The sequence below is a fragment of the Bradyrhizobium sp. USDA 3262 genome, assembly GCF_054060035.1.
In genome coordinates this window covers 8,881,496-8,995,387 of record NZ_JBSSCT010000001.1, presented here as the reverse complement: position 1 = coordinate 8,995,387, position 113,892 = coordinate 8,881,496, and the positions used below count along the sequence as shown (strand labels likewise).

At 59.9% G+C, this 113,892-nt stretch carries 89 protein-coding genes and 34 pseudogenes (1 of these 123 running past the window's edge); 66 read left to right on the top strand and 57 right to left on the bottom strand.

Translation table 11 applies throughout. From position 1 onward, the window contains the following. The 5 genes from ACVWYP_RS42725 to ACVWYP_RS42705 all read right to left on the bottom strand — a co-directional run. Positions 1–435 carry the 5' end (the start) of a DegT/DnrJ/EryC1/StrS family aminotransferase gene (locus tag ACVWYP_RS42725; RefSeq protein ID WP_051448135.1) on the bottom strand. 927 nt of this gene lie to the left of the window's left edge, so the window shows 435 of its 1,362 coding nt (coding positions 1–435); it begins with the start codon at positions 433–435; the stop codon falls past the left edge of the window. Positions 436–444: 9 nt separating this feature from the next. Continuing rightward, positions 445–2,313: an alkaline phosphatase family protein gene (locus ACVWYP_RS42720; protein WP_028344159.1), complete on the bottom strand. Its 1,869-nt coding sequence runs from the start codon at positions 2,311–2,313 to the stop codon at positions 445–447. A gap of 32 nt (positions 2,314–2,345) precedes the next feature. Next, a complete protein-coding gene (locus tag ACVWYP_RS42715) occupies positions 2,346–2,807 on the bottom strand; it encodes a nuclear transport factor 2 family protein (RefSeq protein ID WP_172646730.1) in 462 nt (153 codons plus the stop codon). A gap of 200 nt (positions 2,808–3,007) precedes the next feature. Then, a complete protein-coding gene (locus tag ACVWYP_RS42710) occupies positions 3,008–3,919 on the bottom strand; it encodes an AfsR/SARP family transcriptional regulator (protein ID WP_172646731.1) in 912 nt (303 codons plus the stop codon). Between the two features lie 99 nt (positions 3,920–4,018). After that, the gene (locus ACVWYP_RS42705; RefSeq protein ID WP_051448136.1) at positions 4,019–5,224 is read right to left on the bottom strand and encodes a S8 family peptidase; all 1,206 of its coding nucleotides are present in this window, start codon (positions 5,222–5,224) and stop codon (positions 4,019–4,021) included. 631 nt (positions 5,225–5,855) lie between these two features. Here ACVWYP_RS42705 and ACVWYP_RS42700 point away from each other — a divergent pair. Both ACVWYP_RS42700 and ACVWYP_RS42695 read left to right on the top strand, forming a co-directional pair. Then, positions 5,856–6,089 (top strand): annotated as a pseudogene (locus ACVWYP_RS42700) (helix-turn-helix domain-containing protein); the annotation flags it as partial. A gap of 1,768 nt (positions 6,090–7,857) precedes the next feature. Then, positions 7,858–8,488, top strand: a pseudogene (locus tag ACVWYP_RS42695) (IS6 family transposase). An 8-nt stretch (positions 8,489–8,496) separates the two neighbouring features. On the opposite strand, the gene ACVWYP_RS42690 reads toward ACVWYP_RS42695, so the two are convergent. Next, entirely contained in the window at positions 8,497–9,765 is a 1,269-nt protein-coding gene (locus ACVWYP_RS42690; protein WP_028344523.1) for an IS256 family transposase, read from the bottom strand. Positions 9,766–9,860: 95 nt separating this feature from the next. Between ACVWYP_RS42690 and ACVWYP_RS42685 the strand changes: the two are divergent. From ACVWYP_RS42685 to ACVWYP_RS42670, 4 genes and pseudogenes are all read left to right on the top strand, one after another. Further along, positions 9,861–9,999: pseudogene (locus tag ACVWYP_RS42685) on the top strand (IS6 family transposase); the annotation flags it as partial. 727 nt (positions 10,000–10,726) lie between these two features. Further along, positions 10,727–12,106, top strand: a complete 1,380-nt coding sequence (locus tag ACVWYP_RS42680; protein ID WP_035633702.1) for an aspartate aminotransferase family protein — start codon at positions 10,727–10,729, stop codon at positions 12,104–12,106. Positions 12,107–13,841: 1,735 nt separating this feature from the next. Further along, positions 13,842–14,990 carry an N-methyl-L-tryptophan oxidase gene (gene solA / locus ACVWYP_RS42675; RefSeq protein WP_028344453.1) on the top strand — a complete coding sequence of 383 codons (1,149 nt, stop codon included), beginning with the start codon at positions 13,842–13,844 and terminating at the stop codon, positions 14,988–14,990. A 287-nt stretch (positions 14,991–15,277) separates the two neighbouring features. Beyond that, positions 15,278–16,014 (top strand): annotated as a pseudogene (locus ACVWYP_RS42670) (IS6 family transposase). Positions 16,015–16,396: 382 nt separating this feature from the next. Here the strand turns inward: ACVWYP_RS42670 and ACVWYP_RS42665 are convergent. Beyond that, a pseudogene (locus ACVWYP_RS42665) lies at positions 16,397–16,915 on the bottom strand (IS91 family transposase); the annotation flags it as partial. A 534-nt stretch (positions 16,916–17,449) separates the two neighbouring features. On the opposite strand from ACVWYP_RS42665, the gene trbB reads away from it, so the two are divergent. The 4 genes and pseudogenes from trbB to ACVWYP_RS42645 all read left to right on the top strand — a co-directional run. After that, a complete protein-coding gene (trbB, locus tag ACVWYP_RS42660) occupies positions 17,450–18,400 on the top strand; it encodes a P-type conjugative transfer ATPase TrbB (protein ID WP_051448102.1) in 951 nt (316 codons plus the stop codon). Then, complete coding sequence (locus ACVWYP_RS42655) at positions 18,397–18,738, top strand: TrbC/VirB2 family protein (protein WP_028343855.1); 342 nt, start codon at positions 18,397–18,399, stop codon at positions 18,736–18,738. Before trbB ends, ACVWYP_RS42655 begins: the two co-directional genes overlap by 4 nt. After that, positions 18,738–19,013: a VirB3 family type IV secretion system protein gene (locus ACVWYP_RS42650; protein WP_028343856.1), complete on the top strand. Its 276-nt coding sequence runs from the start codon at positions 18,738–18,740 to the stop codon at positions 19,011–19,013. The genes ACVWYP_RS42655 and ACVWYP_RS42650 overlap by 1 nt, the downstream gene beginning before the upstream one ends. A gap of 7 nt (positions 19,014–19,020) precedes the next feature. After that, positions 19,021–20,583, top strand: a pseudogene (locus ACVWYP_RS42645) (conjugal transfer protein TrbE); the annotation flags it as partial. A gap of 790 nt (positions 20,584–21,373) precedes the next feature. On the opposite strand, the gene ACVWYP_RS42640 reads toward ACVWYP_RS42645, so the two are convergent. Both ACVWYP_RS42640 and ACVWYP_RS42635 read right to left on the bottom strand, forming a co-directional pair. After that, on the bottom strand, positions 21,374–21,640 hold the full coding sequence (locus tag ACVWYP_RS42640; protein ID WP_080686996.1) for a DUF3892 domain-containing protein: 267 nt from the start codon (positions 21,638–21,640) through the stop codon (positions 21,374–21,376). Positions 21,641–22,752: 1,112 nt separating this feature from the next. Then, on the bottom strand, positions 22,753–22,956 hold the full coding sequence (locus ACVWYP_RS42635) for a hypothetical protein (protein WP_028344410.1): 204 nt from the start codon (positions 22,954–22,956) through the stop codon (positions 22,753–22,755). A gap of 312 nt (positions 22,957–23,268) precedes the next feature. On the opposite strand from ACVWYP_RS42635, the pseudogene ACVWYP_RS42630 reads away from it, so the two are divergent. Both ACVWYP_RS42630 and ACVWYP_RS42625 read left to right on the top strand, forming a co-directional pair. Continuing rightward, positions 23,269–23,802, top strand: a pseudogene (locus ACVWYP_RS42630) (IS66 family transposase); the annotation flags it as partial. Between the two features lie 514 nt (positions 23,803–24,316). After that, on the top strand, positions 24,317–24,718 hold the full coding sequence (locus ACVWYP_RS42625; protein WP_028344413.1) for a hypothetical protein: 402 nt from the start codon (positions 24,317–24,319) through the stop codon (positions 24,716–24,718). A 124-nt stretch (positions 24,719–24,842) separates the two neighbouring features. Here the strand turns inward: ACVWYP_RS42625 and ACVWYP_RS42620 are convergent, their stop codons facing one another. After that, on the bottom strand, positions 24,843–25,487 hold the full coding sequence (locus ACVWYP_RS42620) for a hypothetical protein (RefSeq protein ID WP_194483292.1): 645 nt from the start codon (positions 25,485–25,487) through the stop codon (positions 24,843–24,845). A 205-nt stretch (positions 25,488–25,692) separates the two neighbouring features. Between ACVWYP_RS42620 and ACVWYP_RS42615 the strand changes: the two genes are divergently transcribed. From ACVWYP_RS42615 to ACVWYP_RS42600, 4 genes are read left to right on the top strand one after another with little or no spacing between them, the layout of a single operon-like run. Next, positions 25,693–26,007 carry a hypothetical protein gene (locus ACVWYP_RS42615; RefSeq protein WP_129964766.1) on the top strand — a complete coding sequence of 105 codons (315 nt, stop codon included), beginning with the start codon at positions 25,693–25,695 and terminating at the stop codon, positions 26,005–26,007. Between the two features lie 39 nt (positions 26,008–26,046). Continuing rightward, positions 26,047–27,816, top strand: a complete 1,770-nt coding sequence (locus ACVWYP_RS42610) for a carbamoyltransferase family protein (RefSeq protein ID WP_051448168.1) — start codon at positions 26,047–26,049, stop codon at positions 27,814–27,816. After that, positions 27,794–28,438 (top strand): DUF6445 family protein, encoded by a 645-nt coding sequence (locus ACVWYP_RS42605; RefSeq protein ID WP_035633741.1) that lies wholly within the window; start codon positions 27,794–27,796, stop codon positions 28,436–28,438. Before ACVWYP_RS42610 ends, ACVWYP_RS42605 begins: the two co-directional genes overlap by 23 nt. A gap of 36 nt (positions 28,439–28,474) precedes the next feature. Next, on the top strand, positions 28,475–29,191 hold the full coding sequence (locus tag ACVWYP_RS42600; RefSeq protein ID WP_129964764.1) for an iron-containing redox enzyme family protein: 717 nt from the start codon (positions 28,475–28,477) through the stop codon (positions 29,189–29,191). Positions 29,192–30,108: 917 nt separating this feature from the next. Here ACVWYP_RS42600 and ACVWYP_RS42595 read toward each other — a convergent pair. From ACVWYP_RS42595 to ACVWYP_RS42585, 3 genes are read right to left on the bottom strand one after another with little or no spacing between them, the layout of a single operon-like run. Then, a complete protein-coding gene (locus tag ACVWYP_RS42595; RefSeq protein WP_244980941.1) occupies positions 30,109–30,642 on the bottom strand; it encodes an IS4 family transposase in 534 nt (177 codons plus the stop codon). Between the two features lie 57 nt (positions 30,643–30,699). Then, positions 30,700–30,978, bottom strand: coding sequence for a hypothetical protein (locus ACVWYP_RS42590; protein WP_244980942.1), 279 nt, complete (start codon positions 30,976–30,978; stop codon positions 30,700–30,702). Then, positions 30,966–31,571, bottom strand: a complete 606-nt coding sequence (locus ACVWYP_RS42585; protein ID WP_244980943.1) for an IS4/Tn5 family transposase DNA-binding protein — start codon at positions 31,569–31,571, stop codon at positions 30,966–30,968. Before ACVWYP_RS42585 ends, ACVWYP_RS42590 begins: the two co-directional genes overlap by 13 nt. A 166-nt stretch (positions 31,572–31,737) precedes the next feature. Between ACVWYP_RS42585 and ACVWYP_RS42580 the strand changes: the two genes are divergently transcribed. Then, entirely contained in the window at positions 31,738–31,911 is a 174-nt protein-coding gene (locus ACVWYP_RS42580) for a transposase (protein WP_244980944.1), read from the top strand. Between the two features lie 359 nt (positions 31,912–32,270). Here the strand turns inward: ACVWYP_RS42580 and ACVWYP_RS42575 are convergent, their stop codons facing one another. From ACVWYP_RS42575 to ACVWYP_RS42545, 7 genes are all read right to left on the bottom strand, one after another. Next, positions 32,271–32,741 carry a tyrosine-type recombinase/integrase gene (locus ACVWYP_RS42575; RefSeq protein ID WP_197971369.1) on the bottom strand — a complete coding sequence of 157 codons (471 nt, stop codon included), beginning with the start codon at positions 32,739–32,741 and terminating at the stop codon, positions 32,271–32,273. A 337-nt stretch (positions 32,742–33,078) separates the two neighbouring features. Next, on the bottom strand, positions 33,079–33,198 hold the full coding sequence (locus tag ACVWYP_RS42570) for a hypothetical protein (protein WP_304494566.1): 120 nt from the start codon (positions 33,196–33,198) through the stop codon (positions 33,079–33,081). 25 nt (positions 33,199–33,223) lie between these two features. Then, positions 33,224–33,637, bottom strand: coding sequence for a Clp protease/crotonase-like domain-containing protein (locus ACVWYP_RS42565; protein WP_197971350.1), 414 nt, complete (start codon positions 33,635–33,637; stop codon positions 33,224–33,226). An 11-nt stretch (positions 33,638–33,648) separates the two neighbouring features. Next, on the bottom strand, positions 33,649–33,888 hold the full coding sequence (locus tag ACVWYP_RS42560) for a hypothetical protein (RefSeq protein ID WP_129964762.1): 240 nt from the start codon (positions 33,886–33,888) through the stop codon (positions 33,649–33,651). After that, positions 33,866–34,327, bottom strand: a complete 462-nt coding sequence (locus tag ACVWYP_RS42555; protein WP_129964761.1) for a hypothetical protein — start codon at positions 34,325–34,327, stop codon at positions 33,866–33,868. Before ACVWYP_RS42555 ends, ACVWYP_RS42560 begins: the two co-directional genes overlap by 23 nt. A gap of 537 nt (positions 34,328–34,864) precedes the next feature. Continuing rightward, on the bottom strand, positions 34,865–35,038 hold the full coding sequence (locus ACVWYP_RS42550) for a hypothetical protein (protein WP_155258820.1): 174 nt from the start codon (positions 35,036–35,038) through the stop codon (positions 34,865–34,867). Positions 35,039–35,671: 633 nt separating this feature from the next. Then, on the bottom strand, positions 35,672–35,908 hold the full coding sequence (locus tag ACVWYP_RS42545) for a hypothetical protein (protein WP_244980945.1): 237 nt from the start codon (positions 35,906–35,908) through the stop codon (positions 35,672–35,674). A 537-nt stretch (positions 35,909–36,445) separates the two neighbouring features. Here ACVWYP_RS42545 and ACVWYP_RS42540 point away from each other — a divergent pair. Both ACVWYP_RS42540 and ACVWYP_RS42535 read left to right on the top strand, forming a co-directional pair. Next, a complete protein-coding gene (locus ACVWYP_RS42540) occupies positions 36,446–37,207 on the top strand; it encodes a hypothetical protein (protein WP_129964759.1) in 762 nt (253 codons plus the stop codon). Between the two features lie 16 nt (positions 37,208–37,223). Next, positions 37,224–37,433: a hypothetical protein gene (locus ACVWYP_RS42535; protein WP_129964758.1), complete on the top strand. Its 210-nt coding sequence runs from the start codon at positions 37,224–37,226 to the stop codon at positions 37,431–37,433. A gap of 76 nt (positions 37,434–37,509) precedes the next feature. Here the strand turns inward: ACVWYP_RS42535 and ACVWYP_RS42530 are convergent. From ACVWYP_RS42530 to ACVWYP_RS42515, 4 genes and pseudogenes are all read right to left on the bottom strand, one after another. Beyond that, positions 37,510–38,198 (bottom strand): annotated as a pseudogene (locus tag ACVWYP_RS42530) (IS5 family transposase). Positions 38,199–38,785: 587 nt separating this feature from the next. Beyond that, positions 38,786–39,201, bottom strand: a pseudogene (locus ACVWYP_RS42525) (transposase); the annotation flags it as partial. 126 nt (positions 39,202–39,327) lie between these two features. Continuing rightward, positions 39,328–39,693 (bottom strand): alcohol dehydrogenase catalytic domain-containing protein, encoded by a 366-nt coding sequence (locus ACVWYP_RS42520; RefSeq protein ID WP_028344450.1) that lies wholly within the window; start codon positions 39,691–39,693, stop codon positions 39,328–39,330. A gap of 247 nt (positions 39,694–39,940) precedes the next feature. Beyond that, a pseudogene (locus tag ACVWYP_RS42515) lies at positions 39,941–40,941 on the bottom strand (IS481 family transposase). A 142-nt stretch (positions 40,942–41,083) separates the two neighbouring features. On the opposite strand from ACVWYP_RS42515, the gene ACVWYP_RS42510 reads away from it, so the two are divergent. Further along, on the top strand, positions 41,084–41,398 hold the full coding sequence (locus ACVWYP_RS42510) for an IS66 family transposase (protein ID WP_080687005.1): 315 nt from the start codon (positions 41,084–41,086) through the stop codon (positions 41,396–41,398). Between the two features lie 2 nt (positions 41,399–41,400). Next, positions 41,401–42,960 (top strand): IS66 family transposase, encoded by a 1,560-nt coding sequence (tnpC, locus tag ACVWYP_RS42505; protein ID WP_028344449.1) that lies wholly within the window; start codon positions 41,401–41,403, stop codon positions 42,958–42,960. A gap of 278 nt (positions 42,961–43,238) precedes the next feature. Here tnpC and ACVWYP_RS42500 read toward each other — a convergent pair whose 3' ends face one another. Next, positions 43,239–44,450: an IS701 family transposase gene (locus ACVWYP_RS42500; protein WP_080687004.1), complete on the bottom strand. Its 1,212-nt coding sequence runs from the start codon at positions 44,448–44,450 to the stop codon at positions 43,239–43,241. A 61-nt stretch (positions 44,451–44,511) separates the two neighbouring features. Beyond that, a pseudogene (locus ACVWYP_RS42495) lies at positions 44,512–45,200 on the bottom strand (IS5 family transposase). Between ACVWYP_RS42495 and ACVWYP_RS42490 the strand changes: the two are divergent. The 4 genes from ACVWYP_RS42490 to ACVWYP_RS42475 all read left to right on the top strand — a co-directional run bounded on the left by ACVWYP_RS42490 (position 45,147) and on the right by ACVWYP_RS42475 (position 50,976). Continuing rightward, the gene (locus ACVWYP_RS42490; protein WP_244980947.1) at positions 45,147–45,854 is read left to right on the top strand and encodes a YecA/YgfB family protein; all 708 of its coding nucleotides are present in this window, start codon (positions 45,147–45,149) and stop codon (positions 45,852–45,854) included. The pseudogene ACVWYP_RS42495 and the gene ACVWYP_RS42490 sit on opposite strands and share 54 nt — an antisense overlap. Positions 45,855–46,704: 850 nt before the next feature. Beyond that, a complete protein-coding gene (locus tag ACVWYP_RS42485; protein ID WP_051448141.1) occupies positions 46,705–47,910 on the top strand; it encodes an HlyD family secretion protein in 1,206 nt (401 codons plus the stop codon). Next, entirely contained in the window at positions 47,910–49,880 is a 1,971-nt protein-coding gene (locus ACVWYP_RS42480; protein WP_028344310.1) for a glycosyltransferase, read from the top strand. The genes ACVWYP_RS42485 and ACVWYP_RS42480 overlap by 1 nt, the downstream gene beginning before the upstream one ends. A 58-nt stretch (positions 49,881–49,938) precedes the next feature. Next, positions 49,939–50,976 carry a cache domain-containing protein gene (locus tag ACVWYP_RS42475; protein ID WP_038387930.1) on the top strand — a complete coding sequence of 346 codons (1,038 nt, stop codon included), beginning with the start codon at positions 49,939–49,941 and terminating at the stop codon, positions 50,974–50,976. Between the two features lie 616 nt (positions 50,977–51,592). On the opposite strand, the pseudogene ACVWYP_RS42470 reads toward ACVWYP_RS42475, so the two are convergent. The 3 pseudogenes from ACVWYP_RS42470 to ACVWYP_RS42460 all read right to left on the bottom strand — a co-directional run. After that, positions 51,593–51,736, bottom strand: a pseudogene (locus ACVWYP_RS42470) (transposase domain-containing protein); the annotation flags it as partial. Positions 51,737–51,848: 112 nt separating this feature from the next. Continuing rightward, positions 51,849–52,847, bottom strand: a pseudogene (locus ACVWYP_RS42465) (tyrosine-type recombinase/integrase). A gap of 126 nt (positions 52,848–52,973) precedes the next feature. Continuing rightward, positions 52,974–53,333: pseudogene (locus ACVWYP_RS42460) on the bottom strand (tyrosine-type recombinase/integrase); the annotation flags it as partial. 170 nt (positions 53,334–53,503) lie between these two features. On the opposite strand from ACVWYP_RS42460, the gene ACVWYP_RS42455 reads away from it, so the two are divergent. Beyond that, the gene (locus tag ACVWYP_RS42455) at positions 53,504–53,755 is read left to right on the top strand and encodes a hypothetical protein (protein WP_244980949.1); all 252 of its coding nucleotides are present in this window, start codon (positions 53,504–53,506) and stop codon (positions 53,753–53,755) included. A gap of 632 nt (positions 53,756–54,387) precedes the next feature. Beyond that, positions 54,388–54,663 carry a hypothetical protein gene (locus ACVWYP_RS42450; RefSeq protein ID WP_125459452.1) on the top strand — a complete coding sequence of 92 codons (276 nt, stop codon included), beginning with the start codon at positions 54,388–54,390 and terminating at the stop codon, positions 54,661–54,663. Between the two features lie 38 nt (positions 54,664–54,701). Here the strand turns inward: ACVWYP_RS42450 and ACVWYP_RS42445 are convergent, their stop codons facing one another. Then, the gene (locus tag ACVWYP_RS42445; RefSeq protein WP_155258786.1) at positions 54,702–54,875 is read right to left on the bottom strand and encodes a hypothetical protein; all 174 of its coding nucleotides are present in this window, start codon (positions 54,873–54,875) and stop codon (positions 54,702–54,704) included. A gap of 641 nt (positions 54,876–55,516) precedes the next feature. Between ACVWYP_RS42445 and ACVWYP_RS42440 the strand changes: the two are divergent. Then, positions 55,517–55,945: pseudogene (locus ACVWYP_RS42440) on the top strand (ISL3 family transposase); the annotation flags it as partial. 953 nt (positions 55,946–56,898) lie between these two features. On the opposite strand, the pseudogene istB reads toward ACVWYP_RS42440, so the two are convergent. After that, positions 56,899–57,372 (bottom strand): annotated as a pseudogene (gene istB, locus ACVWYP_RS42435) (IS21-like element ISBj11 family helper ATPase IstB); the annotation flags it as partial. 306 nt (positions 57,373–57,678) lie between these two features. On the opposite strand from istB, the gene ACVWYP_RS42430 reads away from it, so the two are divergent. Together ACVWYP_RS42430 and ACVWYP_RS42425 are read left to right on the top strand one after the other, a co-directional pair. Continuing rightward, on the top strand, positions 57,679–57,855 hold the full coding sequence (locus ACVWYP_RS42430) for a hypothetical protein (protein WP_155258785.1): 177 nt from the start codon (positions 57,679–57,681) through the stop codon (positions 57,853–57,855). Beyond that, positions 57,848–59,917, top strand: a complete 2,070-nt coding sequence (locus ACVWYP_RS42425) for a recombinase family protein (protein ID WP_028344307.1) — start codon at positions 57,848–57,850, stop codon at positions 59,915–59,917. The genes ACVWYP_RS42430 and ACVWYP_RS42425 overlap by 8 nt, the downstream gene beginning before the upstream one ends. A 34-nt stretch (positions 59,918–59,951) precedes the next feature. On the opposite strand, the pseudogene ACVWYP_RS42420 reads toward ACVWYP_RS42425, so the two are convergent. From ACVWYP_RS42420 to ACVWYP_RS42395, 6 genes and pseudogenes are all read right to left on the bottom strand, one after another. Further along, positions 59,952–60,296 (bottom strand): annotated as a pseudogene (locus ACVWYP_RS42420) (ATP-binding protein); the annotation flags it as partial. Beyond that, positions 60,293–61,555 (bottom strand): annotated as a pseudogene (gene istA / locus ACVWYP_RS42415) (IS21-like element ISBj11 family transposase); the annotation flags it as partial. The pseudogenes ACVWYP_RS42420 and istA (ACVWYP_RS42415), both read right to left, overlap by 4 nt. Positions 61,556–62,026: 471 nt before the next feature. Next, on the bottom strand, positions 62,027–62,554 hold the full coding sequence (locus ACVWYP_RS42410; protein WP_259245187.1) for a thioesterase II family protein: 528 nt from the start codon (positions 62,552–62,554) through the stop codon (positions 62,027–62,029). Positions 62,555–62,667: 113 nt separating this feature from the next. Further along, complete coding sequence (locus tag ACVWYP_RS42405; RefSeq protein WP_028342888.1) at positions 62,668–63,087, bottom strand: globin domain-containing protein; 420 nt, start codon at positions 63,085–63,087, stop codon at positions 62,668–62,670. 424 nt (positions 63,088–63,511) lie between these two features. Then, complete coding sequence (locus tag ACVWYP_RS42400) at positions 63,512–65,422, bottom strand: di-heme-cytochrome C peroxidase (RefSeq protein ID WP_244980950.1); 1,911 nt, start codon at positions 65,420–65,422, stop codon at positions 63,512–63,514. A 438-nt stretch (positions 65,423–65,860) separates the two neighbouring features. Next, complete coding sequence (locus ACVWYP_RS42395; protein ID WP_075969173.1) at positions 65,861–66,265, bottom strand: VOC family protein; 405 nt, start codon at positions 66,263–66,265, stop codon at positions 65,861–65,863. A gap of 145 nt (positions 66,266–66,410) precedes the next feature. Here ACVWYP_RS42395 and ACVWYP_RS42390 point away from each other — a divergent pair. After that, positions 66,411–67,151, top strand: a pseudogene (locus tag ACVWYP_RS42390) (IS6 family transposase). A 488-nt stretch (positions 67,152–67,639) separates the two neighbouring features. Here ACVWYP_RS42390 and ACVWYP_RS42385 read toward each other — a convergent pair. Further along, positions 67,640–67,852 carry a hypothetical protein gene (locus tag ACVWYP_RS42385; protein WP_129964749.1) on the bottom strand — a complete coding sequence of 71 codons (213 nt, stop codon included), beginning with the start codon at positions 67,850–67,852 and terminating at the stop codon, positions 67,640–67,642. 362 nt (positions 67,853–68,214) lie between these two features. Then, the gene (locus ACVWYP_RS42380) at positions 68,215–68,457 is read right to left on the bottom strand and encodes a hypothetical protein (RefSeq protein WP_129964748.1); all 243 of its coding nucleotides are present in this window, start codon (positions 68,455–68,457) and stop codon (positions 68,215–68,217) included. A 421-nt stretch (positions 68,458–68,878) separates the two neighbouring features. Here ACVWYP_RS42380 and ACVWYP_RS42375 point away from each other — a divergent pair, with 421 nt between their 5' ends. The 3 genes from ACVWYP_RS42375 (at position 68,879) to ACVWYP_RS42365 (ending at position 70,540) form a co-directional block, all read left to right on the top strand. Further along, complete coding sequence (locus tag ACVWYP_RS42375) at positions 68,879–69,145, top strand: DUF3892 domain-containing protein (RefSeq protein ID WP_075969178.1); 267 nt, start codon at positions 68,879–68,881, stop codon at positions 69,143–69,145. Positions 69,146–69,942: 797 nt separating this feature from the next. Beyond that, positions 69,943–70,305 (top strand): 6-carboxytetrahydropterin synthase QueD, encoded by a 363-nt coding sequence (gene queD / locus ACVWYP_RS42370; protein WP_028342886.1) that lies wholly within the window; start codon positions 69,943–69,945, stop codon positions 70,303–70,305. Positions 70,306–70,333: 28 nt separating this feature from the next. After that, complete coding sequence (locus ACVWYP_RS42365) at positions 70,334–70,540, top strand: 7-cyano-7-deazaguanine synthase (RefSeq protein ID WP_244980951.1); 207 nt, start codon at positions 70,334–70,336, stop codon at positions 70,538–70,540. 654 nt (positions 70,541–71,194) lie between these two features. On the opposite strand, the pseudogene ACVWYP_RS42360 reads toward ACVWYP_RS42365, so the two are convergent. After that, a pseudogene (locus tag ACVWYP_RS42360) lies at positions 71,195–72,254 on the bottom strand (IS110 family RNA-guided transposase). 100 nt (positions 72,255–72,354) lie between these two features. Here ACVWYP_RS42360 and ACVWYP_RS42355 point away from each other — a divergent pair. Continuing rightward, a pseudogene (locus ACVWYP_RS42355) lies at positions 72,355–72,501 on the top strand (IS5/IS1182 family transposase); the annotation flags it as partial. Positions 72,502–73,436: 935 nt separating this feature from the next. Continuing rightward, positions 73,437–73,778: pseudogene (locus tag ACVWYP_RS42350) on the top strand (hypothetical protein); the annotation flags it as partial. A 60-nt stretch (positions 73,779–73,838) separates the two neighbouring features. Here ACVWYP_RS42350 and ACVWYP_RS42345 read toward each other — a convergent pair. Further along, positions 73,839–74,024 (bottom strand): hypothetical protein, encoded by a 186-nt coding sequence (locus ACVWYP_RS42345; RefSeq protein ID WP_028342883.1) that lies wholly within the window; start codon positions 74,022–74,024, stop codon positions 73,839–73,841. A 770-nt stretch (positions 74,025–74,794) separates the two neighbouring features. Between ACVWYP_RS42345 and ACVWYP_RS42340 the strand changes: the two genes are divergently transcribed. Further along, the gene (locus tag ACVWYP_RS42340; RefSeq protein ID WP_244980952.1) at positions 74,795–75,151 is read left to right on the top strand and encodes a hypothetical protein; all 357 of its coding nucleotides are present in this window, start codon (positions 74,795–74,797) and stop codon (positions 75,149–75,151) included. Positions 75,152–75,324: 173 nt separating this feature from the next. On the opposite strand, the pseudogene ACVWYP_RS42335 reads toward ACVWYP_RS42340, so the two are convergent. Further along, positions 75,325–75,573 (bottom strand): annotated as a pseudogene (locus ACVWYP_RS42335) (ATP-binding protein); the annotation flags it as partial. A 310-nt stretch (positions 75,574–75,883) separates the two neighbouring features. On the opposite strand from ACVWYP_RS42335, the gene ACVWYP_RS42330 reads away from it, so the two are divergent. Genes ACVWYP_RS42330 through ACVWYP_RS42320 form a run of 3 tightly spaced genes read left to right on the top strand, consistent with a single transcriptional unit; the run spans position 75,884 to position 78,941 of the window. After that, positions 75,884–76,945 carry a tyrosine-type recombinase/integrase gene (locus ACVWYP_RS42330; protein ID WP_197971351.1) on the top strand — a complete coding sequence of 354 codons (1,062 nt, stop codon included), beginning with the start codon at positions 75,884–75,886 and terminating at the stop codon, positions 76,943–76,945. Then, positions 76,942–77,919 carry a tyrosine-type recombinase/integrase gene (locus tag ACVWYP_RS42325; protein ID WP_028342882.1) on the top strand — a complete coding sequence of 326 codons (978 nt, stop codon included), beginning with the start codon at positions 76,942–76,944 and terminating at the stop codon, positions 77,917–77,919. Before ACVWYP_RS42330 ends, ACVWYP_RS42325 begins: the two co-directional genes overlap by 4 nt. Then, complete coding sequence (locus tag ACVWYP_RS42320) at positions 77,916–78,941, top strand: tyrosine-type recombinase/integrase (RefSeq protein WP_028342881.1); 1,026 nt, start codon at positions 77,916–77,918, stop codon at positions 78,939–78,941. The genes ACVWYP_RS42325 and ACVWYP_RS42320 overlap by 4 nt, the downstream gene beginning before the upstream one ends. 95 nt (positions 78,942–79,036) lie before the next feature. On the opposite strand, the pseudogene ACVWYP_RS42315 reads toward ACVWYP_RS42320, so the two are convergent. Then, a pseudogene (locus ACVWYP_RS42315) lies at positions 79,037–79,536 on the bottom strand (ATP-binding protein); the annotation flags it as partial. A gap of 11 nt (positions 79,537–79,547) precedes the next feature. Beyond that, a pseudogene (locus ACVWYP_RS42310) lies at positions 79,548–80,329 on the bottom strand (Mu transposase domain-containing protein); the annotation flags it as partial. Positions 80,330–80,433: 104 nt separating this feature from the next. Here ACVWYP_RS42310 and ACVWYP_RS42305 point away from each other — a divergent pair. The 3 genes from ACVWYP_RS42305 (at position 80,434) to ACVWYP_RS42295 (ending at position 83,776) form a co-directional block, all read left to right on the top strand. Then, positions 80,434–80,643, top strand: coding sequence for a DUF5372 family protein (locus ACVWYP_RS42305; protein ID WP_240537328.1), 210 nt, complete (start codon positions 80,434–80,436; stop codon positions 80,641–80,643). Positions 80,644–80,754: 111 nt separating this feature from the next. Beyond that, a complete protein-coding gene (locus tag ACVWYP_RS42300; RefSeq protein WP_240537329.1) occupies positions 80,755–81,330 on the top strand; it encodes a helix-turn-helix domain-containing protein in 576 nt (191 codons plus the stop codon). 373 nt (positions 81,331–81,703) lie between these two features. Continuing rightward, complete coding sequence (locus ACVWYP_RS42295; RefSeq protein WP_197971352.1) at positions 81,704–83,776, top strand: recombinase family protein; 2,073 nt, start codon at positions 81,704–81,706, stop codon at positions 83,774–83,776. A gap of 24 nt (positions 83,777–83,800) precedes the next feature. Here the strand turns inward: ACVWYP_RS42295 and istA (ACVWYP_RS42290) are convergent. Beyond that, positions 83,801–84,553 (bottom strand): annotated as a pseudogene (gene istA, locus ACVWYP_RS42290) (IS21 family transposase); the annotation flags it as partial. Between the two features lie 105 nt (positions 84,554–84,658). Here istA (ACVWYP_RS42290) and ACVWYP_RS42285 point away from each other — a divergent pair. Next, the gene (locus ACVWYP_RS42285; RefSeq protein ID WP_244980953.1) at positions 84,659–85,039 is read left to right on the top strand and encodes a hypothetical protein; all 381 of its coding nucleotides are present in this window, start codon (positions 84,659–84,661) and stop codon (positions 85,037–85,039) included. A 278-nt stretch (positions 85,040–85,317) separates the two neighbouring features. Here ACVWYP_RS42285 and ACVWYP_RS42280 read toward each other — a convergent pair. Beyond that, a pseudogene (locus ACVWYP_RS42280) lies at positions 85,318–85,751 on the bottom strand (integrase core domain-containing protein); the annotation flags it as partial. A gap of 1,718 nt (positions 85,752–87,469) precedes the next feature. Between ACVWYP_RS42280 and ACVWYP_RS42275 the strand changes: the two are divergent. The 3 genes from ACVWYP_RS42275 to ACVWYP_RS42265 are packed head-to-tail and all read left to right on the top strand — an operon-like array spanning position 87,470 to position 91,365. Next, positions 87,470–88,969, top strand: coding sequence for a radical SAM/SPASM domain-containing protein (locus ACVWYP_RS42275; protein WP_244980954.1), 1,500 nt, complete (start codon positions 87,470–87,472; stop codon positions 88,967–88,969). An 11-nt stretch (positions 88,970–88,980) separates the two neighbouring features. Further along, positions 88,981–90,306 carry a radical SAM/SPASM domain-containing protein gene (locus tag ACVWYP_RS42270; RefSeq protein WP_028342873.1) on the top strand — a complete coding sequence of 442 codons (1,326 nt, stop codon included), beginning with the start codon at positions 88,981–88,983 and terminating at the stop codon, positions 90,304–90,306. A 6-nt stretch (positions 90,307–90,312) separates the two neighbouring features. Continuing rightward, entirely contained in the window at positions 90,313–91,365 is a 1,053-nt protein-coding gene (locus tag ACVWYP_RS42265; RefSeq protein WP_129964744.1) for a DUF5700 domain-containing putative Zn-dependent protease, read from the top strand. 21 nt (positions 91,366–91,386) lie between these two features. Here ACVWYP_RS42265 and ACVWYP_RS42260 read toward each other — a convergent pair whose 3' ends face one another. From ACVWYP_RS42260 to ACVWYP_RS42245, 4 genes and pseudogenes are all read right to left on the bottom strand, one after another. After that, positions 91,387–92,040, bottom strand: a complete 654-nt coding sequence (locus ACVWYP_RS42260; protein WP_244620937.1) for a PAS domain S-box protein — start codon at positions 92,038–92,040, stop codon at positions 91,387–91,389. Between the two features lie 1,641 nt (positions 92,041–93,681). Beyond that, a pseudogene (locus tag ACVWYP_RS42255) lies at positions 93,682–94,339 on the bottom strand (transposase); the annotation flags it as partial. 68 nt (positions 94,340–94,407) lie between these two features. Further along, entirely contained in the window at positions 94,408–94,539 is a 132-nt protein-coding gene (locus ACVWYP_RS42250) for a hypothetical protein (protein WP_440271594.1), read from the bottom strand. Positions 94,540–94,588: 49 nt separating this feature from the next. Further along, positions 94,589–94,710, bottom strand: a pseudogene (locus ACVWYP_RS42245) (transposase); the annotation flags it as partial. Positions 94,711–94,824: 114 nt separating this feature from the next. Between ACVWYP_RS42245 and ACVWYP_RS42240 the strand changes: the two are divergent. The 3 genes from ACVWYP_RS42240 to ACVWYP_RS42230 all read left to right on the top strand — a co-directional run bounded on the left by ACVWYP_RS42240 (position 94,825) and on the right by ACVWYP_RS42230 (position 97,963). Beyond that, a complete protein-coding gene (locus ACVWYP_RS42240) occupies positions 94,825–95,004 on the top strand; it encodes a hypothetical protein (RefSeq protein WP_016843092.1) in 180 nt (59 codons plus the stop codon). A gap of 322 nt (positions 95,005–95,326) precedes the next feature. Then, positions 95,327–96,673 (top strand): hypothetical protein, encoded by a 1,347-nt coding sequence (locus ACVWYP_RS42235; RefSeq protein WP_244980955.1) that lies wholly within the window; start codon positions 95,327–95,329, stop codon positions 96,671–96,673. A gap of 783 nt (positions 96,674–97,456) precedes the next feature. Then, positions 97,457–97,963, top strand: coding sequence for a GNAT family N-acetyltransferase (locus ACVWYP_RS42230; RefSeq protein WP_028342869.1), 507 nt, complete (start codon positions 97,457–97,459; stop codon positions 97,961–97,963). 64 nt (positions 97,964–98,027) lie between these two features. Here the strand turns inward: ACVWYP_RS42230 and ACVWYP_RS42225 are convergent. Continuing rightward, a pseudogene (locus tag ACVWYP_RS42225) lies at positions 98,028–98,177 on the bottom strand (IS110 family transposase); the annotation flags it as partial. Positions 98,178–98,413: 236 nt separating this feature from the next. On the opposite strand from ACVWYP_RS42225, the gene ACVWYP_RS42220 reads away from it, so the two are divergent. Beyond that, a complete protein-coding gene (locus ACVWYP_RS42220; protein WP_145972837.1) occupies positions 98,414–98,701 on the top strand; it encodes a hypothetical protein in 288 nt (95 codons plus the stop codon). 380 nt (positions 98,702–99,081) lie between these two features. Here the strand turns inward: ACVWYP_RS42220 and ACVWYP_RS42215 are convergent, their stop codons facing one another. Next, the gene (locus ACVWYP_RS42215; protein WP_244980956.1) at positions 99,082–99,498 is read right to left on the bottom strand and encodes a hypothetical protein; all 417 of its coding nucleotides are present in this window, start codon (positions 99,496–99,498) and stop codon (positions 99,082–99,084) included. Positions 99,499–99,553: 55 nt separating this feature from the next. On the opposite strand from ACVWYP_RS42215, the gene ACVWYP_RS42210 reads away from it, so the two are divergent. Then, a complete protein-coding gene (locus tag ACVWYP_RS42210) occupies positions 99,554–99,922 on the top strand; it encodes an ATP-binding cassette domain-containing protein (protein WP_028342868.1) in 369 nt (122 codons plus the stop codon). Between the two features lie 325 nt (positions 99,923–100,247). On the opposite strand, the gene ACVWYP_RS42205 is transcribed toward ACVWYP_RS42210, so the two are convergent. Next, positions 100,248–100,445 carry a glycoside hydrolase family protein gene (locus tag ACVWYP_RS42205; protein WP_376707417.1) on the bottom strand — a complete coding sequence of 66 codons (198 nt, stop codon included), beginning with the start codon at positions 100,443–100,445 and terminating at the stop codon, positions 100,248–100,250. Positions 100,446–100,699: 254 nt separating this feature from the next. On the opposite strand from ACVWYP_RS42205, the gene ACVWYP_RS42200 reads away from it, so the two are divergent. Then, complete coding sequence (locus tag ACVWYP_RS42200; RefSeq protein WP_172646734.1) at positions 100,700–100,873, top strand: hypothetical protein; 174 nt, start codon at positions 100,700–100,702, stop codon at positions 100,871–100,873. 5 nt (positions 100,874–100,878) lie between these two features. On the opposite strand, the gene ACVWYP_RS42195 is transcribed toward ACVWYP_RS42200, so the two are convergent. Then, positions 100,879–101,022, bottom strand: coding sequence for a hypothetical protein (locus ACVWYP_RS42195; RefSeq protein WP_155258664.1), 144 nt, complete (start codon positions 101,020–101,022; stop codon positions 100,879–100,881). A gap of 838 nt (positions 101,023–101,860) precedes the next feature. On the opposite strand from ACVWYP_RS42195, the gene ACVWYP_RS42190 reads away from it, so the two are divergent. Further along, positions 101,861–103,294, top strand: coding sequence for an IS4 family transposase (locus tag ACVWYP_RS42190; protein WP_304497169.1), 1,434 nt, complete (start codon positions 101,861–101,863; stop codon positions 103,292–103,294). Between the two features lie 584 nt (positions 103,295–103,878). On the opposite strand, the gene ACVWYP_RS42185 is transcribed toward ACVWYP_RS42190, so the two are convergent. Further along, the gene (locus ACVWYP_RS42185; RefSeq protein WP_028342865.1) at positions 103,879–104,199 is read right to left on the bottom strand and encodes a hypothetical protein; all 321 of its coding nucleotides are present in this window, start codon (positions 104,197–104,199) and stop codon (positions 103,879–103,881) included. A gap of 530 nt (positions 104,200–104,729) precedes the next feature. Here ACVWYP_RS42185 and ACVWYP_RS42180 point away from each other — a divergent pair. Continuing rightward, positions 104,730–105,095, top strand: a complete 366-nt coding sequence (locus ACVWYP_RS42180; RefSeq protein WP_028342864.1) for a hypothetical protein — start codon at positions 104,730–104,732, stop codon at positions 105,093–105,095. Between the two features lie 880 nt (positions 105,096–105,975). Here ACVWYP_RS42180 and ACVWYP_RS42175 read toward each other — a convergent pair. After that, positions 105,976–106,284: a hypothetical protein gene (locus tag ACVWYP_RS42175; RefSeq protein ID WP_129964743.1), complete on the bottom strand. Its 309-nt coding sequence runs from the start codon at positions 106,282–106,284 to the stop codon at positions 105,976–105,978. A gap of 452 nt (positions 106,285–106,736) precedes the next feature. Next, positions 106,737–107,003 (bottom strand): hypothetical protein, encoded by a 267-nt coding sequence (locus tag ACVWYP_RS42170; protein ID WP_244980957.1) that lies wholly within the window; start codon positions 107,001–107,003, stop codon positions 106,737–106,739. Between the two features lie 215 nt (positions 107,004–107,218). On the opposite strand from ACVWYP_RS42170, the gene ACVWYP_RS42165 reads away from it, so the two are divergent. From ACVWYP_RS42165 to ACVWYP_RS42115, 11 genes and pseudogenes are all read left to right on the top strand, one after another. Continuing rightward, positions 107,219–107,437, top strand: coding sequence for a hypothetical protein (locus ACVWYP_RS42165; protein WP_028342862.1), 219 nt, complete (start codon positions 107,219–107,221; stop codon positions 107,435–107,437). A gap of 366 nt (positions 107,438–107,803) precedes the next feature. Then, entirely contained in the window at positions 107,804–108,418 is a 615-nt protein-coding gene (locus tag ACVWYP_RS42160; RefSeq protein ID WP_338139840.1) for a class I tRNA ligase family protein, read from the top strand. Between the two features lie 210 nt (positions 108,419–108,628). Beyond that, the gene (locus ACVWYP_RS42155; RefSeq protein ID WP_028342860.1) at positions 108,629–108,946 is read left to right on the top strand and encodes a class I tRNA ligase family protein; all 318 of its coding nucleotides are present in this window, start codon (positions 108,629–108,631) and stop codon (positions 108,944–108,946) included. 425 nt (positions 108,947–109,371) lie between these two features. Further along, entirely contained in the window at positions 109,372–109,722 is a 351-nt protein-coding gene (locus tag ACVWYP_RS42150) for a transposase (protein WP_028342859.1), read from the top strand. A gap of 175 nt (positions 109,723–109,897) precedes the next feature. Further along, positions 109,898–111,256 (top strand): annotated as a pseudogene (locus ACVWYP_RS42145) (IS110 family RNA-guided transposase). A 33-nt stretch (positions 111,257–111,289) separates the two neighbouring features. After that, the gene (locus ACVWYP_RS42140) at positions 111,290–111,547 is read left to right on the top strand and encodes a hypothetical protein (protein ID WP_028342858.1); all 258 of its coding nucleotides are present in this window, start codon (positions 111,290–111,292) and stop codon (positions 111,545–111,547) included. Next, positions 111,451–112,129: pseudogene (locus ACVWYP_RS42135) on the top strand (IS30 family transposase); the annotation flags it as partial. The gene ACVWYP_RS42140 and the pseudogene ACVWYP_RS42135, both read left to right, overlap by 97 nt. A 40-nt stretch (positions 112,130–112,169) precedes the next feature. Next, positions 112,170–112,439, top strand: a pseudogene (locus tag ACVWYP_RS42130) (integrase core domain-containing protein); the annotation flags it as partial. A gap of 25 nt (positions 112,440–112,464) precedes the next feature. After that, positions 112,465–112,581, top strand: coding sequence for a hypothetical protein (locus ACVWYP_RS42125; protein ID WP_129964750.1), 117 nt, complete (start codon positions 112,465–112,467; stop codon positions 112,579–112,581). 138 nt (positions 112,582–112,719) lie between these two features. Beyond that, positions 112,720–113,009, top strand: a pseudogene (locus tag ACVWYP_RS42120) (CopG family transcriptional regulator); the annotation flags it as partial. 363 nt (positions 113,010–113,372) lie between these two features. Continuing rightward, entirely contained in the window at positions 113,373–113,675 is a 303-nt protein-coding gene (locus tag ACVWYP_RS42115) for a hypothetical protein (protein ID WP_028342855.1), read from the top strand. Positions 113,676–113,892 lie beyond the last annotated feature (217 nt).

The window sequence follows — 113,892 nt, the reverse complement described above, 5'->3', positions numbered from 1 at the left end:
CGTGATCGCCTTCTCGACGCTGTCGGCCGTGACGTTGTAGGTGACGGGATCGACATCGGCGAAGACCGGGATCGCCTGGTGATGCAGCACGGCGGCGGCGCACGCGATATAGGCCAGCGCCGGGACGATGACCTCGTCGCCGGATTGCAGTCCGAGTCCGGCAACGGCGCAGTGCAACGCGGCGGTGCCGCTGTTGACCGCCAGCGCGTAACGGGTGCCGGCCATCATCGCCATCTCAGCTTCAAATTCGTGCACCCGCGCGGTCGATGCCATCTCGGTGAAGAGGCCGCTTTCCAGCTGACGAATGACGGCGTCGAGATCGCTGCGATCGAGCCGCGGCCAGCGCGACATCATCATGTGTCCCTTGCGGACGATGGGATCGCCGCCGTCAATGGCGAGGCGGGGCCGGCTCGCGATCGTCGGTGCTTTGACCATGGACACGGTTCAGACCTCCAGCGGCTGCGACGGAGCGGCAGGAACGGGCGGCGGATCGGCAAGGACCGACTCGATCGTGACGCCGTCGATGTCGGGTGGTGGCGCGATGCCGAGAACCGCCAGGATGGTGGGCGCGACGTCGACGATCGGACGCGGGCGCGACGGCCGCCCGTCGGCTGCAAAGGCGGGGCCGGCCGCGAACATCAGCGACTGCAAGCGCGGATCGAGCGGCCAGAAATGATCATGTCCGCTGGTGAATTCGGCCCAGGGCGTGGTGATCTCGAACATCGGGCCCGGATCGTTGCGGGCCTGATAGCCGCTGCGCAGGCAAAACACGATGTCGCCCATGCCGCGGCCGTGCGCGCCGAGATAGGCAAAATGCTCGCGTGGCGCGGCGACGTGCACGACGCGTTCGCCGTTACGCGGATCGGAAATGCCGAGCAATCCCGCGCAGAGCTCGTCGATCAGCACAGCGGCGCGGCCCGGATCGACGATACCGGTGGGTTCTCGCCCCGCGAGATTGAGGTACACGCTGTTGCCGAGAGTGCAGGCGAGGGTCCGCGTCCAGTCGATCGCCGTCGGATCGTCATCGCGGAAGGCAAGGTATCCGGTTCCGGCGAGCCAGTGGTTGAACCTGACCGTGGTGTGATGCAGGTCCTGGCCATGATCGCCCATCACGATGATGTTGGCATCATCCCCGGCCGCATCGATCACACTTGCGACGAGCCGGTCGGTCATGGCGTAGAAATGCCGCAACAGCGCATCCGCTTGGTCGGCACGATCGGGCTCGAAGCGCGGATGGCGGGAATCAATCGCGCCGTGCAGGACGTGATGCGCCCAATCGACAATATGCGTGTGCACCATGAACAGATCCCACGGCTCGTCGCGGAGAACCGATTGGGAGATCCGGCACAGCCAATCGGTGTTCAACTGGCAGCGATCGACATGCGTGGCGACGTCGATCGCGCCCGAGAACAGCAGGGACGGGTCGGTCTGTTCTTCGATCGGTCCGGCGGCACGACGGTGCTTTTGCCAGAGCGAGTCGGGGAGCGAGTGGCCGCTAAGCTCGTGGACGGGGGTGTTGAACAGTTGCACGGAAACCGGATCCGTCTCCAACGCCAGCGCCTTGAAGCGCAGCGCGCAGCGGCGCACCTTGCCGCGGCGATCGGCGGCGGGAATTTCGACGGGATCGCTCCATTCACCGCGCAACAGCGTCGTGAGCAGACTGCCCCAATCGGGATCGTTCGCGATCGAGACGGCCGGTCCGTCCTCGCTTGTGGACAGTGCCAGCGCGAACCGGATCGGTGCATGACCCCAGGTGCTAGAAAGCGACAGACAGCCGAGCCAGACCGGGCTTAGTCCGGCGGGCGGCTGACCGGCCCATTGTTCGACCGCGGAGATCAATGCGTTCTCGCCATCGGGCCATCGGCTGACACCCGAGGCTGCCGCCTCATGAAGGCATGTCAGCCCGCCCCATCCTGCGGCGCCGTCAACGCGCAGCGTTGCGGCCGAAGGATAAGATAACGGGAATTTGACGACGTAGCTCGAGAGGCCGTTGAGACAGGCCGTCTGCCAGATTGGTTCGGCGGTCATCAGGTCGGCATAGACACCACTGATGCGGTCGTCGAGCCGACGTCCGGGTCGATGCAGCAGAAAACCCTCGATTCCGTTCTTGGCAGGATAGCATCCTGTGCTCATCGCAGCCCATGCGACCGGCGTGGTGGCTGGCAGGGTCGAGACGAGAGGTACGCGAACGCCACGCGCGGCCAGCGACGCGAGAGCCGGCATCACCCCGTCACCGAGAAAGTGCTGCAGCGTCGAAGGCGAGAACCCGTCGATGCCAACAATCGCAATCCTGGATCGAGCGTGGCGTTTCATCAGGCGCTCCTCGTGAACTCTGTTTCCTCGAACTATTTAGGCGTGCCGACGGCGGCGGCGGCGGTGGCCACCCGTTCTTCCAGGAGGGTGACGGCTTCTGGCGCGCGTCCTTGGACGGATACACCTACCGAAGCGAGCGGCGAGGTGTGCAGATGTGCGATCTTGAGCCCGGCAGGGTCGTTCACCACGACCAGCGTGGCGCGCAGGTTCGCGGTGCCTCCACCGACTGAAACGCGGTTGTGGTACGATACGAGGGCCGCGTCGCCAATCACCCGAATCTCGGGCGAGAGAACCTGCGAGCGGCGCTGCTGGCCGAGGAATTGCTCCTCAAACCCGCGGCGGAACTCCTCGACACCGTCGATGCGGGTCGGCGACGAAACCGAGAAGAACGAAGCACTCGGGTCGAAAGCGTCGAAGAAAGCCTTGTCGCCAGCCTCGTAGGACGCGACCCACTTCTTCAGGAAGTCGCTGACGTCCTGTTCTTTCAGAGCCATGGGAAATCTCCGTTGTTAATCAAGGTCAGGGGCGGACCGTGCAGGCTGACGCCGCGGGATTGCGGCGGAGCTTGTGGTCCTCGCACCACGATAGCGTGGGGGGGGCTCGGCATGGTCACGCGTCGATCTCACCAGTGTTTCGGCGCAAGCGCGCGCCTTGCGAGCTGGCGGCGAAGCAGCACCGGCTGGCAGAGTCAGGATCAAACAGCCGTTGAGGGGGGGCGATGATCGGAGGGAGCGTCCGGCGGTAGCTCCTCGAGCAATTCGGCGCAGGCGACCAGCAACCTGGAAACGGTCGTTCGGAGCTTCCTTACGCGGTCCGCTTCGATATCGGGGGCGGCGCAGACAGCAATCGGTTGCGTTCGCGGTCCGGTCCGGCGCCGTCCCGTACGGAGCGAAGCAAGCATGCATTCGGCATCGGCGCTCAAGGGAACCCCGAGGTCGTCCCTCAGCACGCGGCGGCAAAGATCGAGCTGTGTTGCAGCGAGCCCGGTCTTCCCGGTCGTCAGATACGCTTTCGCGAGCGCGAGGTGGACCGACTCGTCATAGGGGTCGATCTGTAGGAAGCGGTTTGCGTAGGTGGTGACCTTGTCCGGCTTCCCGGCCTTGTCGAGATACAGGATCAGCAATTGCAGCATATCAAGATTGCATTGCCGCACATGGGCGCGCGCCTGGCACAGCCATTCGCTATCCATGTCCTCGAGCAGATCGCCGCGATAGAGATTGACGGCCTTTTCGATCGCCGCGCCGTCGCTGTCGCGGAATTTTTCGACGTGGGCCGGGATTGCCTTGAAGATCGCCTCGAACTCCGCCAAATCGATGTAGGTGCTGGCGTCGGCGTCGATCCGAATATCGCCATTCTCCTCGATGTGAACGATCTCGCACCCCTGTGCGTTCCGCGGCGACGCGCTATTGACGCGCCAAAGAATCGTGCTGAGACGCCGCCGATGCATCTTGTCGTAGTCGGCCGACCAGAGCAGATCGACGATCTCTTCCCGCCTTACGCTTCGGCCGTAACGCAACGCGAGTAAAGCCAGCAACGTTTTGGAATGCGGTGCAAGTCGGCGACCGAAAGATCGGCCGTTGCAGAAAACCTGTAAGCTCCCGAACACTCGTATGTTGCAGAACACAGGAGCACCCACTCAAGAGAGATTGCACACCAATTTCTGGTCTGAAGACCAGAAAACCCGTCCCCGATTCAAGTGTGCCGGTTAGAAATCGGCTCGGCTTGCCGCAGATACTCGCTCGTCTTCAAGCAGCGTCTTGAGAAATTCACTCGAGGCAGAAATATGCATGACGCCCAATCGCGACGTCCCGCTCCGCAACTCGTACCCGCCAAACCTGCGCGTCGAGAGAATGCCTGCGCCCGGAGCGACCAGATCGGGCTTCGGATAGGGCGGCGGTCCTGGCAGAGCCTCACTGCATGAGGATTCGGCGACAACATGCTGCTCGTTGATGGAGCCGACGCCCAGCACGTCCGCATAGTTCGCCGGCGAGAAGCTGTTCCCCTCGAAATCGTTGCCGATCGAGATGATCGGCCAAACATTGGCAGCGCGAAGGCGTTCGACAACGGCTTGAAACACCGGGTTGAATGGTTCGACACCGGCCGACAGCGACAGCAGCCGGACGCCTTTTCCCATTAGCCATTCCAGTCCGCCGAGCATCCGCAGCAGCGACTGATCTCCAGTGATCTGCCCGCTGAACAATACCGCCTCCAGCGCGATACCGACCGACGTGCCGTCGATCGGGCGGGCACACCGAATGCCGGCGGTATGCGTGCCATGGCCGTGATCATCCGATGCGGCGACCTCCTCATTCGCGGTGCCTGTTCCGTCGATGGCAACGAACTGACGTAGCGCCGAGCGGAGCGCGGGGTGTTTCCCGTCGATCCCGCTATCGAGGTGTCCGATGGTAATCCCCTTATCGGTAAACCCCTTCGCCCAGAGCTCCGGAATGCGCAGGAACTCAAGACTCCAGGGGCGCCGCGCCGTCGCGTCCTCCAGCAACTGTACGTCGTACACCATTCTCGGCGCTGCGGCATGCACGACGTCGTCGACTTCGGGATCCTTGCGCAGTTTGCGGAGCCCGTTGTCGTCGACATCGCCCACGATCAGCCCGAGCCTGGGAAAGTGCTTCGGACCAACCGCGGCGAGCGCGGAAGACCGGGGAGTAGCGGTTTCGAAATCACCCCGATCGTGAGCCTTATTGAAGGTGTGGCGGGTGATCGCCAATGTCGAAAAGCCACCCAGGTCGAGCTTCGAATGGATAAAGAGCGATTCTACCTGGTCGATCGCGGACGAATGGTCGTCAGTCGAAAGCAACGAGTCTCCGCCGTCGGGTCGCGGCGGCGCCTGGCTCAGAACCGCAATGACTGTTGCATGTGCTTCTAATGTCATGCTTGCGATCAAGGTCGACATTATGTTCGGATGTCCGGCAAAAATAGCAGCAAACGGCTAAATAATCAACTTAAGATTGTTTGCGGCTGGCGGTAAATTTTAGCGCTGCCCTCCTGACTAATCCTATCTTGTCCCCAATCAGGCGGCTCCAACACGTGCATCACCTGCAGTTCTTGTAGTTGATCAGCGACCAATCAAACCTGTAAGGAAAAAAGACTGATTTGTCGTCGAGAGACGTGAAGTCAAAAATGCAAGAAGTGCGTTAGCTCGACCGGCTACAACGTTCTGGCGGATTTCTTGGGCGCGGCTCCGTGCGGATCTGTTGTGAGGAGTTGTGATGCGTCACGTGTATCGACTGCAAATCGTAGCCTTAAGCGTTACACCGCTAATAGTCGTCGCTCAATGGTCTGCTGGCGCACAAGCTCAACAGGTCCAGTCCGAGCCGATTGCGGTTCAGGACCGGCTACCCTTGGGCCCTCTGACCCGTTTGATTGGCGTATGGACCGGCACTGGCATCGACACGGTGCCGGACAGCAAGGGCGGATCGACCCGTACCCGGCGGGCGAGCGGGAGCGCTCACCCAGATGGCGCGCCCGCGCAGCCCTCGCCGACCTGAACAGGAGCTTATCTTGTAACGCAAGAACAGAAGGCGATTTTGGGCCAAGGTCGGAGTGCTGGAACTCGCCAGGCAATTCGGCAATGTCAGCCAATCCTGCAAGATGATGGGATATAGTCGCGACAGCGTCTACGGGTTCAAGGAGTTGTATGACAAAGGTGGCGAGTTGGCGCTGCAGGCGATCAGCCGCAAGAAGCCAGTTCTCAAGAAGCGCGTCGCGCCTGAGATCGAAGCGGGGTGGTCGCGCTGGCGATCGAGCAACCGGCCTGGCGCTAGGTGCAGAAACGAGGTCGAGGTAGTAATCTTGGCCGCAGACCTCACGGTGATACTGGCTCCCGACAAAGGCGGGTCACAAGCAGCGAAGCGCCGGACCAAGCGCTTCGCCGGGCTGTCGCGCTGGGGCGGCGAAGCTCTGGCCTACGCGGCAAGTCCGGCGATCAGGCGAGCTGCGCGAACTCAGTCACGCCAAAGGCGCTTTCGCACAGTATCGCGGTTGTTACGCGCTGTGGGCGAGTACGTCCCGGGCATCTAACGAACTCTGACAATGCTGGCATTGCCCAGCAAGTCGGGCGAGAATTCAGTCGCTGGCAGCCGCTCGGCTTTGATACGTGCGCAGCTCTTGCCGAATGCCCCTTAGACCGCCAGTCTATATCAACGGATGTCGCGACCTTCCAAACGCGCTGTCGCATCTCCGACAATATCGAAATTGCGTCGATGCGTGTGAATCGGCGTGGGGTCCGGACGCCGGTCGGCGTCCCAAGTGCTTGATTGACTTCGTGCATGCGGGGTCAATGTTCGGCGTCGATTCACAATCGCAAGTGCAGTAGGCCACGGCAAGCACGGCTTGCAGGTTCGTTGTCCGCGCTTTCGGCAGGAGCTTGAGCAATTCGGGTTTGATAAAGCCGAGCGGCCGAGCGCAGCCGTGGGCACGAAAACCCAAGGGAGCACGGGCCATTCCTTATTGAGCAACGCGTCTTCCGTCGGCGTCGAGCCACGACCGCTTTACGAGAGCGCGCGGTCGTCGCGCCCTGAGTAGAATATGATTGTTGCAAACGTATAGGTTGTATGCAACCGTAGGCTTGGCGATGAACTGGGCGGGCATCAGGGCGAAGGCGATGAGGAGAAGGCTCATATACGCCTGTGTGACCAGCCGGAGCGCATTGGGCGGCTCGCGTACCGCACGATTGGTACTCATATCCACATACCGTCTCCCATGATGACGTGCGGTCGTTTCGTGGACACTTCTCCGAAGGATACTCTGTCCCAGAGCACCGTCGGTCCCTGCTTTACTACCCAGATGAAGGAACCATGGTGCGTCGCGGCTGAAAGGCCAATTCAACAACTCGGCGCCCGCGATCACCGCTGCGCCGGAGCGGACGGAGGCATGAGCTTGAGCTTTCCGTCCATCTGCGGCACCCCGTCGAGCAGGCGGCGGCGCCGACAGGGTCGGCCTTGTCGTTCAGCAGATTATTCCGGCCCCTACCGCGAGTTGTCACGGTCTGCGAGGCGCTCGAAAATGCCCATCGAGACAAGGAAATCACGGGCCCGTTGAGGAAGGAGTCTGCGTATTACCGTACTCAACCGTCTGCCTGCCGCCCGCCGGTAGTGCCGCCGCCACAATCGGTCCGTTACTGGTTCGACTCCGAGCCAACACGCGTAATGAGCAAAACCGTAAGCGTCAGCCCGCTTTGATTGGCGAGTTTCTTGTAGGCCATCTGCGATCTCCTTCGTCTGGGATGTCCCCGCACTGCGTGACCGGGGCCGTTAGGATACCTAAGCTGGTTGAGTCAGCAGCCTGCCAAACCTTGTAGGGTCCCTAACGCAACCTGTGAGATTGGCTTGCGGCAAGGACGAATTACTCGATCCGTCCCGGATGACGCACGAAGAGATGTCCGACGGACAAAGTAATCGCCGGTCCAGCTCTATCGCTCTATCGGCGCGCGGCCAGCAGCTTCGCCCATGTCCGGAGCCTCCCGACGCGGCGTGACGGCACCGTCAAGTTAACAAATTGGAGCGGCCGAGGGGGTAGACGACGGGCATGCCGACCACCCGGGACCCTCTTTATCGCCGCCATCGCTTCCCACCGGAAGTGATCAGCTATGCCGTTTGGTTGTATTTCCAGTTTACCTTAAGCTTGCGCATGGTCGAGGAAATGCTGGCCGCGCGTGGCATTGGCGTGACCTACCGTGCGCCAGTGGGGGCAGAAATTCGGCAAGGCGTTCTCCGATCGGATCCGCCAGCGCGCACCCGCTCGCGGTGACCAATGGCATCTGAACGAGGTCGTTATCTCGATCTGGCGCGCGGTCGACCAGAATGGCTTCGTTCTCGACGTCTTGATCCAGCGCCGAAGAGACTCGCGCGCTGCGCAGCGGCTCATGAAGAAGCTCTTGAAATCCGCCGGCACGCCGCCGCGCGTGATGATCACGGACAAGCTCCGTTCGTACGGCGCTGCGAGGGCGAAGATGGGCTTTCACGTCGAACATCGCCAGCACCAAGCTCTCAACAATCGGGCCGAGAATTCTCATCAGCCGACGCGGCGACGCGAGCGGATCACGAAGCGTTTCAAATCGTCCCATCAGGCTCAACGGTTTCTGTCAGTTCACGATCAGGTCGCGAACCTTTTCCACATCCCCTATCCCGGAGCCGGAGCTATGCGGGATTTTGGGTGACGAGGTGATCAGGCGGCGTGGTTTGCCGGCACTTGGATGACCTCGATGCCGTCGTTGAATCTGACACCAGCGATGACCTTCGGCAACTGATTTGTGCCTTTGAGCCGCCGCCAGGTCTTTGATGCGGCGATGACCAGCTTGAACACCATCAACTTGGCGGTGGTCGGCGACAACGCACCCTTGGTGCGCACCGTCCGGTGCCGCACGGTGGCGAACACGCTCTCGATGGGATTGCTGGTGCGCAAGTGATCCCAATGCTCGGCAGGGAAGTCGTAAAAGGCCAGCAGCGCGTCGCGGTCTTTGGCGAGGCATTCGACCGCCCGGCCGTACTTGGCGTGGTATTTCTCGGCGAAGACGTCGATAGCCACTTCGGCGGTCGCCCGGTTCGGTGCCCAATACACCTCGCGCAGGTCCTTCTTCATGTTGGCCTGCACCGAGAGCGGGACCTTGTCCAGGACGTTGACGGTCTTGTGGACCCAGCAGCGCTGGTGCCGCGTGCCGGGAAAGACCTCGTCGAGTGCCTTCCAGAAACCGAGCGCGCCGTCACCGACGGCGATTTCCGGGGCGATTTGCAGCCCACGCTGCTTCACGTCGATCAGGAGCTCACGCCAGCTCTGCGCGCTCTCCCGCACGCCGACCTGGAAGCCGATCAGCTCCTTCTTGCCTTCCGGCGTCGCGCCGATCAGCACCAGCATGCATTCGCCGTGACCTTCCATGCGGGCCTGCAAGAAGACGCCATCAGCCCACACGTACACGTATCGCCGCGCCGATAGATCGCGCTTTTGCCAACGCTCATACTCGCCCTGCCACTCGGCTGTCAGCCGGGAGATCGCCGCCGGCGACAGGTTCGGCGCGTCCTTGCCCAGCAGGGCCGTCAGCGCCTCCTGAAAATCGCCGGTCGATATGCCGCGCAGATACAGCACCGGCAACAGCGCATCCAGGCTCCGGGTGCGCCGCGCCCACAGCGGCAGGATCGCCGAGTTGAACCGGATCCGCTCGCCATCGCCGGCCGCCCCGCGGTCCCGAATCTTCGCCCGCGTGACCTCGACCGGTCCGATGCCGGTCGCAATCGTTCGCGCCGGGCCGTAACCATGCCGCACGACACGGGCGCGCCCGTCGGCTAGCTTCAAATCCTTCACCGAGGCAAGAAACGTCTCGACTTCGGCCTCCACGGCCTGCGCCAGAAGCTGCCGCGCGCCGGCGCGCAAAATATTGGTCAGTGGATCGTCGATCTCGTCGGGCTGACGAAGCGGGACAATGTTGCTAATCTCGTTCATGGCGTATCGCTCTCCTTGAGAGGTTCTGGCAGGCTCGACACCCGCCTCGATACGCCGCCTATCTCAGTCCGTCATCACCCACTTTCCCGCATAGCTCCGGAGCCGTCACTGCCGACTTCCGTCGTGCTTCGCGCGAGCGAGCCTTTGCGACTTGGCGCGAGATCTCCTCGACAAGCGCAATGGCCGAATCTCGAACCTTTAAGAAGCGCCTCCTTCAGCTCGGCGGTCGATTAAGTTGACGATGCCGATGGCGGAGATAAAGAGGGTCCCGGGGCGGTCGGCATGCCGGTCGTCTACCCCATCGGTCGCTCCAATTCGTTAACTTGACGGTGCCGGTTGGGGGGGAGCCTACAAGCGTTGGCAGGCGACGAACTCAGCGAGTTAAGGTATTCTGGAGGAAACTCGGTCGCGCATCTCCGCGCAAAGCCGGGACACCGACTAGATCAAGGAGATCACGGATGGCCCACAAGAAACTGGTCAATCAGAGCGGGCTGACGCTTACGGTTTTGCTCATCACGCGTGTTGGCCCGGAGCCCAACCAGTCCGTGACGACGCGCGGCAGCAGCTGGGATAACGTGCTGAACACACATGACACGCTGACCTTCGGCGGAGGGGCGGCTGAACGTGGTGGGCTCGAATACGTAACCGCGGTCCACGGCGCTACGACCACCGACTCTCTACGGCCTGAACGCCGCCGGCAGCTTGATGGAGGCTCCCGTCGGCGACCAACGCGTCCCGGAAATCCGGTGCTTTGTCGTGCTTGGACATCGTCCCCTCTCTGTGATCACTTCCAGACAGTGCGTCGCCGCCAGCCTGTGGTCAGACATAGGCACAAGCGAATCCCTTTAAAGAGATCGTCAACCACGACTATCGCAAGGCCCAGAGAAGCCGGGAACGGACCGGCGCTTCCCCACATGATGCTGTCCCTATCCAATTCTGAACCGATGATGTGACGCCGACCATGCTGCCCAGTTCTCAACAGGCCCGAGATGTGGCCTATCAGCTTCACGCCTATACCAACGCGCGGTCGCACCAACGGGCCGGGCCGCTCATAATTGAGCGCGGCGAGGGCCCCTACGTCTTCGACACGGCAGGAAAACGCTACCTCGATGCGATGGCCGGTCTCTGGAGTGCGGGTCTTGGCTTCAGCGAAAAGCGGCTTATCGAAGCCGCGCATCGCCAGATGCAAATCCTGCCATTCTATCATACCTTCGCCTCACGATCGAATGGGCCTTCCATCGCGCTTGCCGAGAAGCTGGTGAAGATGTCTCCGGTGCCGATGAGTAAGGTGTTCTTCACAAACTCCGGCTCGGAAGCGAACGATACGGTGTTGAAGCTGATCGCCTATCGATCGAATGCATTGGGCCAGCCCCAGCGCAAGAAGGTCATCAGCCGGTTGCGCGGCTATCACGGCGTCACGATCGGTGCGGCAAGCCTGACCGGATTTCCCGACAACCACCGCTCTTTCGATCTGCCGCTGCCCAACATTATGCACACGGGCTCCCCCCATTTCTACAAAGACAGCCGTGCGGGCGAATCGGAGGAGACCTTTGCAACGCGTCGGGCCGAGGAGCTCGAGTCGCTGATTCAGCGCGAAGGTGCCGATACCATCGCAGCATTCTTCGGTGAGCCCGTAATGGGCGCGGGCGGCGTCATCGTTCCGCCGCCGACTTACTGGGACAAAATTCAAAGGGTACTAAAAAAGCATTGCATCCTTTTGGTCGCTGATGAGGTGATTTGCGGCTTTGGCCGGACCGGAAAAATGTTCGGTTGCGAAACCTACAACATCGCGCCCGATGTAATCGTGGTGTCGAAGCAGCTCACGTCCAGTTATTTTCCGTTATCGGCGATCATAATGAATGACTACATGTTCGAACCAATCGCGGACGAGAGCAATAAGGTTGGACTGCTGGCTCATGGCTTCACGGGCGGTGGTCACCCGGTCGGAGCCGCCGTTGCGCTCGAAAACCTCAAACTTATCGAGGAGCGGGGTCTGATTGCGAACATTGGCCGCATCGGGGCCTACATGCAGGAACGGCTGCGCACGCTCGTTGATCATCCACTCGTTGGGGAGGTCCGCGGCGTTGGCCTTATTGCGGCAATCGAGCTGGTGCTGGACAAGAAACGGAAAGTCGCCGCTACTACTCCGGGCGACATTGGCAGCATCGCGAGCCGGTTGCTGCACGAGCGAGGGATCATCGTGCGGAATGTAGACGATGCATTGTCGATATGCCCACCTCTGATCGTCAACAAGGATCAAATCGACGAACTCGTCGACGGGATCACGGCCATGCTCCAGGATCTTAAGGCGACTGTAGTTAATTGTCGCGAGCCTCACTAGCGTTCACTCAACTCCGCTTAGTGCGCCTCAAGTCCGATTGCCTGGACAGATCCGCCAATGATCGATACACGGCGCAATAACGCTCATGCATTTGCCCGATCGAACCGGTGCTTCCGCAAATCCGCGGCGCAATCGAAGTTACGTAACAATTATAGGGCGAGATCGACGGCGCGAGATGCGGACGCCCGGAAGGCGTGACCCTCATCGCGGCGAATCACGAAGGCCTGCTTTTCGCAGCAAGAGGCGTTGACGATCGCTGGGCCTCGCTCTCGATCAAGGCAAACGGGATGGATTTATCTCGGTTGGCACAATGGCGACGACAGCATCTACGCCGTAAGGTCGACCAGGGCTTGGACCACGCCTCAGCCGCCGACCTCGAAGCGGCTGATCCGGAAGACGCAGCCCCTGCTTTCAAGCGACCGCCCTAAAAGGAAGCTTGAGCCGAAGCTTCTCGCCGAGAACGAGTACCGGGCCAAGTCGGCCGGGGGAAAGGTACGAACCATTCTTCAAGGACTTGCGAGAGTTCCCCGAGGTCATGCCGCTTGCTCGCGGTCAAGGTAAAGATGGTGACTTTTCTAGATTGTCTTCGGTCCCGGCAGCCTGTGGTATTGCTCTTCCAACGAAGTCTCTTGGCCGGCTCGGGCAGCTCATGCCAGCCGCCGGACAGAGCGCCAGCGGCAACTTGTAGGCGGTGGTCTCGAAGTGCCCGAATGAATGTTCTTGATGAACTCGTCTCCCCCGTCGAATGAATCATAGCCATCACGTTTGCCACAATCAGGCGCAACGCCTTTCAAGCTCGAAGCCGTCTCGCTGCAGCTCCCCGATACTGCTATGCGTTTTCATTTGCTCTTCGTCTCTTCGAGGTGGGCGCCGTTCGCTTTGATACCCGGATCATTCTCCAACCGCTTACCGCATGAGTTCGCGCGCCTGCGGCTCAATTGCAGGCGGCTCTCAAGCGGAGAACGAATTGTATACAGAGTCGGCCGTGCCATTCCTTCCTCCACCTGGTTCGAGGTCTAAACCGCGATCAACTCAGAACTTTGCCTGAAGAGGGCCGCGGTAACCCTGGCGCCCCTTTCTGGCTGCGGGTGGTGCTCGAAATGAGGAAGTGGCGATGTTCGAGCTCTCACAAATCTTGTCAGCTTTGACCTAACATCAGCAAGCGACGCGATGCCCAACAGAGGACTGTAGTGTTTGCAGAAATCGCGCCTTTCTGTCCGGCACGTCGCTTGCATTGTTCACACCACCATCACACCGTGACGAGAGGACGATGCGGAGAATGCTGTCTGGAGTTCACGAGGTGTTAATTACGATGGTCGCGGCGCTGCGTCATCGCTGCGCTTTCTCGAATCGAGAGAGCGCTCGGCTACGATATCTATCTTACGATCGTGCGCGACTGCCGGCTGCTGCTTCCGGTCGTCGCACCGTTCTCCACCGCAGCGCTCTTCGCAGCCCACGCGCTCGCGAGCTTTCTGCTGCTCGTGCCGTTATTCGCCAGCGTGGTCTTCGCGGAAGCATTGTTGGCGCTCTATGGCACTGCGATGGCGGCGGTGCTCGTCATCCGTTCGCGGACAACGATCAACGGCCGGGAGCTGCAGACTGCGCGACTGCACCCTTCAGGGATTCTTGTGCTCCTGCTGCGGCTGCAGTGTGTCCACCAAGGGCGGGGCCCTCAAAAGTGCGGTGGCGCGGCAGATCAATCGCGCGTGCTAGACAGCGGAAGAGGGAGTGAGGGATGCGTGCTTGCGAAATCGCCGTCGTCGGCCTCGGCCTGATAGGGAGTTCTGCGTTCCATGCGCTGGTGCGTCGTGGGGCCGACGTGCTCGGATTCGACCCTCTTGTCTTGGGCGAGGCTCGCGGCTCGTCGCATGGCTCATGCCGAGTGTACCGACGCTTCAATTTCGAGAGCGCGGGTTACACGGAGCTTAGCGATGCTGCCCTCAAGGGATGGCGGATGTTGGAGGCCGCCAGCGGACGAACAATCCTCATGCCGACCCGCGTACTCGAAGCAGGACCTCCCGGATCGAAGATGGTGGCCGACTCCCGCGCCGCCGCGCGCAAGGACGCCGTCTCCGGTCCGGTCACGGGAGCGGAAGCAAACGCCGCATTTCCCGGGTTCCGGCTTCCGGAAAATTGGGATGTGGTCGTCCAGGAAAGCGGCGGGATCCTGTTGGCCGAAGCGGCGATCCGCGCGTTTCGCGAAGGCGCCGAGCACCGCATCATTCTGGCTCCGGCCCGAATACGGCCGGTGGCCGCCGGCATCCGTATTTCAATGCCCCAAGAGGTAATCTTGGCCGAGAGGGCCATCATTGCTGCAGGACCGTGGATTGCCGAGCTAATCCCGGGACTCGCACGACACTTAAAGATCACCCGACAAACGGTCGGTTGGTTCAAGCCGGCCAAACCCGAATTGGTGCGTTACGGCGAGTTTCCGGCGTTTATTGTCGAAGGGGAGAAAGGAGTGGTCTACGGCTTTCCCGATTTCGAGGGACGAGGCGTGAAGGCTGCACAGCACGACCAAGGGCCAGTCGTGGGGGCAGACGCCTGGCACCCGCCTCCAACGGACGCAGAACTGGAGACTGTCGGATTGACACTCGCCGAATTGGTTCCCGGTGCGGCGGGGCCAATCGTCGAGCGCGATATCTGCCTCTACACGAACACGCTGCGAGCAGACCTGCAACCGGACGAGGGCAACGAATTCATCATAGATCGACTTCCGGCCGACCCCCGCATCGTCGTCGCGTCGCCTTGCTCCGGTCACGGTGCGAAGTTCGCCAGCGCGATTGGTACGATGCTCGCGGATCTGGCACTCGATGCGAAGCTGATAGCGCCGAACGCGTTTCGGCTCGACCGGTTCAGCGGCGTCGCGCCGCCAAGCTCCTGAGACGTCAATTGGCGTCCAATTCTGGTATTGCAGACAATGGCGTAATTGCGGTCGTGGGCTCGGGCACCAATGGAGCTCCCGCAAACAACCGATTCGCATCAACTGCCATGAAGCACTATGTTGGGCCGGAGACCGCAGTGTGCGTGGTCGGCGAGACGGGGCAAGTGGGTCTTTGAAGGCCGCCCGTAATCGGTCTGTGCCGGGAATTGCCCCAGCTGATCAAGTAGCTCGCAGGAGGGCACCGTCAAGTTAACAAATTGGAGCGGCCGAGGGGGTAGACGACGGGCATGCCGACCACCCGGGACCCTCTTTATCGCCGCCATCGCTTCCCACCGGAAGTGATCAGCTATGCCGTTTGGTTGTATTTCCAGTTTACCTTAAGCTTGCGCATGGTCGAGGAAATGCTGGCCGCGCGTGGCATTGGCGTGACCTACCGTGCGCCAGTGGGGGCAGAAATTCGGCAAGGCGTTCTCCGATCGGATCCGCCAGCGCGCACCCGCTCGCGGTGACCAATGGCATCTGAACGAGGTCGTTATCTCGATCTGGCGCGCGGTCGACCAGAATGGCTTCGTTCTCGACGTCTTGATCCAGCGCCGAAGAGACTCGCGCGCTGCGCAGCAGCTCATGAAGAAGCTCTTGAAATCCGCCGGCACGCCGCCGCGCGTGATGATCACGGACAAGCTCCGTTCGTACGGCGCTGCGAGGGCGAAGATGGGCTTTCACGTCGAACATCGCCAGCACCAAGCTCTCAACAATCGGGCCGAGAATTCTCATCAGCCGACGCGGCGACGCGAGCGGATCATGAAGCGTTTCAAATCGTCCCATCAGGCTCAACGGTTTCTGTCAGTTCACGATCAGGTCGCGAACCTTTTCCACATCCCCTATCCCGGAGCCGTCACTGCCGACTTCCGTCGTGCTTCGCGCGAGCGAGCCTTTGCGACTTGGCGCGAGATCTCCACGACAAGCGCAATGGCCGAATCTCGAACCTTTAAGAAGCGCCTCCTTCAGCTCGGCGGTCGATTAAGTTGACGATGCCCGCGACCCTGTTGAAGTCGGATAGAACGAAGGCGCGGGAGATATGCACGGTGGTGCGGCTATGGGGATAGTTTGAAATCGCGGGTTGCTATCGGCAGACTGCGGAGCTGACGTCGGCGACGATTTGGTTGCGCAATGGCGGCAATTGAGAAAGAGAGTATTTTACAGGCAGTCGCGATCGATGGCCCGCTGCATCGAATGACTTCCATCACCTAACTTCCATCACCGGTACCAGTGGGTTGGATCGTCGGAACAGCTGAAGCTGTGTCGAAAGCGCATCGATGATACGCATGACAAACCTTGGCCCACGTCAGAGCGTCCGAATCCACAGGCTACGGCTCGCCATCGTTTGGCGCTGCCCGCTCACGATCGAGAAGTTTGCGGCAGAGGGCGAGTTTGGCAGCACGGTGGCCGTTTGGCCATGAAACCGAAGTGGCGGGATGCGATGGAAGCCATCGGGCAGCGTATGAAGAAGGAAGCTGCGAATGAACTCGTCGGGCTTGAGCTTCGTGATCTTTGAGGTAAGGGCGACGTGATCCTTGTCGAGGGCTACGAGCCGGCTGTTGGCTATTGCAACGCGATGGGTATATCGGACCGAGATAGGCCAGCACCTGTGCGAGGCTACCGAACGGCCGTTTGGCGTAGACGACCCAGCTGATGCGCCGCATAGCGACGAGGTGAACTGCGAAGGCGGCAGGCTTGGCCAGGGATGCGAGATCGCCGAAGAAGTTCAGGGGGCCGGCGTTGAAGGCGACGGTCAGCCGTTCGAGGAACAGGAGTCTGAACAACTGGGCGAGCGGTTTGGCGGCCAGGAAGAAGTTCGGTCGGCTGGCGATCCAGCGCGCGCTATTGAGCGAGAGACCGCCGCCCGGCACGACGCAGTGGACGTAGGAGGACTTGGCGTGAACGCTCGAGAAGGTTCGCGAGCCAGGGATCTTGATCCCATTGAAGACTAACGGGAGATCGTCGATTTGCACGGAAATCTCGGCAGTCGGGGACGACGCGTCACCGGCGGCGAATGAACGAGGAACTCCGCCGCTAAATAATGAAAAATAGACGATCTTCAGTGCCTTCGCGCGCGCAACGTATTGCGGAATCAATTGAATGCGCCGCGAGCGGTGTCATGACCGATTCGCACTCAAGAAGTCTGCCGATAGTCTTTCAAAGCCTGGGCAAATTCACGGTCGCACATGTCTCTATGACGCGTCTGTCATCAGGGGCGGTCAGCAGCCTGCTACGCAGCAAGTATTTTTTCTCTGCCCTACGCCGGCCCCCTACGACATCTGAATACTTGTTGAACTAACCTATTTCCTGCCTTTTCTATCCATCCCCGTCGCCGATCGGTTGTTGCGATTGGCGTTCGACGGGGGACGATCGTGGTGGGCATTCCACTCCATTCGGAAGCGCTTTCGCGGGGCGCGCGCATGCTGCGCACCGCGCTTGGCCCCGCGATCGCGACCTTCCTCGAAGACCCCTCGATCGTCGAGGTGATGCTCAACCCCGACGGCCGGCTCTGGATCGACCGGCTGTCCGGCGGGCTGGAGGATAGCGGACGAACGATGTCCGCCGCCGACGGCGAGCGGATCGTGCGCCTGGTCGCGCACCATGTCGGCGCTGAGGTGCATGCCGAGAAGCCGCGCGTCTCCGCCGAGCTTCCCGAGACAGGGGAGAGGTTCGAGGGGCTTCTCCCGCCCGTCGTTGCGGCGCCGGCCTTTGCGATCCGCAAGCCCGCTGTTGCTGTTTTCACGCTGGACGACTACGCGGCGGCTGGGATCATGACGGTGGGCCAGGCGGGCGTGCTCCGCGACGCCGTCGCCGCCCGCAAGAACATCCTGGTCGCCGGCGGTACCTCGACCGGCAAGACCACCCTGACAAACGCACTACTGGCCGAGATCGCCGGCACCACTGATCGCGTGGTCCTGATCGAGGATACGCGTGAGCTGCAATGCCGCGCTCCGAACCTGGTCGCACTGCGCACCAAGGACGGCGTGGCGTCCCTGTCCGATCTTGTTCGGTCCTCCCTCCGCCTACGCCCCGACCGGATTCCAGTCGGCGAGGTACGGGGCAGCGAAGCCTTGGAGCTCCTCAAAGCCTGGGGCACGGGCCACCCCGGTGGGATCGGAACGATTCACGCTGGCACGGCGCTGGGCGCGCTTCGCCGCCTCGAGCAGCTCATCCAGGAAGCCGTCCTCACCGTTCCCAAGGCACTGATCGCCGAGACCATCGATCTCATCGCGGTGCTGCGCGGCCGCGGCCGCGAACGCCGCCTCGCCGAACTTGCTCTCGTCGCCGGCCTCGATCCCGCCACCGGCGATTACCGCGTCCAGTCTGCCGAGGCGGGCGGCCAATCCTCGATTCTCGGAGACCCGTCATGATCCAGTGTCCTTCCGCGATCCGTCGCGTTCGTCGCTGCTTCGCCGACCTCGCGGAGATTGCCTTCATCTCCATCGCCTTTGCCCCGGCGGCCTACGCCTCGGGCTCCTCGATGCCGTGGGAGACGCCGCTCAATCAGATCCTGGAGTCCGTGCAAGGTCCGGTCGCCAAGATCATGTCAGTCATCATCATCACCGTCACCGGCCTGACGCTCGCGTTCGGCGATACCTCGGGTGGCTTCCGCCGGCTGATCCAGATCGTCTTCGGCCTGTCGATCGCCTTCGCCGCGTCGAGCTTTTTCCTGACCTTCTTCAGCTTCTCCGGCGGAGCCTTGGTGTAATGGCCAGCATCGTCGATCCAGAAGTGCCGGGCTTCTTCGCGCCGGTCCATCGCGCGCTCACCGACCCCATCCTGATGGGCGGCGCGCCCCGCACGGTTGCGATCGCCAACGGCACGTTGGCGGCGGCAATAGCGCTCGGCCTCCACCTCTGGATTCCCGGGGCGTTGATTTGGGCCGTGGGGCATGCCGCTGCGGTCTGGGCGGCCAAGCGCGACCCGCTATTCGTGGACGTCGTTCGACGTCACCTCCGCTATCCATCCTATCTCGGCCAGTGAGGCTTGCATGCTGCACCTCGCCGAATATCGCAACCGTCCCCACAGTCTCGCCGACTTCCTGCCCTGGGCCGCTTTGGTCGAGAAGGGCGTCATCCTCAACAAGGACGGTGCGTTCCAGCGCACGGCGCGCTTCCGCGGCCCGGACCTCGACAGCGCAACGGCTGCCGAGCTGGTCGGCGTGACGGCCCGCCTCAACAACGCGCTGCGCCGTCTCGGCTCAGGCTGGGCGATCTTCGTCGAAGCCCAGCGCATCGCCGCCCAGACCTATCCGCACAACACTTTTCCAGACGCCGCATCAGCGCTGGTTGACCTGGAGCGGCGGGACGCATTCGAGGAGTCCGGCGCGCATTTCGAGAGCCGCTATTTCCTGACCTTCGTCTGGCTGCCGCCGGCCGAGGACGCCTCGCGCATCGAGGGCTGGCTCTATGAGGGCCGCGCGCAGAGCGGCGTCGATCCGCACGAGCTGATGCGCGGATTCGTCGACCGGACCAATCGCGTCCTGCAACTGGTCGAAGGGTTCATGCCCGAGGTGGCGTGGCTCGCCGACAGCGAGACGCTGACCTACCTGCATTCGACGATCTCGACCCGGCAACAGCGCGTACGCGTCCCCGAGACGCCGATGCATCTCGACGCGTTGCTCGCTGACGAGCCGCTCGCCGGTGGCCTCGAGCCGCGCCTCGGCAGTCATCACCTTCGCACGCTCACCGTGGTCGGTTTTCCGACCGCGACCCATCCCGGAATCCTCGACGAGCTGAACCGGCTCGCCTTTCCCTACCGCTGGTCGACGCGCGCGATCCTTCTCGACAAGACCGAGGCGGTGAAGCTGCTGACCAAGATCCGCCGACAGTGGTTCGCCAAGCGAAAGTCGATCGCCGCGATCGTCAAGGAGGTGATGACCAACGAGGCCTCGACACTGGTCGATAGCGACGCGGCGAACAAGGCCGCCGATGCCGATCTCGCCTTGCAGGAACTCGGCACCGACGATGTCGGTCAAGCCTACGTCACCGCGACCGTCACCGTCTGGGACGAGGATCCCGGTCTCGCCGCCGAGAAGCTGCGCCTCGTCGAGAAGGTGATCCAGGGTCGTGACTTCACCTGTATGCCCGAAGGGGTGAACGCGCTCGAAGCCTGGCTCGGCTCTCTGCCGGGGCACGCCTACGCCAACGTCCGCCAGCCGCCGCTCTCGACACTGAACCTCGCCCACATGATTCCGCTGTCGGCGGTCTGGGCCGGGCCAGACCGCGATGAGCATTTCCGCAGCTCGCCACTCTTCTTCGGCAAGACCGAAGGCTCGACACCGTTCCGCTTCTCGCTGCATGTTGGCGACGTCGGCCACACCCTGATCGTCGGCCCGACCGGCGCCGGCAAGTCTGTGCTGTTGGCGCTGATGGCGATCCAGTTCCGGCGCTACCGGAAGAGCCAGATCTTCGCCTTCGATTTCGGCGGCTCAATCCGCACGGCGGCGCTTGCCATGGGCGGCGACTGGCACGACCTCGGCGGAAGCCTGTCGAACAGCGCTGAAGACTCCGTGTCTCTTCAACCGCTGGCGCGAATCGGCGATGCGGCGGAGTGTGGGGTTGGTCGGCCAATCCGCACGATTGGACACATCGTAAATCGACGAATGCCCGCGGCAATTGCCATTCCGAACTAGTCCTAGCCAACAGAGCGGCAAGGCCGAGCGCTTGATAAGCACACAATGCGAAGCGTTCCTTTGACAAACTAGACGAAAAACAGGAGCGGAAAGTGACTGCTTAAGGGGCCGCCAAGATGGCGGCCTTTTGTTGCACCTAATTCGCTAGCTGCCGCTGCCAGTACACCGTGAAGTCCGCTGACTTGCCGCGCTTCAAGGCCAGCGCCGTGATGCGGTTCACCTGATCCCACGAGACGCGACGGTTGTCCTCCCGCCATGAGGACTTCCCGCTCGGGGAAATTGGTGGGTGCCGGCCTGTTTTAACTCTCAGTGGCCTGGGCTTGATCCACCGCAAGGTTCTCACCCAAAACTAGTTAATGATGTTTTCTATCACCGGACCCTGGTTCGGCCGTTGCCGGTTACTGGGAGTGTTGTGCTCCCGCCGTTAGCTGCGGTGACGTATGCGCTTTATCCGAGCCCGCTTGGGCCAATTGCTTAAGGCATCTATCGAAATCTCCCGGAGACAACTGGTGTGCCTTTCAGTTTCCGAAGTGCGCCGGATGGCCCTAATGCCGCCGCGTTGCCTCATCATTCAGTGGGCGCGCTTGAACACCCGATGGAATCGGACGAGATCAAAGGGTGGCTTTGCGGGCTTAAGCCGTACAGGGGTTTCTGTTGCCATCAAAAAGTAAGGCCGCAGAGACTGCGACAGCGAAGATCGACATGCTGGTCACGAACACTCTGGAAGACTCAGAAGATTGTCGGGAAGAAAACGATCGTTCTCGGTCTTGAGGTACTCGCGACCATCGTGGGTTTTGACGATCACCTTGACCGTCTTGCCCTGCTCAGTGATCTCATAAGCGCTTTTGTCGCGTTTGACGTTTGCAATGGCTGTTTCTTCCGAGTCTCGCCATCCTGAACCACCGACGGCTTGAATACGCCGATGGCGGTCTTGATGGCTAGGCAGCTTGGTAATGCAGGTAATACGGCGAGTCATGGCTCACCCCTATTTCGTGAGCCAAGGCTTGACCGTTAGCAGAGTCGGACTCATTATCCGATTGCTTGGAAACGTTCAGAGCCCTGCCTCACACGGTTGCAAATTTGAATCAAGTGAAGCCGTCAGTGGTCGCACACTGACGGCTTTTCTTTCGAGGTTGCAAGGCCTTCCAATCACATCACCCGGAAATTCCGCTTCACCCGTACCAGCCGGTCGTCTCCAGCGGCAGAACGGCCCAGCAAATCCCCCAACCGACCAAGCGAGGACGCACCAACTGAGGCAGCCTTACGGCACGACATGCGTCAGTATTATCCCGACCAGCAGGGCAGCTCCTAAGACCGCAATGCCAATACAGATGCGGGCCGGGGTTGAATAAGAATGGAAGCGTGGTTGTTTGAACATGCCACTATCCTCTTGTCCCTGTAACGGCGGCTGACGGATACAGCATCAGCAGTGGATCGGCTCCCTACCTACTCTAGGGGGGCGGGCTCTGCAGGCATAGCAGCATCAGTATCTGACAATGGGAGGTAAGATTGTTCGAACATGCCACGATCCTCTTGTCCCTGTAACGACGGCTGACGGGCGCCCCGGGATGAAAATGCCCGCCCCCTAGAGTAGGTAGGGAGCCGATCCACTGCTGATGCAGTACCGTCAGCCCTCGTTAGCCTTTTCGAGCTGACTCCGTGGGGCTTATCAGCATCAGGATCTGACGGTGAGACGTAAAAAGACCACCAACTTGAGCGCCAAAGTTAAGAAGCGCATTGCCCAGATCGAAAGTATGACACTAGTCCAAATTCAACCGGTCATGATGGATGGTATGTCCGAGCGGCCCCCGTGAGTACAGGCTCGTTCTCGCTGCGACTGTCATTGCTGGCTCCACGCAATTGCCGGAGCCGCGCGAGCACTATAATACCTTCCCGGGCATTCTTCTCGATATCAGCCAGCTCGAAGAAGCCCCGCCGCGCAACGCTGGTTGCGATTGACGGACAACCTATCTGATCCCAACATCGCGCAGATCGCACTCGACCGTTTGGGAGCACGCCGACATTGCGATCCTTCATAGGTATGCCGTTGCCGGCGGCCTCCATGAGTGCACGCGGCATTCCTTCACTTTAGATGCCCTTCAGAACCAGGCTCTTTGCTGATCCGACGCAAATTCCAAAGTGTGCCGCAGCCTTCGCAAGGCTGATCATTTTTCCGTCGCATGATGCGGGATCGTATTCCGGCAAGCTCAAGCGTTCGCGCATTTCCCGCACGCGAACAGTCGTCCAGGTCTCGCCGTCGCCGGTCTTGCAGCGCATCCGATTGAGCGACACGGCGAGCTCTCGATCAGGCCAATGACCAGCGAGTTTGCGAAGTGCATCAACGGCAGTGGGTGCCATATCCCCCGGATATCGGCCCGTCTTAACGCGAGCAACACGAACCTCCGTGTGCCGGCCGCCGGTCCAGTGGATGAGCAGAACCGCCTCATTGGCGTTCTCATCGAGATCGCAAACAATCTCTCGGACCACGATGTGAACCAGCCGCTGCTTAGTGCGTGTGTCCGTGGACGGTGCATTGGCGCGCAGCTCCTTGGTCCGCCCCTCAAGCTCGGCAACCCGCTCCAATGCGCCATTCCAGCGCGCCTGGTCTCTCCGATCGCGCTGGAGGCGGTCAGACGCCTCGATGCGTTGTTCGAGATCGAGCGCGCCATTAACGGCTGCGGTGCCGACGAGCGGCGCGTCGTGCGCCAGGAAAAGAGCAGGCCGCTTCTCGACGACGTGCACGCCTGATTGCTGCGTGAGCGCGAAACCCTCTCTCGCTCCTCCGAGGTCCTGAAGCCCATGAATTACATGCTCAGGCGCTGGGACGACTTCGCCCGCGTCCTCGACGATGGCAGGATCTGCTTGACCAACAATTGTGCTGAGCGCGCATTGAGAGGCATCGCCTTGGGAAGGCGCAACTGGACCTTCGCCGGCAGCCAGCGCGGCGCCGACCGTGCCGCCATTATGCTGACGATGATCACGACCTGTCGCCTCAACGAGGTCGATCCGAAAGCCTGGCTCGCCGACGTCCTCGTCCGCATCGCCGATCTTCCCGCATCGCGTCTGCACGAATTGCTGCCCTGGGAATGGAAGCTCTTGCGCCAAGCCGACAAGCCCGCCGATCAGCAGGTCGCCTGACCTTCACACAACGCCCAGCCATCATTGAGGCAGCCGCTCTCACGCGCATGCGCCAATCAGGCGGTCTTCGTCGTGTGCGTACCGTGCAGTTGGTCACGCCTACGAACAATGCGTGTGGGCGATGTTTGCGTTGCGACGTAATCGACTGCGATGGCTTCCACAAATTATCCGACTCATATCGTCACGCAGGCGCTCGCCAATGTTCCGGCAACACCCGTCCGGCCATCTTGCATATCGATTTCGCTGCCGTGAAAACCTTGCTTGAGGGAGTTACCCGCGACTGAAATGGTGTCCTCGAGTTTTTGGTGGAAGAGTTTTCGTCCGCTGCGGTCGCGACGAGTAGTGATCAGTTGGCGTGCTTGTCGGCGTCCAGGTCATTTCACCGCTCCTTAGAGCCCCCTACCTATTTTGGCGGTGGCGGCCGGCTGTGTCGTGGTACACACTCAGGAAGTATTCAACTCGCAGTTCCGGATGGCATCGATGTCAACCCGATCGAAAGCTCTTGGGAAACGCCATGAGTGATCCTGATAAGACCGGTCCTGGCAGCTCCAGTTTGATTGATAGCCTTCGCCAAGCAATCGAGCAGGCCGAGGAGCGCGTGGCTACATTGGGCCCAGATCAGTGTACGGCCCGTCTGCTCGCCGCTCTTGCCAACCAGTCGGTGCAAGAGCATTTCATCAAGCATATTTTGAACGGCGAGGGGTTCTCGCGCGGCTATTGCCTCGGCAGCTTTATCCCCGAAGAGGATCGTATCGTTTTCGAGTTCATCTGCATGCCACCCAAGATTTGTCTGTTTCCAATGAAGTTCCTTGTCCGAATGAACATCATCACGCAAGCGGTGATCGAGGTGATCGATCCTGCGCCGACCTGGGTGCCGGTCCATGAACAATTACCCGGCGCAATGTTCAGGCTTTGACAGGGAAGAAGCTAGTGAATGCGTCGCAACCAGATCTAGTCGAGTTACTAACAGGGGCAACAGCGGGAAGCGTTGTTTGGAAATGCGTCAGTGACGCATCGGCACAGGAGAGAAGGACGATGACTCAGGGACTCACAGCGGGCACGACTGCAGGATTCGACGGAACGGCGCCCACCTTGGCGGCCACGGCAACGCCGGGTTTTGCCGCGACGGCAACTCCGGGCTTGACCGCAACGCCAGGCTTGGCGGCCACGGCAACGCCGGGTTTTGCCGCGACGGTCACTCCGGGCTTGACCGCGACGCCGGGTTTTGCCGCGACGGCAACTCCGGGCTTGACCGCAACGCCGGGCTTGGCGGCCACGGCAACGCCGGGTTTTGCCGCGACGGTCACTCCGGGCTTGACCGCGACGCCGGGCTTGGCGGCCACGGCAACGCCGGGTTTTGCCGCGACGGTCACTCCGGGCTTGACCGCGACGCCGGGCTTGGCGGCCACGGCAACGCCGGGTTTTGCCGCGACGGTCACTCCGGGCTTGACCGCAACGCCGGGCTTGGCGGCCACGGCAACGCCGGGTTTTGCCGCGACGGTCACTCCGGGCTTGACCGCGACGCCGGGCTTGGCGGCCACGGCAACGCCGGGTTTTGCCGCGACGGTCACTCCGGGCTTGACCGCAACGCCAGGCTTGGCGGCCACGGCAACGCCGGGTTTTGCCGCGACGGCAACTCCGGGCTTGACCGCAACGCCTGGACTTGCCGGTCTCACTGCTGCCATGGCCCCCACTCCTAGTTCTGCTGTAACGGCCACTCCTCAGGTTTTTCGTGTGATGGTCCCAAGCTTGGCGGGGCCAGTGGCTATGGACGTCGTCAAGTAGCCGCTAGACAGTGCCGCCCGCCTTGCGGCTGCGCGTCGGTTGAAGGTCCGACGCGCATCCGTGACGCGTGGAGGTGCAATGTTAATCGTTGGGGAGTGGGCCGCAATGGCGTATGGGCAGATGGAAAAGCTCCTGATCAAAGCAATACTGGAGCCCGACTTTGGCAAGGAGCTGATATCACAGGGGAGGTCGGCTGGAGCGCGATACGGCTCCGACCAAGGCGAAGCCGCGGCGCTGTCGGAGCTACTCGCGAATGATGGCGCTGGCTTGGCTGCCGTGCTGTCGGTGATCGATACGGCTATCGATGCCCGCCTGTCACTCGGCCTGTTTGGCAGACTCCCGCACGAACTTGGCGGAGGAGATCCCAAACAGCATCAGCCCGCCGGTCACGTCGCCCCCATGAGCGCCCATACGGGCTAAGCTCGGAGCAGTGCGGCAATTGTTGCGGGGCGCCTTCTCATGTATGCTCTTGGTCTGAACCTGTCGCATGATAGATCCGCGTGCCTGCTGAGCGACTCAGGCGATATCGTCGCAATCGCGGAAGAACGTCTCGACCGGCACAAGCATTCCTGTCCGTTGGACCGGCTGAACCGACTTTTCGCTCTCGTCCCGCAGAAGAGCCTGTATTACTGCCTCGAAGCCTGCGGCATTGGCGTCGAAGACCTGGACGTCGTCGTATTCTGCAACGCAGCGATCGTCGGCGGCAACGTCATCCGTAATCTAAGTGTTGCCGATTGCGCGGTTCAGATGCCGTGGTCGCCGCGTTCGCACCTTGCGACGATAAACCATCACGAGGCGCACGCGCTGAGTGCCTTCGTGCCATCGGGCTTCGAAGAGGCGGCCGTCCTAGTCGTCGACAAAGGAGGCAGCGTGTGGGACTGGTGGCGAAATCGGCAGGGCGCCGACATCCCGCTGATCGAGCGGGCTAGTCTCTACCGAGCCTCGCCCAACGCACTGGAGCTGGTCGCAAAAATCCATGATCGCAAGGGTGATCTGCTGTGGAACTGCAATTCTGTCGGCGCGCTCTACGAACTCGCCACGCTCCAGATCGGATGCACGCCGTTCGACGCCGGCAAGACGATGGGTTTAGCGCCGTACGGCATGACGATATACGCCGACGAGTTCAAGCGCCAGCTCGAGCTGGCCGAAGGTGGCTTCCAGATCAGCCCAACTGTTCAATCCGTTGGCCAACATCTCTTTCCGCAATTCTTCACCGCCAAATATGGGCCGGTGAACTTGCGACCGGACGAGCCCCCGCAATATTACGCCGACCTCGCGCGCGCCGCCCAGGAAGCCGTCGAAGAGATTATGGTCCACCTGGCGCGAGAGGCCTATGCGAAGACCGGCCTGCCTCGACTCTGTATTGCCGGCGGCCTCGGCCTCAATTGCGTGGCCAATGCCCGTATCGAGAAGTCGACCCCCTTTGAGCAAATTTTCGTGCAGCCCGCTGCCACCGATGATGGCACCGCTATTGGTGCTGCGTTCCGGGGATTATCGATAAGGGGAGGCGAGTTTCCGCGCAACGGCTTGTGGCACACCGCGCTTGGCCGCACGTATAGCTCCGTGGAGGTCGAGAGTGCTGTGCGGGCGCTGCCTACGCTTGAGCAAAACTACGCCGAGATTCTCGATGCTACGCTCTACGATGTCGTGCGGGTGCTGACCAACGCGGGGGTGGTCGGATGGTTCGAGGGTGGCTCGGAATTCGGCCCGCGCGCGCTTGGTCATCGCAGCCTCTTGGCCGACCCGCGTCCAGCCGAGATGCGAGCGTTTCTCAACGGGCAGGTCAAAAACCGCGAGCAATATCGCCCATATGGAGCGAGCGTCCTGGTTGATCGTGCCAACGATTATTTCGAACTGCGCAGCGAACAGCCTTACATGCTGTTCGTTTGCGGCGTCCGGCCGCGGTGCCAGGCGGAGGCGCCGAGCGTCGTTCACGTCGACAATACCTGTCGAGTGCAGACGGTCGCGCGTGATCGTGATCCCCTCTACTACGACCTGATTTCGGCGTTCGCGGAGCAGACCGGATTGCCGTTTGTGCTCAACACCTCATTCAACGGAAAAGGCGAGCCGATCGTCGAGTCGCCAGCCGACGCCATTACGACCGCGGTCAACATGAAGCTCGATGCACTGTATCTGAACGGGCGCCTCTTCGTGCGGCGGCAATCAAACACGCGATTTAAAAAATGGGAGCAGACGAGTGGCTGCAATGCGCCTAACAGTTCTCGATGATTTTTACCCGGACCCATGGGCAGTGCGTCGCTACGCGCTGACCTTGCGCTACGAAGACGCCGCCAACGAGAACGACAATACCCATTATAAGGGCATGCTGACTACGCCCTCGCACCCATACGCGGAGGGCGGCCTGGGTCTCATCGCCTGCGCCCTTAGCAAACCTCTCGTTTGGCGCACCCCTATCGGCGAGTTCCGCCTGCTGCTGAAGAGGAAGCCAGACGCAAATCCCAACGAACGGGCGACCTGGATCCACTACGATGCCATGGTCGCTAGCTATGCTGCTCTCGTTTTTCTTAATCTCGATTCGCAGTGTCAGGGCGGGACCAGCTTCTTTCGCCACCGCCAACTCCAATGGGATCGCATACCGGACTTGAATTCAGAGGATATGGCCCAGCTCTGTCGCAACTTGAATATCACCATCCCCGAGGTGCTCGAGACCTTGAAGCATGACGGCTTCAAGATTGATGAGAAGTGGGATCTGCTTACGACAGTGCCTATGAAGTTCAACCGGTGCATCATCTTCGACAGTCGCCAGTTCCATGCTCGAACCGGAACCTTCGGCGCTACGCCGCTCGATGGCCGACTGACCCAAAACTTCTTTTTTGATGTCCTGAATTGACTTTGTCCGCTCGTGCGGGCGGCGCGGGAGGCTTACGTGAGGGTAGAGCAGTGGAGGCAGGCGATCGACCAAATCATGGTGGCGGAATGCTTGCTATTCGCAAACAGCGTTCCCCGTGCTGACCATCTGAGCGGACCGACGACGCCACTCGATCGGACGTACTATCTGCGTCACCGTATCGAGACGGTGCGGCGCATCTGGGAGACCGCACGCACCGATGCGCTCGCCCTGAGCGTAATGGTCCGTGAGGACTATGAAGCGGCGCGCTATTGGGCCGAGTATCTCCGCGAAGAGATGAACCATGACAAGTTGTATTTGGGCGATCTCGGAAGGCACGGCATTAGCAGAGACCTGGTCTCGACCACCCCGCCGTTCGCTTCCACCTTGGATCTGATCGCGACCCTCGAACGGCGGATCATGGAGTTCGGTTCGCTTCCTGCCGTTGCGTATTCGGTGTTCGTGGAGTGGAACTCAAGACATGCCTCGCCGCTCGCCGCGGCGCGTGCGGCCGAGGCTTTCGGTCAGAACTGCGTCAACGGTGCGAGGGCGCACATCGCCATCGACGAGCGCGATCACCACGATGAGATGATGCTGGCCGTGGCCACGCGAGTCATGGGGGCGCGAAACTATTCGACTGGGCTCCTGGCAACTCTGCTGTCCGAAGTCGGCGCTTTGTTGCGCGCTTATTTCGTAGAACTCGACGGGTATTCATCCGCGATGTCCGTTCGGCTGATTCGCACCTCAAAATCATAGCGACGAAAGCGCTGAGACAAAGCTCTTAATCTATCGCGCCGTCGACGTGCCAGCGTAGTTGAAGCGATCGGTAATGCCGAACTAGTTGTTGAAGCCTCCGCTGAGCGTCAGCATTCGTTGCCCCCAGCAGGCGCGTCAATAATACCCCCTGGAGACACCGCCTGACACCGCATCCATGTCGAATCCCATTCCCCAAAGTTCATAGTGAGGCCCACAGTTAGAGCGCGGCTACTTTCGCTCGCGTTGATGAAGGCTCGAAGCGCCTCGCGCAGTTCTCCAATGCGCGAAATGTGCGGGCAGCGGCGTCGCAACAGGATCGCCACGTATACGCTTAGAATTAGACCCGCAAACCGCAACAAAGGCGACTACGACGCCGTTATGTACGACATGGTCTGTTCCTGACGGCAACTGCTTCCCGCCGAAAACGCTCCATGTGTGGGTGTCTCCGCTCTTATGCCCACTCGGCACCTCTACCATTCAAGGTTCTAACCTCCTGACTTCCGTCCGAGACTATGTAGCAATGAGGCCGCAACTGGAGAGAGGAGAACAGCAAGGATGCTCCATCGACATTGGGGCATCACCATTTACCCCACAAGATCAAAAGGGCATTGGAGCTGAGCCCTCCAAGAGGGACGGCCGTTGATGACGTTTTGGAGGCATCGCTACGCGCGCCGTCCCCGCTCCAACGGTTAGGAGCTGTCGGTTCTGGTCTTCACACGCCGCTCCAGATATTCGACGATCTCGTGAACCCACCAAACGCGGGGAGAATTGCGGTGGTCCTTCAGCTTGAAGCCGATCGGAAATTTCCGCGCATCTTCCAAGCGATCAAGATGAGTTCGCGACCAACCGATATCGAAATCTGACTGATACCGAAATCTGACTTGAGCCGTTTGAAAGGTCTCCCTCCGGTGAAGCTTTCAATTACCCACAATTTCTACCCCAACGACGGCACCCAACCCGATGTCAGTAAGGCGTGACAGTCCGCGCCACATAACCGTATTGCCGGGCGGGGGATCATCGGAGCGCGCGAGGTAGCCGCCGAGTCGTGCGATCTTGGTCAGGTAATGAGACAGTGATTTTTGTCGGAACGACCTTTGGCCTTTATCCTTTACAAGAAGATCGAGCAGGTCGATCTCGATGTCGGACAGCGCAAGGCTCGGTGGCGCATCCGGGGCCGAGCGGTTGAGCATCGTCATCCAGAAGACTCGCCAACTCAGGATGCAAAAGACCGAGATCAGATTGGCAAGCCGTTGGGCGGTCCTGAGCTTCGACTCCTCAGCTTTGCAGCCCGATCTGAGGATCTTGTGGAACACCTCGATTTTCCACCTCAGCGCATACCATTCGAGCTTCTCAATGGCGTCCTTGCGTGACTGAACGGGCAGGTCGGTGATCAGTTTCCACTCGATTTTCTTTCTGTTCTTCGGTGTCCCGCGTTCTTCGGCATGGATCACCGTTAATGTCAGCGCGGATACCGCTTTCTGCTTTCCGATCGGCGGCAGGACTCGAATCTAACGATATCGGATCTCGAGAACGGCTTCGTCTGGATCGCCGCGGCTATCTCGAACTTCGACGCGATGCAGTCCCTTGACGGCAACCTCTTCCATTTCCTCGGCGATCGTGTGATCCCCGTCCACAGCCAAGCGGTCAACACAGGTTCTGACTAGGAAGTGCGTTCCGATCTGCTGTGCCGCGCAGAACAGTTCATAAATGTCGCTTTCACGATCACCGATATGGATGCACCGTCCCGGCTCCTCCAGAAGCTCGGTCGATTGCCTCAGATTCTCCAACCATCGGATGCTTTCCTTCTTCTCGATAGGAATCCGGGTTGGATGATCTTCTTTTTAAGCGCTGCCGTCCCCTTGAATTTCTTCCGAGTCCAGAATTTAACGGCTGCCAACCCAAGCGGCACCCCGTCGAATGTAACTGCGAGGCTCGAGTGCATCAGGATGCCGCAAACCGTGTGCGATCTCAGGCGACCCGCCTTGTCCCGTCCACTGTTTATGCTCTTGGTGATGCCGATCGCTTCTGAGTTCTCGCGTTGATAGCTAAACTCGGTTGTATCGTGCAGCACAAGAACGAGACCTTCAGCGGCGGCGGCACGATCACGTGTCGATTGGAAATGGCCGGCCAGAATGTTCGCTTCGCTGACCCGCTCATTAGAGAGAAAGCGGTAGGCTGCCTTGGTATTCGCCCAATCCTGGCAGACGAGCGGAATGCTTTGTCCCATGGCGCTTCCAATCTGCGTGAGCAGTTTGCGGAATCTGCCGCCGAGCCGCGCGTCCCTAAACTCGCATCCACTAATCTCTCGATCAATCCAGCATTCACGTTCCAACGATCGCAAAACGCCTTTTGCCGATCGATCCTTCAATGTCAGCCCCATAGAGCACCCCTTGCGAATCAGGTGCTCAACAAGGAATCACAAGTGATTCTTTCGACTCAAGAGTTCGCCGATCAGCAGATCAGCCCAAGTGGTCCAAGTTATGGGTAATTGAAAGCCGGTGAAGGCCGCCTTGTCGGGATAATGCGAGTGCTGTGTAACAGCCCTTATGGACAGCAATAAGTGCGGTGCTCAGATTGAGCGGGTTGAGGTTGTTGAGACTGGCCGGCGGCGTCGGTGGACCGATGATGTGAAGCTCAGGATCGTTTTGGAGAGTTTGCAGAGCCCGCGGGCCGTCTCATCGACTGCGCGGCGATATGGGATTCGCGCTCGCTTCTGTTGACTTGGCGGCGATCGCTCGGGACGCGGCCGCGCAAAAATGAACAGCCTCAGCCTTCCTTTGTGCCGGCGATGGTGACGCCCGAGCCGGCTGCAGTGGGGTCGACCGTTCTGGCGACACCGGCGAGCGGGCGTATGGAGATTGTCGTCGGCACGGCCTGTCGTGTGATTGTGGACGCCGGCGTTGATATGACCGCGTTGTCTCGGGTGTTGGACCTTCTGGAGCAGCGATGATCCCGATCGCAGCAGGCGCGAGAATCTGGATCGCGACCGGTCACACTGACATGCGCAATTATGCGGAGCCTACAATTATGCGGAGTGCGCGGCAGGAAGTTGCTGCCCGCCGCGGTTTTCTCGTATGTCTCACTCCGCATAATTCGGCTTGCGTCCGGCCGCGTTCAGCATGGCCAGGAGCTTGTCGGGTGCCCGGAAGCGACCAGGGGTCAGCATCGGCGGCGACATGGCGGTGAGCGCTTCGAGCTTCTCCGTCGGATCGGCTCGAAGGTAGACCTCGGTGCTTTGCAGGCTGGCGTGTCCGAGCCACAGCGAGACTTTCCGGACGTCCCGGGTCGCCTGAAGCGTATGCATGGCGCAGGTATGGCGCAGTACGTGCGGACTGACGCCTTTGTCGGCGATCGAGGGCGCTTTGCGAGCGGCGGTGGCGACATGCTTGGTCAGGATGTATTCAAAGCCTGAGCGGGTCATCGCCTGGGCGCGAGCGTTGAGGAACAGCTCAGGAGCGCCGCTGACTGGACGCACTTTGAGCCAAGCCTTCACAGCTGCGGCCGTCTCCTTCCAGAGAGGCAGGACACGTTCACGACGGCCCTTGCCCATGATGTGCACGCTGGACATGGTCTGGCGGGCCAGAGCTGATTGACGGCGGTCGTCTTGTCCTTGAACTCGTTCGCCGCCTTGATCACCACATAGGCCGGGCTGGTGATGATCACGCAACCGAAAGAATTCGGCTCCATGTTCGACCTGGATGATCTCCAATGAGCCGTGCGACCTGGTGTGGTGCTCGTGGAGGGGGTGTTGATTTTCGGCTTCGACATGAGCTCGCGCAGGCATTCCGCGAGCGTACCGTACCAATTAGCGTCCTCGGCCACTCGGCTCGATAATTCGGCCCCGACCTCCAGGGCGCGCGGTCCCGTCACGGTTAACCCGCGCAGGATCATCTCGATCGCCTTGGCCTCCCAACGATCCTGGGCAAGCGCTGCGTGCCGCCGCCACCCGGAAAGATGCCAATACGGGTTTCCGGCAGACCCATTGCCGTAACGGCATTCCCTGCGATGCGCAGGTCGCATGCTAGTGATAGCTCAAAGCCTCCACCTCATGCATAAGCTATTTATCGCGGCTACGACCGGCTTCTCGACGGCTGCAATCAGGTCGGTGAGCGCATGGAAGCCTGGCGGTCGAGGACCGGGTGGCGACGGCGGGTGCGGCGCTCCGCGCTCAATCGCATCCGCGGAGTCAGGGAGTTCCCTGACGTCGTAATGGCGAATGAAGATGCCGGGTACGCTCCCCGTGATGACTACGGCCCGCACCGATGTGTTTTCTCCTGCAGCCGCGACTGCATGAAACATCTCGGCCGTCCCAGCAGCGGTCATGGTGCCGAACGGGGCGTTTACGTAGGTGATGATACGAACCACGGCGCGATCTTCGGTGGAAACAAGGGCGATGGGCGTCCTCTCTCCTGCCGCGCACCGGCTGCTCGGGACCGTGATCTCCATCGGAAGCATCCTCACATTCTGGATGAACTTTCCAACTGGATCGCGGATGCAAAGTGATCGCGGATCAGGCAGCCAAATCGGCATCCGGCGGTCGCTCGAACAATCTCGCTTGAAAAAGAATGGCCGATCTCCGCGTTGAGGTGGGTGCACTTGCGCGTTATCGACGCGATCAACGCCGCCGGCAGTCGCATTGACAGCTTGGCGAAACACGGCAGCACTAAGATCCTATCACTGATGAAAACCGGCTTCATTCGGTTCTTGTTCTTCAGTGGGCGCAGGGGTCAGCGAGCCGTCGGCCTGAACGATCATCTTGCGCGAGAGGGGCGCGCCAAGCGGCGGAACTGCCGATCGCCGGATCTGCGGCGGATATCGCCGGGAAAACGCTGCAATCAGGCGCTGGCGGCGGCGAGCTTTTTCCACCACCTTCTCGATGGTCTTCTCTTTGGAGCGTAGTGCGGCGCGGGCGCGTCGGCGTTGGCGGTTCCACTCCTGCACGTCCGTTAACAGCCACATTGCCTCACCCGCTGAAGTGCTCGCGCACGGAAAATGTGGCTCTCCAGCCCAACGAGCGATTGTCCGAGGCGTGGTCTTGAAGTACGCGGCCAGTTGGACCACTGTCATTAAGATGCCGATAAAGCCGATCGATGTCGGTCCAACATTCTCAGTGATGCTCCCAGTGCTGTCTTTCATTGCTCGCGAGCCGCCCCTGGCAAGCGACCGCGAGCGGGCAGCAACTTGCCATTCATGAGCGACGCTCTTCATGCGCCGCGATGGCGCTTTCCAAAACCTCTTCACGGGTCATGTGAACTATCTCCCCAGCGAGCCTGTTGCGGAAGGCCGGCAGAAAGAGGCGCGGGCGTCTGGAGGAGCCGCCCGCGCGAAGTTTGCTACGCCAAGCTTGGCTGCTGGGGTTGCGTGAAATAAACAGCTAAGCCAAAAGTCTCTCAGCAACTCGCGTGCCAGACGGTCACGAACTTCAAGTGTAGAGATAAGCGGTGCCAGCCTTTTCGCCCGTCGTAGCCTGACCTCGACAGAGCACGGCGGCTAGCGCCACGATGGAAAACGTGCGGGCGGCGGCTGAGGGACCGCCCGCCGAGTTGAGTTACGCATGATACTTGGCCCTCAGGAGATTCAGCAAGCGACTAAGCCATACATGGCTCAGCAATCCGCGTGCCAGACAGTCATCAAACGCAAGGGAAAAACGGCACGCTTTCACACGCAGATCCGCTAAGCAGTTCTAAAGAGCGCAAGCGGGTGTTTGCGTATGAGTTCTGTGCTCGCCTTCGCGAACTCGTCACGGCCTCCACGCTCATCGATGGCCTCCCGCAGTGCGGCGAGCTTGTCGGGATCGGCAGAGCGAATAGCTGCGTCGAAGGCAGGCATGAACTTGAGCCTGTCCATTGCAATAGTCCCCAGAGGCGATCTTGAGCCTGACCTACGAACTTTGCTTCCACTGCGGAGGCGGCCTAGGTGACCGTCTGGTTGCCTGATGCTTCACAATCGCCGCAAGCACTGCGCTCTTTGTGATCTTCCCCTTAGACCATTCCCGGAGTGCCGCTATGGCGTCCTCTTCACGCGTCATGGCATGATCTCCACACCGTGTCACCGATGGCATGGAAAAGATGCGCGGAGGAGAGTCACCCACGCAGACTTGGCCATCTCATGGGGGTTGCGCGAAATTATGAGGAGCCAAGCCCAATTGGCTCCCAGCAACTCGCGTGCCATTCAAGATGCAAGAGAGGCGAAATAGTGCGCACCACCATGAAAAGCGTGCGGGCGGCAGCTGACGACCGCCCGCACGAGTTACGATGCGAGGACTTGGCCCTCAAGAGAGTCAATCAATAAGCGACCAAGCCATACTTGGCTCAGCAATCAGTGTGCCAGACGGCCACATTGCGCAGAGAGGCAAACGGCGCGCTTTCATACCTTGTGCAGACTAACTATTCGCGCGAGCGGTGCCTTCCGGACCACAATGTCATGAACCGGACGCAACTGAACGAGATCAGACGTGCCGCGGTAATGACGACGAGGGCGCTAAATAATCGGACTGATCTCGTCATCGTGCACGACGAGAAGCTCGCCGGGCTTCATGCCGAGTCTTCGCAACTGCTCCTCTTCGATTGGGCAGTTGAGCATTGCGGCCTTTGCGCCGCATTTCGCGATGGTCATCCTCACCACTTCCGCCGGATCGGCGACGGCCACCACGTAAGTTATGTGCCTGAATTCTTCGTCATCGTCGCCGTCTTCCTTGAAGACAGCTGCTGTCACCATCCAACCATCCATCTTGTTGCGCTCCGTATGCCGTGGGCCCTGCACTGCCGAACCTCTGAAGATCCGGAGGCATCGGACACGGCGGCTGAACACGAGGTCGGCCACCTCATTGCATGAATATTACGACCGCTGCGATGGCGAGCGAGGCTAGTCCCATCAAAATGACGCATGCGATGTACGGAAGGTCGCCACGCACTACACCGCTCCAGCACTTGACGGAGCGTGCACTCCGAGACGCGGCACACCAGCACAAGCCGGCGCGCAGCGTTCCGCACCCTGACACGGCAACCCAAGCCCTACACCTACTTGTCTGCATAGGTGCCAACTTCACGGCGAAGCCATTAGACGTTAGCACGCGCTCAACCTGCGGAGTATCTCGTTGACGCATCGCGAGGAGAAGCTCCGTCCTCCCGCGACCAAATCCCAATAGGGATCGGGCTGGAAGCCAGCTGTTCAATTGAACCACCATTTGGTGCAGCATCCTTAGATTGCGTTACGGGTACGGACGCAATGGCACCTCTCAACAGACGAGCGAGCATGAAGTTCCGAGTGCCCGAGGTTGTCATAGGTTGCTTGCTCACGGTCGCCGCTTTCGCCGTGGGAATGGCCTTCATGCCGTCTGCGAGAGCAGGCGAACCCTTGCTCAGTTGGTTCACCAAGGATGCAAGTGGCTTTTTCACTTCGGTGCAATTCGTTGTGGCGACAGTCCAAGCGGCACTCTTCTTCTATCAGCTTCGTTTGATCAAGCTCAGTTTGGATGACGCCAAGGTCGCATCTGAGGCGGCTACTCGGCAAGCTCGTGTTGCCGAAGACACCCTCAACAAGATCGAGCGCCCTTATGTCTTCGTCTTCAATGTGAGCTCTCTCAAAATCGTACGCTGGGAGGATTGGGAAAACGGGACCGAGGGTGTGAGGTTGTCCGTCACCTACTCGGTCGCAAACTATGGGAAGCTCCCTGCCGTCATCGAAGCTATGCAAGTAAGCCTGAGCGTGCACGCAGAGCCGCCAGCTCCGGTCAACTACGACCACAACCATCCCCTTGCGACCTCTGCTGTCCTCGTGCCTGGCGAGCCCCGCAACGATCTGGATGAGGGGCTTGCGTGGAATGATGTGGAGCTTGACGACTACGAAGGTGACCGTCCCGATTTCGGCGACATGCATCTGTTCTTCTGGGTCATCATTCGGTATCGCGGCACGTTCACAAGCGGCCACACCACCCGAGCGTGTTGGCGATACGACGAGCGAACACGCCGGTTTGTCGAGTTTAACGGAGGCCCCGAGTACAACAGTCAAACCTGAAGAGCAAGGAAGCGGGATGACAAAACACGGTTCGATCATCGAGGAGTTGGAGCGAGAACGAGCGAACATTGATCAGCTTTGGGCAGGCCTTGGAGGCCGCCAAGTCCGCGTCCATGCGGCCGGCGCCTCCGAGGCCGTTGTCACGGCCGAATACGTGGACGGCCTCAAGCAAGCCTCGAACGCGCTCAACAAAGCAATTACGGCCCTAAAGAACGTGGATGCCTGAAGGCGTTAGTTATCCACGATGGCCGGCCCGCCGTCACGCAAGATGTGCCGGTAGCCTTGATTAGGGTCCAGACTCATTAGATCCACCATACAAGAGCTGCGGTGAGGCAGACGGAGGCGAGATAGTTTCGCGCCAGCCTGTCATAACGGGTCGCGATACGCCTGAAGTCCTTCAGCCGGTTGAATGCACTCTCGATGCGCCAGCGCAGTTTGTAGAGGCGCTTTGAGAAGCTGTAGGGTTGTTTGCGATTGCTGCGGTTTGGAATGACCGGCTTGGTTCCGCGCGCATCCAGCTCCTCGCGCAATTCGGCGCTGTCATAGGCCTTGTCGCCGAGCATCCGTTTCGGAGGCTTGACCCTGCGGATCAGGCGTTCTGCGACCGGACAGTCGTGCGCTTCACCTCCGGTCAACAAAATCGCGATCAGGCGTCCCTTAGCATCTGCAAGTGCGTGTATCTTCGTGTTGCGCCCTCCGCGCGAGCGGCCAACAGCCTGCTTCTGCTCCCCCCTTTTCCGCCCGCTGCTGAGCGATGCGCTTTGACGTGCGTGGAGTCGATCATCTGCGTGTCTATCGATCGACCGTTGCCGGCAAGCGTGCGGAACAGGCTTTCCCATATGCCGCGCCGCGCCCACCGGGCGAAGCGATTGTAGATCGTTGTCGGAGGCCCGTAGGCTTCGGGGCAATCGGACCAGCGGCAGCCGCTTTTCAGCACATGTATAATGCCGCTGATAATGCGGCGATCGTCCTGCCGCTCGACACCGCGCACATCGGTTGGCAAGTGAGGTTCGATCCGCTGCCACTGCTCGTCGCTCAGCCAAAACAAACTCCTACTCACGATCCCAATCCTTCCCCAAAAGAGAATCAGTATCGTATTGTCGGAGCAGAACAATTAATGAGTTCTCACTCTAGTCATCCACTTGGCTCGGGCAAGATACGTCTCATAGGCTCGGCGGGCGCGCTGCGGCTCGCGTTTAGGATTGATGCGCAATACGATCTCCGCTACCACTCGCCAGTCTGCGCACTCTGCGTCCACTTCCAGCATGCGCATGTAGGTGACGGCGTGCTCCCGGTCATAAGGCGTCAAGGTCTGATCGCTCGGGGCGATATCCCGTGGCGGTCTTTGCATCGGATGCAACTCCGGTTTATCACCAACTAGAGCGTGATGACTTTCGTTTGGCCATATCCGGCGTTGGCGAAAGTAATAGGCACATTCGGCCGGTGAGACGGTGCCGAGGATCGGAGCGATAGCATCGTAGACGGCCTCGGTAGTTCGCTCATGCGCATGTTGGCGAGTCAATTGGGGGGGGCGCACGCTCAGGTCTTTGGCCCTGGCACTACATCGCACCCGGCAAACCGATCCTGAACATTGCCCGGGTGCACGATGGCGCTCAGCAAATGTCCTTGTGTATCGGTGACGATGTGGCGCTTGCGACCTTTGATCTTTTTGCCCGCATCAAAGCCGCCGTGCCCTCCGCTCTCGGTTGTCTTGATCGATCGACTGTCGATGATCGCCGCCGTTGGTTGCGGCTCCCGACGATTCCAACCAGGGCTTCATTGATCAAGGCCAACGCCCCGCTGTCGCGCAGGCCACAAAAATAGTACTGCACCGTCGTGAAGGGAGGAAAATCCTTCGGCAGTAGCGTCCATTGGCATCCCGTCGTCGCAATGTACTGGATCGCATCCCATACCGATCGCATCCAGGTCGTGCGCGGTTGCCCGACCTTGCTCAGCCTTGGCATCAACAGCTCGAGCAAGTCCCATTCCGCATCAGCTGCCGCCTCAACGCCCTTTGCGAACGCGACGCACTCAGCATGTGTTTCAAAGGTGGCTTGAAAGTTCCCACCGAAAAGGACATGGTTCGGCTGTGAAAGCGCTTGTTAGGCAACCAATTTGCCTCACAGGTCCTGACGGCGAACAACGCGGGCCACGTCGTTCGCCCGAAGCGTACGATAATCGGCGTTTGACCCGACCACAGTCATATCGGCCACGCGGTCGCCAATCTGAAAATCGTGCACGTCTTCACCGAGCTGATCGATTATCCCGACGACGTCGTAATCCATTACGAACGGCGGGCGGAGGCGCATCGTTTGCGGGTATAGGTGGCGCCTGATCAACACCTCGGTGTAATTGAGGCTCGACGCGATTACACGGACCCGCAGCTCTCCCCGACCAGCTGTCGGCAGGGGAGCGTCGATCACCTCCAGCCTCTTCGGATCACCGAAGCTGCTGACTTGAACAACTCGATTGCGCAGCTCTATCATGAGTGATCTCCCTGCAATCTCGTAATTCGGTGCAAGAACGGCACCAGTCCGCCGCTATCTTGCGGTCGCATCGCTACGTGATAGAGAATATTGCTGACCTGAGGTTCTGCCTTGATCTGACTCAAATCAGCCGACCCGACGTTGTCGGACCAGGTGGACGTTCGCGATCACGTTCTTTCTGGATTCGCGTAATAGAGGCACTAGGTAGTGTGGACTCTAAGGATTCCCTTTTGGGAGCAAATCAGATTCAAGGCTGCTTTTGGGGAGGCTGCCTTGGGTGTGATGTGTTTAGTCCCGGCATTTGCGGGAGCGGATTGAGGGTGAATCGTTCGGGCTCTTTTGTCCAGGCTTTGCAGATGTATTCGTAGGGCGTGAGGCCCTTCAGGGTCTTCAGCCGCCGAGCGTAGTTGTAGGCGTTTACGAAGTCGGCAAAGTGTGCTTCGAGCTGATCGTGTCGATCGTAATGGTAGCGCTGGACGGTCGCTTCCGTGATCGTGCGGTTCATGCGCTCGACCTGCCCATTGGTCCAGGGATGCTTGATCTTGGTCAGCCGATGTTCGATACCATTCTCTTGGCAGCGCATATCGAACATGTGTGTCACGTATCTTGCCGTCGCGCCGTCGGCGTAGCGCGGTGGGAAAGTGAACTGGATCCCATTGTCGGTGAGAACCGTGTGGATCTTGTAGGGGACAGCCGCGATCAGAGCTTCGAGGAAGGCCGAGGCGGAGGTCCTTCCCGTCTTCCTGGCCAGTTGCACGAAGGCGAACTTGCTGGTGCGATCGATGGCGACGTAGAGGTAGAGCTTGCCCTTCGGCGGTCTGGAGCTCAGCAATGTCGATGTGGAAATGACCGATCGGATAAGCCTTGAACGTTTTCTTCGGAGGCTTGCTGCCTTCGACCTCCGGCAATCGGCTGATGCCATGGCGCTGGAGACAGCGATGCAGGGATGATCGCGTTAGATGCGGAATGGTCGGCTGGAGCGCATAGAGGCAATCGTCGAGCGGCAATAGCGTGTGCCGACGGAAAGCGACGATGATCGCCTCCTCCTCAATGGAAAGGACTGTCGAGTTGGCTTCCTTGGGGCCGGTCGAACGATCGGCGACGGTGTCGCGGCTGCTTCCACTTCGCGACAGTCTTCTGATTGATCCCGTAGCGCTTGGCGAGTGCTCTCAGGCTCTCTTGACTATTTTGTATTGCTCGACGGACTGCCTCCGTCGTGGTGGCGCAGCCGTGTAAAACTTGTCCCATAGCGCATCCTTCGAATCGTGCGACAAGATTGCACCATCAAAGCCTGGGACTAAACACCTAGTCGTGTCCTGAATCAGAAGTTCGACGGACTCCAAATTGACTCGATGATAGCGGATTCTCCAGATTTTGGGGAGAATTGGCCATGGGTCGACGCTTTGCTCCGCTGGAGCTGGATGAGGTGGAACGCGCTGAGTTGACGTCGTTGGCGTCGCGTCGAAGCACTGCTCAGGCGTTGGCGCTTTGTCTCGCCCATGCCCGCCGCAAATTTGTCGAGGTGTACAAGACGACCCAGTCACCGTTCGCTCGCGAGGTGATCGAACGCCTGCAGGCAGTTTATGCTATCGAAGTGGAGATCCGTGGCAGCAGTGCCGCGCGTCTCACCCAAGCCTGTGAAGCAGCCGGCCGTTGTTGGGTAAGAGGAGGATTGGAGCGTGGAGCGTGCACATGTATCGTCTGATCATGGCGATTCGTCCCGACGCTCTCCCGACCGATCCGGCGTCTCTGACCGAGATGGTGCTCGCGCTTGATGCCGAGAACGAGAAGCTGCGTGTGGCCATGCAGACACTCAGGGAGATGATCTTCGGGAAGCGTTCGGAGAGGCTTACGGCGCTCGTGGACGAGCAACTGGCGCTCGAGCTGGATGATCTTCAAACCGACGCCACACGGCCTGCACCGGCCAACGACGATGCGCCTGCGGCAAAGTCGCCCGACAGACCACGCAAGAGAGCGCGCCGCAACATCGGTGCGCTGCCAAAACACCTGCCGCGCTGTGAGCAGGTGCTGGAGCCGGAGGTGACCGCGTGCCCATGCTGCCAGGGCCAGTTTCACAAGATCGGCGAGGACGTCAGCGAGGTGCTGGACGTGATCCCGGCGATCCTGCGGGTGCTGCGGACGGTCCGTCCCAAATACGGCTGCCGCAGCTGCACCGATGGCGTGGTCCAGGCGAAGGTGTTGCCGCGCCTGATTGAGGGCGGCATGGCGTCGACGGCCCTCGTGACTCACGTGGTGGTCTCGAAGTTCGCCTGGTATTTGCCGCTATACCGGCAGGTGCAGATCCTGGCCGGCCAGGGCATCCATCTTGACCGCGCGACACTCGCTGGCTGGGTCAAGCGTGCCGCCTGGTGGCTCAAGAGCCTTTATGAGCTGCAGCTGCGGATGATTCAGGCCGCGCCGCGCGTGTTCTGCGACGAGACGCCGATGCCGGTGCTCGACCCCGGACGACATCGCCCCCGCATCTGCCAGTTCTGGGCGCATGCCATGGATGACCGTCCCTGGGGTGGGCCCTCACCGCCGGCGGTAGCCTACGTGTTCGCCGACAGCCGTGGCACCGAGAAGATCGCTGGACAATTGACCGGCTTTTCCGGCATTCTGCAGGTGGATGGGTATGCCGCCTACAAGGCGCTCGCCCGCGGTCACGGCGGCGCAATCCAGCTCGCCTTTTGTCTCGCCCATGCCCGCCGCAAATTCGTCGAGGTGTTCAAAACGACGCAGTCGCCGTTCGCGCGCGAGGTGATCGAGCGCCTGCAGGCGGTCTATGCCGTCGAAGCAGAGATCCGTGGCAGCAGTGCCGAGCAGCGGCTCGCCGCCCGCCGCACCAGGACCGCTCCGTTGATGGCGGCGCTCAAGGCGCGACTGACCGAGATGGTCGGCCAGCTGTTCTCCCAGTCGAAGCTGGCAGAAGCGATCAACTATGCGCTCAATCACTGGCACGGACTGACACTGTTTCTCCGCGACGGCCGCATCGAGGTCGACTCCAACACAGTCGAGCGTTCCATGCGCCCGATTGCCATGGGAAGGCGCAACTCGTTGTTCAGTGGCAGCGAAGGCGGCGCCGAGAGCTGGGCGATCCTGGCGTCGATCGTGAACACGGCAAAGCTCCATGAACTCGATCCGCAAGCCTACCTGACAGACGTGCTGGAGCGCATCGTGTCCGGGCGAACCAAAAGCCATCAGCTGCACGAGCTGCTCGCCTGGAACTGGAAGGCTGCGCGCCAGCGCACCGCACAGGCCGCCGCGTGAGGGGACGTCGCCATAAACAAGCATCGTCATCGATGGCCGCCGCCGCGATGCCACTTGCGGAGCTCGAGCGCTGGCTGCAGGCTCGCGTCGATCAGTATCCTGCCGCCACTAGCATTACAGTTGCAATTTTTTGCTGAGATGGGCTTTGCGCGCGTTGGCCTGATGAGCCCTACGCCAGGACGACCATGCGAGGATGTGGGCGTGGGGGATGCGCCGCTGGGTTAGCTTCATGGCGATGCGCCGGATTTCCTGGATTGACCAGCGGATCAAGAACGATGCTACGGTCGAGGCCGCTGTCGCGTTTTTTTGAGCAATGGCCCGGTGTTGGCCCGATGACGGATGACGGCCATCATGGCGAAGGCAAGCATGACGAGCGAGACATGGCGATGCCAGCCTTGCCAGGAGCGGGTTTCGTTGTGATCAAGGCCGAGCTCGTTCTTAGCGGTTTCGAAGCTGTCCTCGATAGCCCAGCGATGGCCTTCCACCGACACCAGCTTCTGCATGGACGTGCCCTTGGGGCACCATGTGGAGAAGAAGGCCAAGCTGCCGTCGGCAATGTTGCGGCGGATCAGAAGACCCCGCGTCCATTCCCCGGCAAGGTCGTCGTTGTATTCTCCAGCGTCGAGATCGGCCAGCTCAAGATAGGTCCAGTCGTGCCAGCGCGGACCTTTGGTCCCTTCGCCGGACGACAGGCGATGCCAGTCCTTCTTGGGAAGGCTCTGCGCGATCGCGGAGGCAGTGCCGGCGACAGGCTGCTGCTTGCCCCAAGAACGGAACACATGATTGGAAGCAACACCCAGAACATAGCCCTTGCCCGCCTTGCGCAGCAGGGTTTCGATCTCTCCGGTGCCATACACGCTGTCCGCCGCCACGAACGAGAACGGCACCTTTGCGGCGATCGCGCGAGCGATCATTCGACGCGCGATCTTGGGCTTCGTCGCAAAGCTCACATCGGTTGGTACATGCGCTGCCTTCAGGCGAGCGGATTCGTCCGTCCATTCCTTTGGCAGGTAGAGCGCCCGGTCGATGAAGGCATGGCCATGCCGCGACACATAGGAGGCGAACACTCCGATCTGGCAATTGGTGATCTTGCCCGCCGAGCCAGTGTACTGGCGTGCGACCCCGCACGAGGCCTTGCCCTGCTTCAAAAAGCCGGTCTCATCGATGACCAGGACCGCGTCCTCATCGCCAAGCGCTTCCAGCGCGTACTCACGCACAATGTCGCGTAGTGCGTCGGCATCCCACCGCCCCCGACCCAGGATCGCCTGCTGGCGCCACGGGCCTGGATCGCCGGCCGCTTCCGCCCGCATCCAACCCGTCTTGCGCGGCTCGTTGCCCAACAGTCCGTCGAGAAACTGCCACGCCGAGGCCGCGACCCGTTCCTGCGTAAACAGCGGACGGATGCGTTGCTTGGCATCTCGCAACGATGAAGCCCACAGCGCCAGCGTATTCTCAACCGACGCACCACCAATCATCAGATCCCGAATCATGGTCACCCATGGATTCAGAACCCTCAAGAAAATGCAACTGTAATGCTAGGGTCCAGACTCATTAGATCCACCATACAAGAGCTGCGGTGAGGCAGACGGAGGCGAGATAGTTTCGCGCCAGCCTGTCATAACGGGTCGCGATACGCCTGAAGTCCTTCAGCCGGTTGAATGCACTCTCGATGCGCCAGCGCAGTTTGTAGAGGCGCTTTGAGAAGCTGTAGGGTTGTTTGCGATTGCTGCGGTTTGGAATGACCGGCTTGGTTCCGCGCGCATCCAGCTCCTCGCGCAATTCGGCGCTGTCATAGGCCTTGTCGCCGAGCATCCGTTTCGGAGGCTTGACCCTGCGGATCAGGCGTTCTGCGACCGGACAGTCGTGCGCTTCACCTCCGGTCAACAAAATCGCGATCAGGCGTCCCTTAGCATCTGCAAGTGCGTGTATCTTCGTGTTGCGCCCTCCGCGCGAGCGGCCAACAGCCTGCTTCTGCTCCCCCCTTTTCCGCCCGCTGCTGAGCGATGCGCTTTGACGTGCGTGGAGTCGATCATCTGCGTGTCTATCGATCGACCGTTGCCGGCAAGCGTGCGGAACAGGCTTTCCCATATGCCGCGCCGCGCCCACCGGGCGAAGCGATTGTAGATCGTTGTCGGAGGCCCGTAGGCTTCGGGGCAATCGGACCAGCGGCAGCCGCTTTTCAGCACATGTATAATGCCGCTGATAATGCGGCGATCGTCCTGCCGCTCGACACCGCGCACATCGGTTGGCAAGTGAGGTTCGATCCGCTGCCACTGCTCGTCGCTCAGCCAAAACAAACTCCTACTCACGATCCCAATCCTTCCCCAAAAGAGAATCAGTATCGTATTGTCGGAGCAGAACAATTAATGAGTTCTCACTCTAGTCTCCCCATGCTCGACGGCTACGTCGCCGCAATCGTGGCCGGACCGGTGTCGATGAGCCCACTCGACTGGATCTGCCCGCTGCTCGCCATCGATGCCGATGCATTCAACCACGGCGGCACCCCGGAGTTCGCAGCCATACCGGCCGTCGCTCTGCGCCACAACGACATCAGCAACACCCTCTCGACCGCACCCGACCGGTTCGCGCCGATGCACCGGCGCAAACCGAGTCGAGACGTTGATCCGCGACCCTGGTGCCAAGGCTTCTATGCCGCGATGCGGCTCAAGCTATCGGCCTGGGCGCCGTTGCTCGACGCCGGAAACGTCAACCACGGTCTACTTCTGCCCATCCTGCTACATTGTCGCGACGATCAGGGCCGTCCGCTGCTTGGACCACCACGAAGCGGCCGCGAGACCAAGAACTTTCTGCGTAACGCCCACGCCGATATTCCGGCGGCGGTCGAGGCATTGCGGCAATACTGGATGCCGATCCGCTACGCCCGCGCTCGCTGATCACCGCGGACGTGGGAGCTCATACCGGTTACGACCGTTCTGGTCTCCTAACGACTCCTGATTGCGCCAGGGAGTGCCGAGCGCACACGATCCAAAGCGCACTTCCACGAGCATCCGGTTGTCCGGTCTGGTGGAGACGTTCTGATCAGGCCGTTTATGATCAGCGACACCTCCCAGCCCGCATTACTCAACGCCGAACGATTCACCCAAGGCTTCCAAAACGAGACTTAGCCTGATTTGCGACCTTGCGTTAGAACGTAACATAGATTGTCCGATTTCTGACATGCAGTCGGTCTGGTACACTTCGTTGAAAAATATCCTTTACTGATCAAGCTGTCGCAGTTGGCACAGGGTTTGAACAGAGAAGTCCGTCCACCGCAGCCGCCCACGAAGCGGCGGCCACAATAATGCTTCTTCGGCAATGCCGTTTGGCACAACGACACGGGCTGCCACATGGAGTCGGTCTCAATAGCACGTCACAAAAACTGTCCTCAATGTGGCTCTGCGTTGGTCCACCGCGAGTGGCATGAACGCATTGGTGCGCGGGAGGTCCAAGATCTCTGGCGCTGCTGGAATTGCAGGCACGAATTTATGACCATTGTCACTTCTGACGATACGGATCCTCCTATCGCTGAGATCACAAAGCTATTCTTTACCAGCCTGTTAGTCTGATCAATGAACGCCTGAGCCGCTAACACTCGCATCCGAGCGGCATCAGACTTGGCAATCCAAAGCAGGGCGGAGGGTCGCTTAGGGGAGAACAATTCGACCGTAGGCTCAGTATCTGCTTATCCCGGATGGGGAATACGCTTCGCGACCTTCCCATCATAAATGAAGTTGGAATGTTCTTATGAGGCTCGTACGTGCAATCGTCGGCTTGGCCCTGTTGGCAGTTGGATTGTACGTTATTATCGGCGAGCACTTCGCCGGAACATCGGCGGATGCTACACTCAATGCTCGACTCTACATCGTTCGGGCCCCGATCGAAGGAAAAGTGACGCTTGCCGTAAAGAGCATCGGCGCGCGCATTAGTCCCGGCGAGCTTATAGCAGAATTGAACGACCAACGCTTCGATACCGCGAGGCTTCTTGAGCTTGATCGCGATCGCACGAACCAGCAGATCGAGCTAAACCGTCTCGTTGGCCAGCGAGAGGCCTTGTCCGCATCCCGGTCTCGCTTCGATGTTCAATCAACTGATTACCAGCGCGGCAGGGTTCGGCAGATTGAGGCTCGAATTGCCGAAACGAAAGCAGCTCAAGACGCTGCGGCCGCGCGCCTTCGTCAAGCGGACGCAGAATTCAAGCGGGCAAATGAGCTAAGCACGCGTGGTGTACAGACGGTGGCGAATTTGGATCGCGCTCGCGCAACTTACGACGTCGCGCAGCAAGAACTGGAGAGTGCGCAGCAGCGAGTGAATTATTTAGAGACGGAACTTACGTCCGCTCGCGACGGCGTCTTCATCGGGGAGTCCTATAACGACGCTCCCTCCTCGGCCCAACGTATCCGCGAGCTCGAGCAGCGGCTGGCCGAGCTGAATGTCGACAAGGAGCAGGTGAAGGCACGTATTGTGCTGCTCGACGGGCAAATCGATGCCGAGCGTCTTCGTGTCAATAGCTTGAGCTTCGCTACTCTTAATGCCAGCGTCGTTGGCCTAGTCTGGGACATACTAATAGACGATGGCCAATACGCGCGGCGCGGCCAGGATCTCATCAAGATCGTCGACTGCAGTACACTGATCGTCACTGCGGGCGTCAGCGAATCTCTCTACGACGGTCTCTCGGTGGGAACGGCCGTGCAATTTCGGTTGTTTCGCGATGACCGTGTTTTCAATGGAACCATAACTCGCCTTGGCGGATCCGGTGCGGCCTCGCTTTACACCAATCTTGCTGTGGGTCCAAGTGCACAACATCTCCAGCGCTTTGATGTCACCGTGACTGTTCCAGACCTTGCAGGAGAGGCAGATCTCAGCTGCGCGATTGGACGTACCGGACGCGTTATCTTCACAGCCGGCCCAATCGCACAATTCCGTCGCTTTATCACGCGGTACGGACTCTGATGCTTCTGCTGTCGCCACTCGTTGCTGCCTTCGCAGGCGCCGCCTTCATAGTTGGGCTTCGCCTTACCGTCTTTCCGTTGCTTAATCCGATGAAGTGGTATTGGCGCGCTCTTCTCCTGGGGACGGCTACCGTACTGTCTTGGCGTTATATGGCTTGGCGCTTCACCGAAACACTGGCACCGCTCGACTGGACTGCGGACGCGCTGTTCAGTTGGGGATTCGCCATACTCGAAGCTCTGACGATGCTTTCCTCTACCATCGCGTTTTTCATACTGTCGCGGGTGAAAGAGCGGTCGGCAGAAGCAAACCAGTACTCCGAATGGTGGCTGCCTGGAGAAGCGCCGCGCGTCGATGTTTTCATCACGACTTACAACGAGCCGTCGGAAGTGCTCGAGCGCACGATCATTGGCGCGACCGAAATCCGCTATCCACGGCTTCGGATTTTTATTCTCGACGACGGCGCCAGGAATTGGGTGAGGCAACTTTGCGAGCTGTACGAAATCGGATATCTCGCACGCTCGGATAAGGAGCACGCTAAAGCGGGGAACATCAACCACGCACTTCGCGTGCGCGCCCGCGATCCAGCCCCCCCGGTCTTTGTCGCTGTACTTGACGCAGATTTCGTTCCCCATGCGGACTTCATCGAGCGGACACTAGCGTTGTTTCACGAGCCAGACGTCGCGCTCGTGCAAACCCCGCAGCACTTCTTCAATCCTGATCCGATCCAACATAACCTGGGAATAAGCACCGCATATCCGGATGAACAACGTCATTTCTTTGACAACGTCGAGCCAGCGCGGGACGCTTGGGGGATTGCCATCTGCTGTGGGACATCATCCGTAATGCGGGTCCGGGCCGTCGAGCAGATTGGCTGGATTCCAACACAAAGCGTAACCGAGGATTTCCTGCTCACCCTTAAGCTTGCGGAGAACGGCTGGCAAACTGCGTACCTTAACGAGCCATTGACTGAAGGTTTGGCTCCCGAAGGATTGAAAGAGTATATTACTCAGCGTGGACGGTGGTGCCTTGGCCTGATGCAGATTGTCCGCGGCTCATACAGCCCCTTTGGCATGCGAGGCCTTGGGCTGATGCATCGAATCGGTATCCTCGATTCATTGCTCTACTGGCTCAGCACCTTTCCCTTCAGGCTTGCCAGCTTGATTTGCCCCCTGTTGTACTGGTGGTTCGGTATCACCATCGTGAACGCGTCGCTGGTGGAAATTATCAGTTATTATGTACCCTATTACCTAATGGTTCTGGTGTCCCTGAACTGGCTTTCAAAAGGGTTGTTTGTCCCGCTTCTCAACGATACGGCTCAACTGATCGCGGCCTGGCCCATCAGCCGGGCAGCTGCTCTCGGGCTTCTGACCAGCGGATCGCATAAATTCTCGGTGACGGCCAAAGGCGGCGACCGTGCCAAGGTCGTTGTCCAATGGGCGTTGATGCGACCGTTTCTACTCCTGCTCGCACTGACGATCGGCGGCCTGATCGTGCCGTTGAACTCCGATTTCGTCTTCAATACGGCCCCAACAGCGGGCGACGGCACGGCTATCGTGATGTTCTGGACACTTTACAACATACTGGTGCTGTTCGTGGCAGTCGTGGTGTGCATCGAACGACCGCGATACGATCGACCTCAGCGGCAGATCCCAGAACCCATCACGTTGGTGATCCAAGGTGAGAAACACCGCGGATGGCTTCTCAATCTGGGCCGAGGGGGCGCTCGAATCAGCGGTCCATCCGGGCTTTCCGCCGGAGCAGAAGGGAAGCTCGACCTGCCCGGGATTGGCGGAGTGGACGCGCATGTTGCTGCGACTACTCGTGATGGCTATCGAATCAAGTTCTCTCCAACTCCTGAGCAAAGGGCGAAAATTATCAAGAAGCTTCATACCGAATCGGCCATGCCAGGGGCCGATCGAGGGAACATCTTGCAAATGATCCGCGAGTTGGCGCGAGCTCTAACGAGTTGAGGAGCGTGAGATGCCGAAAAGACCGAGCTTACTCTCCTTGGTGTTCTGTGGAGGCGCCTTGCTCATATTGGTGCCTGCCGTGGTGACCGCAACGATCTACACGGCCTTGCTACAGCAACGGGGAGAGCAGCTGCAATTCGACGCGCTAAGGATTCGCGGCGAAATGAGTTCCGCGCTGTTGGCCCGCCGGCTCTATGGAGTTTGGATGGATGTAGCTCGGTCCGCTGAGCTCATTGACCCGGCAGATCTTAAGAGTGCGCGAGAACACATCGACTTCTTGAGCCGCCTTGATCGACGCTACACTTGGCTCGGCGTCGCGGATCTCGAAGGGACCATTCTCGCGGCTAAAGACGGCATGCTCGAAGGAGTAAGCGTTGCACAGCGACCCTGGTTTAAGCGGGGCCTTGTCTCGCCGGCGGCTATCGATGTGCATGCCGCTCAACTGCTGGCCACCCAGTTGCCTGCATCTCGTGAGCCCTATCGCTTTATCGACCTGGCAGCACCGTTGCGCCACGCCGGCTCCGTTGCCGGGGTCATCGGCGCGCACCTTGACTGGAAATGGGTCGCAGAAGGCATGGACTCGTTACAAGTGCCCGGCATTGACGTGCTGCTGCTTTCGGGTGATCGAACCGTCCTGTTTGGCCCGCCCGATCTCATCAACAAGCCGCTCAACATCGGCTCCGCGCTTGCGGCTAGTCGCGTGACGACCGCGTCTCTACGCGAGCGCTGGCCTGACGGCAGGGACTACTTCGCAGTAATCGTTCCGACGGTCGGCTTCGCAAACCTTCCAAGCTTCGGTTGGTCTCTTCTGGTTCGGCAGAGTACCGACGAGGCGCTTGCGACCACCCGTAATTTAATCCGATCATTTTGGAGTAGTTTCGGTGTTTGTGCCATTGCCACACTAGCACTACTCTTTTGTGCGGCGCAGTGGCTGAGGACGCCGCTCCGCCGGCTCTCGAATACAGCGGAGGCCCTCTTGCACGATCCATCCGCCCGCCCGCCATATTCGGAGACACGCTTTAACGAAGCGGCGAGGCTCAGTGACGCGCTAGCTCGTATCCAGTCGAAGCTGATGGGCCACTCTGGTCGCAATTGAATCCAAGCACCGACTGGAGATGACTAGCTGAACGATGATCACATCGGGCATGAAGTTGCGCGGAAGTGTCGTGTCTGGTCAGCGCCGAAACATCTGAGGCAAATTGAGGTTGACGAGGGAGGATATCTGGTTCGTCGCAGCCACCGGGAGCGAAGATGCAAGAGAAGTCTCCAGGGCCGCAGAACAAATGCTGAGGGATATTCCGCATCAGATCCGCTGGCAATTCGGCGGGAAGAACGGGTCTGCCGGTTCCGGCGGAGGGCCGGTACGTCCCGGTAGCGCTTCACGCTCGATAAGCAACACCGCCCCCTCTACGTCCTGGATGGTGAGGCACGGCGCGTCTGGTAGAACAGCATGGCCGCGGTATTCGATCACATTCCGAACGATGACGTATTCCTATCTGATTCTCTTGTCGAGCAATGGCAAGGACGACAGGTTCTTCCGGGGCCGTTTACTCAAAACCAAATCTGCTTAACCCGAGAAAGGGACGAAGACCACGCAGGTTCGCGCTCGAGATCACTGTAGTGCGCATCGCGGATCAACCGTTAGCAAACAGCGAGGCCGTCGTATGCATCCGGCCAGCACCCTGGGTAGGCGCACCGGTCTGCCGCGGCGCTCAGGCAGCAGCAGCTTTGGACTGTTGGGTCTCCTTCCAATTCCACGGGAGCAGGTCTGCGACTCTGCTGACGGGGTGATCTGGAAGCTTGGCCAGCACGTCAGCGAGCCAGGCTTGCGGATCAACGTCGTTCATCTTGGCTGTTTATCCCGCCCGCCGAACTATGCCAAACGGATTTAGTATGGCACGCCGTTGTCGCGCTGGCACCGTCGATCGCGTGCAGGCAGCCCCATTCCATTCGGCATAGTCTGATCGTTCAGAGCGTCTCGAGGAAGGCGAGTAGGCGGTCGTTCGGCTGGAAGCGAGTTCGCTTGCCGCGCTCGTACGGCTTGAGCTTCGCCAGGGCAGCTTCCTTGAGGGCGAGGTTGGCGTGCAGGTATGTCTGCGTCGTCTCGACCGATTCATGACCGAGCCACAGCGCGATCACGGAGCAGTCGACGCCGGCTTGCAGCATCGCTGCGCTGTGCCTCAGCACGTGCGGTGACACGCTCTTGGCTTCAAAGACGGGCAACTCTTGTGAGCGACACGAACATGCTTTCCCAGCAGGGACTGGACGCTGTCGGCACTGAGCCGGCCCCCCATGCGCACTCCGCTGACCACACTCGCTCGGCGTGCGCTCCAGGCATGGCTCAAGGAACCGTGGAAAGGAGCAACAGCGTTGTTCCCCAACGTGGGACAGCATCCCGGTCAAGGCTAGTCAGCTCGGAGAGGCGTAAGCCCGTCCGGGCCGCGACCAGCAGCAAGGTGTGATCACGGCGGCCAAGCCACGTCGTTCGATCGGGCGCTGCGAGAACCGCCTCGATCTCGGGGCGCGTTAGGAAGTGCAGCTGTCGCTTATCCGGTCCACTCCTTCCGCCCTTTACCGACGCATCGTACGTGTGCGCCAGACCCGAGGTTCCGATCCTTCTTCAGGTTCGTGTCCTTTGACGAGCCGGCACACAGTGCGCTGATCCAGCGCGTGCTCGCCATACCGAGCAAGCGCCACGATGGCGGTCAGACGCAGGTTACGCGTCTTCGCGCTGGCGCCGCGCTTTACCTCGAGATCGGTTAGGAACGCGCCGATGAACGTTGCGTCCAAATCGGTGAGCGCCAAGGCCGATGGGGGCTTCCGCAGCTGCACCTGTGCGAACAAGAACAGCAGCCGGAACGTGTCCCTGTAGGAGGCGATCGTGTTGGCGCTAACATTGCGCTGGCGCATGAGGCGCTCGGTGAAGAAGCGCTCGATCAACGTGGCGACATTGCAGGCAGGCTTCATGGCGTCACCTCCCACCGCCGATCGAGACGCCGCGCCGCTTCTTCCATCAACTCGGTGGCAGGCCGAGAGATACCAGTAGGTATCACGCACGCAGGCGTGGCCGAGGTAAGTGGAGAGCACTGGGAGTTGCTGCTCGACGTCCTTGCCTTCGCGATACCAGTCGAACAGCGTCTGGATGGCGAAGCGATGACGGAAGTCGTGCACGCGTGGCCCGGTACGATCACCTGGGCGCCGCAGTCCGATCTCTCGGGACAATCGCCAGAAGACGCGATGAACGTACTGGTGCAGCAAGCGGCCTCCCTGTTCGGCAACGAAGAAGGTCGAGCCGCAGCGTGATCCGAGCATCGCGTCGCGCCGGTGAGCGTAGTCGCGCAACGCGGTTCGCGTCGTCGGATGCAATGGCACGAGCCGCGACTTGCCGAACTTGGTCAGCCGGACCGTCAGCACGCCGGCGTCGAGGTCGACGTCATCACGCTCCAGGCCCATCGCCTCGGATAGCCCAGCGAGCGGCGCGGAGAAAGAGTTCCCGGAATGCTACGGGCGCCGCCGACCTTCGCGTTCAGCCCCGTCTCACGGGTGTTTGGCGGCTCCGGATTTGCAGGGCTCGGCAGCTCATAGTTGACGCCAGGGAGCGCAACAAAATGGATGGTTGGATAGTGACAGTCGCTGTCTTCAAGGAAGAAGTCGACGACGACGAAGCTTTCAGGCATATAACTTACGTGGTTGCCGTCGCCGATCCGGCGGAAGCGGTGAGGATGACCTTAGCAGACTGCGGCGCAAAGGCCGCAATGCTCAACTGCCCGATCGAAGAGGAGCAGTTACTAAGACTTGGCGTGAAGCCCAGCGAGCTTGTCATTGTACACGAGGACGCGATCGGCCCGATCATCTCGCGCCCTCGTCGTCACTAATGCGGCACGTCTGATCTCATTCAGCCGTGTCCGGTTCATGACGTTGGGGTCCGGAAGCCGCCGCTCGCGCGAGCAGTCAGTCTGCACAAGGTATGAAAGTGCCCCGTCTGCTTCTCTGCGCAATGTGACCGTCTGGCACGTGGGTTGCTGAGCCAGGTATGGCTTGGTTCGCTTATGAATGATCCTCGTGAGGGCCAAGCCTGTTCGCGGCGCGACGGCGTGCGGGCGGTGGCCGTCAGCAGCCGCCCGCACGCTTTTTCGTCGTTTCGGCCCCTAGCCCCGCTGTGCTGTGTCGATTACTCACCGCTTATCTTTGCATTGCATAGTGACCATCTGGCACGCGAGTTGCTGAGAGGCTTACGGTTTGGCTGTTCTATCCTCACGCAACCCCAGACAGTCAAGCTTGGCGTAGCAAACTTCGTGCGGGTGGTTCCCGCCCGCACGTCTTTTTCGTAGCCGTGGAGATCATGGCATGACACGTGAAGAGGCTTTGAAGAACGCTATAGCAGCGCTCAGGGGATGGTCGGAGGGAAAGATCGAAACCGGCGCTGTACTGGCCGCGATTGCGGAGCTTATGGCGACTGGGCCGCCGCCTCGAAAACAGAAGCTCTTTTCATAGGCCAGAAACTGAGATGGCAGCAGGATGGATGATTTCGGTCGGCGTAGTCAAAGACGGCAAGGTTCGATATGTGACCTATGCCGTCGCAATGGCTAATCAGGCGGAAGCTGTGAAAGCTTCATTGGCGGCCAGCGGCGGTGAAGCAACGATCGTGAATTCCGAACTCCGCGAAGCGCATTTGAAGGGCCTTGGCCTAAAGACTGGCGAGCTTGTGGCCATACACGATGATCGAAATGATCCGCTGATGTCGCGCACTTGGCGCCCTGTCCGACCGCGCGACACAAATTAGCGGGCAACCGCCAGGATCAGCCTCTTTGCTGGCGGCATTTAGTCAATGCTCTTGAGCAGGTCCAGCAGCTTAGGCCACGCCGTAGTCATAACGAATGCGATCTTATCCTTGGGAAGAACAAGACGGGATGAAATCTCGTCAAGCGTGATTTTCCCGGCTGCATTCAGGGCAAAGAATTCATCTCGGGCTTCCTCTGGGAATAGCACTGCCATCGCTTGATACTCAGCCCACTGGTCCTTATGGCAGGGAAGATCAGCGTGCGCGCAAAGCGCGAGATCACATCAGCGCTGGCCGAGCGTTATCGGTCGAGCGGGCGGATCGAGAAGGGACGGAGCCTGGACGAGCTGTGCGCCGTTACGGGGTGGCATCCCAAGCATACGGTACGTGCGCTTCGGCCACGCGAGACAGTTGGGCCGGGCAAGGTCGAGACACCGCAAGAGCGCAAGCGTAGATATGGCGCGAACGGTCAAGGACACGATGACGGCGCTGTGGGAGGCGTCGGAACGGGTGTGCGGCAGGGCACAAGGCGCTAGGTGAGTTTCTGTGACCCACTACGCCACCACGCTTTTCACTGCCATGTCCCAGCACTGTCGCTGAAACCTGCCAACCTACAGCTCCCACGCTGCAACGGGAGTACGCATCTCTTCCAGATAACGTGTGGCGCTGGTAGATTCTCGCGACGCCGGGGCGAACCTGCCCAAGAGGTGATTGAGCAGTTTCTCGATGAACCTCTTCCACACGAGCCGAGAATTGCGCTCGGCTCACAACCTCAAGAGGAGGCGATCGAGAGTGATGAACAAGAAGCGGATCAGCGTAGAGGCGCGGCCGGCGATCCTTTCGCGCGTTCGTCGCCTATGGCGAAGCCGCAGCAAAGGCCTTGCCGTACGCGGTACGGGTCGCGGATCGTTGGCATCTTATGGAGAACGCCGGCCGAGCCTTCCTTGATGCCGTCCGAAAATCGATGCGTCAGATGCGCGCCGTCATCGGCGCGACCACGATCGATCCCAAGCTGCTCACAGCCGCCGAGCGCCTCCAGTATGAGGGCTATCTGCGCCGCGAGGAGACTAATGCAGCCATCCTGACTCTGTCGAAGAATGGCATACCTATCGAGTAGCTGGTACGCCAGACCGGCCATAGCAGGAAGCTCGTACGGCAGGTAGTCCGCGGCGACCGCAACGATGTCTTTCGGACCCGGCAAAGTTCGTTGGACTTGAATTTGCCATGGCTCGATGATCAGTGTGCGACCGGCTGTCGAAACGGGACTGAACTTTGGCGCCGCCTAGTCGACGCTGCACCAAACCTGCGTAAGAGCCAATATTGCAAGCCGGATGACACTTTATGGAGCCCTGCCTCTAAAGAGGGCTACACGAGGACCCGTTGTCGTCGTAAGAACGGCAAGGGTGGTCTGGCAAACCTTAAATCTGACCAAGAGAACCGTCTTTCTGTGGAAAGTGTTCCTCTTCCATGAGCCAAATGAAAATCGATGCCATACTCGCCCGGAACGAGAGGCCTGCTACAGTTTGTGGTCAGCGCATGGCTGCGAAACCCAAATGTCGTTGGCGTAGTTTCAGGCCGACGGAAACCGTCTCCTTCTTGGCCGCTGCGTGGACAAAGGATGCGTACCTTTGCGAACGGCTGACCACGCCGAGCCCACCTGCACGTTGCCTGCCGGCAGGTTATCGCATCGAACGTCAGAGGCTTCGATGCTGCTGCTCAAGTCCTTGTCGTCGCCTTGCCGGACCAATCGCCTTGGTGGTCCCAGCGACTGTTATGCGCTTTCTTCCAATGCCTGGTTGAAAACCGCATGGAGTGCCGCGCAGGCAATGGCGCCTGCGCGGCCCATGCACCCACAAAGGTGGAATCGGGTTCCAACTCTTCGAGGGTCCATTCCGGCATCGCCTGGCCGTTCGAGGGACTTGGGTGTGCGGCCACTCGATCTCGCAACGGCGAGGGCTGATGGACAGGCCGATGCCGGAGGCCTTCAGCACGTTCGCAACAGCGATGAGCGTTGCGCGCAAGGCGACAGCGCCCGCCAACGCGCGTGTTCCGATTCACTGAGCACCGCGATCGCCATGGAACTGATGTCGCCTCGGCGATCGATCGGCTCGATGTCGATATAGCGCGACGATCTGGGTCGGAAGAGCGCGGCGATCAGGATGGCGAGTCAGTGTCGCGGCGCGATGATGATCGCCGCGCGCAAGAGTTTTGTTTGCTTTGATTGTCGCGGAGCGTCAATCAAGCGAGCGTTTTTTGTGTCGCGTGCTCCGGTGGCCGCCCTGGACCACGCTTTCGCTCGAGGGCAGTCCGCCTGCGATAGCTCTCGACGTTCATCTCGACGATGGTGGCGTGGTGAACAAGGCGATCGATCGCCGCGAGGGTCATAGCTGGGTCCGGAAAGACGTTGTTCCATTCTCCAAAGGGCTGATTGGCGGTGATCAGCAAGGAGCGTCGCTCGTAGCGTGCGCTGATGAGCTCGAACAGCACACTGGTCTCGCCCTGATCCTTGGTGACATAGGCAAGATCGTCAAGGATAACGAGATCGAAGCGGTCGAGGCGGTTGATGGCACCCTCGAGGTTGAGCTCGCGGCGAGCCACCTGGAGCTTCTGCACGAGATCGGTGGTGCGGGTGAAGAGGACGCGCGATCCGTTCTCGATGAGGGCCAAGCCGATGGCTGCCGCCAAGTGACTCTTGCCGCCACCGGGCGGACCAGCGTCATAATGCCGGGCGTCTGGGATCTGAGATTGAAATCCTCTACCCGTTCCACCCACGCTGCGGAGCCTTGGTGGCCGTTGTCGCCCGCAAGCAGCTTGGGGGCGAAGCGCATTTTGTCATCAGACAGCCTGACGGCACGTTAACGTTGCTGCCGGCATGGATGACGGCTCCCGCCGCCGCTTCCTTCCGACTCAAAGCTGATCCAAGGCTTCCGGTGAATCGCCTACTGGAGGCGCGCATTCTTGTCGACGCGCTCTTAGCCTCCTCCATTCGGGAATCGTCCCATTCACAAGGAGGCGGTCATGGTGGCGGCATCACATCGCCAGGGGGATCTGTTCGAGAGTCCTCCAACATACGGCAGCATTCCAATCGAGGCTCACCAACAGATGCTGGAGCTCCTAAAGGAGCTTCTGACCGAAGCGCTCACCGACAGCGCGACCGAGGTACACGACGTCGGCGGGGAGAACGGCGGTGAGTAAGATCACGTCCGTGCACCTTGCTCGCCAGGCCGTGGTCTACATTCGTCAGTCGACGGCCGATCAGGTTATCCACAACAAAGAGAGCCAGCGGCGTCAGTACGGCTTGGCCGACCGGGCGCGGCAGCTGGGCTGGAGCGAAGTCGTTGTGATCGACGATGATCTCGGCCGCTCTGGTGGCGGCACCGCCCGTCCCGGATTCGAGAAGTTGCTCGCCGCCATTTGCGAGGGGCGAGTTGGTGCCGTAGTCTCAATCGAGGCATCTCGGCTCGCCCGCAACGGCAGGGATTGGCACACGCTCTTGGAGTTCTGCGGGCTGGTCGCCACCCTCATCGTTGATGAAGATGGTGTGTATGATCCGCGCCACCCCAATGACCGCCTTCTGCTCGGCATGAAGGGCACGATGAGCGAGATGGAGCTGTCGATCTTCCGTCAGCGCTCACTCGAGGCCCTGAAGCAGAAGGCACGCAGGGGCGAGCTCTTTTTGAATGTCGCCATCGGCTACCTCAAGGTCTCTCACGATCGCATTGAGAAGGATCCTGATCGGCGCATCCAGGAAGCGCTGGCGCTTGTGTTCGCCAAGTTTACCGAGATGCAAACGCTACGCCAGGTGCACTTTTGGTTGCGGCAGGAGTCCATCGCTTTGCCCGCAGTCAGCAATGGCGCCGAGGGCCGGCACGTCGAGTGGAAGCTGCCCGTCTACAATACGATCCACCACATCCTGACGAATCCCATCTATGCTGGCGCCTACGCCTTCGGTCGCTCGGGTAGTCGGGTGACGATCGAGGGCGGCCGCAAGAGGATCGTGCGTGGCCTCCGCCGTGAGCAGCGCGACTGGGAGGTTTTGATCAAAGACCACCACGAGGGCTACATTACCTGGGCGGAGTTTGAGAGGAATCAGCGCCTGATCACCGACAACGCCAACGGAAAAAGCTTCATGAGTCGTGGTTCGGTCCGCCGCGGCGAAGGCCTTCTTGCAGGGCTCCTTCGTTGCGGTCACTGCGGCCGCAAACTTCACGTTGGCTACAGCGGCACGCACAGCACTGTCGGGCGCTATTATTGCCGCGGTAGCCAGATCAACCATGGCGGAGATCCGTGCATCTCATTCGGCGGTTTGCGCGTGGATCGCGCGATCAGCGCGGAGGTCATCGCGCGGGTGCAGCCGCTGGGTGTCCAGGCAGGGCTGGCGGCCATAGAGGCGCGCGGGCGTGAACACGCCGACAAGCTACGTCAGCTCGATTTGGCTCTGGAGCAGGCACGCTACGAGACAACTCGCGCTCGTCGGCGATACGAGACTGTCGATCCGGACAATCGCCTTGTTGCCGGCGAGCTGGAGCGGCGCTGGAACGAACGCCTGCTCGCTGTCCACGAGCTTGAGGGCGAGCGCGAGGCGTTGTTGGCGACGCCGGAGACGACGCTGAGTGATACCGATCGCGATCGGCTGCTTGCGCTTGGTGCCGATCTCGAGCGAGCTTGGGAAAGTCCGGGTGCAACAGCTGCGACGCGCAAGAGGATCATCCGAAGCTTGATCCATGAGATCGTCGTGCGCATCCGCGACGAGATGCTGGACTTGGTTGTCCACTGGCATGGCGGCGATCACACGGCATTGCAAGTGAGGAAGAACCGCACCGGCGAGCACCGCTGGAGCACCGCAGCAGATGTGGTCGATCTCGTTCGTGTCCTCGCGCGTCAGATGCCCGACAGCACGATCGCCGCGGTTCTCAACCGCGCCCGCAAGTCGACGGGGCGGGGCAACAGTTGGACCCGTGTCCGCGTTCGCAGCCTGCGCAACCAACACGCCATCGCGGCCTACCAAGAGGGCGAGCGCGCCGAGCGTGGAGAGGCCACTTTGGACGAAGCTGCAACTGCGTTGAAAGTCAGCCCTTCGACGGTTCGCCGTCTGATCGAAGAACAGAGCTTGCCTGCGCAGCAGCTGTGCAAAGGCGCGCCGTGGATGATCAAAGTGGTTGATCTGGAACGTCCCGATGTCAAGCGCACCGCGCATGCGCGGCGGCTCCGGCGGCCATCGTCTGGCGATCCTGGTCAAAAAGAACTTGAACTCTAAGGGGGTAGCGAGATGGGCAGTATGAATCTGACTCGGGCGGGCCAAACAGCAGCAGATTGGCGCCCTTGCCGAGCCAGCCGTCGCCGGCGGCGAGCGCGCTCATTTGCGCCCTGGAGATCATCGGCACGGCTTCGAAGTCGAAGCTGTCAAAGGTCTTTCCGGTGGGCAGCCGCGCCTCGACGAGATGGCGCTCGATGCGGCGACGGCTGCGTTCAGCGATCTCGTGCTCGGCAATGGTGGCGAGGAAGCGCGCCGCCGGCCAGCCTTCCTTATCGGACAGCTCGGCAAATTGCGGCCACAGCACCTTGATGGCGGGCAGCCGCAGCTCGTTGAGCAACAGATTGAGGCGCGCGGTGTCGACTACGTTGGTTGTGCTCATGCGGCACCTCCGATCTCGGCAGTACCGATGAGGCATTCATAGGTGGCGAGCGGTGCGAGGCGCACCACGACGTTCGGCATCTGGGCGGGATCCGGGGCGAAGTGAGTACGTAGCCGGTTGAGGTCGGGCAGCCGGCCGTCGTTCAGGTCGGCCGTGAGCTGATCGGCGAGTTCGGCCTCGCAACCGCGCTCATGGGCGAGTGCGAGGAGATCGACCATGATCCGGCAGGCCTTCTTGTCCGGTAAGCGTTTGCGCAAGACGTCGAAGGCTCGGCGGTAAGCTTCCCGGGGGAACAGCTGGTCGCGGTAGACCAGGTTGAGGAGCGCCATCGGCTTGCGCCGCAAGGAATGGATCACGTGCCGATAATCGACGACCTGATCGTGCTTGCCATTGGGATGCGGCCGCCCGCGCGGCAAGGTGAGGAGATGCGTGCCGCCGACAAACACGTCGAGGTGATCGTCATACAGGCGCACCCGCAGCCGATGGCCGATCAAGCGCGACGGCACCGTGTAGAACACCTTGCGCAAGGTGAAGCCGCCGGACGATGTCACGTGGACGATCACCTCTTCATAGTCCGACGTGCGGCGGTCCGGCAGATCCTGAAGTGCGGTACGTTCGCTGTCGATCCGCTTGGCGTTGCGGGCATTGCGGCGGCTGACGATCTCATCGATGAAGCCACGATAGGCAGCGAGATCGTCGAAGTCGGCGGTGCCACGCAGCAACAGCGCGTCGCCGACCGCCCGCTTGAGATGGCCATGCGAACTCTCGATCGCCCCGTTCTCGTGGGCGATGCCACGATTGTTGCGGGAGGGGCGCATGCCGTAATGGGCACAGAGGTCTTCGTATCGCCGCGTCAGATCGTCTTTGGCGTCGCGGTCGAGATTGCAAAAGGCGGCCGACAGGCTGTCGGTGCGATGCTCCCGTGGCGCTCCACCGAGTGACCACAAGGCATTCTGCAGGCCTTCGGCCAGAGCGATGAAGCTCTCACCGCCGAGCACGACATGGGCGTGCTCAAACCCGGAATAGGCCAGCCGGAAGTGATAGAGACGATGGTCGAGCGGCACGCCCGCGATCGTGACACCCAATTCGCCCATGTCGGTGAAGTCGGACAGGCCGCGCTGACCGGGTTCGTGGGTCTGCCGGAAGATGACCTCCTGCTCCTCGCCGTGGATCGCCCGCCAGGCCCGGATCCGGCGCTCCAGCGTGCGACGGATGCCGGCGCCGAGCTCAGGATGGCGTCGGAGCAACTCCTCGAAGATAGCGCCCGCCAACGCGCGTGTTCCGATTCACTGAGCACCGCGATCGCCATGGAACTGATGTCGCCTCGGCGATCGATCGGCTCGATGTCGACTCCTACGTCCCCACCGCGCGCGATGCCTATCAGGCATCGGCGTCTGCCATGCGACAGGCTGAAGTGGATCGGCGGCAAGCGCGGTAGGACGGCGCGCGGCTTGCCGAAGCGGCTGGTGGCGAAGACCAGATCGGCGGCGCTGATGTGGACGTAGGCCTGCAGCACCTGCCGCAAGGCGGCATGCGCGACGATGTAGCGCCGGCGGCGTTCATCCGCCCGGTGGCCGGCCGCGACCATGCGCTCCGCATCGGGAAAGCACCGGCAGCCGGCCGGTGTCGCAGGCACCATCCAGCTCGACCAGCCACAGGTGCACGTCGCCGCGCCCGAGCGCAGGCGCGACATCGGCAGGTCGGGCGGTGGGCCACATCGCGTGCTATCGTTAGCGAGGCATCGCGCGCAGCACCGGCCTGAGTATCGACACCACGAGGTCGATTAACACCGGCAAAGACTTGCGAAAGTAGAAGTGGCCGCCGGGAAGCAGCACGGGCACGAATGCGTGCACGTGGCTTGCCCATCGCTCGAGAAGGTCCGGGCGCACGACGGGATCGTCCTCGCCGCCCAGCAGCGTCGTCGGGCAGGCAAGGCGCACGGGAGCTTCGGGACGATAGGTCTCCAAGATCTCGACGTCCGCCCGCATCGGCTTGATCAACGCGCTCATCATCTCCGGGTCATTGATCACCGCCTCGGGTAGTCCGTCGTAGTGTCGTAGTGACCAATCCGGGCGATGAAGTCGGGGTCGGTCAGCCGCGTCGCACTCCCTCGGCGCGCCCGGCCGATTCCGTTCACTCGCGTTCCCACAGATTGCAGACCCCGCGGATTTGCCACTGGATCCAACGTCACATTCCAAAGTCGATCGCGACGATGCGACGGCGGCTCGCCCGAACGCTGTTGAGTTCGTCCAATCCACAGACCACCCTTGTGACGCAGTAAGACTAAATGTGGCGTTGAGTATGGTACCGTCGCGCACGTCTTATTTGTGTCCGACGTAATCTTTCACAAACTGGCCCCTGTCCGCCGCTGTCAGAATGAACTCGGTCGGCCAGCCGCGCGCAGCATCTCGTTCTGGGCGGTGGCGTAAAGTGTTCGCCAGGAATCCCTCAACTCGGGGGTGAAAAAAGCGCCGAATTTGCGCTCAAAGCTCCACATCAGCGCCTCGCCCATTGCGACAAAGTGCGATGGCTGAACGCCAAGTCTGGCGTGCTTGTGACCGGAAAGCGTGATCAGCGATTGGAACATCGGTCTTTCGTCGAGCGAAGCGACCAGAGCGGTGATCATATCCAGCATCTTCATTCGCTGCTTCTCAGCATCGCCGCCGAACAAGCTCCTTGCATCAGGAGCTAGTTCGACGAACCTGTTGTAGCACAGGTCAGCGAGGTCGCGACGAATCGGCCACATCGCGTCAAATGATGTCCTTATAAGGTCGACCTGCTCGGGCGTCATTGATCAGACGAGCAGGCTCGTAAAGAATGGTTTTGTGATCTCATCGACTAAAGGCACCCTCTCGTCAGAAGTGATGATGGAGACAAACTGGTGTTTGCAGTTCCAGCAATGCCAATGATTCTGAACTTCATTCGCATTCACGCGTTCATGCCACTCGAGGGTGACTAATCCAGAACCACAGCGAACGCATTCTATGCGATGTCGCATCGAAATTGGGAGCATGCGTAATCTCTATTCTTATGCAGAAGCGACGCATACGTAAGATGGGCGAGAATTTGTAAGCCGTCACTTGTGCTTCCTGGAGCGGTTGTGCTGGATCAGATGTCTGTGCGAGAGCTCGGTAAACCGATGCCGTTTGCTCAAACAAGCATGCTGTGACCGACAGCATGTAGGAAGCCGCTCAAAGAGGGAGCGCCGGAGCGGGTCACAGTGTCTTGAGGTATTCAAGCAACGCCCTTTTTTCTGGGTCGCTTAAACTGGTCCCATACTCGTGGCCGCATCGGCTATTCCCGGAGTTGATATTACTGCAATCCGTGAGGGATAGAGTTTCGCTCAGGGGCTCCTGGGTGGCAGCAAGACCAACGTTTTCAATGTCGTATTTCCGTCCAACGCTAAATTGCGATAAGCGCTGCCCTGATGGCTTGAGCAATTCCGCCAGCGTAGGAACCGAGCCGTTATGAAGATATGGTGCGGCGGCCCAAATGCCCTGCAGAACTCGAGCCTCGTAGGAGCCCCATGGAGGGAGCCGGCTGCGAAACGCTCGTTCTGCTCCCTGCCGCTTAGTTTTAATTGCTTCCGAGGTGCTGGCAGTATCAAAAGCCGTTAGCAAATCCTGCAGCGTTGGTGGTAGTCGCACCAGACCCAGAGACTCCGGTGTGTCCGACGATCCCGGCTCTGGCGCCGCTGCCACCCGGGCATTGGTTGAAGGGGCGCCGCCGGCCAACAGGTGTTCCGCTATCGAACCGATGACCGAGGTCGCAAGAATGTTAAAAATCTCATCGTTCTCCTTGAGCGGGGCGGTCGCGAACGGAATGAACGCTCCTTTCAGCACGCCCGTTTTCGCCTTCCAGGTGAGGACATCGTATTCTCGTGTATCGGTACCAACGTTCTGGACCGGAGTTCTCCACGTTTTGATGAATGGAACGCGTTGCTCTCCGTCTTCAATCCCGTGACACCCGCTACATCCCCCTTCAGCGGAATCCCTTTCGAAAATTACTTTGCCCCGGGTGGCCAAAGCAGCGTCAATCTTCCAGGGCCATTTCGGAGGGCCGATCCGCTTCACCAAGTTTTCAAGCTCGCTCAAGCCGTCGAAATTGGTTGAATTATTGTCGAGGAAATTGATAATCGCGCCCTGACGCTTCGGCTCGAACGTAGCGAATACCCCCAGAACCTCGCCAACGTTCCGAGCCAGCCCCAAGATGTCATTTCCATTTTTTGCGAATCCAGGCCATTGCGTCTTGTCTTGCCGCGGCGAATTCCAAAGGAATGGGTATCTCACGGGAGCGTCCGCGTTTTTCATATTTTCCGGGATCATGAAGTCGGGTGGCGGACCGATGTCCAGGCCGGATATGCGGTTGAAGATCATTCCTACAGCATCGAGACGGCCAACTCCCCAGCCGCTCTTGGGCAGCGCGCGTACCATGAGCGTGTGAAACCGCAAGTACCACCCATCTACCTGTCGACGAAGGTCCGCAACATCGGCCGCATCCGGCGTTGTGGACCGCAGGACAGCTGCAGCAAAGGGAGCGAACGAGCTGTCGCTGGCAATCACATCGCCGACTGCCTTGTCCAGATCGCCAAGCAGTGCGTAGAAGTCTACAAGCCCCGGACCGCCATCCACCCGATACACCTTGCCGTCAACTTCGATCTGGCGCGTGTGACATGCCGAGCAGGTCATTCCAACGACCTGGAAGTCTTGAGGGCCAGAAGCGTGAAAACCGACGGGAAGGTTGGCCGTGTTTGCAGGATTCGGTAGATAACCGTACCGTGACAAACCATCCGCGAGGAATGGCTGTCCATTCTTTTGCTTCAGGGCCTGCATCCAAGACAACGCAATCAAACGCGAGCCCTGATCGCGCGAGTAGAAGTCCGCTCTTGCTGCCGCGGTCCAATCCATACCTTGGTCAACATATATGGGATTGGCGTCGGTCCCTTGAGCACTTGATCTTGTCGTGACGACAAACGTCAAGGCAATTATAAAGAGAGTCCGGAGCATCGTGTGGCCTACCGCTTCCATCGTCAAAATTGCAAGAAGAGGCGTGCGCCGAAATTCCGCGCCATTTCCGGCAAACTTCGGCTCGCCTTTCGGCTTGCAGGTCGCTTGATCATCGATCATTAGAGGCCGCTGTCCAACTAAGTGCAACCTACCAAATCTTAGAAGAAGGCACCGGCTAGCGGTGTAGCGGTAAGCCCACTAGTCGAAGAACCGCATGCCGTGGCGAATCAGACGGATGCCAATTTGTCTGTAGAGACTGGCGATCCCTTTGGAGGTCTGGGTAGGTATTGGCGATCACTTTGCCGGGCGACGTGCGTCTCCCGCCGAATGGTGGAGTCACATTCGTCGCTTGTGGAGGCGGACACTGTGTCGTGCCGGCAGTGGCTGGCAGCGCAACCATTCAACAGCAAGTTAACTCGGCGGCCCTCTGTGAAGTGCCGACGCGCAAGGGTAAGTGAGCCGGCGGCGGGCCGGGTTCACCCAACTTTCCGAAGGGGCAACCCGCCAGCGGGTCAGCAGCCACCGGCTCGCATGAGGCGCAAGCCGGTGGCTGGTGGACTACGCGCCGCCTACGGCAGCTGCCTTGGGATGCTGCGGAGAGTTTTGACGAAGACCGAGGGAGTTGCCGTCGGGATCCTTGAAGAAGGCAAGCCGAACGCCGTCTCCCACATCATCTATTTTACTGACCTCCACGCCCTGCTTCTGCAATCGGTTACTTGCCTGCTCGATGTCATCGACGACAAGCGTTGCCACGGCACCGCCTGTTCCGACTCCGGTAGGGTGCACATTCAGTCCGATGGCAACACGTGGAAGCACACGGAATTGCCGCCATGTCGACGTGTGGTACTTTTCGTCTGGAATTAAGCCGAGCTTCTTTCCATAGAACGCCACGCTGGCATCCAAGTCTGATACATCTACTTTGGATACAAAAGCGTATTCGCCAATAACATCTTTCAGTGCCATTATTTGCTCCCTGTGCTGTGGCAGCTCGCAGATTGCAAGAATTTGTGCTACACGCAAAGCATGCTGTCGCCTCCTCGTCCTGGTAGGGGCCGAGGGTGCCGTCAAGTTCAACGAATTGGAGCGGCGCAGGGGGTATACGAGCGACGTGCGGACTGCCAAGGATCCTCCTTATCACCGCCATCGCTTCCCGTCGGAAGTGATCAGCTATGCCGTTTGGTAGTATTTCCTGTTTCCCTTAAGCTTGCGCATGGTCGAGGAAATGCTGGCGGCGCACGGCGTTGGCGTGACCTTATGAAGCCGTGCGCCAGTGGGGACGGAATTCGGCAAGCCGTTCTCCGATCGGATCGGCCAGCGCGCTCCCGCTCGCGGTGACAATGGTATCTGGACGAAGTCGTTATCTCGATCGCGGGCGAATAACATTGGCTCTGGCGCGCTGTCGACCAGAATGGCTTCGTTCTCGACGTCTTGATCCAGCGCCGAAGAGATTCGCGCACTGCACAGCGGTTCATGAAGAAGCTCTTGAAATCCGCCGGCATGCCGCCGCGCGTGATGATCACGGACAAATGCCGTTCGTACGGTGCTGCGAGGGCGAAGATGGGCGTTGAACATCGCCAGTACAAAGCTCTCAACATTTTCATCAGCCGACGAGGCGGCGCGAGCGGATCATGACGCGTTTCAAATCGTCCCATCAGGCTGAACGGTTTCTGTCAGTTCATGATCAGGTTGCGAACCTTCTCCACATCCCCTATCCCGGAGCCTCGCCGCCGACTTCCGTCGTGCCTCGCGTGAGCGAGCCTTTGCGACTTGTCGCGAGACCTCCATGACAAGCGCTACCGCCGACTCTCGACCTTTGGGAATCGCCTCCTTCGGCTCGGTGGTCGATTAAGTTGACGATGCCGCTATGAGTATTCAGTTCGCTTGACTCTCTTGAGTCGGATGACAGCGCGCCAATCTCGAATTTGGCGGCGCTTCAGTTTCGGAGCCGTTAGGCGCCAATCCGAATCCAGCGGCCATCTATCAGTCCATCGATCCGTTTAAGGATTTCGAGATCAGGCCCTTCATCAAAGTAGATGTTGTATCCATACAGCCAGCCATCGTCGCTGTGCAGTACCTTGATCGGTGCGAATGCCTGTTAACCTTCCCGCAGGGGGGCAAGTCCCGAACCAACCTCACTAGGTTCGCGCCGTCGCTCCACCAGCAATACCGCAGCATCGGAAAATGCGGCATCGTCGGTCACGACATACCATTCCATTAGGAGCGAAAGCCGATTGGACAAGGAAGAATCGTAGAACCGGGAGCGATTGGGTTCAGTCGGATCGCGCTTCATGACGGGAAGTTGCAGGAATCGCTGCGCGATCGGCCAAAATGCGATTCCTAAAGTCTTCTTCTGCTCGATTGATTTCGCTGCGATCCGTTGTCCTGATTCCAGACCGCCTTTGCCCAGTCGGCCTTCTGGGCAGCTTCCGCGAACAAGGCTCGCAGAGCCGTATCATCGAGATAGTTTGTCAGATAGTCGCGGATCGACGGATTAATGAAGCTTACGCGCCCACTGCTAATTGACACAAAGCCGCCTTCGAGGATCTTCAATGCTTCCTCGAAATCCTTGCGGCGAGCCTGTTCGATCGTGACCGCGGATCGGAAGATGATCCGCTACTGCCGGCACCGTTACCTGATGCGCCGATTCATCTCTTGGAGGTCGGCAGCCTTGAATGGCGTGAGCCGTCGCGTCGTCCTGCTCGGCGCGATAGAGCCCTTGCCTGTCCCGTTGACTTGATCCGGCCGCCCCCCAGAGTAGGTAGGAGCCGATCCAATGTTGATGCTGTACCGTCAAACGTCGTTAGCCTTTCGGGCTGGACTCGGTGGAGCATCAGGATCTGACGATGTCTAAAAAGACTGCCAACTTGCGCGCCAAAGTTAAGAAACGCATTGCCCAGATCGAAAGTATGACACTAGTCCAGATTCAACGGGTCATGATGGATTGTGTGGCCGAGCGGTCTGCTGGCAGGATGACGACGTGTGAGGGCAATGCGTTGCGCCGAGCGCTGAACAAACGGGTCAGCATTCTCAGACGAGACCTTGTCGCGTAAGAGTTCGCGAGCTTGCAGGCAAAGCGCCGCGCCGAACTGCGGGAAGCCGGCGAGCTGCGAGAGAAATCGCGAGAAAGCCAAAGCGCGGTGGAACCGGTTCGCCAAGCTCGCATGCCTAAAGAAAGAACTCGCGCCACGGAGTTAGGGCACATCAGCGGTACGCGCTCGCGTCAAGGGACAAGAGAAGAAGTCGCATGTTCAAACAACCACGCTTCCGTTCTTATTCAACCGCGGCTCGCATCGGTATTGGCATTGCGGTCTTAAGCGCCGTCCTGCTGGTCTGGATAATAATGACGCACGTCGTGCGGTAAGGCTGGCCAGTTGGTGTATCCGCGCTGGCATAACCAACGATGCAGATACAGACAGCGAGCAGAGGAAACCCGGGTGAATGCAACCCGCCCGTACTGACCACGTTATTCAAATTTTCAACCCGTGAGGCGGGGCTCTGAAGGTTTCCAAGCAATCGGATAATGAGTCCGTTCTGCTAACGGTCAAAGCCTTGGCTCCACGAAATAAGGAGTGAGCCATGACTCGCCGTATCACCTGCATTACCAAGCTGCCTAACCATCAAGACCGCCATCGGCGTATTCAAGCAGTCGGTGGTTCAGCATGGCGAGATTCGGAAGAAACAGCCATTGCAAACGTCAAACGCGACAAAAGCGCTTATGATGTCACTGAGCAGGGTAAGACAGTCAAGGTGATCGTCAAAAAACACGATGGTCGCGAGTACCTAAAGACCGAGAATGATCATTTTCTTCCCGACAATCTTCTGAGCCTTCCGGATTGCTCGTGACCGGCTTGTCCGTCGTCAGATGATTTGAGACTGATCAGGCTTTTCGAGAAGGGAGGCTCTGGCTCATCAGGGTTAGAGTTTAAGCAGGCTGCAGTTGATGCTGCAAGCGGCCGTTTGCGATGGTGTCGCGCTTGATGCGTTCTCGCTCGGCGAGGATCGCCTCCGCTTGAGGCGCGCGCCAGCCACCCGTTCGTCCAGCCGGTCGCGGCGGAGCGCCGGGACTGGGTCCGGGTCCGGGGGTCGGCCGGTCGCCGGAGGAGTTGGGGCTGTGAGGCGGCCGAGACAGACGCTGAAGCCGCGGCAGGCCGCGGTCCTGGCCGCCGACCGCGAGGTGACGGCGCTCGAGATCGGCCGCGACTCCGGCCTTTACCCCAACGGCAATTCGCGGACATGGGCCGAGCTCGGCTCGTCACTGATTCGGTGCCCTGATCGCCGGCTCCGTGGCGTAGTGCGGCCGCAAGCCCCTTCGCTTCGAAATCACGGAACGCGGTCGGATCGCGATTGCGCTCTTCAAGGCCATTGCCAACAGAGAGGTTCGACATGCAGGGGCCTTCGGGCAGAAGGTTGCAAAAGAACGGCGGAAGGACCTGCTGATACGGCTTAAACGAGGTGAGCAGGTTTCCGAACGGGCCCGAGGCGCTACCCGAGCGTCTCGAAGACCTTGACTTCGCGAACTTCCTGCTCCAGCCGATGGATGGTCCCGACGTCGTCGCCAGTACACGCGATGCCATCGAATATTGTCGGCCTCATCCCAAATGGCGTCTCAGCGTCCAAACTCACAAACACCTCGGAATCAAATGAGAATATCTCAAGCATTCAAGTTTGAAGCCGCGCACCGGCTGCCGAACGTGCCCGAGACGCATCGCTGCCACAGGATGCACGGTCACTCCTACCGGATCGAACTCGTCTTGAGCGGTCGGGTCGATCCGCGGACGGGCTTCGTGATAGATTTCTTCGAGCTCGAGGAGGTTTTAGGGCCTTTGTTGCGACAACTCGATCACCATTGCCTCAACGATATCCGCGGGCTCGAGAATCCGACCGCGGAGAACATCGCGATCTGGATCTGGGACAAGATAAGACCCCGATTGCAGCAACTCTCCGCGGTCAAGGTCTTCGAGACCGCCGAATGCTGGGCCGAATATGATGGAGACGAACCGTGAGGCTCGGAGTCATTTTGGGACACTGGGGATGACAAGATCTGCACTCGTGCGTTTCTCTGGAGGCCATGATTCTACGACCTGCCTTGCCTGGGCGTTGACGCGCTACGACAGCCGCGCGGTTCGTCACGGCGTGCTCGATGATGGGCTGGGGACTCGAGAAGGCGGGCGTCTCAGGCGACCGCAGCGCGCGCTTCCGCCGAACGACACCATCCTGCAGCTGCCGGCCAGCATCTGATTACTATGTGGCGGAGAATCTCTGGGTGGCCGGCCCTGGCTGGTGTTAGGGCGCCTCTGCCACATAATCTCGTCCGACACACAAGAACGGATCCGAACCGGCATCGCGCACAAGCGCAACAAGACCATCGATACCCTTGCGGAAAGCCTTGGTTCGAGAAACAGCTGTCGATGGTCTCCTGCGGTTCGACGCTCGCCGAAGGGTTACGGTTTCTGCACCCCGCGCGCACTGACAGTTCAGGGGCCGGTGATCTGGAATCAGAAACAGCGGAAGCCCGTTCCCGAAGATCATACGTCCGTCAGCAAGGACGAGGAATCGGGTGCACGCGGATTGCAGCGCGATCTGCAAGACCGGTTGCAGCCGGCGCACGACGAGCCGGTGAGCGCGCCCGTCAGCGATAGCGCTCCCCATCCCGAAGCACCTGCAGGCTAGGGCCGGTGGGTTCGCCGCCTGCTCAAGGTCGGCATTGGCCTTTGCGATCGTGGCCGTCTTCGGATGGTTGCCGCTGAAGGCCGTGCTGCAGACCTCGGGCGTCGAGGCCGTGGTCAATGCCAGGATCGTGACCTTGCGCTCGCCGATCCACGGCCCCGTGAGCGCGAAGCCGCCGCAGGGCTCGACGCAACTCAGCGTGGTCCATGAGGGCGATGCGATCCTTCATGTCGTCAACGCGCGCGGCGATCGCGTGCGGCTCGACGATCTTCGGCGGCAGATGTCCCGAGCGGTCAGGCGGGTCTGCGCTTTCCATGCGATCTCTCGCACCGCTGGCGATGGCTGCTCGAGCCGGTATAGCTTTGTTTTTCCGATCTTCGGCGGGTGCCGATACGTCCAGGCGCTCTCGACCAACATGTGGCGAACGCGGCCATTGCCGGCCTTGGTGATGCCGCCACGCCTGACCGTCTCCCCGGTCGATCGCTCGCCCGACACCAGGCCGAGATAGCCCATGAGCTGACGTGAGGTCTCAAAACGGCTCACGTCACCAACCTCAGTGGCAAATGTCACCGCGACGATTAGATCGATACCTCGCAGTGTTTGAAGCGCCCGCACGAGCGGCTCCAAGGACCAGGCAGAGACGAACTCTTCGATCGTGCGCTCCAGACGTTCGACCCGCTCCCTGGCGAGGCAAACCGCTTCGACCATTTCTTGGAGCGCGATCTGATGCGCGGGATGATCGAACTGCTGTTCCTGAAGCCAACGCAGATAGCGCATCGTCCATCCCTTCTTGCGGGGATAGGTGCGGCCGTGCTTGAGCATGAAGGCGCTCACCTGTTGGCGGTGGACCCGCAGCGCCTCAACCGCCGCCGCCCGGGCGCGGACGAGATCGCGCATCGCTTCGTGGCTTTCATCGGGAACCCACACCGCCGTCAGCTCGCCGGCGTGCAGCAGCCGGGCAAGAGAAACAGCGTCCCGGCGGTTCGTCTTCACGCGATCACCTGGCTTCCTCGGGATCAGCGACGGCGCAACCACGGTGCATTCATGGCCGAGCGACCGGATCAGGCGATAAAGGCCATAGCCAGTCGGACCGGCCTCGTAACAGAAATGCACACCACCAAACCGGCTGGCGATCCGTTCAACGACCCGGCGCATGGCCGTCGCCGACGCGTCGACCTCACCGATGAAGCGAACCTCTCCTTCCCGGCCTGTTTCCGCGATCGCGATGGGCGTTTTTCAGCTTCGCGACGTCGATTCCGACAAATGCTTCCCCATAATCTGCCACGGCTCGTCCTGCCGTGATGAAGGTCGGCTCGGTACGCCCGAGTAACCCTCGGACGCGCAGTGTGGGGCGAGCCACCTCACTGGAAGAGGCGGACATACGGCCTTACGGTCTGTTCGTGCTGTACGCCAGGTCGTTGCCCGACAATCCGTACGACGGTCACACCTTGCGGGACGTTATTGACCGCACCGAGACACTGACCGGCTGTGCGATCGAGCGGCCTTATGTCGACAAGGGTTACTGCGGCCACGGCCGCGAGTTGTATGCGACGTAGGAAGCGTTTTGCTCGCCGCGCGAGCAGACGCCTTGATTGGTGCTTACTTCGGCAGTGACGCGCCAAAGCAGGCGAGGCCAAGAATCAGCAGCGCGCCAGCGCATGCCTCCATGATCTTTGATTGATGCCGACGTGCGTACAAGGCTAGGGCGGATCCCGAAAGCATACTCAGGAGGCCAAATTCCCTGATCATTCTCGATCCAAATTGCTGAACTTGAAACTTGTCCTTGGACGAAAAGAAGCGCTTGGAAGAACCCATCCGGTTGTCGTTGGAAATGGAAATACCTTCGGACACCCATAGTCGGCACGCGAGCGGGGAGTTTTCACGTCTGGTTTGAGCCTTATCGCGCATTGGCCAACTTGGTGTCCCGGCTCAGCTTGCGACGTTATGCTGACGACTCTCAGCCGTTGAATCCGTTTGTCGTTTTGAGGCCCTGTCGGTAGACAAGAATCTTGATCAGGCGATCTAATTGATTTGCATGCGGGATGTCCGGATCCTGCGGACCGGCGGGTAGTAATGGGGCTCCAGAAGGAACGATCGCTCGCGCGCAGTGAGTGACTGCCCTTTCGGCCCCACTTCCAGAAATCATCAGGTGATTGGCGAATGCCACGCTCGGCAATCTTCTGCTGTTCCTTCAACAGCGCGAGCAATTCTACGTAGTTCTTTGCCATGGCGGGATCGGGATAGTCCTTCACTCACACTGTCCTCCGTTTGAACCTACAAACGCAAGAAGCAACTCTAACCCGCGGCATCCAGGAACGAACCTACCTGATCTGGCTTTTGAATCTGGTTAGCGTGCCGGTCGCGCTGTACGCTGTCTTGCGAGGTCCCTTGCCATTTTAGACAGTAGATTCCCGGTCTGATGTTGGCGTGTTCGCCGTCAGGGCCTGTGAGACAAACAGTGGGGGATTTGCGGAAGGAGGATTTCTGGTTCGTCGTAGCCACCAGGAGCAAAGATGAAACAGAATCCGGGCCGGGCAAAGCACCGGCAGAACAAGGTCTAAGAGACGTCAGGCGACAGGCCCGCCGGCATTATTCAGCGGAAGAGAAGATCCGTACGCTGCTGGAAGGATTGCGCGGCGAGGAGAACATCTCCGAGCTCTACTGCCGAGAAGGCATTGTCGCCTCGATGCATTACGACCGATCCAAGGAGTTCCTCGAGGCCGGCAAGCGCCGCCTGGCCGGCGACACGGCGCGAGCTGCGACCTCCGGCGAGGTGAAGGACCAGCTCAAGAAGCTCAAGAAGCTTCGTCCCGAGTTTCCGTTCACCAAATCTCTTCAGCCGGCCCACATGGGATATCGACTGTGTTGCTCAGTTTGACGCGGGCCAGCCGTACTTCAGCAGCGGTTCATATCCGTGATTGCTCAGCCATTTCGCCCTTGAAAGGTGCGTCTCGTACACTTTCCTGGCGCGATCAAGGTCGCGCCCCGGCTCGATGCGCAGCACGATATCGGCCACTTCGCGCGAGTCAGAGCCTTCGGCGTCCGTGTCCAGCATGCGCAAATACGTGATCGCATGTTCGTGTCGTGGTCATACGGCGTGAGCGGATCATCCGCCGGTGCCGTGTCGGCGACTGGGGATTAGGCGGGATCTCGCGCATGGCTTCTCCTCCGCGGACTGCGCCCTGCTTGTCGTACGCCATTTGGACCGATTGATGTTCTCGTGATTAGTACGATGCGTTTGCCGGGCTTGACGGCTCAACCGGGGGACCGCAGTACGACGAGCGGTAAGAGGAGTATGACGGAAGATCCCTTCAACTAACTAGGATCATGGAGTGAGCTTCTGTTTCGGACGCCGCCTTGGTGGTGGCCTCATCACTTCGGGCTTCGCGATCGCGGCGAGCACGACGCTCGTTGCGACCTTCTCTTGAGACCATTGTGTGAGCGCCTCTATTGCGTTCTTCAAAGCCTCTTCGCGGTAATGGCACGATCTCCACGATGTGCGACGGTCGGATACCAAAAAAGCGCACGGGAGGCCGACTGCAGACAACCACCCGCGCGAAGTTTTTACGGCAAGCTCGGCTGTCTGAGGGGACGTGAAGAATAGACGGCCAAGCCAAACATCCCTCAGAAACCCGTGTGCCAGACAGGCATAGACTTCAAAAGCACCAAAGCGATGAGTGTTTTTTCGCACCGCGCGAGCCATTCGCACTTCACTCCCGCCGCACGCTGCCGTGTTTGATGCTTTCGTGTTTCGAGTCCGACGTTTTGGAGAGCGAGCTTCGGTCGTAAAGCACATGTTTTCCTTCCTTTTCCACTGTAAACCACATGTTCTTCCACCAAGGTCTCTCACGCGCGCTTCTTGCTCAGTCGAGGCATCAGACCGCTGCGGCCATCAGCGGACTCCGCGCAATGCGCCCGCCAATGAGAACGAACGCCATCGTCACGGTGATCGAGAGGATGTCGATGTCAGACCCGAATTGGTTCTCGTGGTATTCGTTTCCATTCTTTGTGCCACTAAGCGGGGGTGTGAATCAGGAAATTGAAACGAACGTCGTCAAAGTTTCGGAGATCGAAAAGAAGAGTTTAGAGAAATATATGCGGATTCCGACGAAGTCGCCCGGGCGTACCGATATGAAGTCGCCCGCCGATTCCGAGACGATGTCGCCCACCTCTCCGATTTGATCTCGCCCGGTGGCGAGGCGTTCTGGCCGGTTGGTTCTCTGGCATCGGTCAAGCCGGATGGTCAATCTGGAATCGCAACCTGAACCTGTTTTCTTTGTCTGCGTTTGCTGTGGGCATGTGGGCAACGCGTTTGCGTTGTCCAAGCGTAGCGGCATGTCCACAGCGCCACGGGCTCAGGTCTTTCGGGCGGATGACGGTGTTCGGCGCAGGCTCTCGCCGGTGAGGTCGAGCCGGTGGGCGTTGTGGACGAGGCGATCGAGCACGGCGTCAGCGTAGGTGGGGTCTCCAATTAGCACGTGCCATGCATCCACGGGGAGCTGGCTGGTGACGAGGGTGGAACGTCGGCCGTAGCGATCCTCCAGGATCTCCAGGAGATCGTGGCGGGCGCCTGCATCGAGCGGGGCGAGGCCCCAGTCGTCGAGTCACGTTGAGCTCAACGTGACTCGACTTATGTGGAGCGCACAGTGATGTGGAGCCGTATCGATCTCCCCGCTATTAACAGCCGCTTCGACCGTTCCTACTCAACATAACTGACGACGGTAGCGTGGTTCTCCCAACCATCCAACGGGGGCAACCATGCTCGAACACTTATTTCGGAAGGTTCACGCGTGCTACACGGGATCGCCCAATGGCGCTTTGTTGGAAGATTTCGCCGCTTGGCTCATCTCGGCTGGATACGCCCGACCCACAGCCTGCCGCCACGTACGAGGGCTAAAGGAAGCCCTCGATCGGATGGGCGCGGCGCGGCTTGATTGCGATACCGGCGTTTCAGAGAGGTTTTTCTCGCAAGCATTTTCTTCTACGTCATTGCAAGGCACTCGATGCGCCGTTGTACGCTTTCTCACCGTGAGAAGACTGCTCGTCAGGGAACCGGCGCCAGACCCGTTCTCATCGCTTCTTGATCGCTACAAACGGCATCTATCGGAGGTGCGTGGCCTTTCCAGCGCGACGCTGGAACAGCACATCGCAACGGCGAAGAGCTTGCTCGCGCACGCTTTGCCAGCTGACGCCCCGCTGCAGGCGTTATCAGCCGCCGCAGTGGAGCGGTTCGTAATCACCGCAGCCCGGCGGATCAAACGACAGACACTACAGCACGTTGTCGCTCGCCTTCGTGCTTTTCTTCGGTTTTGCTTCGACCAGGGCGAGGTCCAAGAGCGGCTCGACGTAATTGACGCGCCGCGCGCCTACCGAGGTGAACTGCCGCCTCGAGCCCTGGCATGGCCGCTCGTCCAGCGGCTGCTGCGTTCCATCGATCGATCAAGCCGGCTTGGCTGGCGAGACTATGCGATCCTCCATTTGATGGCGCACTACGGCCTGCGTCCCTCAGAGATCATCACGTTGACGCTTGGCTCCATCGATTGGGAGAACAAGACGCTCCACGTCAAGCAGTGCAAAACCAGATCGGATCTGATCCTTCCCGTAGCCGACCAAACGCTGCGGATTCTCAGACACTATCTGCGCCGCGGCCGGCCTGGCGGGAAGCACCCTGAACTGTTCCTCCGCGCCAGCACCCCGGTCGGTCCCCTCACGCACTACGCCATCGGCGATCTCTACCAGAAGCGCGCGGGTCAGAGCGGGCTGCCGCTCCAAGGTACGTCCTCCTACTGCCTGCGCCATTCATTTGCGATGCGTCTGCTCGATCGCGGGGTCGGCGTAAAGGTGATCGGTGATCTGCTGGGTCACCATACCCTGGAGAGCACCTGCGTCTATCTCCGGCTGGAGACCGGAGCCTTGCGAGAGGTCGCGCTTGCTCTGCCGACGGCGACCATTGGCCTCGAGGAGGACGCCAGATGAGCGCGACATTACAATGCAGCGCGTTCGACCAGTTGGCCGACCGATATTTGCGGAGGCAACGTTCACTCGGCCGCGCCTACGTCAATGAGGAGCGCATAATCGACGGTCTGCGTCGGTTTCTTGAGAAGACCAGCCGTCCCGACCTCGATCAAGCACTCTTCGATGCATGGTGCGCGGCGCAAGGTCATCTCTCTGCAAACACGCGACGTAATCGCCAGCGCATCGTGCGCAACTTTTGCCTCTATCGACGGCGTACCGAGCCAACCTGCTTCGTTCCGGATATCAACCGTCTCCCACATCGCAGGCCGTATGCACCGCCGGTCATCTTTGGGGCGGCCGAGGTCGCCAGGATGTTGGCCGCGGCCGATCGTTTGGCCCCGACGTCGACCTCGCCGCTTCGGCCAGCCGTGATGCGACTTGCCGTGGTCCTGCTCTACACGGCAGGGCTCCGTCGGGGCGAACTCCTGCACCTCACATTGGCCGACGTCGATTCCCGCCACGGCATTTTGCAGATTCGGGCATCGAAGTTCCACAAGTCGCGGATCGTCCCGTTGTCGCCAGACGCCGCTCGGGAGCTGAGGTCGTACCTCAGGAAGCGGCTTCGGCCACCGCTGAGCCGTTCAGCGGGTTCACCCTTGCTGTGCAACAGCAAGGGGCGGGTGCGCGGCTACACGGGTACCGGCCTGCGCCAAGGAATCCAAGCGCTATTCCGAGCAGCCAACGTTTGCGGCACCGACGGACGAGCCCCGCGGGTGCACGATTTTCGTCACAGCTTCGCGGTCGGGTCGCTGTTGCGATGGTACCAGCAAGGTGCGGATGTCCAATCCAATCTGCCAAAGCTTGCGATGTACATGGGGCACGTCTCAATTGTTTCGACTGCCTATTACCTGCGCTGGATTCCGCAACTCGCTGCTGCAGCCAGCGATCGGCTCGAGACGCACTTCGGCCATCTCATCACCGGAGGTGCCGCATGAGATCCCAAAGACCTAACGAACTCGGCAAGGGCATCGAGCGGTTCTTCCGCGAGTATCTGCCGACGCTCCGGGGTACCAGCCGACACACCATACGCAACTACCGGGATGCCATCGTGCTGTTCTTGCGTTTTACTTCGTCGCAAACAGCCAAGGCTATCGAGGATCTCGACCTCGTCGATTTCACCGCCAGGCAGGTCCAGGACTTCCTGGCCTTTCTGGAAGCCGAGCGTCACAATGGCGTCGCCACCCGCAATGCGCGGCTGGCGGCACTGCATACATTTGCTCGCTTTCTTGCAACCGAACAGCCCGCCCATCTAGCCGAGCTGCAGCGCGTGCTAGGCGTACCGTTCAAACGCGGCGCGCGTAGCAAGCCGATCGAATACCTTGAGCCGCAGGAAGTCGAAGCGTTGCTCAAATCGATCGATCGCTCCACGGAACGGGGTAAGCGCGACTATGCCCTGTTCGCACTGATGCTCAATACGGGTGCCCGTGTTCAGGAGATACTCGATCTGCGCCTGTGCGACATCCGCACTGATCCTCCTCATCAAGTCCGGCTGCGCGGCAAAGGCGGCAAAATGCGATTGTGTCCAATTTGGCCGCAAACCGCACGGCTTCTGCAGGACCTCTCGAACAGTGCTGCTCAGTCAGAAGGCGGCGACTCTCCGCTGTTCGTGAACCGCCAGGGCAACAAGTTGACCCGCTTTGGCGTTCGTTACCTGCTCAAGAAGCACATCACGGCCGGAGCCAGTGCAACCCGCACGCTGCAGGAGAAGCGGATCCATCCCCATTCCTTGCGGCATACGACCGCCATCTTTCTCCTGAAGGCGGGAGTCGACTTCGCGACCATCAGCCAATGGCTCGGGCATTCGTCGCTGAACACTACCATGACCTATGCAAGGGCGGACATCGATCTAAAACGCCAGGCGCTAATGCAGGTGTTCCCTGAGATCCTCGCACCGCCTCGTGCCGGGCACGTCTCCTCTGCGGCGATCAACATCGTTGATTGGCTGAAGAGGCTATGACCTACAGGTAAATTATGTGGAGTTGGCGGCTGTCAAAAACCGGACCGGCGCCGATTGTCGACCCTCAACTCCACATCACTGTGCGCTCCACATAAGTCAAGGATCAACAGATCGACGCGGCCAAGAGCGCGCAACAGGCGCGGATGGCGGCCGTCGCCGCGTGCGAGCGCCAGCTCGTCGAACAGACGCGGGACGCGTTGGTAGAGCACGGAGCGATTGTCGCGACAGGCCTTGTGGCCGAGCGCCGAGGCGAGCCAGCTCTTGCCGACGCCGGCCGGGCCGCAGATCAGGAGATTGACGCGGTCGTCGATCCAGCGACCCTCAACGAGGCTGGCGAACAGCGGACGGTCGAGCCCGCGCGGGGTGCGGTAGTCGACGTCCTCGACGCACGCCTGTGGCGCAGCTTGGCGTAACGCAGACGAGTGGCGAGCCGCTTGTCGTGACGCAGCGAGGCTTCACGTTCGAGCAGCAGCGCAAGCCATTCGGCGTGACCGAGGCTTGCGGCCTCGCCGGTGGCTTCGATGTCGGCGAAGGCCTTGGCCATGCCGTGCAGGCCGAGGGCGTTGAGGCGGTCGAAGGTCGGATGAGTGAGCAAGGGAGGGTCTCCTAATTGTAGTAGCGCGGTCCACGGATGTTGGCATGCAGGATCGGCGCATCGTCCGCGGAGCGCTGGTGAGCAGGACGCCGATCGAGATTGTTGGCGAGGATCGACTTGACCGAGCCATAGGTGCGCGCGCCGATGTCGATCGCCCGCGCAGCCGCAGCGTCGAGGCGCTCGCGCCCGTAGGAGGCGGCAAGCCTGAGAATGCCGAGACAGGCGCGGAAGCCTTGCTCGGGGTGCGAGCGCTCGTCGAGAATGAGGTCGCACAACGCGCGGGTCGCCGGCCCGATCGCGGTGGCATCCTGGCGGATGCGTGCGATGGTCCAGCCGGCGTGCGCCGATGGCTGGAAGCCATGTGCTCCGGCACGGTGGTGTGCTTGTGATTGCCGCTCATGCGCTGATGCGCGGCGATCCGCTCGCCCTTGTGGAAGATCTCCACGGTGCGGGCAGTGAACCGCACCTCGACCTCGGCGCGGGCGAAGCGATGGGGAACGCTATAGTAATGCTTCTCCACCTCGACGTGGTAATCGAGACTGACACGGCGGATACGCCACTCGGCGAGCACGTAGGGGGATGCCGGCAACGGCTTGAGTGCCGGCCGGTCGACCTCTTCGAGCAGCCGGCGGCGCGTTATGCCGAGCCGCCGGATCGTCCGCTCTTCGTTGAGCCTCGTGAGCAGTTCGCCGATCGCCGTGTTGACCTCGGCGAGGTTGTAGAAGGTGCGATGACGCAGGCGCCCAAGCAACCAGCGCTCGACAACGAGGACGGCCTGTTCGACCTTGGCCTTGGAGTCTAGCGCGCATTGCATATGGTGATGAGCATGGCGCGCAAGTTTTTACGGTCACGCATCCATTCCATCCGCTACGAGGACAGACGTTCGATCTGCTTGCCGTGCGCAACAACTGGGGCGGAGACCGCGTGTTGTACGCAGGCCCCGAAGGGAGGCTGCGCACACTTCCGGTCGAATGGACTGACGTTATCGAGCCCGACCTCGTAGTCACGGTTGGTGCTGGTCGCGCCTTCTTCCGAACCGATCAACTGCGTGAGCTGCGCAAGCTCATCGATGAGTGGCGGCAGCAAGGGGAGGCGCCGTCATGTTAGGCAAATTATATGCATGCTGTCTTGGAAAATATGTTCGCGCGTCGGTGGCGACGTGTGGGTCGATAAACGGATTTCAGCGATTTATCGCCGATGTAAGAGGATATTATCTGATTGCGCGATCTTCTCCTCTTGATCGTCGCCCATATGCTGTATCTAATTATCAAGACACATGGGCGATTCGCGCTTCAAGGAGGCCGGATGGCAGCAGATTCACGTCAACGGGTGCGGCGCCGGCAGGCCTTGCAGGCACACGGCGCCACCCACCCCCGCCCTCAGGCCGTGAGCGATCCGCTCTTCCGCGGCAGTGCGTTCTTCGATCCGAACGATCTGGTCCAGGTCAAGTACGAGATGCTCCGCAGCGTCGCGAAGGAGGGGCGCGCCGTGGTGGATGCGGCAGAGGCCTTTGGACTGTCCCGGCCGGTCTATTACGTGACCTGGGAGCTGTTCAATCGCGAAGGTCTGCCGGGCCTGTTACCGCGCAAGCGCGGGCCGAAGCGCCCGCACAAGCTTACCGAGGAGGCCCTTGCCGTGCTGGCGCAGGCGGTGCGCGAGGCGGAACACATGCCAGGCGGTGCAGAGTTGGCCGAGCTCTTGGCCGAACGTTGCGGCATTCATGCCCACCCGCGCAGCATCCTGCGACGTCTGCTCCCCTATCTGAAGCGGCAGGAAAAAAAACGCCCACGATAGCCGAAGTGGCTGCGCTCGATCCTGCGCAGTACGTAGCCCATTACGAGCTGCTTCGTTCACAGGTCGTCGCTGCGGAGGCCAGTCCCGGCGGGACGAGCGCAGCAGGCCAGCCCCGCGGCGTGGGTCTTGCCTTGCTGCTGTACGAAGGGATGCCCGGCTGGCTCAAGGCGCTGGAGGGCGTTATCCGGGCGTCGGGCGTGCGACACACCACACCCCCCGCGGAGGTGCCTGCGGCCGAACCTCCCGGCGCGTACGACTCTGCGCCGGCGTGGCTCGGCAGTGTGCCTCACCGCGATCTGACCGCGCTTTTGACCAATCTGGTTCTCTCGACGCGTTGTGTCGAACACCCCATACCGAGGGAGGGATATCGATCATGCCGATGAACAGTGAGGCCTCACAGAAGATCACTGCCACGCATTTGTCGCGCATGGCATACTTGTATGTGCGACAGTCGACGTTGCGCCAGGTCTTCGAGAACACCGAGAGTACGCAGCGCCAGTATGCGCTGCGCGATCGTGCCGTCGCGCTCGGTTGGCCGCTTGATCGGATCGTGGTCATCGATTGCGATCTCGGGCAATCCGGTGCCAGCGCGACCGACCGCGAGGGCTTCCAGCGTCTGGTCAGTGAGGTTGGCCTGGGCCGTGTCGGGATCGTACTTGGACTTGAGGTATCGCGCCTTGCGCGCAACAACACCGACTGGCATCGATTGCTCGAGCTGTGTGCACTCGCTGACACACTGATTCTGGACGAAGACGGGTTGTATGATCCGGCGCACTTCAATGACCGCCTCCTCCTGGGTTTAAAGGGAACCATGAGTGAAGCCGAACTTCATGTGCTCAAGGCGCGACTTCGCGGCGGGATTCTCAGTCGCGCCCGCCGCGGCGAGCTCAAGCAGATGGTCCCGGTCGGCTTTGTGCATGATGCACACGAGCGTGTTATCCTTGATCCGGACATCCAGGTGCAGGCCGCCGTGCGGCTGTTCTTCGACACGTTCAGGCGCACGGGCTCGTGTTTGGCAGTGGTCAAGGACTTCCATGCGAAGAAACTGCTGTTCCCGCGTCGTTTGAGAAGTGGCGCGCACAAGGGCGAACTCGTGTGGGCTGAGCTCCTGCACTGTCGCGCACGGCAGATCATCCATAATCCGCGCTATGCCGGCGCCTTCGTGTTCGGTCGGACCAAACATCGTCGTCTGCCGAGCGGCAAGTACACCTCGCGGCAGGTTCCAAGCGAAGAGTGGATCCTGCTCCGCGACGTCCATCCTGGCTATATCAGCTGGGAGGACTACCGATCGAACCTGGACCGTGTGAAGGGTAATGGGTTGGCCTGGAGTACCGAGCGGCATCGGGGCCCGCCGCGCGAGGGAACGGCCTTGCTGCAGGGTCTTGTGATCTGCGGGAGCTGCGGCGAGCGCATGTCGGTGCGTTATCACCATCACCACAACCAACAAGTGCCGACCTACTGGTGTGGCCGCCGCCCAATGTTCCGAGGCGAGATCGGCCTGTGTCAGACCGTGCATGGCAGCGCGCTCGATGCTGCGATCGGCGACATCCTGATCGAGGCGATGACGCCACTGGCGATCGAAGTCGCTCTCGGCGTGCAGCAGGAGCTTGCCAACCGTCAGGACGAAGCAGATCGATTGCGCCGTCAGCACGTGGAGCGAGCGAAGTATGATGCAGAACTTGCGCAGCGTCGCTTCCTCAAGGTCGATCCCGACAACCGTCTGGTGGCTGACGCCCTGGAAGCCGACTGGAACACGAAGCTGCGCGCGCTCGCCGCGGCACAGGACGCTTACGACAAAGCCTCGACGGTCGATGTAGGCGTCGTGACCGATGCCGAGCGTACGGAGCTGATGGCCCTCGCCACCGACTTCCCCCGCCTCTGGCGCAATCCGCGCACTCAGATGAAAGACAAAAAGCGCATGCTGCGCCTGCTGATCGAGGACATAACGCTCAGCAAGGGCGATACGCTCCATGTCGATATCCGCTTCGTCGGCGGCGCGACGCGCTCCTTGGATCTACCGCTGCCGAAGTCGTGTGTCGAGTTGCGCACGACAGATGCCGCCGTGATCGAGGAGATCGACCGCCTCATCGATACCTACACGGACAAGGAGATCGCCGGCCTGCTCAACGAGCGTGGCGTGCGGACCGTCGTGAGCACCCCTTGGACAGCTACGCGCATTGGGCGGCTTCGCCACACCTACCACCTTACCGATCGACGTGAGCGTCTGCTCGCGCAGGGACTGCTGACCCCGCAGGACGTCGCGGCTCGCTACAACGTTGTGGTCTCGACCGTCCACATGTGGCGCCGACGCGGCCTGCTACGCGCACATCCAATCAACGATCGCGGCGACTTCCTCTACGAGATTCCGCCCGAGGGCCTGCCGGGAAAGTTCATCCACAAACGCGATTACCAGGTCGATCCCGCAACTTCATCCTCACGTAACTGACGAGGTGCAGTATGAGTCTGAGCCCTTGTCGCGCGGCTTGCGCGGCCGCGCCGGCAAGATGGCGGTGCCGTAATGCGCTGCCATCTCCGCATAGGTGCGGTTGATCTGCGGGTCGTAGAGACACGCCTTGATGACCGCGACCTTGGTGTTGTCCGGCACCAGCAGCGCCGGGATGCCGCCGATCGCCGCGAAGGCGCCAACATGGGCGCTGATCCAGTCGGCGAGCCCCTGCGTCCACGTCGCCTGAGCGTAGGTGAAGCTCGATGCGCCGAGCACGGCGACGAAGATCTGCGCCTTCCTGCGCTCCCCGGTCAGACGGTCGACCACCACTGGCACGCCATCGCCGGCGTAATCGACGAACAGCTTGTCGCCGGCCGCGTGCGCCTGGCGCATCGTCACCGACAGACGCCCCTCCCAGGCGCGGTAGAGCTCACAGAAGCGCGAGTACCGGTATCCGCCGGGCTCGGCGGCGATATACTCCTCCCACAGGATCGACAGCGTCACGTGCTTGCGTTTGAGCTCGCGGTGCACGGCCGCCCAGTCGGGCTCCGTGACGCGGCGGTGACCCTGACGGTTGCCATTGCCGGTCTTCGCGAACAGGCGGAGTTCCAGAACCGTGTCGGTGACGTCGTCCGGCAACGGCCAGCTCAGACCCGCGGCCTCGAACCGCCGGATCGCCAGCCGCACCGTCGAGGGCGCCGCGCCCACCCGTCGCGCAATCTCGCGGCTCGGCAGCCCGGCCGCCTTCATCCTGATCACATCGCGCACACGGCGCATCGCAAGCCTCTCCGTCGGCATCCAGGGTCCCCCTTCGCAAAGCCGAAAGGGTTGACCCTATGGGAGCCAGAAGAGGCCTCGTCACCCGGGCGACATCATCCCGGAATGGTGGGCGACATCATCTCGGAACGGGTGGGCGACTTCAAATCGGAATGGTGGGCGAGATCATCTCGGAATCCTGGGCGACATCGACCGGAATCAGCAAAATATAGCCCAGGCCAACAGCTCAAGGCCCTTTTCGCTGCCTTTAAACAATTGAAGGGAAAGACTGACGCGAGCGCCGGACACGCAATGAATTGTCTCGAAGAGATGATAAAAGGCGCGGAAGAGGTCAAGCAACGTCACAGCATTGACTTACGTCACGACGCCGAGCGTGCGTTGCAACGCCTGAAGGCCGCCGACCTCGCGCAATATCAAGCGTTCATTAACGACCACGAGATGGCGCCACGAGATGGCACACGGAGATCTAGTCACACCGGCGGTTGAATAGCTCGGGGTCGTCTCCGTGGCCTCGAACTGCAATCCATATCACCCGCCACCCCCTTCCGGCCTAGAGGTGGTCCCAAAGACAGCGCCAGCTTGAATATACCTCTTCGAGCACATTCCAAATGAAAAGGAGATCGTGATGACAGGCGAAACCGGGCTCCACGATCAGATGCGCGTTGCCGCAGACGCGCTTCAGGACTTCACCTGTCCGTCGTCAGATGATTTAGGACTGATCAGGCGTTCTGAGAAGAGAGGCTCTAGCTCATCCGGGTTAGAGTTTAAGCAGCCTGCAGTTGATGCTGCAAGCGGCGGTTTTCGATGGTGTCGCGCTTGATGCATTTTCGTTCTGCGAGGATCGCCTCGGCCCTGCCGAAGCAGACATCGGCTGGTGTGAGGTTGTCGATGCTCTCATGATAACGGACGTGATTGTAGTATTCGACGAAGGCCCGTACCCGGCGTTCGAGATCATCGGGCAGACAGTAATTGTCGAGCGGTATGCGGTTCTTCAGCGTCTGATGCCAGCGCTCGATCTTTCCCTGGGTCTGGGGATGGGTACGGAGCGCCGCGCACATGCAGCATGCCATTCTGATCGAGCCACGTGGCCAGATCGTCCGCCACCGTAACTCGAACCATTGTCGCTGAGAAGCCTTGGCCGGTGCGCGACGGCCATGTGGTCAAGACCGGATACAGCGAGTGCTTGGTCGAGGGTGGCACGCGCTGGCATGCCTCGCGATGGATCGCGTGCCATGCTGGGCGCTCGGATCGCCGAGCAGGCCAGCTGTGCCATCCATCTAGTGCATCACACGCGCAAGGCCCCAGCAGGCACCGAGGTGACGAGCGGGGAGCCAAGGCGCTCACCGACGCGGCGCGCGTGGTGCGCGCTGAACCAGATGACCGAGGAGGACGGCGCGAAGGCTGGCGTCGAGAACCATCGGCTGTTCTTTTTCAGCAGCCCGGGGCCAGGCTGCCCCGTCGCCGAGGTTGGACGCGGTTCCCGAAGACCTCCCGGCGGCTGTTGGATGTTCAAGCCGATGCGTCGCCGGGCTTGGCTGATGATCCCAACGAGACGGGTCAGTGCCGAATATATCCGTATATCTTCCTCTGGACTGGCAGCACGGTGCGCAGTGGGCGCCGGATGACAAGGAGGGAATGTGCTTGCACCGCGTGCTGCCAAGCGCGTCTCAACCGGAGACAAACCTCACTCTTAAGGGCGTGACTTACACGGGCATCATTGAGCCGCCAGGTTATGAGGATCAGGTTTTTCTGCGCCCTACCGGAAAAAGGGAATAGCTATCTTCGGAGGTGGTGCGCGTTCAATGACCGCTATCAGTCGCGAACGGCGTGCGGCATTGGTTGTGGTCGTTTCGCTCAACGAAACCACCCGGCAACGCGTCGACCGACTTCTCGCCGAGTGGCAAACGAAGCGCAGGCGGGCGTGGGCGGCTCGCTAGATGGCGAGTTCGCCTATGACGCCTCCGTAATCCTGCGAGTCTAACCCCTCCTATTCGTGAGAGTGCGGCTCTTTGACCCGATTGATGCGGCCGCACATCTCCTCTGACGCGGCGCAGGATTGCCTTCGGCTTTCGAACTGCCGAACTGCCGGGGGCGAGCTGCTGGCCGGCAAACATCCGCAGCTCGCGAGCGTCCACGTGGTCGTCGGAAATCTCGGCCGCCGCCTGCTTGGATGCGTATCGTAAGAGAAGCTGTTCGCAGACCGATATAGAGAGCGACCTAGGATCGCCCTGAGAAATAAGGGTGATCGGTTCGCGGCGAATAACTTCGTTCTGAATGTCTGGGTGCCAGAGCGATAGCCAAGCTGCTTCGCCGCGCAATGACGGAACCACGGTCTCCACGCCATAACGTTTCTGCGAAAAGAAGCTGAAATATCTCCGTGCGCGGGCAATTGTTGCGGATCAAAAACACAGCATTGAATGGCGTTGCTTTTGCTTCACATGTGGCACTCCATCCCCTCTGTTACATTCATCACTCCCGAATGACGCTTGTTCAGTTTACCCGTTTAGGGCCCCGATGATAGCGTCGCCAAGTGGAAACTTTGGCAATGGAGATCTCACAATGGCAACGAGAATTGACAGGGGCAGAGCGTCCGAGGCGGAACGCGAAAAACTGATTGAAGAAATGCAAGAGCTGATCAGGGCGAAAAATCTCGACGTGGAACTAGTGGTCGGTCGGCCGGTCGCTCCGACCTTGAAGGGCTGCTCGCAGTGCACGGTCTGCCCGTGCATTATCTGCTGGTAGTGCGAGTGGCTGGGGCTGTCGGCTTGCGCACCGTCAACTTCGACATCGCGAAGGAAGGGACAGACTGTAGCAAGCCGACGGTCTCCACGCTTCGGGCATGAATCGAATCGTTGGCTGTAGGTCAAAGCGTCCGCTTTCCAGCTAACCACTGATTCCAAGCCGCCGGTGATCGACATGCATATGCTCAATACATCAGGTTCACAATATCCCGCCGTCAGATGCGAATTCATTCTCAAGGTCGACGGTGCCCGGCCGATCGTTTATTCGCTCGATTACATCAACACTCAAATCTATTACTTGGCGCCAATCGAAGGCTTTGCGCTGTCCTTGCTCGACGGACAACGATCGATCTCCGAGCTTAGCGTCCTATTTAAGAGCCTGCTCCCGAGAACCGATAAGCCGTTGCTTGACGTGTTGCGCTCCGCCGACACGCTTGTCCGTATGTCGCCCTCGCAGACCGGGCTCGGCAAGGATGGATTGTTCGACATTTCTGATGAGCCGATTGCCGATGCGCAGTCTTTCGATCCGCGCGAGTTCATCATCGATCCAGCTCATTTTGCAGCTCGTAAGAACGATCCGAAGACGTCGCTGCGGCTCGATACGCCGATCAATGTCTATACCGTCTTCACACATCGCTGTCTGACCGACTGCGTTTACTGCTACGCGGATCGCTGCAAGATGACGGAAATGCCGATTTCGCGCTGGCGCCAGATCATTCGCGAGATGCGCAGCCTGGGCATCTGGCTGGCGTCACCGGACAATGGCGACACTTTCGCCCGCCGCGACGGCATCGATCTTCTCGAATGCCTGCTCGAGAACGAGATGCACTTTCTGCTGTCGACCAAGGCCTATGTCAGTAAAGACTACATCAAGCGCCTGATCGACGCCGGCTTCACGAAGAAGGTGCGCGGCGTAATCCAGCGTCAGGTGCAGTTAAGCATCGATGCCGTCGACGACGACGTGTCGCGACGCGTGCTGTGCATCAAGAGATCGAACGTCGCCCGCAATCAAGAGACGATCGAGAACTTCCTTTCCTTCGGCATCATGCCTAAGATTAAGGCGGTGATCACCGGCCTCAACCACGACCAGCCGGAGAAGATTGTCCACCGGTTCTACGAGCGCGGGGCGCGGGTCTTCCACTTCGTCCGCTATGGGCGGTCGTTTCACCGGCACACGGACCATCTCTTTGTCGATGAGGTTGCGATTGCTTCACTGCGCGATCAGTTTGATCGCATCCGTAGCCGTTACGATGACGCCGATATCGTCGAGAATCTCACGCAGGCGCCGCCGGACCAGAGCGAACTCGACGCGAATGCGGCGCGCGCCATTTGGGACGGTCGCATCGGTTGCGGCGGCGGGTGGTCGGCGCTGGGTATCTCGCCGAGTGGGAAGGCCTTCTTGTGCGAACAGATGAAAATGGCGGACCCGTTCTTCGTCGGCGATGCCAGCTATCAGTCGATCGAAGAGATCTGGCACGGCGCGCACCTGAAGCGCTTCATCTATCCTGAGCAAATGCAGTTCGCTGGCACGGCATGTGAATCATGTCCAGAATTCGAAACCTGCATGTGGGAAAAGGGCCGCTGTTACCGCGACGCCTATTTCTCGTACGGAACTGTGTTCCATCCACCGCCGCTCTGCCCGAGTAACTATCGCTCCGGACTGCGTTTGAGCTGAAGGAGGCCGGAATGACCGCCGCCGTCCAGCTTAAGCCGTCCGCCTTCAACGTAAAGTTGCGGCACGAGGGCAGGCACCTTGCTTTCAACAGTATCGTTGCCCACTCGCTGGAGATGAGCGAGGCGCAGGCGCGTGTTTTCAACGATGCGCTCGATGAAGTGGCTCAATCCGGGTCGTGCAAGGACGAGGCGCTACTGCGTTGCCTTTATGCGCTCGGCTTCGTGGTACCGGCCGACCATGACGAACTGGCGGTGCAACGGGCGGTTTTCCAGGCAACGAAGGCAAGCACCGAGACCTTGCGGTTCACAATTGCGCCGACCATGGCCTGCAATTTGCACTGCAGCTACTGCTTCCAACAGGACTTTGCACCCTGCAAGACCATGCGGCTGGACATCGAGCGCGGCATTATCGAGTTCGCGCGGCGCAAGTTGGAGGGCTGCAAGACGCTGGTGGTGCAGTGGTTCGGGGGCGAGCCGTTGCTGCGTTACAAACGTATTGTCGCGATGACTGAGGCGTTCCAGCGCGTCTGTGCTGAGCGCGGCGTCAACTATTACGCGGAAATATTGACGAACGGCGTTCTGCTCACGCCTGAGATCATCGCAAACTTGCCCAAGCTGGCGGTCAAGGCGATCCAGATTCCGCTGGACGGTGACGTCGATACCTACGCACGGCGGAAGGGTGTCAGCCGTGAACGAGCCCAGGCGTACCACGACGTCTTGGTCAACCACATGCACGCGCTGGTGGATGCGACGGGCAGCGTGACGATCAGGATTAACGTCGATCGTGAGAACCCCGCCGCCGGCTACGACGTGGTCAGGATGTTCAAACGGAAGGGGTGTGTCGACCCGCGTATCGATTTCCGGCTCGGCTTTCTCAACAACCGCGATGGTATTGTCGACTGTATTCCGCACGATTGCTTATCGGATGTCGAATTCTCCGATACGGAGGCGGAGTTCCGTCGCTTCCTGGTCGAGCAGGGCTACCGCGTCTATGGCGAGCCCGGGCCGCGCAAATTTCCATGCTCGGCACCGTTACGAAACAACTTCACCATAGATCCCACTGGACGCATCGGCAAATGCGTGCCGGTAATTGGTACCGACGAATCCGTGTTCAGCTGCATTTATCCCGACGACATCGCGCGCACCATGCGGGAGACGAGCATATCGAATGCGCCCTATTCGGATTTCGACCCCTATGGGAGTGTCTGCCGCAATTGTGAATTGTTGCCGGTGTGCCTTGGCTCATGCCCGCGCTCGCATGCCCCGGAACATTCTGTGATTTGTCCACTCAAACAAGGATTGGCAAAGACTCTTGCCTTCTATCGCCTGCATGGCTGACGCGCTATGTGCAACGAGGCTCAGCGGACACATGTTCACGACGCCGAACGAGACTGCAATATTCCCCGCGACGACCGGGTGTCTTTGCAATTTGATAACGCGCAGGTCGCAGCGGTGCTGAACATCTTGGATAAGATTGCGCAAGCAACGCCCGTCGATAACGATGATTGGCAAGACTTGTATGCGGCCGAACCCTATATCCGGTTGAAAGAACGTGAGGTCTCGATCAATCGGCCGTTCACCGACACCGATTTCAAGAGCTTTCTCTTGTCTTCGGATACACAGCGGCAACGGGTGGCATTGAAGCATACGCTGGCGGCCTGGTGTCGGCTGCCGCTGTCCGCGATCGGCGTAAGCACATTAGACTATTTGCCGGCTCACGCGCGCATTCGCGCAAGACTATTCCCCGTCATCAAGCCAGCGCCGAACAGTTTCGTGCATGGGGCGAGCGACGACGCGATGGTTTTCCTGTATCTCGATCCCACCCTGCGCATGCCGCAGGTTGAAGCCTTGATCGTGCACGAGCTGCATCACATCGGACTCTACCCGTTCGAATGCGAAAGCAACCAGCGGCAGGATCTGCGGCCGCCGGTCCGTCGCGCCGTCGGGTTCATGCGCGACTTCCGCGAGGGTTACGCTATGTTGGCGGCGGCCGGCGGATCTGACGTGCATCCGCGTCATCTCGACGGCGCGGCCGAACGCGCATTGTGGGACCGCGCCATGAACGATTTCGGTCATGAGCTGAAGGCAATCGAGAGCTTCCTGCTCGATGTGGTCAACGAACGGCTCGCTCCGGCGCAATCCGAACGCATAGCCATGGAATTCCTCGGCCGGCAAGGCCCATGGTACACGGTCGGCTGGCGCATGGCGGCGATGGTCGAACGAAGATTTGGCCGCGACCTGCTGATCGACTGCATGTCCGATCCGCGGCTCTTGCTGCTCTGCTACAATTCAGCTGCGGTAATCGCCGGACGTGACGAAAGCGCCGAAGAATGGCCGATCTGGTCGATGGAGTTGATGCGCGCGCTGGTGCCGTCACGTCGCGAAACGAGGCCTTGACCGTAGGTTCGCCCAACGCGATCAAATAACGCCGCGCCGCTTGGCCTCGATCACCGCTTCCAGACGATTGCAGGTGCCGAGCTTCTGGTTGACACGGTGAAGATGGTTGCGCAGCGTGCCTAGCGTAATCTGTCGCTCGCGCGCGACCGTCCGCGGGTGCTTGCCGTCGCTAATGTCGCGCAGGATCCGGTGTTCCTGGTCGGTGAGCGGAACGATCGGCGGCCGCCGTTGCTCGGCCTGAGGTAGTTGCACAATCTGCCGTACCAGATCGATGAGCTGCTGGTTTAAGTTCTCCGCGTCCTTCTGCCGCGTGATGTCGCGCGCGAAATGCACCACGAGCAGCTCGTTGTTGACCTCGTCCTGATACGCGAGAATTGAGACATTGATCCAAATGGGTGTTCCGGCCGCTGTCTTCGCCCTGACGTCATAGTTGGGTACGGTCGTGCCCGCTAGGCATTGGCCAATCACACCACATTGCTTGCAGCAGGTGTCCGCGTGGGTGCCGGTGTGAAATGAAATCAGGTCGACGCATGGCATGTTCATCGCTTGGGCGGCGCTGTAGCCGAACAACTGTTCAGCGCTGCGATTCCAGGCGCGGATCATACCCTCGCGGTTGACGGCGAACCCTGCATCGGCAGTGCGGCTCAGAAGCAATGCAACACGATTAGAACTCATCGCTCTTTACCCGAGGCCAGCATTCCATTTTCGAAAAGACACCAGGACAACAATAGTGCGAAGTAACTCGCTCTGCAATCAAGGAACGTAGATGCAAAGATGACAAGAAGTTGGGAAATGCCGGTCGGCGCGCACCTATTGTGGCTTCTGAACCGCCACATGGGCTTGACTTCGGCCCGATGGCATCGGGGCGGCATTGCCTTTTGGCCTCCCGATGAGTTTGGGCGTTGACTATCGTGATGTCTCTTCATGGCCCATCTTCGGCCTGGGCTACGCGCCAGGGTACGGCGCATAGGTTGCTGCGCTCTATGCCATTCCGCTTGATCCCGTCAGCAAGACGCAATGTATCGGCATTATCGCACTAAGTGGCGCGTATCTAGCCTCAGATGTTGCGCAGGCCGCCGTGCAGGGCGGGCCGCCCCTGGGCTAGCCGCGGGCGGCGCACCCACAGCGTACGGAGATCGAATGAAGGCGAATGTGGTCTAATGTCAGCTCGGGAGGATCATCTCCTCTCGATCGCAGAGACCCCTTCAGACGTCCCGTTCCATTTGGTTCAGCGAGCGGGCGGCAAGCGTCCGAAGCGCGATCCACATGCCGGCGACCCAGAAAATGCATTGGACACGCGACGATCGGTCACCCGCGGCACGCGGCGGGCCTATGCTAACCGAAGCTCGCCCTCATCGATGAAGACGAGGCGCTCAGAATCAAAGGTACATAGCTTTCGCGATCTAATATCGCTCCAGCCGCCTCGAAGTTATGTTCGTCGAACTGCTCTTTCCAAGTCTCAACGCGCGTTGCTGAAAAACGCCCTACCAGAATCACGAGTTGATCAGTCTCCTACATGCAACTATCATTATCGCCCTGTTTCAGGTTACGGCGGCGATAGCCGAGTCAAGCGGAGGTTCTCCTCATCGCGCAGCCTGCAAAACAGATCGCGTCTCGCGTCGAGATGCGCGTGCGTTCCGATCTCAGGGGCTCTCTTCGCATCGCAAAAGGCCAGGTCGAGCCTTGGGGCCGTTTTGCGCCGGCGCCCGGGGGCCTCGCCGTGTTCTGGATACGAGTATAAGTGTCAATCGGCACTGGAATGGGACCCCCCGTATTGCCTCATCTGCGGATGTTACCCTGATGGCGTCATTGCCTATGATGATCCAATGTCGATTGACGGGCAGCGCCACGTGGCTCTCCGAGCTTGCTCGACGAGAGGGGCTGTGGGCGGATCGGGCCCTACATAGCCCGAGCCGTCCACAACCCCGGGCAATGGGGCAGCGGTCGTGGCTGCGCCAAACGCCTCCTGAGCGACCAGTGTTCGGCAGCCCTGAGTCTAAGCGCCCTCAGCAGACGCTGGACGATCGAATGTCTCGTCCCGAACTCCTCAGGGTATTTCTCGCTCAGTCGGCCGACAATGGCGAGTGACGTCAGCTGCGACTGCGCAGCGAGCCACCCCCGATCGTAGCAATATGCGGGTTCAGCTTGGACGGCATGCGAACTCTAGTTTTATAGGGCCGACGGGATCGCCGGTGTGTGGCACGAGGCTTGCCGCCCTTCGCCGTCTTGCCGAGCGTCTTGGCAAGATTGGCTGCGGTCGCTGGCGCGTTGCAGGCCGCGCGCCTGAGCCAGCCACTGACGTGCCGCCATGGGCCACCTTGCTGCCGCTTTGCCATATCCGCCGCCACGATCGCGGGCGATGACCGATATCATTGGATGAGCAGCCAGCCAGGCTTGTGCGCTCGGGCTCACGGTCCGGCAGCAAGGTGACTACCCGGCGCATTTCCAGGTTGCAGATAATGCTGGCGTATCGGTGATTGCGCCGCCAAGCCCAGTCATCGATCCCGATGACCTTGAGAGAATCGGCCGACAAACGGCTGCGGCGTCGGACAACGCGCAGAAGCGGATCCTTGCTCACTGGTAGCATCAGCCGTTTTGCGAAACCCGCTGCCGGTCGACCGCCAAGCCCCAGACCAAGGTGATGGACGATAGAGTCCAGCCTTGCCGCGCGTCGCGCCGATGGAGCTATCCCGTCGGCGAAACGCTCAGTGAAGATCTGACGTCCGCACAGGACAGCGTCGCAGCGGAAGTGGCGGACGATCACCAGGAGCTCTACGACGCGCCCAGACAGCGGCAGATCGGTCACGCGGCGTCGATAGCGGCTATGGACACGTCGCGAAACCGTTCCACGACGGGCACAGGACGACGCCCCCGGAAGCCCGAACCACAACAATCGCCTTATCAGCCTGTAGTAAGCACTCTCTACAATAAACCCACGCGTGACCAAACTGGAGCGGTGGAGTGCCTGCTGCATGGCGCTGATTCTCCTCCAATCAAAGCGCCAGACATCCCCCGAACTGCATCAAAAGTGGGACAGAGCCCTTATTTTATGCCGAAGCACACCTTGGCTTTGAGCATGTCTTCCGACGCGCGCCGCTCGGCCGTTCCCGTGGCGTGCGTGACCCGACCGGCCACGGCCAGGCCATTCCGGTTCTCCATGGTGACATGCCCCATGTAGCAGAGCTTCGCCTCCCGCCCGGCAGCCTTCCGATAAAGCCGGCTGTCGGGAGCGGTTCTTCGTAGACGTCGTCGGGTCCCACACCGGATCGTTCGGCGCCAGCCCTACAAACCACCGATACAGCAGTTGTAATCCAGCTGCTCCATCAGTTGTCGTTCCGAGCGAATACAATCGTATGATCGCCATCGCCTCACGCGATCGACGTAGGCGCGGAAGGAATTGAGCACGAGGCTCTTGCGTCAGGCTATACGATTCGTTGTCGCTTTCGCGGCCACCGAGATATGAATGCAACGCTCCGGCTGCCCGAGCCGCTCGATCGATTGCCTGAGATTGTCGGTTTGTCGAGCCAGCGAACGCTTTCCTTCTTCTCGGTCGGAATGCGGGGCGGGTTTGATCTTCCTCTGGACTGCGCCGTGCCTTTGAATTTTTTCCGTGCTCAGAGCTTCACCGCGGCCGACTAACAGTGGTAGACTCCGACACCGCCCAGGTCGAGGCTGGAATGCATCAGCATTCCGCAAGTCGTGTGATGTATTGGCCGCAGGCTGTAGCCATAGATCCATAGATGCCGAAGCGAGCGAGTCCGACGGTTGGCACGGCCGGCGAACCGACAGTTCACCTTGGCGCAGTCAACGAAGCGGACCGGGGTGCTCACCTCTCGGATGTCTTCGCTACTTTGACGCCCGACATGAGTGACCGGCCTTGGCGCGCGCCAGCGTAGCGGCGATAGGGTGAATCGACTAGTATTTCGATCCTGTCGTCACGCAGCCGTACCAGGCGATTTCCATGATGAAAAGTCCGCGTAAAAAGATTCGGTCGTTATTGGTTGTTGTACTTTCGGTTGCGGGCGCGGCAAGTGGAATATGGGGCTGCAGGCGATGGCATGGGACACACGAACCGCCGGAGGCGCGGCTTGCGTTGGATGCGTACTACCCAGAGATGCCGCCCGATGCAAACCATCGATACCTCAATCTTCCGATGGATTATACAGATGAAAGCAGCGGACGCTTTCGCGCGTTCTACGTGCTCAGCACTAACTTCAATCCCAAAGATCCTGTGGTTTTTTTTCTGACGGACGGGCAAATGGAATTGGTAGGCCCGGAGATGGATTTTTCTTTCTTTGATGAGCAGCTTCCTGGCGTGTCATATGTGCTGATCGGCCATCGCGGCCATTGTCCCACGCTTTTTCCTGAGGTCTATCCAGATGGCAAGCTGGATCTGCGCCGCGCAATGAACCTTTATGGCTCCTGGCAGCGCATCGAGGATATCGAACGCGTAAGGAAGGACATGGTTTCCGCGAAACTGCTTCCGTCAGACGGACGCATTATGATTTTCGGAGCCTCAGGCGCAGGCCTACTTGCGCAGCAGTACCTGCAGCGATATGGAGAACACGTGACCCGGACATTGCTGGCCACCACGGGAGCGCCGGACTTGGCCCGTCAGCACGGATGGACCTACGCCCGCAACTTAGCTGAGATCGACTCGCAAGCCGCAGCCTCCTTGTCGGAGATTGCAAAGCTTGAGAATGGCAGGCGAGCAAACTTAGCTTATATGGTCTTTCAGCTCGCGCGACAAGGACAGTCAGGCTTAGCAACGCTTCGTAAGATTGTCCATGAAGAGCTAACCCACAACTTCTTGCCGTATACTTTGCACGACCTGCACATGAGCCTGCGGTGGGCACTCACCCGCACCCTGCTAAGCCTGCCTGCCGCTGATGCCGTGAAAGTGCGAATGTACGAGCTACTTGGAAGGGACCTACAGAGTATGTCCTCATATGGTTATGACCTCCCGCTCTACGTGTGGTCTGCGGAAGTCCTGAAAAACTTTCTGCAGGAGCCTGTGTCCTTACCGAATCTGCAGTTGGATCGGAGCCGTTATCAGGGGGAGGTTTTGGTTATCGCAGGAAAGGACGATGTCGTATTCTCTCCTGCAATAGGCAACGCTATCGCGTCAGCCTATTCTAGGAGCAGGCTCCTATTGGTTCGAGGTGGCCACCAATTGGAACTTGATCACGAGTACCAGCGTGCCGTTCGGAGAGCCTTCTTCCTGCATGGCCTACACGCGGGCGAAACAGTATTGCTCCTGGACACTCCTCCCTCCGGTCCCGCGAGGCGGGACGGAGAACCACAATAGGGAATCGATATGTGCGCCCATTCCAGCGGAACGGAGGTCTTCAGGCATGTGGCGCAGTGACGACTAACACTTCTGATTTTTTGCCCTACTGAACGCACCGCTGTAATTTCTCAGAGTTCCGCGCCGCAGCCGTAGCAATAACTCGCGCTGCCTGTCAGCAGAGATGGCTAAGACGGTTGACGCAGATCAAAGAAGCCCAACCCTAGATCAACTATCATGTGAGCGGTCACGTTCCAGCGGAGACGCCGATCTGCTTCTGCAGTACCAGTCGGACAAGTTGATCCAGGAGATGCGGACCCTGATCACCATCCTGATGTTTGTGCATCCAGATGGTCCGGCCAGATCGAGGATTCTGGTCAGAAAGTACAAGGAGGAGTGCGGTGGCGACGAGGCTATCGATTGAGCCAAATCAGTTTGTCGCAGTGCGCCGGGACTTCATCTTCACACGAGATGGTGATCGGCCAATTCCACGCTGCCGTACTTGTAGACCGACACGGCGCGTGATCCGAACGGCTCCCATCGTCGCGTACATGCTCGGCCGGGATCGGCAGCGCGTGCTCTCTTATGCCGAGCGCGACAGATGGCGCGCGACGTGGATCGATTGACCCGCGCGAGGCCTGCCAGGGCCATCGATTGCAAAGTTACTTTGGGAAAGCCGAGGCGGCGCGGGATCGCGGGACCGCCCATCTTGCGCATATAAGGCGCTTGCCGTTTCGGCCTTTGACTGCGCTGTGAACGGCTCAGAAATAAACTGGAGTGAATAAGACGGAGCAACGGACCGATATGAGCAAGCCGCATTGGCGTCCCGCGCGCGCGTCTGACCTTGCTGCGATCAGCGCGATCGCCGCGCGCATCCATCCCGCTCTGTTCGAGCGCTCCGAGGTGTTCGCAGAAAAGATGCGGCTTTGTCCAGATGGCTCCCGCGTGCTCGCCGCGGACGTAGCGATCGTCGGCTACGGGCTCGCCCATCCCTGGAAGCAGCATCGGATCCCGCCGCTCGACGGCTTGCTCGAACGATTGCCTGACGATGCAGATTGCCTTTACGTGCATGACGTGGCCGTGCTGCCCGACGCCCGCGGTGGTACGGCACGCGCTTATGTCGCGGCGATCGAGAAACTCGCGCGCCTGTCAGGCATTGCGGCTCTCGCGCTGGTCTCGGTTTACGCCACGCGACCGCTATGGGAACGTTTCGGCTTTCGGCCCGTCACGACGAATGCGGAATTGAGCGCAAAGCTCGCGTCCTACGACAAGGGCGCGACCTACATGCTCCGCGATCTCGGTGCGACGTAATGTCCCTCACGCTCGCGGCTCATGCGGCGTTAAGCCACGCGCTCGAACCGGTCTCGGACAGCCTCCGTCGAACAACCGCGTGTACCGTTCCGGTCGCACCTTCGACCTCACCGAAGAAACGAACCTCTCCCTCCCGGTCTGCGTCCGCAATCGCGACCGCGTTCCTCAGCTTGGCCACATCGATTCCGACAAATACTTCCCTATAATCTGCCACGCTCGTCCTCCTGTGATGAGGATCGGCTTGGTCCGTCCGAGCAACCCTCGGACGCGCAGTGTAGGGCGAGCCACCTCCTCGACAGAGGCGGACATAAGGTCTTACCCTTGATCGACGCTGCAGCTATGTATTCAGCGTTGACGCAGTGTTGTCGGTGGATTTGGAGCCGTCGTACACGAGCGCCGACGCCCCTTTATCCGAGTGCACGCAACGAGTATCGGAGCTTTCGCGAACAGTTGAGCCGATTCCGCGCGGAAGACTATCGCGGACGCAAAAAAAAACGGGCGAGTTCGCGGCCTCGATCGGCTTACCTCTCGCTCGGCGTGCGGCGGACAACGCCTGAGGTCTTTCGTCAGCTCTATGCCGATGGCACGCCGGAGAAGATATGGCTCAGTTTGGATGCGAGCGATTTCGAAAATGCGGAATATGCTGATTTCTTAGTTGGTACAGGAGATATTTCGCCGCAACGACTATGGATACGCTCAGCGCGCCTAACTCAGCAGCGCAGCATGTATGCAGGGTAAGACCAATTCCAATGGTTAAGCAGCCGGACCTAGCTAAAAATGGCTGGGGCAAAGAGCGATCATCGTTGTAGACCAAGGGTACTCCGCTGATGGCCGTGCTGGCATCGTAAATCCTGCTCTTCGAAATCACCTCATGCACAAGCCGATCCCGCGGGAGAGGTCGTCTCAGATCGTCTTCGTGGAGTCTTGAGTTGTGCACGCGAACACCTCGGGCGCGATAAGCGGCTCGTCGTTTGCTCCAACAAGGCCCCCGTCGCGTCGCTCGAAGAGATGGAGGATCTCGCCCAAATGATCGCGAGGGGTTGGGTAACGAAACGTGTTCGGAGACGCCCTCAAGGGTCTACGTGGTTAACTTCACGATAGGGCCGTGATCCGAGCTGCTATTTTGCATTGGTAATGCCTATTGATAGAAGAGGACGCCATGGCGACTGCGACGCAAACGTCTCGGGGTCCTTGAAACGCAGCGCGGCGAGACCCTTTCCCGCGTGCAGGGCGAGGCAGACGCGGTTGCCGCCGTCATTGGTGCAGGTAACCCGTATCCTCAGCTTTGCAAAGCGGTTCCGTGATGCCGTTCTGGAATATCGACTGGTGCGCCGGCGCTCAAGGCGAAGCAGGACAAGCTCAATCTGCTGGACCGGTGGTAGACGTTTATCACGCGCGCCGGCCAGAGCTTCGCCGACGCCGAGGCGGCGCTGGCTAACGAGCGGATTGCCGAGATTCAGACCGCCTGCCAGGATCTGTTCGCTCGCTTCGTGCGCGGCTGGCCTGATGTGAAGCCGCCCCTGAGCCGGGCTCAAAACAGCGAAAACGTTGATCTAAAGCTCGCGGACTTTTTCGGCCTTCAGGATCTCAGTGCCCGGGGCTCTCCTATCGGAAAGCTATCGCAACGCTGTTGCGGCCGCGATTTTCCTGGCGGCTGCGACCAAGCATAGTGGCGTTCCGCGCTTCACGGTGCTTGATGACGTGACGTCCAGCTTCGACGCTGGTGACCAGTTCGCGCTGATGGATGCTGTTCGGACATTGCTGCGCTATAGCGCCGTGCCGGACGGGCTTCAGTTCATTTTCTTAAGCCATGACACCAGTCTGGAGAAATACTCCGACAAGCTGAATGGCACCGCGGATTGGCATCATCAGAAGTTACAAGGCATGCCGCCGAAGGGGCGGCTCATGGTATCGGCTCAGGAGGCTGATCGCCTCAAGGCACAGGCGTTGCACACCTGAATGCCGGTCAGATCGATATTGAACTACGACAGCCTTATGCAGCGATTTTTTCCGATCATGCTGGGAGGAGGGGGCCTAGGCCGAGACGTCGAGACACCGCCCGCGGTCGCGGATTACATCAACTGGTTCATGGGTTGAACAAGCTGCGCAAGCTACAAGCCGGCCTCTGTGGCAATCGCGCCATCATGATTGACAAGCGGCTACGGTTCGACGATGAAGCACAGGCATTCCGGCACAATCTGGTTGCTGAGTTTTGTGCATTGGCGTGCGGTTGCGCTCTCGGTCCACGCCAGAGAAACACATCTTCTGGTCATCGCGACGCCGGTTAATCAGGCCCCGAACAATCTTGCCCTGCGCGCGGATGTAACCAACCGTTGTAATTGCCCTTTTGTTTGGTCAGCAACGCCGCGCACGCGCCTCGGAAATCACCATCGTTGATTCTGGCTAACATTGGCGATTTGCACACGGCACTAGTACCAGCGTTGTAGGACCTGGTAAGGAACTGGCCGACTACAGAGAACATGTGCGGCTGAATATCTGAGCAAGGACTCGATGACAAAAATCACGGCAGCCATCAATAGGTTGGGCGATCGACTTGACGGGTTCTTTCTTCAGTTTGTCAAAAGGCCAGATTGAGTCGGCTCTCATCGCCACAGCAAGGGCCCGGTAAATCTTCGTAGACTATCAATCCTGGTAGGTGCGTCGCAATTCGCCTTTCACGATAGTGCCTTATGCAGACTCATTGCGCGATATCGTCACTCGTAAGGAAGCAGAATCATGCCCAGACTTCAGGGGACTTATGTGAACGACAACATCGGAGCGAAGCTGGTAATCTCACAGGCCAATGATGCAAACGGCCAGATTACTGCTGCTTCGATCAGCTATAATGGCCATAACTATCCTGCAACCGGCCACTACACTTCAAGAACAGCGCTGGCCCAACCACGGTAGCGGTTCTAACCGGTTTGAATGATGATATTGGCTATGTCGCCTTGTCCTTGACCGCCGAAAACCAGGAATTCAAACGGCTCAAGAGCTTCGGTGGCCTCGTTGATTTCAATGTCGAAACCATCGGCATCGGTGGCGCCTTCATTCGCCAATAGTGCAATGACTGGGTGTGATCTTAGGATTCGCGCTGCGTTTGGGCTGTGGGGGGCTACTGCCGCGGAACGGATGATCTCGGCTAAACCCTATAGGCGCCGCTCTCTTTCGTCTTTGTAGAAATCGGCCGCGAACGTAGAATCGCCAGGTTCGCGGGCATCGTCGCAGCCGATTTTTCAACGAGCTTATTATTTGGTGATGAGCGAAACCTCAGACGGCTGGACGCGCGAGCAGGATGAGATCTTCTGGCATTTGGTAAGGAAGCAAACTCCAGAGGAAGTCATCGCGGCGGAACTGAACAAAAACTGTCAGGATCTCAGACGTCGCGGTTACGCGCTGGGTCTGCCAACGAAATGGTTTAAATCCGCTAAGAGAACGACTGCCCCCCGGTGCCAGAGACCGGGGAGGGTCGCCAGCCCCGTATAGCGGAGAGATTTCCCAAAGCCGACCGCCCCGTTGAACCGATCCAGTTTTCGCGGCCCAATGATGCAATGACCGTTGGGTCTCGCGTGATAGTGGCGTACTCGACAGGTTCAAAGTTAAAATGGCGGCGCGGCCTCATCGTCGGTCTTGGTACGACCAGGACAAGGGTGCGCGTCCTCTTGGACGGAAACATGCGCCCGATGACACTCCACGTTTGCCTTTTGGAGGTGGAGGAGGCGCAACGTTCATAGCCAGCGCCGCGCAGCCAGATGATGTCGGTACCCGGATAGTAACGCTTTCAATTACCCACATTTGACGTCGAATTTGAGCGAGGCGCCGCGGGCGAAATCTTGAATCGGTAGAATCTGTTGTGATTCGTTGTTGAGCACCTGATTCGGAAGCGCGGGGTGCTCGATGGGCTTGGTGAAGGAACGCGCGGGGGCGCGTGCTCAGCGATTGACGACCGGTATCGAGACGTGGGTTGATCGGGAAGTTGCGGGATGCGAGTTTAAGGATGAGCGGCTTGGTCGCCGGTTCTGCAAATTGCTCGCACAAATCGGGAGCGACATGGGTCAAAGCATCCCGCTGGTTTGTCAGGATTGGGCCAACACGAAGGCCGCCTATCGCTTCTTCTCCAATGAACGGGTCAACGAGGCGGATATTCTTTGCGGTCATTTCGAGGCGACGCGCGGGCGCGTAGCGGCGACGGAGGGACCGATCCTCATCCTCCATGACACGACGGAATTCAGCTTCAAGCGCGAGAAGCCGGATCTGATCGGCTTTACGGGCAAGACGGCAGGACGCACGCAGTGCGGCATCCTGATGCATTCGAGTCTCGCCGTGACGACCGAGGGGCTTCCCCTCGGACTGTCGGCAATCAAGTTCTGGACCCGCAAGAAGTTCAAGGGGACGACGGCGCTGAAGCGAAAGATCAATCCGACACGGGTGCCGATTGAGCAGAAGGAGAGCATCCGCTGGCTCGAGAATTTACGGCAATCAACCGACCTTCTCGCTGCCCCTGGACGATGCGTTCATATTGGTGATCGCGAGAGCGACATCTATGAGCTGTTTTGCCTGGCCGAGGAGGCTGGAACACATTTCCTGGTGCGAACCTGTGTTGATCGGCTCGCCGGGGACGGCAATCATACAATTGCCGACGAAATGGACGAGGTTACGATCAAGGGTCTACATCGGATCAAGGTCAAGGACGACAAAGGCGATCCCGACGACGCCGTTCTTGAGATCAGGTACCGCAAGATACGAGTCCTGCCGCCGATTGGCAAACAGACGAAATATCCCGCACTCACTCTGACCGTGATCCATGCCCAAGAGCGGGGAAGGCCGAAACGGCGAAAGAAAATCGAGTGGAAGCTCCTCACCGATCTCCCGGTCCAATCGCGCAAGGACGCCATCAATAAAATCGAATGGTACGCCTTGAGATGGAAGATCGAAGTCTTCCATAAGATCCTCAAATCGGGCTGCAAAGCAGAGGACTCAAAATTGCGAACTGCTGAGCGTCTGGTCAATCTGATCGCGGTCTTCTGCATTGTGAGTTGGCGCGTCTTCTGGATGACGATGCTCAATCGCTCCTCGCCGAATGCCGTACCGCAAATGGCGCTGACAGATCCCGAAATCAGGCTTCTTGATCATTTGGTGAAAGACAGGGGTGGTGATTGCTCTCGACGAAGCACGCTCTCGCACTATGTCGTCAAGATCGCGCGGCTCGGAGGATACTTGGCCCGAGCCAACGATCCGCCTCCAGGAAACACCGTGATCTGGCGCGGACTATCGCGGCTGAACGACATCGAACTTGGAGCCGCAATCGAGGCAACAATTATGGGTAATTGAAAGATAGTAACGCCGCCCGCGCTTAACATATATGTGGACGGCGCTGTCTCTATCCGCAGGAGGGATGACAAAATCCTGACCTGCGTGACGTATGGAGCGGAGCTTCCGTCTTCGCTATCCGTATGATTCCGGAAAAGAACCCCAATGAGCTGTGGAGGCGGCTCGGTGCGCGGGCTGGATCGGCGGCTGGCTGCCTAGCCGTGCGCGCTGGCGGCCAGGGTGACGCACCCAACTACGAACAAAACCAACGAGCTCACAATCGCGATGAGTCCGGCCCGCATATACAGATCTGATGTTCGAATATGGCGTGACTGTAGAGTGTTCTCCCGTTCGCTCTTGTCAACGTATCTTGTGGAAATGAAGGCCAGAACCCACGTGCTAACAGCGGCGACTGTCCCTAGCGCCCAAAGAAGCATCGAGCACCTGGCGCCGGCTGTGATTGCGGGCTTGTTCATCTCAACTAGTTTTGCTGACTGCGTCAGGAGAGCAGCAGCCGCGCCAGCGTTTATGAGAATGCAGGCTTTGATAGCACCTTGTGCATATTCTTGGGAGATTTCCCGATAGTCGGCCATTGTATATCGCTGTCAATTCTCTACCGCGTCCACCCGCATGTCGCCGTAATCTTCTTGCATCGGCCGCTCGCCGTCGAAATCCGGATGAGCGAGGAGGGCGCCATTGCCAAATAGCACCATGCCGCCAATCCAGACGAGGCAGGTGGCAGTCGAATGAGCTGACGTTTCGACGCCCATATTGCCGGTGAGGCCGAACAACGTGCTCGCGTTGAACAGTAGGCCGGGGATTCCCCAGAGCCAGAATAGCACTGCTAGGATTCCCCTGAAAGCGCCGTAGCGGCTTGTGAGCGGGAAGGTGTGTTCCCAACTCTCGTTGCGTTTAAATAGCCCCATTGAAATCCCCTAAAACCAAACGCAACGTTAGATCGTGGGTACCGTGCGCGACAACTAGTCTTTGGGCTCGTGCATGTTTTCGCCCCAGCATTCCAAGTTCCGTACGGTCCGCGCCGGGACCTGAAACTGGACCTCCGATACACTGTCGCAGGAAGTATGGAGTGCAGTGATCGCGAATGAGCTTGATGATTTGGGTGGTCGGATCGCTGAGATTGAAATCGACGAGTTGGTTGCGATCATAGTTGATCAAGTCGACGACGAGATCACAGTCCAGATCGCGAGCTTTGTGGGCGTTGATTTTCAGGGGACGGGCCGTTGCCGCAGAGGACGCGGCGAAGTTCGGAGCGTCAGTCGCGACGTAGTGGCGGATAGGTGCGAGCCTATTCCTTAGTGTGAAGCTCCTGCATAAAACATGCAGCTCGAATACGAGCCCGCTCTAGTGTGGCCTCTTTCTTCTTCAGAATCTCAAGCTCAGATTCTAGCCGTTCGAAGGTCGGCAAATAAGCTCTCCCTCTCTGCCCGCGCGGTGCATGTTCGACGCGCCTGCTGCGGGCTGGCGCGAGCTAAGCAGGAAAGCTCTGCTGCTACTCGATGAGCTGCCGTACGAGCCTGAATGGCTCGATAGGATCTATGATCGCCTATTCGAGGACAGCGCGCGCCTGAAGCTGGCCGAGACAGCAGACGGCCGGACTTTCGAAACGTTGAAGGAGGCGGAAGACTTCCTGGCTGACATCGGATTCCACCTGGTGCCTGACAGCTGCGATTGGCGGATTGCAGCTGGTGATGACGCGGATTGCTACGCTGTCGAAGGTGGTGGATACAGCGTCAAGATCGGGGCGGCCGAATCTACAGCGCGCGCCTGTCGTGCTGAGGCGCTCGCGCAGGCGGCTGAATAGCCGGAAGCTGATCAAGAAAAACGGGGCCTGTACATATCGTGCAGGCCCGTTTTCGACTTTAGGCGCGGCATCGCCGGCCAGTAACAAGGCTGGTTTCCAAGCCTCGGATTATATATCGTGATGCGTGGTGATATCTAGTGCCTGCCGTAGCCGTGTATGGTACCAGCGCCGTTGGATCACCGTCCGAAGCTGCTAAGGTCGTAGCAAGACCAGGCCCGAGACCTGGCGCTGGGAATAGCTTTGCTCGCGGCTGCTGCCATACCGGCAACATTGCAGTCTGACATCGTCGCCATGTAACCTTCAAGGATTGTGTGCTGCAAGTAGGCAGCGACACCTAATACGCGCGATGAACTCCGTTTTCGGGTAGTGTCGTGGCAGACATAGGACGCAGAATAACCGGGCTTCAAAGTCGCGGCCTTGATTGCCGACTCTCCAATCCTCCGACACTCATCTAAGGTCTCTGACGGCCGAGCGACGATGTGGATGGTGGCTAAAATGCTGAGGTGCGTCGAAGCGACAATGATGATGAGCGGTGACATGTCGGCTGACCTCGAAATCGTTACTGGGTAATTCCATTAAGCGCATCAAGCCATCGAAGATTGTTGGAGCCGGCCATTGTGCTGGCCCTTCGTTCTTGGCCGATCTCTTTGCCGTTCTGACCCGATCACTCGCGCCTTCTCTGTCGGTCCGCACATACAGCCGCCGCCATGATGCGCAAGCCGTAATAACGATAGACACAGCCGCCTCTGCGATGAGAATGCTATGGCCTCGAGAAGCTGGGGTGATGCTCATGAGCGTCTTTCCTTATGTGCCGCGTCGGAGATGATCTTAAGCAACCTAAAGGGCGTAAGCGGGTCTTTGCGGATGAGTTCTGTGCTCGTCACTGTAAACTCTTCGGGGCCCCGCGCTCGCCGATGGCCACGCGAAGTGTGGCGAGCTTCTCGGGGTCGGCAGAGCGAATAGCTGCTTCGAAGACAGGCATGAATTTGAGCCTGTCCATTGCAACAGCTTCGTTAGCGATCGTGAGCGGGCGGCCTCGAAGTGCCCTTCCGCTTGGAGGCCGTCTGGGTGGAGGCCTAGTCACTTCGAGTTTTGCAATCGCGGCAAGCACGACGCTCGTTGCGACCTTTCCTTGAGACCACTGTGTGAGGGCCTCAATGGCGTTCTCCGATGCCTCTTCACGGGTCATGGCATGACTTCCGCGAAATTATGGAAAAAACTTGCGGGCAGCTGGAGGAGCCACCCGCGCGAGTTGCGCCAACAAAGAGGCCCGGCCATCTCAGGGGGGGGGGCGCGCGAAGTTATGAGTAGCCAAGCCGATAAGCCTCTCAGCAACTTGCGTGCCATTCACAATGCAGGACACGCGGAACAGTGCACGGCACATGAAAGGCGTGCGGGCGGCTGCTGACGGACCGCCCGCACGAGTTGCGATGCGAGTGGCTTGGCCCTCCAGAGGGGCAATCATAAGCGACCAAGCCGTACACGGCTCAGCAATCCACGTGCCAGACTGTCACGTGTCGCAGAAAGCAAACGGAGCGCTTTTACACCTTGTACAGGCTGACCATCCGAACCTTGATGGCGGCTTTCGGACCACAGTGTCAGGAACCGAACGCGGCTGAACGAAATCAGACGTGCCCGTCCTTAGTGGCGCCGGGATCTCGTGATGATTGGATCGATCGCGTCATCGTGTATGACTATGAGCTCGCCGGGCTCCACGCCGAGACTTTGCAACATCCCAGCTTCGAGAGGGCAGTTCAGCATTGCAGCCTTGACGCCGCTGTCGCTAATCGTCAGCTTCACGGCTTCAGCCGGATCCGCGACCGCAACGGCGTAAGTTACATGCCTGAATTCTTCGTCATCGTCGCTATCTTCCTTGATGATGGCGACCGTCACCAACCAACCGTCCATCTTGCTGCGCTCCGGAAGCCATCGTCTGTGAGCCACCGATCCACGATGAGCCAGCAATTTCGGGGCCATCGGATATGCTGCCATAAACCCAGCGCGGCTGGTGCGATCGTTGCTGGGATTGGCGGGCTGCCGTATGCGAACAGCGCGCCGATGCGGCGGTGAATTAGGACATTGACGTAGCGCGTTACGGCAGGTTTGATGATTGATCAATTTGGATGACCATGACAGTTGCAGAGAAGATCGTCCGCGCCGTCCGCGAACAACCAGGTTTGACAGAACGCGAACTCGCCGACCGTCTCTTCGGGGAGAACGCAGCAATTCAGCGCGTCAATCCGACATGCCGGAAGCTGGTAGAACAGGCCCTGTTGGTGCGCCAAGGAAAGGGATGGAGCGACGATCCGTTCAGGTATCGCCCGGCGAAGCGCGAACGCTAGCGGCTGCAGCCCAGTGGCAACTCCAACTCTTACGCGGAGGCGATCCATCGAGCCGTGCAGAGTGTACGATAAGCTGCTCGTGCGAATGCTTTCAACGCCCCGCGACCGCGTTTGTGTCGATGCGTGACGTCAATTCGGCTGGCGGGCGAACCCGCCGCTCTGCGCCGGAGTTGATCCAGAGAATGGAGTCGGGCTTGTTCGGAAGAAGCGGCCAGATTCGAGGACGGGCAACCGCGCTGATTGGCGTTGGGGTGTTCCAGTCCGCTGCCGCCGAACAGGCCTGAACCGTCTTGTCAGGACCTCGGTCTGCTGCGTGGAGCCGAGAAAATTCGCCACATGGTGCCCCACGGGGACCGTTCGGGTGTCGTGGTCGAGCCTTTTCTGACCGACCAGTGGTTCGTGAACGCCGAAGTGCTGGCGCAGCCTGCAATCAAGGCCGTGGTTGAGGGCGATACGGTCTTCCTGCCCAAGCAGTGGGAAACGACCAACCTCGACTGGATGCGCAACATTCAGCCCTGGACCATTTCGCGTCAGCTCTGGTGGGGTCATCGCAACCCGGCCTGGTTCGGCCCGGATGGCACCATCTTTGTCGAGGAGACCGACGAGAAAGCGAAGGCTCAGGCCCGGTTACACTATGGCCACGACGAGCCGCTGACTCAGGACGAGGACGTGCTCGACACCTGGTTCTCCTCGGCGCTGTGGCCATTCTCGACCCTCGGCTGGCCCGAGCAAACAACCGATCTTGAGCGCTTCTATCCAACGGACACTCTCATCACAGGTTTCGATATTATTCCGTTCTGGGCCGCTCGGATGATGATGCAGGGCCTGCAGCTGACGGGCGAGGGTCCGTTCAGGCGAGTGTTCATCAATGCCCTGGTGCGTGATACGAGCGGCGCGAAGATGTCGAAGTCCAAGGGGAACGTCTTAGACCCTCTCGCGCTCTCGATGAGCTCTGAGCCGACGCCCTGTGCTTCACGCTGACCGCCATGTCGGGCGCCGCACGCGATATCAAGCTCTCGCGGCAGCGCGTTGAAGGCTATCGCAATCTCGGTACCAAGCTCTGAAATGCCTCGCGTTTCGCCCAGTTGAACGGCTGCGCGCGACAAGCGGGATTTTCGCCGGTTCGGGCGACGATGCCGCTGAACCGCTGGATTATTGGCGAGACGGTCCGTACGGCGAAAACCGTGACCCGTGGCATTGGCGGAGTGCGGCTTCGGTGAAGCTGCGGAGACGCTCTACCGCTTCATTTTAAACTTGTTCTACGATTGGTACATCGAACTGATCAAGCCGAGGCTGAACGGTGCCGACATTGCGGCGCACAACGAGACCCGCGCGGTCACCGCGTGGGCGTTGGACGTCACCTTCAAACTGCTGCACCCGGTCATGCCATTCCTGACTGAAAAGCTTTGGGCCCAGACGAGCGATTGGCGCATCACGCGAGCACCAGGGCTTCCCCATGACCGCGTCCTGGCCACAGTTCGCGGAGAGCCTGATCGATCCGGCCGCTGATGGGGAAATCAGGCTGATCATTGATGCCATCTCCGAAGGCCGGTCGGTTCGACAAGAGCTGAATGTTCCTCCCTCAGCGCGCCCACCGCTTCTGGTGGTCGAGGCCTCCGAGACGCAGCGCAAGGCGTTGAAGGTCAGCGCGCCGCTTATCGCGCATCTGCTCCACATCTCTGATGTACGGTTCGTCAGTGCGGTGCCCGCAGGCGCGATCTCCTATGTGATCGCCGGCGCTACGCTGGCATTCCCGGTCGCAGAATTCATAGAGCTGACGGCCGAGCGCACGCGCCTCGCTAGGGAACTCGCTAGCCTTGACGTAGAGGCCGACAGACTTTCTAGGAAGCTCGGCAATGCGGACTTTGTCGCGCGTGAACCTCCTCCGAATGAGTGGACACCTGTAGTAGGCTCATTGAGCCCGGAGGTGTCGAATGGAACGTCAACGTCGGTCGTTTACCGAGGAGTACAAGCGCCAGGCCGTCGAGCTGGTGGTGTCGAGCCTTCGCTCGGTCACGTCGGTTCCCAAGGAGCTCGGTCTGCGCGACTCGGTGCTGCGGCGCTGGGTCGACAAGTTCCGGCAGGAGCCGGCATCGGCGGCGTGGCGCCTCACCACGCAGGCGACGTCGATGTCGGCGGACCAGGCTTCGGACATCGCCCGGTTGCGCCAGGAGAACGAACGTCTGCGCATGGAGCGCGATATTCTAAAGAACTGGTCCAGTACAGTGGCACGCCTGTGCGGCGTAGAAACAGCCTTGTGCTACCCTCGGCGGCTGGGAGGGTAGCGGCCGTTCAATTATTGGAGGCACAATCCCCGTTAAAAAACATGTCCATGGGGGCATGCGAACTTGAGAGCGGTGACGTCGCCCTGGCGACGATCCCGATTAGGAAGATGACGATAGGAAGATGACGATTGGCATAGCCCAAACCCTCCTGCTCATCATTGAATGGAGGATTGCCATGCTCAAGAAGAGGACGGCCGGCGACCGCCCAGAAGTTAGGCGAGTCAACGTCGCGGCCGCCGCCATCGACATCGGATAAAAGATGCACATGGCTGCGGTGAACCCGCTTGCACTGACGTGCCTGTGCGCTCTTTCGGCACATTCACGCGAGACCTGCATGAGCTGGCGGACTGGTTCAAAACGTGCGGCGTGACGGGTGTCGCAATGGAATCCACCGGGGTCTATTGGATCCCGGTCTACGAGATCCTGCAGCAGCGCGGGTTTGAGGTGATTCTGGTCAATGCGCGGTACGCCAAGAACGTGCCCGGGCGCAAGACCGATGTCAGCGATGCCGCGTGGTTGCGCCAGCTTCACTCCTATGGCCTGTTACGCGGCAGCTTCCGACCTGATGCCGAGATCGCAACCCTGCGCGCGTATCTACGCCAACGGGAGCGGCTGGTGGAATATGCCGTCGCCCATATCCAGCGTATGCAGAAGGCCCTGATGGAGATGAATCTGCAGCTCCATCATGTGGTCACCGATATCACGGGCGCAACCGGCATGCGGATTATCCGAGCGATTGCGGAATCCTGACGTCTTGGCAACCTATCGGGACGTGCGATGCCATTCATCCATCGCGACGATCCGTGCGGCACTGGTGGGCAACGACCGGCACGAACATGTCTTCGCGCTGACCCAGTCGCTGGAACTTTACGACGTCTACCAGGCGAAGATGCTGGACTGCGACCGCAAGCTCGAGGTCCTGATCGCGGCACTGAACAATAAAGGCGCGAAGCCGACCGGAAAGCTATCCAAGCCACGTATCAAGACCAAACAGGTCAACGCGCCTACCTTCGATGTCAGGACCGCACTGTACAGCGTGCTCGGCGTCGATCTGACTGAGATCCATGGGCGGGGTCCATCACTGGCATTGAAGCTCGTCGGTGAGTGTGGCACCGATGTGCGAGCATGGCCGAGCGCTAAGCACTTTACCCCCTGGCAGTGCCTTGCGCCAGGCAACAAAATCTCTGGCGGCAAGGTGTTGTCCTCGCGCACACGGAGATCGTCCAGTCGGGCAGCCGCACTGTTGCGGTTGGCAGCAACAACCGTCGGGCGGAGCGATACGGCGCTCGGTGAATTCTATCGCCGACTATCCTCACGTGCGGGTAAGTCAAAGGCGGTGACAGCGACCGCCCGCAAGATCGCCGTTTTATTCTACAACACCCTCCGGCACGGTATGCACTACAGAGACCCCGGCGCGGATCACTATGAGCAGCAATATCGCGGTCGTGTCCTCGCTAACCGTCAGCGCCGAGCCAAATATCTCGGCTTCGTGTTACAGCCCATTCCGGGCGACCCCGATCCGGCTGTTTCTTAGGAAGTCGATCGCGATCTTTGCCGGAACCCGGACATGAGCTTCCGCTTCATTGAAGACCACCGCGATGCCTTTCCGGTACGGCTGATGTGCGCCGTGCTCGAGGTCTCACCGGCCGGCTACTACGCCTGGCGCGATCGCCCCGTGAGCGAGCGGACAAAATCCAATGCCACGCTCCTGGCTGCGATCCAGCAAGTCCATCAAGCAGCAGCGGCCGCTACGGCAGTCCCCGCGTCCATGCCGTCCTGCACAGGCAGGGCCGTGGCGCCAGCCGCGGCCGGATCGAGCGGATGATGCGTCGGCACGGCATCCGCGCCATCATGGCACCGCCGCGCCGTGTGCGCACCACCGACAGCCGTCACGACCTGCCGGGACATTGGGAGGGAAACCTCATCCTCGGTCTTGGCAGCTCGGCGATCGGCACGTTGGTCGAACGCACCACGCGCTTCACAATGCTATTGCACCTTCCCCGGTTAGCGGGGCATGGCGGAAGCTCCGCGCAAGAAGAACGGAGCTGCGCTTGCGGGACACGGGGCGGAAGCCGTGCGTGACGCGATCTCGCGCACCATCATCACTTTGCCGGAAGAGCTACGTCGCACGCTGACTTGGGATCAAGGAGCCGAAATGGCTCAGCACGACCGCCTCAAGTTCGATGCGGGCATCCAAGTCTACTTCTGCGACCCGCAAAGCCCTTGGCAGCGCGGCATTACCGAAAACACCAACGGGTTGCTACGGCAGTACTTTCCGAAAGGCACAGACCTGAGCATCCACAGCGCCGACGAGATATCCGCTGTAGCAGCGGCCCTCGACGCCCGACCGAGAAAGATACTGGGCTGGAAAACGCCGGCAGAAGCGCTTGACGAATTTCTGTCATGAATGAAAACAATTGGTGTTGCGACGACCGTTTGAATCCGTCCAGTATGCCTCACACGCCTATCGCAACGCTCTCACCGGCGCCGGCATCACCACATCGATGAACCGCAAGGCCGATTGCTACGACAATGCCCCGATGGAGAGCTTCTTCCATACCTTGAAGACCGAGCTCGTTCATCATCGCAACTACAAGAGCCGCGCCGAAGCCCAACGCGATATCTTCGCCTTCATCGAGGGCTTCTACAACCGAACAAGGCTCCATTCCGCCGTGGGATACATCGCCCCGATCAAGATGGAGCTAAAGGCCGCCTAAACCAGTCCACTTTTATCGGGCGAAGATCACTCGAGCCCCCGAACAGGTCGTTGAGGATACGCGCGAACGTCTCGCTGAAACCGAAGGCGCCAAAAACAAGCTTGAGGCCGCGCTCGCCCGCCTGCTGGACGTCATCCGGTGATTGTGGGCAAGTCATCCCGCGCGCAGGGAACGACGATGCCGAGAGAGCTGCAACGGACCGCTAGACAGAGCAAGCGATTCCGCAACGCCTCCGGCGCGTGCAGGTGTGGTGCCGAGTGCAAATGATTGCGCGCCATTTGCCGAAATCGGTCAGCACAAACGTTCGATGTCGCTCATCGCGGAAGCCGCCATCGCCAAGCGCCTCGACCAAATCGACCGCCGGATCGCCCACCTATCGGGATCTCGGTCGAAACCATCGCTCTCTTCATCCGCTTCTGGCTCACCACGACACCGCCACTTCCCGAACCGGTCGCCAAGGCCCCGAGGGCACAAGCCGGAGCGTGTTATGATAACTTCGTCGCCGCTCTGGGCCGCTGGCAGGAAATCCCGGAGGATTTTCAGCGGACTAGCTCGATTCAGGGTGACTAGCCGCGCATCCTGACCGAAGTCTGCAGGAGCCTTGCGTGGTACCGCGCAAAAGATCCATCAATACGTAGTAAAGAGCGAATATGAAGTGGTTCGTTTTCACGGCTAAGAGAATCTGCTCGGGGTTCTCCTTATAGTTTAGGAAGGATATTCGCCGAAGAGTGCCGTGATCCGCCGACCCACGCATGACCGGACACCGGAAAAATTGCAAACCGGACAAGGCACACCTGGAGTCACTTCTCATGACGCTCGAGGGCGATATTTCCTTCAGGGTCGCTCGCCGCGAAGACGTTTTCAGCATCACGAAGGCGTCGATCCACAGCCTTGCACGCGCATCCTATCCCGCGTGAAGACGACGCCATTGCGGTGCTCTTCATCGGCACCGACGGGCTGCCCGGCAATCCGCACAACCTCGTGTCGAGATGGGGGCCGGTCGAACCCGTCTGGCGGGGCACGATCGATGGCAACTTCATCGCCGTGCAGGTGAGGGCGATCAACAACGGCTTCCGCCTGGCGCATCATGGTTTTGCGATACCGGTCTATGTTTTCACCGAAAGCGAGGCGACGTCAGCGCGGTTGATACCGGTGACCTCGGGCGCCGACGCAGGCAAGAAGCTGCTGTGCCCGATGCCCGGTCTCGCCTGCGTTATCGTTCTAGCGGTAGCCTAGGTGTCGGCTTGCTTGCCTCAAGCTCTGTAAGCGCGATGCTGGTTGCGATCTTCTCTTGAGACTATTTCTTAAGCGCCTCTATGGCATAGTCCAAAGCCTTTTTACGCATGATGGAATAATCTCCGCGGACCGGCGACGAAAAAGTGCGCGCGCGGCTGGAGGGCCACCCGCGCGAGTTTGCGCATGAAGAGGCTTTGCTGTCTCATGGGGGGCGTGA

Excerpts from the sequence above, each read along its gene's own strand:
- ACVWYP_RS42720 (WP_028344159.1), bottom strand. The coding sequence starts at position 2,313 with ATGAAACGCCACGCTCGATCCAGGATTGCGATTGTTGGCATCGACGGG.
- ACVWYP_RS42715 (WP_172646730.1), bottom strand. The coding sequence starts at position 2,807 with ATGGCTCTGAAAGAACAGGACGTCAGCGACTTCCTGAAGAAGTGGGTC.
- ACVWYP_RS42705 (WP_051448136.1), bottom strand. The coding sequence starts at position 5,224 with ATGTCGACCTTGATCGCAAGCATGACATTAGAAGCACATGCAACAGTC.
- ACVWYP_RS42690 (WP_028344523.1), bottom strand. The coding sequence starts at position 9,765 with ATGAACGAGATTAGCAACATTGTCCCGCTTCGTCAGCCCGACGAGATC.
- ACVWYP_RS42680 (WP_035633702.1), top strand. The coding sequence starts at position 10,727 with ATGCTGCCCAGTTCTCAACAGGCCCGAGATGTGGCCTATCAGCTTCAC.
- solA (WP_028344453.1), top strand. The coding sequence starts at position 13,842 with ATGCGTGCTTGCGAAATCGCCGTCGTCGGCCTCGGCCTGATAGGGAGT.
- trbB (WP_051448102.1), top strand. The coding sequence starts at position 17,450 with ATGCTGCGCACCGCGCTTGGCCCCGCGATCGCGACCTTCCTCGAAGAC.
- ACVWYP_RS42655 (WP_028343855.1), top strand. The coding sequence starts at position 18,397 with ATGATCCAGTGTCCTTCCGCGATCCGTCGCGTTCGTCGCTGCTTCGCC.
- ACVWYP_RS42650 (WP_028343856.1), top strand. The coding sequence starts at position 18,738 with ATGGCCAGCATCGTCGATCCAGAAGTGCCGGGCTTCTTCGCGCCGGTC.
- ACVWYP_RS42640 (WP_080686996.1), bottom strand. The coding sequence starts at position 21,640 with ATGACTCGCCGTATTACCTGCATTACCAAGCTGCCTAGCCATCAAGAC.
- ACVWYP_RS42625 (WP_028344413.1), top strand. The coding sequence starts at position 24,317 with ATGAGTGATCCTGATAAGACCGGTCCTGGCAGCTCCAGTTTGATTGAT.
- ACVWYP_RS42620 (WP_194483292.1), bottom strand. The coding sequence starts at position 25,487 with ATGGCAGCAGTGAGACCGGCAAGTCCAGGCGTTGCGGTCAAGCCCGGA.
- ACVWYP_RS42615 (WP_129964766.1), top strand. The coding sequence starts at position 25,693 with ATGGCGTATGGGCAGATGGAAAAGCTCCTGATCAAAGCAATACTGGAG.
- ACVWYP_RS42610 (WP_051448168.1), top strand. The coding sequence starts at position 26,047 with ATGTATGCTCTTGGTCTGAACCTGTCGCATGATAGATCCGCGTGCCTG.
- ACVWYP_RS42605 (WP_035633741.1), top strand. The coding sequence starts at position 27,794 with ATGCGCCTAACAGTTCTCGATGATTTTTACCCGGACCCATGGGCAGTG.
- ACVWYP_RS42585 (WP_244980943.1), bottom strand. The coding sequence starts at position 31,571 with ATGGGGCTGACATTGAAGGATCGATCGGCAAAAGGCGTTTTGCGATCG.
- ACVWYP_RS42580 (WP_244980944.1), top strand. The coding sequence starts at position 31,738 with ATGGACAGCAATAAGTGCGGTGCTCAGATTGAGCGGGTTGAGGTTGTT.
- ACVWYP_RS42575 (WP_197971369.1), bottom strand. The coding sequence starts at position 32,741 with ATGGGCAAGGGCCGTCGTGAACGTGTCCTGCCTCTCTGGAAGGAGACG.
- ACVWYP_RS42565 (WP_197971350.1), bottom strand. The coding sequence starts at position 33,637 with ATGGAGATCACGGTCCCGAGCAGCCGGTGCGCGGCAGGAGAGAGGACG.
- ACVWYP_RS42560 (WP_129964762.1), bottom strand. The coding sequence starts at position 33,888 with ATGAAGCCGGTTTTCATCAGTGATAGGATCTTAGTGCTGCCGTGTTTC.
- ACVWYP_RS42555 (WP_129964761.1), bottom strand. The coding sequence starts at position 34,327 with ATGAAAGACAGCACTGGGAGCATCACTGAGAATGTTGGACCGACATCG.
- ACVWYP_RS42550 (WP_155258820.1), bottom strand. The coding sequence starts at position 35,038 with ATGGACAGGCTCAAGTTCATGCCTGCCTTCGACGCAGCTATTCGCTCT.
- ACVWYP_RS42545 (WP_244980945.1), bottom strand. The coding sequence starts at position 35,908 with ATGGTGACAGCAGCTGTCTTCAAGGAAGACGGCGACGATGACGAAGAA.
- ACVWYP_RS42540 (WP_129964759.1), top strand. The coding sequence starts at position 36,446 with ATGAAGTTCCGAGTGCCCGAGGTTGTCATAGGTTGCTTGCTCACGGTC.
- ACVWYP_RS42535 (WP_129964758.1), top strand. The coding sequence starts at position 37,224 with ATGACAAAACACGGTTCGATCATCGAGGAGTTGGAGCGAGAACGAGCG.
- ACVWYP_RS42520 (WP_028344450.1), bottom strand. The coding sequence starts at position 39,693 with ATGATAGAGCTGCGCAATCGAGTTGTTCAAGTCAGCAGCTTCGGTGAT.
- ACVWYP_RS42510 (WP_080687005.1), top strand. The coding sequence starts at position 41,084 with ATGGGTCGACGCTTTGCTCCGCTGGAGCTGGATGAGGTGGAACGCGCT.
- tnpC (WP_028344449.1), top strand. The coding sequence starts at position 41,401 with ATGGCGATTCGTCCCGACGCTCTCCCGACCGATCCGGCGTCTCTGACC.
- ACVWYP_RS42500 (WP_080687004.1), bottom strand. The coding sequence starts at position 44,450 with ATGATTCGGGATCTGATGATTGGTGGTGCGTCGGTTGAGAATACGCTG.
- ACVWYP_RS42490 (WP_244980947.1), top strand. The coding sequence starts at position 45,147 with ATGTATAATGCCGCTGATAATGCGGCGATCGTCCTGCCGCTCGACACC.
- ACVWYP_RS42485 (WP_051448141.1), top strand. The coding sequence starts at position 46,705 with ATGAGGCTCGTACGTGCAATCGTCGGCTTGGCCCTGTTGGCAGTTGGA.
- ACVWYP_RS42480 (WP_028344310.1), top strand. The coding sequence starts at position 47,910 with ATGCTTCTGCTGTCGCCACTCGTTGCTGCCTTCGCAGGCGCCGCCTTC.
- ACVWYP_RS42450 (WP_125459452.1), top strand. The coding sequence starts at position 54,388 with ATGGCAGCAGGATGGATGATTTCGGTCGGCGTAGTCAAAGACGGCAAG.
- ACVWYP_RS42445 (WP_155258786.1), bottom strand. The coding sequence starts at position 54,875 with ATGGCAGTGCTATTCCCAGAGGAAGCCCGAGATGAATTCTTTGCCCTG.
- ACVWYP_RS42430 (WP_155258785.1), top strand. The coding sequence starts at position 57,679 with ATGGTGGCGGCATCACATCGCCAGGGGGATCTGTTCGAGAGTCCTCCA.
- ACVWYP_RS42405 (WP_028342888.1), bottom strand. The coding sequence starts at position 63,087 with ATGACGCCCGAGCAGGTCGACCTTATAAGGACATCATTTGACGCGATG.
- ACVWYP_RS42400 (WP_244980950.1), bottom strand. The coding sequence starts at position 65,422 with ATGATCGATGATCAAGCGACCTGCAAGCCGAAAGGCGAGCCGAAGTTT.
- ACVWYP_RS42395 (WP_075969173.1), bottom strand. The coding sequence starts at position 66,265 with ATGGCACTGAAAGATGTTATTGGCGAATACGCTTTTGTATCCAAAGTA.
- ACVWYP_RS42375 (WP_075969178.1), top strand. The coding sequence starts at position 68,879 with ATGACTCGCCGTATCACCTGCATTACCAAGCTGCCTAACCATCAAGAC.
- queD (WP_028342886.1), top strand. The coding sequence starts at position 69,943 with ATGAGAATATCTCAAGCATTCAAGTTTGAAGCCGCGCACCGGCTGCCG.
- ACVWYP_RS42365 (WP_244980951.1), top strand. The coding sequence starts at position 70,334 with ATGACAAGATCTGCACTCGTGCGTTTCTCTGGAGGCCATGATTCTACG.
- ACVWYP_RS42345 (WP_028342883.1), bottom strand. The coding sequence starts at position 74,024 with ATGCTGGACACGGACGCCGAAGGCTCTGACTCGCGCGAAGTGGCCGAT.
- ACVWYP_RS42340 (WP_244980952.1), top strand. The coding sequence starts at position 74,795 with ATGTTCTTCCACCAAGGTCTCTCACGCGCGCTTCTTGCTCAGTCGAGG.
- ACVWYP_RS42330 (WP_197971351.1), top strand. The coding sequence starts at position 75,884 with ATGGGCGCGGCGCGGCTTGATTGCGATACCGGCGTTTCAGAGAGGTTT.
- ACVWYP_RS42325 (WP_028342882.1), top strand. The coding sequence starts at position 76,942 with ATGAGCGCGACATTACAATGCAGCGCGTTCGACCAGTTGGCCGACCGA.
- ACVWYP_RS42320 (WP_028342881.1), top strand. The coding sequence starts at position 77,916 with ATGAGATCCCAAAGACCTAACGAACTCGGCAAGGGCATCGAGCGGTTC.
- ACVWYP_RS42295 (WP_197971352.1), top strand. The coding sequence starts at position 81,704 with ATGCCGATGAACAGTGAGGCCTCACAGAAGATCACTGCCACGCATTTG.
- ACVWYP_RS42285 (WP_244980953.1), top strand. The coding sequence starts at position 84,659 with ATGGTGGGCGACATCATCTCGGAACGGGTGGGCGACTTCAAATCGGAA.
- ACVWYP_RS42275 (WP_244980954.1), top strand. The coding sequence starts at position 87,470 with ATGCATATGCTCAATACATCAGGTTCACAATATCCCGCCGTCAGATGC.
- ACVWYP_RS42270 (WP_028342873.1), top strand. The coding sequence starts at position 88,981 with ATGACCGCCGCCGTCCAGCTTAAGCCGTCCGCCTTCAACGTAAAGTTG.
- ACVWYP_RS42265 (WP_129964744.1), top strand. The coding sequence starts at position 90,313 with ATGTGCAACGAGGCTCAGCGGACACATGTTCACGACGCCGAACGAGAC.
- ACVWYP_RS42260 (WP_244620937.1), bottom strand. The coding sequence starts at position 92,040 with ATGAGTTCTAATCGTGTTGCATTGCTTCTGAGCCGCACTGCCGATGCA.
- ACVWYP_RS42250 (WP_440271594.1), bottom strand. The coding sequence starts at position 94,539 with ATGGGGCATGTCACCATGGAGAACCGGAATGGCCTGGCCGTGGCCGGT.
- ACVWYP_RS42240 (WP_016843092.1), top strand. The coding sequence starts at position 94,825 with ATGAATGCAACGCTCCGGCTGCCCGAGCCGCTCGATCGATTGCCTGAG.
- ACVWYP_RS42235 (WP_244980955.1), top strand. The coding sequence starts at position 95,327 with ATGATGAAAAGTCCGCGTAAAAAGATTCGGTCGTTATTGGTTGTTGTA.
- ACVWYP_RS42230 (WP_028342869.1), top strand. The coding sequence starts at position 97,457 with ATGAGCAAGCCGCATTGGCGTCCCGCGCGCGCGTCTGACCTTGCTGCG.
- ACVWYP_RS42205 (WP_376707417.1), bottom strand. The coding sequence starts at position 100,445 with ATGTTCTCTGTAGTCGGCCAGTTCCTTACCAGGTCCTACAACGCTGGT.
- ACVWYP_RS42200 (WP_172646734.1), top strand. The coding sequence starts at position 100,700 with ATGCCCAGACTTCAGGGGACTTATGTGAACGACAACATCGGAGCGAAG.
- ACVWYP_RS42190 (WP_304497169.1), top strand. The coding sequence starts at position 101,861 with ATGGGCTTGGTGAAGGAACGCGCGGGGGCGCGTGCTCAGCGATTGACG.
- ACVWYP_RS42185 (WP_028342865.1), bottom strand. The coding sequence starts at position 104,199 with ATGGGGCTATTTAAACGCAACGAGAGTTGGGAACACACCTTCCCGCTC.
- ACVWYP_RS42180 (WP_028342864.1), top strand. The coding sequence starts at position 104,730 with ATGTTCGACGCGCCTGCTGCGGGCTGGCGCGAGCTAAGCAGGAAAGCT.
- ACVWYP_RS42175 (WP_129964743.1), bottom strand. The coding sequence starts at position 106,284 with ATGACCCGTGAAGAGGCATCGGAGAACGCCATTGAGGCCCTCACACAG.
- ACVWYP_RS42170 (WP_244980957.1), bottom strand. The coding sequence starts at position 107,003 with ATGGACGGTTGGTTGGTGACGGTCGCCATCATCAAGGAAGATAGCGAC.
- ACVWYP_RS42165 (WP_028342862.1), top strand. The coding sequence starts at position 107,219 with ATGACCATGACAGTTGCAGAGAAGATCGTCCGCGCCGTCCGCGAACAA.
- ACVWYP_RS42150 (WP_028342859.1), top strand. The coding sequence starts at position 109,372 with ATGGAACGTCAACGTCGGTCGTTTACCGAGGAGTACAAGCGCCAGGCC.
- ACVWYP_RS42140 (WP_028342858.1), top strand. The coding sequence starts at position 111,290 with ATGAGCTTCCGCTTCATTGAAGACCACCGCGATGCCTTTCCGGTACGG.